The organism is Pseudomonas sp. LBUM1669 (assembly GCF_059695705.1).
Genome location: NZ_CP166784.1, coordinates 865,074 through 980,416, shown reverse-complemented (window position 1 = coordinate 980,416; position 115,343 = coordinate 865,074). Strand labels below are relative to the sequence as shown.

Genomic DNA, 115,343 nt, shown 5'->3' with positions numbered 1-115,343 from the left:
ACCGGCTTTGCGGTTACGGATGTCCAGGTACGGCAGGAAGAAGTCGTCGATGATCTTGCCAACGGTGGCGTGATCTTCGCGGGCAATGGCGTGATAGAAATCCATCGCGGTTTTCGGGATGAAGTTGAACACCGCCGAGGAGTAAACCGGCACGCCCAGTGCCTTGTAGGCTGCGGCGTACACTTCAGCGGTCGGCAAACCGCCAAGGTAGCTGAAGCGATCACCGAGGCGGCGACGGATCGACACCATCAACTCGATATCGCCCAGGCCATCCTTGTAGCCGATCAGGTTCGGGCAGCGCTCGGCCAGGCGTTCCAGCAACGGCGCGGTCAGGCGGCAGACGTTGCGGTTGTAAACCACCACGCCGATTTTCACCGATTTGCATACGGCTTCAACGTGGGCAGCAACCCCGTCCTGGCTGGCTTCGGTCAGGTAGTGCGGCAGCAACAACAAACCTTTCGCGCCCAGACGCTCGGCTTCCTGTGCGTATTCGATGGCTTGACGAGTGGAACCGCCCACACCGGCCAGAATCGGCACGCTGGTTTCGCAGGTGTCGACGGCTGTCTTGATGATTTCCGAATATTCGCTGGCCGCCAAAGAGAAGAACTCACCGGTGCCGCCTGCGGCAAACAACGCCGTGGCGCCGTATGGGGCCAGCCATTCGAGACGCTTGATGTAGCCCGCGCGATGGAAGTCGCCCTGAGCATTGAAATCGGTGACCGGGAAAGACAGCAGGCCGGAAGAAAGGATGGACTTCAGTTCTTGTGGATTCATTATTCGAACACCCTGGGTAGCGACATATGTGTGAGAACAGCGTTCAGCCTTCGGCCGAGTTGTATGTCATCGTACAACTTATATAATAACCGTCAACTGCATTTCATCGGTGTGGCTGGAATTTGTGTCGGAAAGGTATTTTCTTGACGTAGGAAGTTTCTCACCTAAGCTCTGATTGGCTGTATATACATACAGCCATCTTGAATCATACCGACGACATATCAAGGAGCCAGAAATGTCAGGTCTACAGACTCAACCGCAGGAAAAACCCAAGCAGGTCATCGCTAATCTTGATGAGCTTTTTACCGTGAAAGGCATTGTCATCAACGACAGCGATTCTCTGATGTTGCATCTCGCTGAACACCACGACGCCCCTCAACCCTCCGGCAAAGCCTTGAAAGGCAAGCCACAACTAAGGTTCGAGGGCGGCGAGCACACCGCCATCGGAGATGGCACGTTGCTGCGTTTCATCAAGGACGCGCCCGCTGTACCCGCCTCGCAGGTAGCGCTGCATCTACCAAACGGACTGGCGCTGACTTACGGTCAGGTCGTCGCCCTGGGCGGTGACTTTTATGGCATTCCCGATCAACCGGTCAGCGAAGGTGCCAACGCTGCCGATCGCATCCAGCGGTTTACCAATGCCTTCAACTCGCTGGCGGTGCTGCCGGCATCCAATGCCGAAGCCAAGCTGATCCTCGGCGTCATGCAGAAGGAAATCGCCGCCGTTAAACAGGCGATCAAGGACGGTAAACAGCCGCATGAAGCGTATGACGCCCTGGGAGATACGTTGTCCGAAGAGTGGAACAAAATCACCGGCGGCGGCAGTTTCGTCTCGGCGCTGTTTCCGTTGGGACGCTATTTGAAACTGGCCGCCAATAATGCCGATCACTTCGCCGAGTGGGCGCTGCTCGCCTATATCGCCGGGCACACGGCAGCCCTGCAACAAGCGGTGAAGGCACACAGCAGCAACGATGAAAAGCAGCTGGAACTGGCCTACGCCATGAACGCGTTTGCCGATCACTACCTGACCGACCTGTTTTCTGCCGGCCATTTGCGAGTACCGCGTAAACAGTTGGCCGCGGTGGTGACACCGAGTGATCTGGGCTCGCTGATTACCCGCTTCATGCACGACGAAGACAGCAAGTTCGGCCTCAATGTGCGCAACGGCAACGGCGATCACTGGCTTGGGTATGGCGACAAACGCTACTTCGACGCCATCGACAGCGCCAATCGCGTCCAGGTGAATCAGGCGGTGCAGGTGTCGGCGGACGAAGTGTTTGCGGCGTATCTCAGCGGTACCGCCACGGCACCCGGCAACTTCGGCGCCTTGAAAAAGACCCCGGACCTGCAAGCCGTGCTGAACCTGGCGAACAACTTTTCACCGCTGTTCCGGGTTGAAGGCAGCAAGGTGCTGCGGCGCAAGGACGTCAACAACCTGAACGACACCGCCACCGTCGATGACTGGTGGGGCTGGAGCACTTATTTGCTGCTCAAGGACTACAAACCCACTGGCAATCTGGCCTGATAAGGAGATCAATGATGACTATCAAATTGAAACTGGAACTGGCTTCGGGGCAATCGCTGGAGGGAGCGCCGCTTGAGTTGTTGTCCAAGGGCATGCCGATTGCTCGAGGGGTTGTGGATAAACAGGGCCGTGTGACGTTCGAGGTTAAATCTGCGAAGGCTGGATTGGCGGTGCGGGTGGATCGTTCGATTCTGACGACCGGCTGAGGGCTCTGCGCCAGGGCTTCCGGCCTCTTCGCGAGCAAGCCCGCTCCCACATTGGATCTTCGGTGAACACATTTTTTGTGACCCGCCGAGGTCAAGTGTGGGAGCGGGCTTGCTCGCGAAAGCGATTTGTCTGGCAACAAATCCTTCAGCCTGAAACCTACCCCCGCTGCGCCTCAGCCTCTTCATGCGCATGGCGCAGCCGCTCGCGACTGTTCGTCAAATGCAAGCGCATCGCGGCCCTTGCCGCATCTGAATCCTGGCGCGCAATCGCGTCGTAAATCTCTTCGTGTTCGCGGCTCAGGCGACTCATGTAGTGCTGCTGATCATCATGGGCGAGACGCGCGGAGTTGAGGCGGGTGCGTGGAATGATGCTGGTGCCCAGGTGGGTCATGATGTCGGTGAAGTAGCGGTTACCGGTCGCGAGGGCGATTTGCAGGTGGAACTGGAAGTCGGAGGCCACGGCATCACGGGCGTGTGCGGCACTTTCATTCAGGGCGTCCAGCGCGGCACGCATCAAGGCCAGCTGTTCCGTGCTGCGGCGTTGCGCGGCGAGGCCGGCGGATTCCACTTCGAGGCTGATACGCAGTTCCAGGATCGCCAGCACATCCCGCAGGGTGACCACGGTCGCCGGGTCGATACGGAAACCGCTCGGGCTCGGGGTGTCGAGCACAAAGGTGCCGATGCCGTGGCGGGTTTCCACCTGGCCAGCCGCCTGCAAACGGGAAATCGCCTCGCGCACCACGGTGCGGCTGACGCCATGGGCATCCATGATTGCCGACTCGGTGGGCAATTTGTCGCCGCGCTTGAGGCGACCGTCGCGGATCTGCTCGGACAGCACCGTCACCAATTCCTGTGCGAGGCTGCGGCGCTTGCGAGGGAGGCGTGGTGCGTCGATCGGGTTTTCCATGGTGAACGTCTGTCTCGAAAATTGCGGCTGAAACCGCATCATAGCTCAAGCGGGTTGTACGATCACCATCACCACTTTTGTAGGAGCGACCTGTGGCGAGGGGATTTATCCCCTCGCCACAAAAGCTCGCTCCCACACGGATTGCGGTGTTCAGGCGATCACGGTCTGGTCCACCAGATGACCATTTTCAATGCGCACATGCCGTGGGTGGAAACGCTTCAGGCTGCTGCGATGCCCGACGCTGACAATGCTCAGCCCCGGAATTTCATCGATCAACGCCTGATACAGCGACGCTTCATCCTCTTCATCCATTGCCGACGTCGCTTCATCCATGTACAGCCATTGCGGTGCGTAAAGCAGCGCACGGGCGAAGGCCAGTCGTTGCTGTTCACCCGGCGACAGCATGCGCTGCCAGTGGTTGGCTTCGTCCAGGCGCGCAACGAGGTGCGGCAAGCGGCAAGTCTCCAGCACATGCACATACCGCTCGTGCGGATAGGTCTCGCCGGCCTGTGGATAACTCAACGCCTCGCGCAACGTGCCAATCGGCAGATACGGTTTCTGCGGCAGGAACAGGTAGCGCGCCGCTGGCAGACGAATGCTGCCGTGGCCAGCCGGCCACAGGTGCCCCATCGCCCGCAGCAAGGTCGACTTGCCGCTGCCGGAGCGACCGCTCAGCATGACGCGTTCGCCCTCCTCCACGGTCATGTCGGCGTTCGTCAACAAGTGACGACCGTCGGCCAGATCGAGGCCCAGGTTGTGCACCTTCAATGCCGTACCCGAGTTCTGCACATCGATCGCCGGCGCACGCTCTTCGTTATCGGTCATGGCCTGGCGGAAACTCAGCAGACGATCGCAAGTGGCTCGCCACGACGCGAGGTTCTGGTACGCACTGATAAACCAGCTGAAACTCTCCTGCACATTGCCGAACGCCGAACTGATTTGCATCAGCTCGCCGAGTTCGATCTTGCCGGACAAGTAACGCGGCGAAGCCACGATGAACGGAAAGATGATGGCTGCCTGTTGGTAACCTGCGGTAAAGAACGTCAGACGCTTGGACACCTTCATGATGTCCCAGAAATTGTGCCAGACCATCCCGAAGCGGTTGCTCAAGCGACGGTTTTCATTGGGCTCGCCGTTGTACAGCGCAATGCTCTCGGCATTTTCGCGAATCCGCACCATGGAGAAACGCAGGTCGGCTTCGAAGCGTTGTTGTTGGTTGTTGAGGCCGATCAAGCGGCGACCGATCAAATGGGTCAGCCAGCTGCCGACCACGGCATACACCAGCACACACCAGAACATGTAGCCGGGAATGGTAAAACCAAACACTTCGATACTGCCCGACACGCCCCACAGAATGATCGAGAACGACACCAGGCTGACAATATTGCGAAGCAAACCGATGCCCAACTCCAGGGTATTGGAGGTGAAATTGTTGAGGTCTTCGGAAATCCGCTGGTCCGGGTTATCGGTGTAACCGCCCTGCTCCAGCTGGTAGTAATTCTTGTTGCCGAGCCAGCGGGCGAAATGCTTTTCCGTGAGCCAGGCACGCCAGCGAATGGTCAGCATCTGGGTCAGGTAGAGCCGGTACACGGCACCGACAATCGCCACAGCCGCAATCCCGCAGAAATACAGAATCAGCCGCCAGAACGCCGCTTCGTCTTTTTGCTGCAGCGCGTTGTAAAAATCCTTGTACCAGGTGTTGAACCACACCGAGATCCCCACGCTTATCAACGATAACGCAATCACCGCGATCAGCAGCGTCCAGGCCTTGACCTTCTCCTCGCTGCGCCAGTAAGGCGTGATCATCGCCCAGACTTTTCGAAAAAACTGCCCGCGCACAGCATCGTTGACCGCGGAGTACTCAGCGTTCTGATTCATGGAAAAGGCTCGATAAAGAAAAGAACACACACGAACCGATCATAGATGATCGGTTCGGGTTATCGCGAGGGCTGGCGATAATCGTTGAGCGTCCGTTCAACGGCGGACAGGACGCTTCTGCAGTTTGCGCTGCAGCGTGCGGCGATGCATGCCCAAGGCGCGGGCAGTGGCGGAGATGTTGCCTTCGTGCTCGGTCAGTACGCGCTGGATGTGTTCCCACTGCAGGCGGTCCACCGACATCGGGTTTTCCGGCACCAGGGTGTCGAGGTCGGCGTGCTCGGAGAGCAGCGCGGCCAGCACGTCGTCGGCGTCCGCCGGTTTGCACAGGTAGTTGCAGGCGCCGCGCTTGATTGCCTCGACGGCGGTGGCGATGCTCGAGTAACCGGTGAGGATCACCACGCGCATTTCCGGGTCGAGTTCGAGCAGTTTGGGCAGCAACACCAGGCCCGAGTCGCCGTCCATTTTCAGGTCCAGCGCGGCGTAATCCGGGATGTCGGCCTGGGCGATGACCAGGCCCTCTTCGGCGGAACCGGCGGTGCTGACGCGAAAACCACGGCGGGCCATGGCGCGGGCCATCACCCGGGTAAAAGTTGCGTCGTCGTCTACCAACAGCAAATGCGGCAGTTCTTCGCCTTCGCCTTCGACTTGGATCTCGTCACTCATGTTCGTCTCCTCGGGCGACACGGGGCAGGCGCAGCTCGGTGAGCGTGCCGCCTTCCTCATGACTGTAGAGTTTCACTGAGCCGCCGGCGCGTGTCACGCTGGCCTTGCTCAAAAACAGGCCCAGGCCGAAACCTTTGCCCTTGGTGGTAAAAAACGGCTTGCCGATCTGTTCGGCAATGGCCAACGGCACGCCGGCACCGTGGTCGCGAATGCTGATGGTCAGGTCTTCGGCATTCCAGTCCAGCGTCACCTGCAGCCCTTCGGGGCACGCGTCGGCGGCGTTGTTCAGCAAATTCAGCAGGGCTTGCGTCAGGTCCGGTGGCGGTGCCATGCGCGGCACCGTGCCTTGGCCCAGGCGCTGGAAGCGGTAACTGGCTTCCGGACGCATCAAGTGCCAGCGGTTCAGCGCTTCGTCAAGCCAGTCGGTGACGTCCTGCATCTCCACCGCGAGGCGGCGATTGGCCTCGGCGGCGCGCACCAGCTGCTGCAAGGTTTCTTTGCAGAGTTTGACTTGATCCTGCAGCACACTCAGGTCGTCCTGCAACAGCGGGTCGGGATGGTCCTGACGCATTTCCTTGAGCAGCACGCTCATGGTCGCCAGCGGCGTGCCCAGTTCATGGGCGGCGCCGGCAGCCTGGGTCGCAACGGCCAGCAACTGCTGGTCGCGCAGGCCTTCTTCTCGACGGATGGCGCGCAGTTCTTCCTGACGTCGCAACTCTTCGGCCATGCGGGCGGCGAAGAAGGTGATGACGGCTGCGGCGAGGGCGAAACTCAGCCACATGCCGTAGACCTGCAGGTTTTCCCGGGCAATCGGGAAAGTTTGCAGCGGATAAAAGCGCGCGAGCAGCAAGGTGTACATCGTCAACGCGATACCGGACAGAATCACCGAATAGCGCCACGGCAATGTCACGGCAGCGATGGTCAGCGGCACCAGATAATAAGAGACGAACGGGTTAGTCGAGCCGCCGGAGAAATACAGCAAGGCACTGTGGATAAACAGATCGCAGGCCAGTTGCAGGGCATATTCCAGTTCGGTGACCGGCCACGAGGTGCGCAGGCGAACCGCGGTGAACGCGCACAGCAGCGTCGAGCAGCCGAGGGTCATCGCCAGTTGCACCCACGGCAACGGCAGCAGATCGAACCAGTAGGCCAGGCCCACGGAACCGGCTTGAGCGGCGAGCACCAAAGTGCGGATGAACGTCAGCCGCCAGAGGTTCTGGCGAGTGGCAGAAGTGATTTGAACGGGGGCGAGCATGAGCTCTCCTGATGAGCGCTCCAGGCGGATCGCACGGAGTATAACCAAGCACGGGGGCTGACAGGCAAAAGTGCGGCAAACAGCCACAGTCTACCGACCTGATCCTTCCTCTGTGGCGAGGGAGCTTGCTCCCGCTCGGCTGCGCAGCAGACGCAACTCGGCTGACGCGTTTTGCCTGATGAATCGCGGTGGCAGGTTTTGGGACTGCTTCGCAGTCCAGCGGGAGCAAGCTCCCTCGCCACAGGATTCACCGACATCTGAATATCTGTATAGAAGTTGTAACTGTGCGAACCGGATCATTAAAGCTAGAGTCTGATGGTTTCACGCAGGCTCGGACCTAACCCCTGCGCACCGTCCAAGGAGTTTTCATGCACAGTTTCCGCCGCAGCGCCGCCCTTCTTGCCCTCAGCGTTGGCACCGTCGCCAGCCTCCCGGCCCTGGCCGCCGACGAGCTTCATTACAACCAGATCGCCCTGCGCGCCGAAGTCAGCCAGGAAGTGGCCCGCGACCTGATGATCGTGACCCTCTATACCGAAGAACAAAACACCGACCCGGCGAAACTCGCCGCCGACGTCAGCACCACCATGAACAAAGCGCTGGCCCAGGCCAAACAGGTCAAGGAAGTCACCCTGCGCCAAGGCAGCCGCAACAGCTACCCGATCTACGACACCAAGGGCCAGAAAATCACCGGCTGGCGTGAACGCGCCGAACTGCGCCTGGAAAGCTCCGACTTCGCCGCGCTCTCGAAGCTGACCGGCGAACTGCTGACCGACCTGAAAATGGGTGGCATGGACTTCGCCATCGCCACGCCAACCCGCAAGGCCAGCGAGGATGCGCTGCTGAAAGAAGCCGTCACCGCGTTCAAGGCTCGCGCCCAACTGGCAACCGACGCATTGGGTGGCAGGGGTTACAAAATCGTCAGCCTGAACCTGAACAGCAACGGCTATCCACAACCGTACATGCGCGGGCCGATGATGATGAAAGCGGCCGGCATGGATGGTGCGCCGGTGACGCCGGAGGTTGAGGCCGGCACGAGTCAGGTGAGCATGACGGCGGATGGCGCGATTGAAGTATTGATGCCTTGATTCGGTAACCCGTACACAGAAACGGCGGTCACCTGAAGTGATCGCCGTTTTTTGTTGCCTGGCGGAAAGCCGGCAGGTTTGTCTGATGATTTTGTGGTGATTGATCCACCGTAATCGCGAGCAGGCTCACTCCTACATGGGATCAGAGTCGTACACAAAATCCATGTACACACTCGCCCCCTGTGGGAGCGAGCCTGCTCGCGATAAACGATAACGCGGTCTACGCCGGATCGACGTTATCCAGTGCCCGATTCACCGCCAACTCCGCCAGCATGATGATCTGCTGGATCGCCAACACCGTATTGCGCTGCGGGCCGATCAGGTTAGCCGCGAAATCACTGGTCATGACACTCGCCGAAGCCAACGACTCGCAGGCTTGGGCCAGGAGACTTTCAGTGTCCATGTCCGGGGCAATCATGAACATAGTGCTGGGGCGGCGGGGTTTTGGGGCGTACTGGTCGGGGGGATCGAGGTAGTAGTCGAGAGCGCGTTTTATGGCTTCGCTGTCTTTGAGTAGTTCTTCATCGCGCAAGGCGTCGGCGTTTGGGTTAGTTTTATTGAAATTCGAATCGGAATTATCGTTGTCCATTTGCAGCTCCTAATCTTAATTGGAGCCATCACTTGCCGTTATGGTCGTGAGGGCCTTCGCCCTACTGATTCAGGTTTCCACTCCTGGCCGCTGATTTAGCAGCGACAGGAACGAGATTAGAGACACTGCTTCCTACCCGGCAACCTGAAAAATGCGTGGGAAAACGCTGTGTTTTTTACACATCTTTCAACACACAAAAATGGAACGCGGAGCGTCCCTGGCAGCATTCCCACGCGGAGCATGGGAACGATCAATCGGGAGCAACAGAAAGAGATTGGTCGGCTGTCAGGACGCCATCGCTGGCAAGCCAGCTCCCACAGAAATCGGCGTGTACCGCTCGCTTCTCACCACTCAACAGGCCGAGCGTTAGCTCGCCTGCAGCTTTTGATCTTGATCCACCCGCCCCTTCGGGAGGCTGAGTGGAGGCGTTCATCTGGGGGGTGGGCGCGTAGCGCCGTGCGGCGAAGCCGCACACATCGAGAGGAGGTCGAAGCGAAGCCGACCGGAGGCGATGCCCCCAGATGAATGCCGGAGCGAGGGTACGCCGAGCCTAAGCGAGGGGCTGGACGCTTGGGGCGAAGACCTTTGCTTCCTTTGGGGCGTTTGCCAAAGGGAGTCGCTGTAAGAGCGAAACCATAAGTGGCCGTTACCGCAGGAATGGATATGTACACCAGCGAGAGACTGGTCGGCTATCAGGCCGCCATCGCGGGCAAGCCTCGCCCCTACAGGAAACTGGGGTCATCTGGAAGTAAGGATCGGCAAACAGGCTCGTTGCCAACATTTGACCTATGCCTATCTATTAACAAAGGCTCAGGGATCAGACCTTCAACACGCGGGAAAAGCCAATAGTGCTACCGCAAGCAGCAAAAAGGTTGCACCCAAGGTACTACCCACCACGCCGATGTAGCCTCCATCACCTCCCGGATCCAAATCATCCCCACAGATGTCCAGTGCCAAACAGTAACGCAACAATCTGCCTCTACAGACACAACAACCCTTTAAACAACAAACACCTACCCTTCCAACCACAACTCAATCCCATTCACGCCCGCCCGCCCCATTCACACCCCTCAATGATGGGTATAAATAAGTAACACCGCGCTCCAATCGGGTGCGCAAGCCGTCCAGATTGCCCCGCGCAGGTGCGCCAGATGCACCGAAAAAACCCTACGCAAACGGTCAAATGCGCATGAATTTATACATATGCGACATTAAGGTACGTTCGTGCCACCGTTTAACGCCTGTGGTCGCTCTGGATCTTGCAATGGGTATGGCCCCTGCATAAGTATCCGCAGGAACGACTCACGAGGTCGTCCTCTAATTCCAAAAATGACAACAAATCATGAGGCCAACATGCTTAAACACGCGGTCATTCCGTTTTTAGTCGGCGCAGGCTTGTTAGCCTCCGCACCTTTCGCCCAAGCGGCGACTAACCTGGTGTTTTGCTCCGAAGGGAGCCCGGCCGGTTTTGATCCTGGTCAGTACACCACCGGAACCGACTTCGACGCCTCTGCAGAAACCATGTTCAACCGCCTGACCCAGTTCGAGCGCGGCGGCACCGCCGTGATTCCTGGTCTGGCGACCAAGTGGGACATCTCCGATGATGGCCTGACTTACACCTTCCACCTGCGTGAAGGCGTCAAGTTCCACACCACCCCGTACTTCAAGCCGACTCGTGAGTTCAACGCCGACGACGTGCTGTTCACCTTCAATCGCATGATTGACAAGAACGACCCGTTCCGCAAAGCGTACCCGACTGAGTTCCCGTACTTCACCGACATGGGGATGGACACCAACATCACCAAGATCGATAAAGTCGACGACAAAACTGTCAAGTTCACCCTGAAAGAAGTCGACGCCGCGTTCATCCAGAACATGGCCATGAGCTTCGCGTCGCTCCAGTCCGCCGAGTACGCTGCCCAGCTGCTCAAGGAAGGCAAAGCCGCCGACATCAACCAGAAGCCGGTCGGCACTGGCCCGTTCGTGTTCAAGAGCTACCAGAAAGATTCCAACATCCGCTACACCGGGAACAAGGACTACTGGAAGCCTGAAGACGTCAAGATCGACAATCTGATCTTCGCCATCACCACCGACCCGTCGGTGCGTATCCAGAAGCTGAAGAAGAACGAGTGCCAGATCACTCTGTTCCCTCGTCCGGCCGACCTGAAGGCACTGCAAGAAGACAAGACCTTGAAGGTGCCTAACCAGGCTGGTTTCAACCTGGGTTACATCGCCTACAACGTGATGGACAAGATCAAGGGCAGCGATCAGCCGAACCCGATGGCTCAATTGAAAGTGCGTCAGGCACTGGACATGGCCGTCAACAAGCAGCAGATCATCGACTCCGTCTACCAAGGTGCTGGTCAACTGGCCGTCAACGCCATGCCGCCAACCCAGTGGTCTTACGACACCACCATCAAGGATGCGCCGTACAACCCTGAGAAAGCCAAAGAGCTGCTCAAGGAAGCCGGCGTCAAGGAAGGCACCGAGATCAACCTCTGGGCGATGCCGGTACAGCGTCCTTACAACCCGAACGCCAAGCTGATGGCTGAAATGCTGCAGTCCGACTGGGCCAAGGTCGGTATCAAGGCCAAGATCGTGACCTACGAGTGGGGCGAGTACATCAAGCGCTCCAAAGGCGGCGAAAACGGCGCGATGCTGATTGGCTGGAGCGGCGACAACGGTGACCCGGACAACTGGCTGAACGTGCTGTTCGGCTGCGACTCGCTGCAGGGCAACAACTTCTCCAAGTGGTGCGACAAGAAGTTCGACGGCATCGTCAAAGAAGCCAAGCGCACGACCGATCAGGGCAAGCGCACCGAACTGTACAAACAGGCGCAACACGTCCTCAAAGACGCAGTTCCAATGACACCTATCGCTCACTCGACGGTGTTCCAACCCATGCGCAACAACGTTGAAGACTTCAAGATCAGCCCGTTTGGCTTGAACTCCTTCTACGGCGTCAGCGTCAGCAAATAAGGTTTTGCAACGGCGACGTTTTTAACGTCGCCGTTGCTTTATCTGCCGAGAAAGTAGGAAACAGCCTACATCCAATTCCGTCACGGATGACCACTGTGACGTCGGATGCGTTGCCTTTTCCCACAAGTCTTTCGGACTCTACGCATTTACTGCCGGACCCACGGCTCATACCGTCGGGATCTGACCAGTGCATGCGTGGGTTCTCGGTTTTGCTGCACGTCATGGTTTGAACTCAGTGATGCCTCCATGTCCGCGGACGGGACGGAGGCTCATTGAAAACACTTAGCGAACGAGAAAAGGGAGCGTCATGCGCCATACCTTGGTTTTATCCGCATTGCTGGGCACCGGCCTGTTGGCCGCCACTTCCATCAGCCAGGCCGCCAATAACAGCCTGGTGTTCTGCTCCGAAGGCAGCCCGGCTGGCTTCGATACTGCGCAGTACACGACATCGACCGACAACGATGCCGCCGAGCCGTTGTACAACCGATTGGCAGAGTTTGAAAAAGGCGCCACCAACGTCGTACCGGGGCTGGCTACTCGCTGGGATATTTCCGAGGACGGCCTCAAGTACACCTTTCACCTACGCGAAGGGGTGAAATTTCACACGACCAAGTACTTCACGCCGACCCGTGACTTCAACGCCGATGACGTGCTATTCACGTTCAATCGCATGCTCGATCCGCAGCAACCTTTCCGTAAGGCTTATCCAACCGAGTTCCCGTACTTCAACGGGATGAGCCTGAACAAGAACATCGCCAAGGTCGAAAAGACCGGGCCGCTGACCGTGGTCATGACGCTCAACAGCGTCGACGCCGCGTTCATCCAGAACATCGCCATGAGCTTCGCCGCCATTCTGTCCGCCGAATACGCCGACAAACTGCTGGCCGAAGGCAAGCCGAGCGACATCAACCAGAAGCCGATCGGCACTGGCCCGTTCGCGTTCAAGAGTTACCAGAAAGATTCCAACATCCGCTACACCGGCAACAAGCAGTACTGGGACCCGAGCCGGGTCAAGCTCGACAACCTGATCTTCTCGATCAACACCGACGCGTCGGTGCGCGTGCAGAAGCTCAAGGCCAATGAGTGCCAGATCACCCTGAGCCCGCGCCCCGCCGACGTACCCGCGCTGAAGAACGATCCGGCACTCAAGCTCATCGAAAAGCCCGGTTTCAACCTGGGCTACATCGCCTACAACGTTCGGCACAAACCGTTCGACCAGCTCGAAGTGCGTCAGGCGCTGGACATGGCGGTGAACAAGCAAGGCATTCTCAACGCCGTCTACCAAGGTGCGGGTCAATTGGCGGTCAACGCCATGCCGCCGACCCAATGGTCCTACGACGACACGATCAAGGACGTCGCCTACAACCCGGAAAAAGCCAAGGAGCTGCTCAAGGCTGCCGGCGTGAAAGAAGGCACCGAAATCACCTTGTGGGCAATGCCCGTTCAGCGCCCTTACAACCCGAACGCCAAGTTGATGGCCGAAATGCTCCAGGCTGACTGGGCAAAAATCGGCCTCAAAGTGAAGATCGTCAGTTACGAATGGGGCGAGTACATCAAGCGCACCAAGAATGGCGAGCACGACGTCAGCCTGATTGGCTGGACCGGTGACAATGGGGACCCGGACAACTGGCTCGGCACGCTTTACAGCTGCGACGCCATTGGTGGCAACAACTACTCCATGTGGTGCGATCCGGCTTATGACAAGTTCATCAAGCAGGCCAAGGTCGTTACCGACCGCGACCAGCGCACCGTGCTCTACAAACAGGCGCAGCACTATCTCAAGCAACAAGTGCCGATCACGCCTATCGCCCATTCGACGGTCAACCAGCCGTTGAGCGCCAAAATCGAAGGATTCAAGGTGAGTCCATTCGGTCGTAACGTGTTCTCGGGCGTCAGTATCGACCAATAACCGATTAGCCAGAACGCTGGGGGCGCATTGCGCCCTCACGCATACGTATTGCCTTAATTTGCCAATCCGGCTGACAGCAAACGTTTGCGAAGCCTTGTATGAGTTCCAAACCAAATAGCCGGATCACCAAAAAAGACCGGAATTAAAAAAAGAAAGTAAGGAGCTTCACCCATGAAACTGAGCAGCACCGCGTTATTGGCCCTGGCCATCAGCAGCGTAACCGCCTCGGCTTACGCAGAAACCCAAAGCCAGGCGTTCACGCCGGTTACCGTCAAAGAGAAAAGCGCCCAAAGCGAAGCCACCGGTTTTGTTGAAGGCCAATCGGTCACCGGTTCCACGCGTAACTGGTATGCGAATGAGTCGTTCAAGCGGGGCGCGACGCTCAACTATCTTAAAAACGGTGAGACTCGCACGACTGACCGTCGCATCAACTGGGTGCAAGGCACAATCATCAAGTACAACTCGGGCTTCACCGAGGGTACTGTCGGTTTCAGCACCGAAGTGGCGGCCTACAACGCAATTGCTCTGGACCGGGATCGCAAAGACCTCGCGTCCGGTAACGGTGGTGCTCCTGAGCCAGGTCGCAGTGGCCGTGGCAACAACCGTACTTTGACTGAAAATGGCGGTGACGCCGTTGATCAGTGGAGCAAACTGGGCCTGGCCAACGTCAAGGCACGTTTCTCCAACACCACGCTGACGGCCGGTCGCCAGAACTTCAGCAGCCCGCAAGTGGATGTCATCGGTAACCGACCGCTGCCTTCAAGCTTCGAAGGTGTGACCCTGCACAGTGAAGAGCTGGAAAACCTGTCCTTCGACCTCGGCACCTTCGACCGTAACTCGCCGCGTACCGAACAGAGCCAGCGCAAATTCCGTTCCGAATACGGCGACGGTACCGCTGAAGCTGATCACGTCAACACTGCCGGTATCACTTACACCCCGTTCGCCAGCCTGACCACCAGCCTGTGGGGTACCCAGGCCGAAGACCTGTGGAACCAGTACTACTTCGGCGCCACCCACGTTCTGGGAGACAGCTCGGTACTGAGCCTGACCACTGGCCTGAACTACTACAAAACCGTCGACGAAGGCAAAAAACTGCTGGGCGAAATCGACAACGATACCTACTCCCTGTCGCTGGGCCTGACTCACCAGGCCCACAGCCTGACCTTCTCGTACCAGGAAGTGAACGGTAACGAGTACTTCGACTACCTGCACGAAACCAACGGCATCTACCTGGCCAACTCCCTGCTGTCGGACTTCAACGGCCCGAACGAGAAATCCTTCCAGATCGCCTACGGCCTGAACATGGCTGAATACGGCGTTCCAGGCCTGAAGTTCAACATCTACCAGGCTCGCGGCTGGGGCATCGACGGTACTCACTATGCCGGCGGCGGTTACGACGGCGTGCAGTCGATGGACGGCGAGCACCATTATGAATACGGCATCGGTACTTCGTATGCCGTGCAGAGCGGCCCGCTCAAGGCCACCACTGTTCGCGCGACCTACACCGCTCACCGCGCCAGCGAAAACCAGGCCGATGGCAGCCTCAACGAGTTCCGTCTCGTGACCACCATCCCGTTCAACGTCCTGTAATGCACCTGCCGAACGGCTGATTCAGTGATGGATCGGCCGTTCGGCTTTTGTCCTTTAACCGATTGCAGAGGGTTCTTGATGAAAATGCTTCCCCTACGTGCGGCCATTGCAGCCGCGTTGCTGAGTGTCGCTGTTGGCGTCTCGGCCAAACCCCTGGTGGTCTGCACCGAAGCCAGCCCGGAAGGCTTCGATATGGTCCAGTACACGACTGCAGTCACAGCCGATGCGGTGGCCGAAACCATCTTCAATCGTCTGGCGGACTTCAAGCCCGGCACCACTGAAGTGATTCCGGCACTGGCCGACTCCTGGGAGATCAGCGAGGACGGTCTGACCTACACGTTCCACCTGCGCAAAGGCGTCAAGTTTCACACCACCGAATATTTCAAGCCGACCCGCGACATGAACGCCGACGATGTGGTCTGGAGTTTCCAGCGTCAGCTGGACCCGAACCACCCATGGCACAAACTGTCTAGCGTGGGCTTCCCGTACTTTGAAAGCATGGGCTTCAAGGAACTGCTGAAAAGCGTCGAGAAAGTCGACGACAACACCGTCACCTTCACCTTGACCCGTCGCGAAGCGCCATTCCTGGCCGACATCGCCATGGCCTTCTCCTCGATCTACTCCGCCGAGTACGCCGACCAGTTGCTCAAGGCCAACAAGACCGGCGACCTGAACAACAAGCCTGTCGGCACCGGCCCGTTCATCTTCCAGCGTTACGCCAAGGATGCTCAGGTGCGTTTCAAGGCCAACCCGGAATACTTCCGTGGCAAGCCACCGGCTGAAGCGCTGATCCTGGCCATCGCCACCGACAACAACGTGCGCCTGCAAAAGCTCAAGGCCAACGAGTGCCAGATCGCGCTGTATCCGAAACCGGATGACATCCCGAGCATCAAGAAAGATGACAAGCTGAAGGTCGATGAGCTGAACGCGATGACCGTCGCGTATATCGCCATCAACACCACGCACAAATACCTGAGTGATGTGCGCGTGCGCAAAGCCATCGACATCGCCTTCGACAAGGAAGCGGCCGTCAACGCGCTGTTTGGCAAAGGCAATGCGACCGCTGCGGTCAATCCGTTCCCGGACACGCTGCTGGGTTACAACCACACTCTGAAAAACCCTGCCCGCGACCTCGACAAGGCCCGCGCCCTGCTCAAGGAAGCCGGCGTACCGGAAGGCACGGTATTCACCCTGTTCACCCGCAATGGCGGGGGTGCGACCAACCCGAACCCGATGCTCGGCGCGCAGATGATACAGGCTGACCTGGCCAAGGTCGGGATCAAGATAGACATTCGCGTCATGGAATGGGGCGAGATGCTCAAACGTGCCAAAAACGGCGAGCACGACATGGTTTCCGCCGGATGGGCGGGTGATAACGGCGACCCGGATAACTTCCTGACGCCTATGCTCAGTTGCGAGGCGGCCAAAAACGGCGAAAACTACGCGCGCTGGTGCAACGAGAAGTTCCAGGCACTGATCGACCAGGCCCGCGAGAAAGTGGACCCGGCCGAGCGTGCAGCGCTGTACGAACAGGCTCAGGTTATTTTTAACCAGGACCAGCCATGGATCAGCATGGCGCACACTAGAATGTTCACCGCAATGCGCAACAACGTAGAGGGCTATCACATTAGCCCCCTCACCACTAATAACTTCGCCACCACCCAGGTGAAGTAGATAAGAAACTACCGGCATTCCTGACCCAGGAATGCCGGGCACGCCTAACCGGCTGATGAGGTACACCACAAGATGTTTAGTTTTATTGCCCGCCGATTGGGGTTATTGATCCCCACATTCTTCGGCATCACCTTGCTGACTTTCGCGTTGATTCGCATGATTCCTGGCGACCCCGTGGAAGTGATGATGGGCGAACGTCGGGTCGACCCCGAAATGCACGCTCAGGCAATGGAACGCCTTGGCCTGAACAAACCGCTGTATGCCCAGTACCTGGACTACATCGGCAAGTTGGCCCACGGCGACCTTGGCGAATCCTTGCGTACCCGTGAAAGCGTCTGGAGCGAGTTCAGCTCTCTATTCCCCGCGACCCTGGAACTGTCCATGGCCGCGCTGTTGTTCGCCGGCATCCTGGGCCTTCTGGCCGGGGTGATTGCGGCACTCAAGCGAGGATCCCTGTTCGACCATGGGGTGATGGGTATCTCCCTGGCGGGATATTCGATGCCGATCTTCTGGTGGGGCCTGATCCTGATCATGTTCTTCTCGGTATCCCTGGGCTGGACCCCGGTGTCCGGGCGGATCGACCTGCTCTATGACATCGAGCCGCGGACCGGCTTCATGCTCATCGACACGCTGCTGGCCGATGACGTCGGGGCGTTCTTCGATGCCCTGCATCACCTGATCCTGCCGGCCATCGTGCTCGGCACCATCCCGCTGGCGGTTATTGCGCGGATGACCCGTTCGTCGATGCTCGAAGTGCTGCGTGAAGACTACATCCGTACCGCCCGTGCCAAAGGCCTGTCGCCGTCGCGCGTGGTCTTTGTTCACGGCCTGCGCAACGCGCTGATTCCGGTACTGACCGTGGTCGGCCTGCAAGTCGGCACATTGCTGGCCGGTGCGGTCCTGACCGAAACCATCTTCTCCTGGCCCGGCATCGGCAAATGGCTGATCGAAGCCATTGGCGCACGGGACTATCCCGTGGTGCAGAACGGCATCCTGTTAATCGCCTGCCTGGTGATTCTGGTCAACTTCGTAGTGGACATCCTCTACGGCTTTGCCAACCCACGCATTCGTCACCAGCGCTGAGATCATCATGACCATGACCACTCCAGCTTCAACTCAAAATCAAGCGGTAACAGTCGATCAAAGCCTGCTGTACCCGTCCCCGTACAAAGAATTCTGGCAAGCGTTCTCCAAGAACAAAGGCGCCGTCGCCGGCTTGATGTTCATGCTGCTGGTGATTTTCTGCGCGATCTTCGCGCCTTGGGTTGCCCCGCATGACCCGAGCGAGCAATACCGCGACTTCCTGCTGACCCCGCCGTCCTGGCTGGAAGGTGGGCAGCTCCAGTTCCTGCTCGGCACCGATGAACTGGGTCGCGACCTGCTGTCGCGGCTGATCAACGGTTCGCGCCTGTCCCTGCTGATCGGCTTGTCGTCGGTGGTGATGTCGCTGATTCCCGGGATCCTGCTGGGTCTGTTCGCCGGCTTCTTCCCGAAACTGCTCGGCCCGACCATCATGCGTCTGATGGACATCATGCTGGCCCTGCCGTCCCTGCTGCTGGCGGTGGCGATTGTCGCCATCCTCGGCCCTGGCCTGATCAACACCATTATTGCCATCGCCGTGGTTTCGTTGCCGTCCTATGTTCGTCTGACCCGCGCCGCGGTGATGGGCGAATTGAACCGCGACTATGTGACCGCCGCGCGTCTGGCCGGTGCCGGTCTGCCACGCCTGATGTTCGTCACCGTGCTGCCCAACTGCATGGCGCCGCTGATCGTTCAGGCCACCCTGAGTTTCTCTTCGGCGATTCTCGATGCTGCGGCACTGGGCTTCCTCGGCCTTGGCGTACAACCGCCAACCCCTGAGTGGGGCACCATGCTGGCTTCGGCTCGCGACTACATCGAACGCGCCTGGTGGGTGGTAAGTCTGCCTGGTTTGACCATTTTGCTCAGCGTGCTGGCAATCAACTTGATGGGCGACGGTCTGCGCGATGCGCTGGACCCGAAACTCAAGAACGCCGCCTGAGGAGATTCAAATGTCACTGTTAGAAATCAAGAATCTCAACGTTCGCTTTGGCGACAAGAACGCCGTTCCGGTGGTCGACGGGCTCGACATTACCGTGGACAAAGGCGAAGTCCTGGCCATCGTTGGCGAGTCGGGTTCCGGTAAATCCGTGACCATGATGGCGCTGATGGGCCTGATCGAGCATCCGGGGATCGTCACCGCCGATGCCCTGAATTTCGACGGCAAGAACATGCTCAAGCTCAGCAACCGTCAGCGTCGACAAATCGTCGGCAAAGACCTGGCCATGGTCTTCCAAGACCCGATGACCGCGCTGAACCCGAGCTACACCGTCGGTTTCCAGATCGAAGAAGTGCTGCGCCTGCACCTGAAAATGTCTGGCAAGCAAGCCCGCGCTCGCGCCATCGAACTGCTGGAAAAAGTGGAAATCCCGGGTGCCGCCAGTCGTATGGACGCTTACCCGCATCAACTCTCCGGCGGTATGAGCCAGCGTGTTGCGATTGCCATGGCGATTGCCGGCGAACCGAAACTGCTGATCGCCGACGAACCGACCACTGCCCTCGACGTGACCATTCAGGCCCAGATCATGGACCTGCTGTTGGCGCTGCAAAAAGAGCAGAACATGGGTCTGGTGCTGATCACTCACGACCTCGCGGTCGTGGCCGAAACCGCTCAGCGCGTGTGCGTGATGTACGCCGGCCAGGCGGTCGAAGTGGGTCAAGTGCCGCAACTGTTTGACATTCCGGCGCACCCGTACAGCGAAGCGCTGCTCAAGGCGATTCCGGAACACAGCCTGGGCGCCACGCGCCTGGCCACGCTGCCAGGCATCGTTCCCGGTCGCTACGACCGTCCGCAGGGTTGCCTGCTGTCGCCGCGCTGCCCGTATGTGCAAGACAGCTGCCGCGCGCAGCGTCCTGGCCTTGACCCGAAAAGCAACAGCCTCGCCCGCTGCTTCTACCCGCTGAATCAGGAGGTGGCGTAATGGCCGTCGTACTTACCGCCCGCGACCTGACCCGTCACTACGAAGTGTCCCGCGGCCTGTTCAAGGGTCATGCGACCGTGCGCGCCCTCAACGGTGTGTCGTTCGAACTGGAAGCCGGCAAAACCCTCGCCGTTGTAGGTGAATCGGGTTGCGGCAAATCGACCCTGGCCCGCGCCCTGACGCTGATCGAAGAGCCGTCCTCCGGCTCCTTGAAAATCGCCGGGCAGGAAGTCGCCGGTGCCGACAAGGCTCAGCGCAAGCAACTGCGCAAAGACGTGCAGATGGTGTTCCAGAGCCCTTACGCGTCGTTGAACCCTCGGCAGAAAGTTGGTGATCAACTGGCCGAGCCGCTGCTGATCAACACCAACCTGAGCGCCTCGGAACGTCGCGAGAAAGTTCAGGCGATGATGAAGCAGGTGGGCCTGCGTCCCGAGCATTACCAGCGCTATCCGCACATGTTCTCCGGCGGTCAGCGCCAGCGGATCGCCCTGGCCCGCGCGATGATGCTGCAACCGAAAGTGCTGGTCGCGGACGAACCGACCTCGGCGCTGGACGTGTCGATTCAGGCGCAGGTGCTGAACCTGTTCATGGATTTGCAGCAAGAGTTCAACACCGCCTACGTGTTCATCTCCCACAACCTGGCAGTCGTCCAGCACGTGGCCGATGACGTGATGGTGATGTACCTCGGTCGCCCGGTGGAAATGGGCCCGAAGAACGACATCTACGAGCGTCCGTTGCACCCGTACACCCAGGCGTTGCTGTCGGCGACCCCGACCATTCACCCGGACCCGAACAAGCCAAAAATCAAGATTGTCGGTGAGTTGCCCAACCCGCTGAACCCGCCGTCCGGCTGCGCTTTCCACAAGCGCTGCCCGTACGCGACCGAGCGCTGCAGCACTGAAGAGCCAGCCCTGCGCCTGCTCGACAGCCGCCAGGTGGCTTGCCACTACGCCGAGCAGTTCCTCGACGGCGCCGCGTAACAAACTGTGGGAGCGAGCCTGCTCGCGATAGCGTTTTCTCAGTCGACTAAGATGTTGACTGGAATATCGCCTTTGCGAGCAGGCTCGCTCCCACTGGGATTTGCGAGCTGTTCAATGACCTCTGCTTCTTCGGCTGCGCATCAGTCGGGGGAGAAGGGGTTTTCTTTTGCCTGCGGTTTACGTCTGGCTGTCGGCGTCATCAGTGTCTGGCTCTGCAGTGGTCGAGTCATCGTCGTCCGCACTGCCGCCCTGTCCCTTATCACCAGGCTCTGATTCGGATTTGGCAATCATCAACTCGCCCTGACCACCCTGCCCACTCGACGCTTGCGTATCGTGATCCTCGCACTCGGCCCAAACCGCCGAACTGCCGAGAGACAACATCACCACCACCTTCAACAGCAGTAAAACCCGTAGAAATCTGTTCATAGCCGATTCCATCCTTTTGCAGGTGAAACATAAGTGCCTGGCTGGCGCTGAGTAAAATCTAGTTCCGATCAGCCGGGTTCTCCAGATAGGACACTAACGAATGGGCAGAAATACCGTCCGAAGCCAGATTGGTTTCGAATAACCCTCATAATCGAATCAGCTAAGCGAAGTGACGCGCGACGTTTGTGAATCCAGGCCTTTCAAGGCGCCCAAACGTGTGGCCTGATAAATCAGCGGCGTGGACAACAAGGCCAGTGCGGCGCTGACCCACCAGACAATGTGCCCGCCGAAGTGGCCATAGATCTGACCGCCAAGTACCGGTGAAAGCAGCGCGCTCGCACTCCAGCACATGAAGAACAGGCCGAAGTATTGGCCGCTTTTTCCCGCTTGCGCGTGCTGCATGACGAGTACATTCAGCGGCGGCATGAACAGTGCCTCCCCCAGCGTCCAGATCACCGTCGACAGGCAGGCATAAAACAGCCCGGAACCCAGCGGCAACATGCCAAGTCCGACCGCCAGCAACACACATCCTGCGACCAGTTGCCGGCGCGCATCCCAGCGTTCGCCCCAGTGCGACAGCGGTATTTGCAATACCACAATCAACATCGCATTGATCCCAAACTGCCAGCCGATGGCTTCAGTGCTCAACCGGTAGTAATCCCGCAGGTAATTGCCGAGCATGCTGTAGATCGAATCGAACGCCATGCCGAGGAGGATCACCGCTGCCAGCAACCAGAGGAACGGTCGATCTCGATAGGGAACGCCTGTGCCAGCGCCGGCATCGGGCGTTTCGTCGGGAATCAGCACCGGCCGGTGCCATGTCGTGCGGACAAACCAAAGCAATGCCAGCAGCGTCATGGCCGCGCTGACAAAAAACACCCAGCGAAAATCGGTCTGCGCCAGCACCCCGCCCGCCAAGCCGGCGGCAGCCATGCCGAGGTTTCTGGCGACACGACTCAAGGCCTGCGCGCGAGGACGCTGCGCCACCTCGCAGTACTCCATGATCAGCCGCTGATGCAGCGTACGAATAGCCCCGTCGAGTGTCCCGCTGAGCAACAGCAAACCTGCCAGCAGCGGCGCTTGAGTGACCAGCCCCAGCAAAACCAGAACCCACATCGAGGCAAAGAACAGGGCGGCCGTCAGCTGTGCCGTCCGGACATGATCGCTGAGCCATCCACCCAGCATGGAACCGATGAGCAGACCGGCGCCGTAAGCGGACAGCAGCCAGCCAACGGTCTCGATCGCGAAGCCCAGTTCCTGACGCAGGTACAACGCCATGAACAGCTTGACCATGCTGCTCAGGCGATTGATGAACAGTAGCGCCGCGAGCACCCACGCCATGGTGCAGAAATAGCCATCCAGCCGCAGCAGGTGGGTCAGCCGACTCATCATTCCATTGATCCCTTGTACTCTTGCTCGTAGAGAGACGCTGCTTACGAAGTGAACCCCGAACACTAGACGTCAACAATTGCGTTGTCGCTGGTAAAAACCAGCGGTGCTGGAAAAGTAGAGCAAAACTACGCCCGTGGAAAATCAGTGGGTCACGGAAGAATGAACGGTTGGATGTTCCATTAAACGGGTCGCCTGATAAATCAGCGGCATCGCGGCAAACGCCAAAGCTGCACTCGCAAGCCAGACGCTGTGCCCACCGAAATAGGCATAGAGCTGGCCTCCAAGCGTCGGTGAAAGCAGCACACTCGCACTCCAGCACATAGAAAAAAGGCCGAAGTAATGCCCACTTTTACCCGCTTGCGCACGCTGCATTACCATTACGTTGAGGGTCGGCATAAAAAGAATTTCGCCAAGCGTCCAAACCACTGTCGACAGGCAGACATAAAGTACCCCGCCTCCCAAAGGCAACATTCCTAATCCGCAAGCCAGCAACGCGCTGCCTGCCAACAACTGGCGCCGCGCTCCCCACTTATCCCCCCAGTGAGATAAAGGTATTTGCAGCAGGACCACCAGTAAGGCATTGAGTGCAAATTGCCATCCGATGACTTCAGTACCCAACCGATAGTAATCGAGCAGATAGTTGCCCAGCATGCTGTAGACCGGCTCGAAGGCAAGGCCGAGCAAGACAGAAGCCGCCAACAACCAGAGGAAGGGTCTATCTCGATAAGGTACGCATGTACCCGAAACCGAATCAGGGGCCAGATCTGGTATCAGAACTTCTCGATGAAATGTCGCCCGAACAAACCAGATCAAAGCCAACAGCGTCATGGCCGCACTGACAAAAAACACCCAACGGAAATCCGCTTGCGCAAGAAACCCACCCACGACCCCGGCCACAGCCATGCCCAAGTTACTGGTAACACGGCTCAGTGACTGCGCACGAGCACGTTGTGCATCTTCGCAATACTCCATGATCAACCGCTGATGAAGTGTACGAATTGCACCGTCGAGTATCCCGCTGAAAAGCAACAACCCCGCCAGCAAAGGCACCTCGGCGACCAGCGCCAGCAAAACCAGCACCCATGCCGAAGTAAAAAACAACACAGCGGTGAGCCGCGCCGCCGAAAAATGATCACTCAGGAGTCCGCCCGCCATTGCCCCGACCAACAAGCCGCCGCCGTAAGCGGACAACAACCAGCCAACGGTTTCAATCGCAAGTCCCAGGTCCTGGCGCAGGTACAACGCCATGAATAGTTTGACCATGGCGCTTATGCGACTGATAAAGATCAACGCAGCAAGTACCCAGGCCATTGGACAGAAGTAGCCATTACGGCGGACCACGTGAGCAAACCGACTAATCATGCCACTGGTCCAGGTTGTGGCTAACGGCGCTGTGAATGCCTTTTGATACGAAAGGAATGTCCGAGCGGATCTCATGATCGGCATCGTAAAAATACTGCGCTTGCAGCCGGCCGCCAGCATCCAGACCCATCAAAGGGTTGTTGATCAGAAACTGCCTGGAGGAAGCACAAAACGTCGGCGCTCGAATCAATATCCGCCACTGCCCGAATGCGTTATCCGGAATGAAGGCCTGAGCCCCGAAGCGTTTTTTATACTGAAACGTTCCCTTACTCAAAAATGGTTCGCAACCTTGGAAATCGACAAAATCGATGAGGAACTGATTCGATGCCCATTCCAGGATCGCGTGATATACAAAGTTCTGCGCTCCATTTGCGCGGTAAATTGCTGCACCACCTTTCACCCCGATTAACCGCGCATTCAAAGTGCGCATCGACGCATCAAGCTGGGAAACGCTTCCCGCCACCCACTCATCATGCAAGTGGACTCGAAACAACATTCCTCGCTTGAACAAATCTTGATAAGCCAGTTGTTCCTGCACACTCCGAGCAAATGCCCCATAACGAGCACTCATTGTCGGCAGATGCATGGAGCGGTAGAAGGCAAAAAAATCCTCATCTTCAAGCGAAACATCGAAATCGAAACCTTGCCTGATCGATTGAACACGACGCTTGTTTTCTCGATGAGAGAGCTGCCCCTGGACATGTTCCCAACCGGCAGAAACGTCTACTTTCTGGTGAATCCTGCTAACACCCACAATATCGCCATGCCGTTGAAACGCCTGGACGAACTCCATGGGCGCCATCAACAAGCTCATGTTGGCTTGATTTTGTTTTATGAACGCCTCAAGTTCACTCCACTCCAGAGTTCCTTCCTGCTCCACAGAGGAATGCTTGAAAAAACATTGATCCACAAAGGGAACGATGTAGAGCAGCCCCTCTGCCACCCCGACATAAACCAGCCGTGCAGGTATTCCAGCTTTGGAATACCCCCTGTAAACACGGAAATGGCAAAGCGTTTTCCAGCTTTTGAGAAGGTCTCCGCTCATGAGTTACAACGACTGCGAAGTATCCCCGTCATCTCTTCAGCACTGCTAATAAATGACAACCCGTCGGCAGGAATGGCCTCAAAATCACCCCTGCAATAAGTGCCCGATGCATGAATGGTGCAACCGTCCATGCCCTCAAGTAACTGTCGATCAATTGCATTAAGGCAACCCGTCAGCGCCATCACCAATGACCACTCTTTCAGGTCCCGGGGATCGGTGGGCAATCTGACTGGCGTATTTGCGAGCAATCGAGTGCATTCGCTGTAGCGTTGCATGCACTCATGAAGCGAAACGACTATTCCCGAGCCGCCATTGGCCCTGACCTGCGCAGTCATTTCCACTGCGGTAGGCGGCAGGTGTGTATAAAAAGTGGATTCGAGCACTTCGTCTGGACTCCATGTTGCGGCAGGAAAGTGCGCAGACTCCGACTGCACCCATAAACCGTCGGCACTCTGCTTATAGCGTGGAGCAGAAGCGCCCTCGAAATTTCCGTCGAGCAAGTGCAGAACCATGTCGCTGGTTGCGAGATGTTGAACCAATAAAAATGAAGGAGTGGAAACTTTTGTCCCGTGACGTCTCATCACGTCTACACCTGAACAATATCCCAGAAGACCATAGGCACTCGACACCGCATGCACATGCACGGTCTTGCGGTCAGTGTCCCAGGCGTCACCATATTCAAAATCAAAAAAAGCCCGGGCCTGATCAGAAAACCGGTAGTTCTCGAGCCGCAGGGAATGCCACAACTTCGAATCACCCAATGGACGACGATTGAAGAGATCCTTGAACTGTTGTCCAACAACCTTCACTGCTTCCGGCGACTCGGTATCAAGCACGAACACAGGATTCAGAGCACGCAACCGAGGGTCGTCGTAAAGTTCGGTTCTACGCAGCTTTCCAGTCGTCTGGGCAGGCGTCAGCGTGACAATGCGTAATTGCTCTGGGTGGACCAACTTGTTTTTCAGTGCACGTAGAACCGCATCACGTAGAGCAATGGCTTTGTTTCCCGATGAGGGGGAAAACAACAGAATGCTGTCGCCGGTATCCTGAATATGGCGAATGGCGCGTGCAACGATCAGCGTCGAGGCAAAGGTCTTTGTGGTTTGAGTATTTGCGTTTTGCCTCAGGTCGAACAAACGCAACGGCATACCTCGGTAACGGCCCATCTCAAAAAACTGCGCAGTGGCGACAGAAAGGAAGGCCTGCATACGCGGCTCCATTGCGGGCAGCTTCATGGAAGGCTCAAAAGCGTCGTCACTGGTGCTGACTTCGAAGCCGGGAGCACTGCTGACGATCAGATCGTAGTAACGTTCGATGACAGAAATGGGAGTCAGAGGTCGTTGGGTTGTCAGTGCAGCCGCATCGATTTTCATTACATCCATTTGTCTTGTGCTCCTGCTCGTGGAAAGTCGCTACTTGCGAAATGTCCACCGAAAGCTAGACGTCAACGACTTCCATGTCTCGGGTAAAAGACCGGAGAAGTTAAAAGCAGAGCCAAGCTACAAAACTCCGTAAAAACACCTACAGAAATTCCTGACGCACGCGTACTGACTCATCGCTTGATGATGTTCGCGCGCCTTGCGGAATTTCACGTCCGGCCAGCACTCGCGAAAAACGTCAACGATAATGCGATCTGCCTGACAACCCGTGGCTTACTGACGACCATCGCGAGCAGGCTCGCTCCCACAGGAAATGGTGGCGGGTATGAAAAAGCCCCGGTGCTTTCGCGACCGGGGCTTTTGGTTTTGCGGCTCAGCGCTTAATGATGCTCACGCGTCGCCCTGAATTTCACGTCCGGCCAGCGCTCTTCCATCAGCGCCAGGTTAACCCGCGTCGGGGCCAGGTAGGTCAGGTGACCACCGCCGTCGACTGCAAGGTTTTCCACAGCCTTGACGCTGAACTCTTCAAGCTTCTTCTTATCGCTGCAATCAATCCAGCGAGCGGAATACACGGTGATCGGCTCGTAAGAGCACTCAACCTTGTATTCCTCTTTCAAGCGGCTGGCGACCACATCGAACTGCAGCACACCCACGGCGCCGAGGATGATGTCGTTGCTGCGCTCGGGGAAGAACACCTGGGTGGCGCCCTCTTCCGCCAATTGCTGCAAACCTTGACGCAGTTGCTTGGATTTCAGCGGATCACGCAGGCGCACGCGACGGAACAGTTCCGGGGCGAAGTGCGGGATACCGGTGAAGCCCAGGACTTCGCCTTCGGTGAAGGTGTCGCCGATCTGGATGGTGCCGTGGTTGTGCAGGCCGATGATGTCGCCGGCAAACGCTTCTTCCAGTTGCTCGCGCTCGGAGGAGAAGAAGGTCAGCGCGTCGCCGATCCGCACGTCCTTGCCGGTGCGCACGTGGCGCATCTTCATGCCTTTTTCGTATTTGCCGGAGCAGATCCGCATGAAAGCGATACGGTCGCGGTGTTTGGGGTCCATGTTCGCCTGGATCTTGAACACGAAGCCGGCGAATTTCTCTTCAACCGGCTCAACGGTGCGCTCGTTGGCAACACGGGCCAGCGGTTTCGGCGCCCAGTTGACCACGGCGTCGAGCACGTGATCGACACCGAAGTTGCCCAGTGCAGTACCGAAGAACACCGGCGTCAGTTGGCCGTCGAGGAATTCCTGTTGATTGAATTCGTGGCAGGCGCCCTGCACCAGTTCCAGCTGATCGACGAAGCGATCGTACTCGTCGCCCAAGTGCGCGCGAGCTTCATCGGAATCGAGCTTCTCGATGATTTTGACATCGGTGCGCTCGTGGCCGTGGCCCGCGGTGTACACGATGATGTAGTCGTCGGCGAGGTGATAAACGCCTTTGAAGTCGCGGTAGCAACCGATCGGCCAGGTGATCGGCGCTGCCTTGATCTTCAGGACCGCTTCGATTTCGTCGAGCAGTTCGATCGGGTCGCGGATGTCACGGTCGAGTTTGTTGATGAAGCTGACGATCGGCGTGTCACGCAGACGGCAGACGTCCATCAGCGCGATGGTCCGTGGTTCTACACCCTTACCGCCGTCGAGGACCATCAAGGCCGAGTCCACCGCTGTCAGGGTACGGTAGGTATCTTCGGAGAAGTCTTCGTGGCCCGGGGTGTCGAGCAGGTTGATCATGTGGTCGCGATACGGGAACTGCATGACCGACGTGGTAATCGAGATACCACGCTGCTTTTCCATTTCCATCCAGTCGGAGGTGGCATGGCGGTCGGACTTGCGAGACTTCACCGTGCCCGCAATCGCAATCGCCTTGCCCATCAGCAAGAGCTTCTCGGTGATGGTGGTTTTACCGGCATCGGGGTGGGAAATAATGGCGAAAGTGCGGCGTTTCGCGACTTCGGCGGCCTGTTTGGTCATGGGAAATCGCCTGGCAGGTGATTCAAAAAAGGGCGGCGAGTATAGCGCAAACCGACCGTCACGGACCACCGTTCGCCCTGTAGCAGCTGCCGGTGTGGTGAGGGGATTTATCCCCGTTGGGCTGCGAAGCGGCCCCTGTTTTTCCAGCCACACCGCGTCCATTACGACGGCTTCGCCGCCGAACGGGGATAAATCCCCTCACCACACCGGCAGCTGTTACATCGGGTAATCGAGATCAACGGTGGCTAATTGCTGTTAATTATGGAACCTTTTAAAAGGTGCAGACGTCCACTCCCCTGTTACGGCACTCGTCTCAGGGGCTGAAAAATCAGCAAGTTGGCCTGACGAGGCTGCGCTTATGGCTCGATCTCATGCGGTTTCATCAGCATGAAGAGCTGCTTCTCGCGAACGTTGATTTCCCGGCAGCCAGGAATGGCATGCCACACGGGACTGCGTTCGCCGACAAAGAAAAAAGGAGTCCGCCTGTGGCTATTCGCTATGGCAAGGGGCTGATAGGAGGTGCGGTTGTCGTCGCTCTCCTGGCCCTGCTGGTCCACTGGATTGGCATCAACACGATCGAACATTACCGCGACGATTTGTTGTTTTACCTGCAAGCTCACCTGATTCTCGTCCTTGTTTCCATGCTGGCGGCCCTCGTTGTGGGCATCCCCGCCGGTATCTTCCTCAGCCGCCCGACCATGGTAGGCCGCGCTGAACGCTTCATGCAGATCTTCAACATCGGCAACACCGTGCCGCCTCTCGCCGTACTGGCCATCGCCCTGGGGATCCTCGGCATAGGCAGCGGCCCCGCGATCTTCGCGCTGTTCCTCGCCTCGCTGTTGCCGATCGTGCGCAACACCTATGAAGGCCTGAAAAACGTCCAGGGTTCACTCAAGGAAGCGGCCGTCGGCATCGGCATGACCCCGACTCAGGTGCTGTGGCGGGTCGAACTGCCGAACGCTGTGCCGATCATCATCGGTGGCGTGCGCGTGGCGCTGGCGATCAACGTCGGGACCGCACCGCTGGCGTTCCTGATCGGTGCCAACAGCCTGGGCAGCCTGATTTTCCCTGGCATCGCCCTGAACAATCAGCCGCAACTGCTGCTCGGCGCGGCCTGCACCGCCCTGCTGGCCTTGCTGCTCGACGGCCTGGTGACACTCGCCAGCCGCCTCTGGCTCGAACGCGGCCTACGCCCGTCTTAAGCCTCGGCAAAGGAATATTTATGAAAGCTTTCCACCTAAAAGGCATGACCTTAATCATGGGCTGCGTTCTGCTGTTCGCAGGATTTGCCCAAGCCGCTGAAAAACCGGTGATCCGCATCGGCGCCCGGGTGTTCACCGAACAAACCCTGCTGGCGGAAATCACTTCCCAATACCTGCGCACCAAGGGTTACGACACCCAGGTGACCGGCGGTCTGGGCAGCAATCTGGCCCGCAGCGCCCACGAAAGTGGCCAACTGGATTTGATGTGGGAATACACCGGCGTGTCGCTGGTGGCTTACAACCATGTCACCGAAAAACTCGACAGCGCCCAGTCCTACGCCAAGGTAAAAGAACTCGACGCGAAAAAAGGCCTGATCTGGCTGACCCCGTCGAAATTCAGCAACACCTATGCCCTGGCCTTGCCGGAAAGCACCGCGAAGGCTTACCCGCAGATCAACACCATCAGCGAGCTGAACACGGTGCTGCAGGCTGAGGCGAAGACCAATCACCTGGTGGCGCTGGACACCGAGTTCGCCAACCGTTCCGACGGTCTGGACGGCATGGTCGACCTCTACGGCATGAACCTGACCCGCAAAAACATACGGCAGATGGATGCAGGTTTGGTCTACACCGCCTTGCGCAATGGCCAGGTATTTGCCGGTCTGGTCTACACAACCGACGGTCGTTTGAATGCCTTCAAGCTCAAACTGCTTGAAGACGACAAGCACTACTTCCCGGATTACACCGCCGCGCCAGTGGTGCGTCAGGACTACCTCGACGCCCATCCAAAACTGGCGGAAGAAATAAAGCCGCTGGCGGAACTGTTCGACGACGCCACCATGCGCCAACTCAATGCGCGGGTCGATGTCGATCACGAAAGCCCTTCATCCGTTGCCGCCGATTTCCTGCGCCAGCATCCATTGAACTAAGGAGGAAAAGCCATGGAATTTCTCAACGCCTTTTCCCATCTCGACTGGCCGCTGGTGCTGCACCTGACCTGGCAGCACATCACCTTGGTCGGCATCGCCGTGACCTTGGCGATTCTGGTCGGCGTGCCGCTCGGCATTTTGATGACACGTTTCCCGACACTCGCCGGTCCCTTGCAAGCCAGCGCCACCGTGCTGCTGACCGTACCGTCGATTGCGCTGTTCGGCCTGCTGTTGCCGTTCTACTCCAAATTCGGCCAGGGCCTGGGCCCGATGCCGGCGATCACGGCGGTGTTTCTGTATTCGCTGCTGCCGATCATGCGTAACACCTACCTCGCCCTGACCGGCGTCGACCCCGGCATTCGCGAAGCCGCGCGCGGCATCGGCATGACCTTCGGCCAGCGTCTGCGCATGGTCGAACTGCCGATCGCAGTGCCGGTGATCCTCGCCGGTGTGCGCACCGCCGTGGTCATGAACATCGGTGTCATGACCATCGCCGCCACCATCGGTGCCGGTGGCCTCGGTGTACTCATTCTCGCTTCCATCAGCCGCAGCGACATGTCGATGCTGATCGTCGGCGCCGTGCTGGTCAGTCTCCTGGCCATCTTCGCCGACCTGCTTCTGCAATGGCTGCAACGCACGCTGACTCCAAAAGGACTGCTCAAATGATCGAACTTCAAAACCTCAGCAAGACCTTCCAAAGCAACGGCAAAGATGTGAAAGCCGTGGACTCGGTAAGCCTGACCGTCAATGAAGGCGAGATCTGTGTGTTCCTCGGGCCATCGGGCTGCGGCAAAAGCACCACGCTGAAAATGATCAACCGCCTGATCAAGCCGACCTCGGGCAAGATCCTGATCAACGGCGAAGACACCACCGACCTCGACGCCGTGACCCTGCGTCGCAACATCGGTTATGTGATCCAGCAAATCGGCTTGTTCCCGAACATGACCATCGAGGAAAACATCACCATCGTTCCGCGCCTGCTGGGCTGGGACAAACAGAAATGCCACGACCGCGCTCGCGAGTTGATGAGCATGATCAAGCTCGAGCCCAAACAGTATCTGAATCGCTACCCCCGTGAGTTGTCCGGTGGCCAACAGCAACGGATCGGCGTGATTCGTGCGCTGGCGGCGGATGCACCGCTGTTGCTGATGGACGAACCGTTCGGCGCGGTCGATCCGATCAACCGCGAGATGATCCAGAACGAGTTCTTCGAAATGCAGCGCGCGCTGAACAAGACCGTAATCATGGTCAGCCACGACATCGACGAAGCCATCAAGCTGGGCGACAAGATTGCGATCTTCCGTGCCGGCAAGCTGCTGCAGATCGATCATCCGGACACGCTGCTGGCGCATCCGGCGGACGACTTTGTCAGCAACTTCGTCGGTCAGGACAGCACCCTCAAGCGTCTGTTGCTGGTGAAAGCCGAAGATGCGGCGGACAACGCACCGTCGGTGAGCCCGGAAACGCCAGTGGCTGAAGCCCTGGAGTTGATGGACGAACTGGACCGTCGTTATGTTGTGGTCACCGATGGTGAGAACAAGGCGCTGGGTTATGTACGACGTCGCGACTTGCACCGTCAGACCGGTACTTGTACGCAATACCTGCGCGAATTCAACGCCACCGCAGCGTACGACGAGCATTTGCGCATCCTGTTGTCACGGATGTACGAGTTCAACCGCTCGTGGTTGCCGGTGATGGATGCCGAGCGAGTGTTCCTGGGGGAAGTGACTCAGGAATCGATTGCCGAGTACCTGAGTTCCGGTAAGTCCCGTGGCGGCAAGACCAGCATTGTTTCGCCGGCCGAGACTGCTGTCGCCTGATCTGACGCCTTCGCGGGCAAACCTCGCTCCTACAGGTGCGGTGTCGTACGCAACATCACGGCATGCCGCAACCCTGTAGGAGCGAGGCTTGCCCGCGAATGGGCCAACTCGATTTATCTGAATCCCGCCAAAATCCCCTTATCCGGGGAACATCACACTGTCATGCAGGTCGGTTACATCAGTAACTGTCGGGGACCGCACGACGGAAGCGTGCAAAAACGCGACATTTTTTGTTGATCTCAAGCCCCTCACGCCCTAAAGTTCGCGCCGAACGTCCATGCTGGAAACGATCCATCCGGCTCAAGTACTGACGACGAGACAGCAAGGCCAAGGGAAGCACCGCCTCCCATGGCCTTTTTGCTTTCGGCGACATGCCTTGGGAAGTAGGCGAACCAAAGTGGGGATACGGAGGACGTTCAGGAGGGTGTGTCATCAATGAAATCACGAGTGCGATTTCATTGATGACACACCCTCGCACCCATTGATAATTTCAGTTTGCCAGTAGGAGTTCCCAGCATGTCGATCAACGTCGAAGACTATTTCGCGCGCGATACCTTCAACAAAATGAAGGCTTTCGCCGACAAACAAGAAACCCCGTTCGTGGTGATCGACACCGCGATGATCAGCCAGGCCTATGACGACCTGCGCGCCGGTTTCGAATTCGCCAAGGTCTACTACGCGGTCAAGGCCAACCCGGCCGTCGAAATCATCGACTTGCTCAAAGAGAAAGGCTCGAACTTCGACATCGCGTCGATCTACGAGCTCGACAAAGTGATGAACCAGGGTGTCGGCCCGGATCGCATCAGCTACGGCAACACCATCAAGAAATCCAAGGACATCCGCTACTTCTACGAGAAGGGCGTGCGTCTGTATGCCACCGACTCCGAAGCCGACCTGCGCAACATCGCCAAGGCTGCACCGGGCTCGAAAGTCTACGTGCGCATCCTCACCGAAGGCTCGACCACCGCTGACTGGCCTCTGTCGCGCAAATTCGGCTGCCAGACCGACATGGCCATGGACCTGCTGATCCTCGCTCGTGACCTGGGCCTGGTGCCATACGGCATCTCGTTCCACGTCGGCTCGCAACAGCGCGACATCAGCGTCTGGGACGCGGCGATCGCCAAGGTCAAAGTGATCTTCGAACGCCTGAAAGAAGAAGACGGCATTCACCTGAAGCTGATCAACATGGGCGGTGGCTTCCCGGCCAACTACATCACCCGCACCAACAGCCTGGAAACCTACGCTGAAGAAATCATCCGTTTCCTCAAGGAAGACTTCGGTGACGAACTGCCGGAAATCATCCTGGAACCGGGCCGCTCGCTAATCGCCAACGCCGGAATCCTGGTCAGCGAAGTGGTGCTGGTCGCCCGTAAATCCCGTACCGCGGTAGAGCGATGGGTGTACACGGATGTGGGCAAGTTCTCCGGCCTGATCGAAACCATGGACGAAGCCATCAAGTTCCCGATCTGGACCGAGAAGAAAGGCGAGATGGAAGAAGTGGTCATCGCCGGCCCGACCTGCGACAGCGCCGACATCATGTACGAGAACTACAAGTACGGTCTGCCGCTGAACCTGGCGATTGGTGATCGTTTGTACTGGTTGTCGACCGGTGCGTATACCACCAGTTACAGCGCGGTTGAATTCAATGGATTCCCGCCGCTGAAGTCGTTTTACGTGTAAGCGCTAGACGCTCAAAACAAAAAGCCCATGACGTGTCATGGGCTTTTTTGTGTCTGACATTCCAGGCTGTCGGAGCAACTTTTATCGGTTTTCTCTCACATGCCAAAGACGAAGGATGTAGAGCGTGGAGCCTTGAATCTCATACCGCATTTCGTAATGGCCGACCAAAAGTCGTCGCACATCTCGCGGTTCAAACTCGTCGACTCGCTCTCCGATCCGAGGATTGCTGATTAACGCTTCGGGAGCCTGAGTGAGAGATTGCACGGTACGGGCTGCCGCAGGACGATTGACTACCGCAAAAAAATCAAAAAGTCGGGCGAGATCCGATAACGCCTTGCTCGTCCACTTCAACTCCATCAGTACGGTACCGGCAACGGTTTATCAGTGCCCAAACTTTCTGCCCAGGCTTGGACAGACTGATGATCAATCACACGTCCGGCGTCAACGTCAGTCATTGCCTCACGAGTAAGCCGGCTGCGGTCCTCTTCCAGATCGACCCAGTCAGCAAGCGCTTGCTTCACGATCCAGCCCCGTGAACGCTCCAGCTTCGCAGCCATCTGATCGACTTTATCAGCTAGCTCCAACGGGACATGGGCCGTCAGCACTTTGGTTGCCGCCATGATTTCGTCTCCAGGAAGCAATTGATGAGATGTGATTAGTTTCCAATCATAGTGATTTAAACCAGCTCAACAACCCCTGACACGGACCGCTCATCGCTCATCTGAGCGACGCGCTGATGATAGAGAGCCGCTAACTCACGAATTTGTGGATTCAAGGCGCTCAACAGCGCCTTGCTCGCCACCCGCAGAAAATTCAGATTCCCCGCCTCCATCGCCTTGCGTAACCAACCCAGCGCTTCTTCGATATGTCCCTCGTCAGCCAGCACCGCGGCATAACTGAACTGCCCGCGAAAGTCACCGCCGAGCGCCGAGCGTCGATACCACTCACGCGCAGCTTGCGGATCCGCCGGACACTCCCGTCCTTGTTCCAGATAACGCCCCAGCAGGTTCATCGACTTCGCATGACCCAGCTCAGCCGCACGGCGATAAAGGTTCAACGCTTGCAACTGATCCTCAGTCACCCCGCGTCCGGTGGCCAGCAGATTGGCGTAGTTGTACATCGCCCAATCCAGCCCGGCGTCGACGGCGATTCGATAATGCCGCGCAGCAATCGAGGCATCCGCCGCACACCCCCAGCCATGTTCATGACAACGACCGAGCATGTTGCGCGCCATCAAGTGCCCGCCCTGAGCCGCAATCGCGAACCAGCGCAGCGCCAGCGCCTGATCCATCGCGATGCCCTGGCCGTCGAGCAGGATCTGCCCGAGCAAGGCCTGAGCGTCGAGCACGCCTTCGCGGGCAGCGATCAGAATCGCCTGCGCCGCACGAGCGGGGCTTTCCTCCAGCATGGCTTTGAGCGAATCACCATCGAGGACTTCCTCGCGGCGCAATTGAAAACTCATACGTCGACCCAGCGACGCAAGAGGTTGTGATACGTGCCCGTTAGGCGGATCAGCGACGGGTGATCGGGCATGTCCTGAGTCAGTTGCTGGATCGCCCCGTCCATCTCGTACAGCAACGCGCGCTGACTGTCTTCGCGCACCAGGCTTTGGGTCCAGAAGAACGACGCATAACGCGTGCCGCGGGTGACGGCGTTGACCTTGTGCAGGCTGGTGCCGGGATACAGGACCATGTCCCCGGCGGGCAACTTCACGCGCTGGGTGCCGAAGGTGTCCTGGATTTCCAGTTCTCCGCCGTCATAGTCGTCCGGTTCGCTGAAAAACAGCGTCGCTGACAGATCGGTGCGAACCCGCTCGATACCGCCCTTGGGCTGGCGCACGGCGTTGTCGATATGAAAGTCGAAACTGCCGCCCGCCGTGTAACAGTTCAGCAACGGAGGAAAAACCTTGTGCGGTAACGCTGCGGACATGAACAGCGGATTTTTCCACAGCCGCTCCAGCATCGCCGCGCCCACTTCCTTGGCCAGCGGATGACCTTCAGGCATTTGCAGGTTGTGCTTGGCTTGGGCCGACTGGTAGCCGGCGGTGATTTTTCCATCGGCCCAATCTGCCTGCTCCAGAGCCTCGCGGATGCGCTGCACTTCTTCTTTCGCGAACACGCCGGGAATGTGCAGCAGCATGGGATGACACCTGGAGGTAAAGAGGCGGCAATGGTATTGATTCTTATTGACCGTGTAAAACCCCCACGACGAACGAATCATCAAAAACCGTAAGGTTAAATTGTAAAGAATGTAAATTCCTCGCGAATAGTAACGTTTCGCAATTGATACAAATACGCGTCTACCCTATATTCCGCGGCCTCAAATCCTTGGGGAGGGGAATTCACATGTCACGCCAACAATCACAATTACCGGTCAGTTCACCGCGTTTGCTCGCGTCTGCAATTGGCGTGGCGATCACGGCCGGCTCAGCCGGACACATGGTTTTCGCGGCGCAAGAGACCGAGGGAAAAGCGCCGGGCAATGCGATTTCCCTGGGCGCAACCGCCATCACTGGCGAAGCTCAGGACGCGACGTCCTACAACGTCGAAAAAGCCTCCTCGCCCAAGTACACCGCACCGCTGGTGGACACACCGCGCTCGGTCACCGTCATCCCGCAGCAGGTGCTCAAGGACACCGGCGCCCTCAACATGCAGGACGCACTGCGCACCGTTCCGGGCATCACCTTCGGTGCCGGTGAAGGTGGCAACCCACAAGGCGATCGTCCGTTCATTCGTGGTTTCGACGCTCAGGGCGACACCTATCTGGACGGCGTGCGCGACACCGGTTCGCAGAGCCGCGAGATCTTCGCCGTCGAATCGATCGAAGTCAGCAAAGGCCCGAACTCGGCCATTGGCGGCCGTGGCGCGGCGGGCGGCAGCATTAACCTGGTGAGCAAAAAGGCGCACTTGGGCGACTCGTTTGACGGTGGTTTTACCTGGGGTTCGGACCAGACCCAGCGTTACACCCTGGACGGCAATTACCAGTTCACCGACACCGCCGCTGGCCGTCTGAACCTGATGAGCCACGAAAGCAATGTCGCCGGCCGTGACAGCGTCGATTACGACCGCTGGGGCATCGCGCCGTCGCTGGCGTTCGGCCTGGGCACCGACACCCGGGTCAACCTCGATTACTACCATCTGGAAAGCAACGACACGCCAGACTCGGGCATTCCGTACACCATCCCGGTCGCCGGTTCCGCCGCCCGCACCAAGTCCAACCCGGACAAGCCGTTCGCCGGTGGCGATGACAGCAACTTCTACGGTCTGGATCGCGATTTCCGCAAGGGCCGCACCGACACAGCAACCTTCGCCATCGAGCACGACCTGACCGATGCGCTGACCGTCAAGAACACCCTGCGCCACGGCAACAGCATGCAGGATTACATCCTGACCCAGCCGGATGACAGCAAGGGCAACGTCAATAACGGCAGCGTCTGGCGCCGGGCCAACACCCGCGTCAGCAACACCGAGACCACCACGAACCAGACCGATCTGTTTGGCGACGTCTACATCGCCGGGTTCAAGAACAGCTTCTCCACCGGTATCGAGTTGAGCCACGAGGAAAGCGAAAAATCCTCGTACAGCGTCAACACCGACACCACCCCGGCGACGGCTGCAGCGACAAACAACTGCCGCCCGGCGATCATCGGCGCACCAAGCGGCTACAACTGCACCTCGCTGTCCAACCCGAACCCGAACGATCCATGGAACGGTGCAATCTCGCGTAACTACGCCGGCACCGATACCAAAGCCAACACCTATGCGCTGTACGTGTTCGACACGCTGGAATTGTCAGAACAATGGCTGGTGAACATGGGCCTGCGTTACGACCATTTCGACACGAAGTACAAAACCTACAACGCGTCCAGCGTGACCACCTCCAAAGGAGATGATGTCAGCGAGTTCGTGACCGGCCAGTTCGGCGTGGTCTACAAACCGGCCGAAAACGGCAGCATCTACGCGTCCTATGCCACCTCCGCCACGCCGCCGGGCAACACCCTGGGCGAAGGCCAGGAAGGCAATCCGTTGGGCGGCACTCCGGATCGCAACGGCAATCTGCTGAGCAGCGACATGGAGCCGGAAACCACCAAGAACTACGAAATCGGCACCAAGTGGGACTTGCTGAACGATCGCCTGTCGCTGACCGCCGATATCTTCCGCACCGAGAAAGAAAACGCCCGCGTACAAGTCGATACCACTTCGTATGAGAACGCTGGCAAAACCCGCGTTCAAGGTATCGAACTGTCGGCCACCGGCAAGATCACTGAAAAATGGCAAGTCTTCGCCGGTTACGCCTACATGGACAGCGAGCAAGTCGACGGCGGCCCACTGGGCAAAGCCAACGATGGTAACGAGCTGCCTAACACCCCGAAAAACAGCGCAAGCCTGTGGACGACCTATCAAGTCACGCCGAAGCTGACCATCGGTGGCGGTGCGTTCTATGTTGACGATGTATTCGGCAGTGTGGCCAACACCACCATGGTCGATTCCTACGTTCGTTACGACGCAATGGCCGCGTACAAGTTGACTAAAAACGTCGACTTGCAACTGAACGTGCAGAACCTGACCGACGAAACCTACTACGACAAAGCCTTCTCGACCCACTTCGCCAACCAGGCGGCAGGCCGCACGGCATTGCTGAGCACCAACTTCCACTTCTGATTGCCAGCCACACCGCAATCCCCTGTGGGAGCGGGCTTGCTCGCGAAGGGGCCATCACACCCGATAAAGGTGTCGACTGATACTCCGCATTCGCGAGCAAGCCCGCTCCCACATGGGATGTGGGTGAGGCTGAAATCAGGCCAAGCCCCGTTCATCTACATGAACGGGGCTTTTGTACGTAAAAAAGAATGTTTCTCAGCAACCCACGGCATAATGCGCGCCGTGATGATTATTTCGAACGAACAAGGCGAGCGACGTGTTGAAGAAAACCCTGTTCCAGTTGCACTGGTTTTTCGGCATCAGTGCCGGACTGGTCCTGGCCCTGATGGGCATCACCGGGGCGATGGTGTCGTTTGAGGATGAAATCCTCAGCGTGCTCAATCCTTCCGTGCTGCAGGTCGAAAAGCAGGTTGCCGGTGTGCTGCCGCCCGCCGAACTGGTGGAAAAAATCGAGGGCGCCTCCGGCAAAAAAGTCGCGATGCTCTGGGTCGATACCGACAGCGGCAATGCCGCGCGGGTGAGTTTCACACCGCCACCGGGCGAACGCCGTGGCGAGATGCGCTACTTCGATCCGTACACCGCCGAGTTCATGGGTGAAGCCACCGGCCAGGACTTCTTCGGCCTGATGCTGCAACTGCACCGTTTCCTCGCCATGGGCGATACCGGGCGGCAGATCACCGGGGCCTGCACGCTGATCCTGGTGTTTTTCTGCCTGTCCGGTCTGTACCTGCGCTGGCCGCGCCAATGGAAAAACTGGCGCGCCTGGCTGACCCTCGACTGGAAGAAAAAGGGCCGCAGTTTCAACTGGGACCTGCACTCGGTGGCCGGCACCTGGTGCCTGGTGTTTTACCTCCTGTCAGCGCTGACCGGGTTGTCCTGGTCCTATGAGTGGTACAACAAGGGCCTGACCCAATTGCTTTCCGACGCTCCGCAAAACGAGCGCGTGCGCGGCGGTCGAGGTCCTGCGCCAAGCGGCCCGGCGCCCACCGCCGATTACGCCGCCATGTGGAGCAGCATCTACAGCGCCGCAGGTCCGGCACTCAGTGCCTACAACATCCGCATGCCGCCCGTGGCCGGCCAACCCGCCACCGTTTTCTACCTGTTGAACACTTCGCCCCATGACCGTGCGCTGAACCAGATCACCCTCGATCCGGCCACCGGCCTCGTCAAACGGCATGACCGTTACAGCGACAAGAGCCTCAAGGCGCAGTTGCTGACCAGTATCTACGCGCTGCACGTGGGCAGTTACTTCGGCATCGTCGGGCGGATCATCCTGACCCTCTCCGCGCTGACCATGCCGCTGTTCTTCGTCACTGGCTGGTTGTTGTACCTGGACCGTCGCCGCAAGAAAAAACAGATCAGGGACGCCCGCAAAGACTTCGCGCAAACGGGCAGCAATGCACCCGCTTGGTTGATCGGCTTCGCCAGCCAAAGCGGCTTTGCCGAGCAACTGGCGTGGCAGACCGCCGGGCAATTGCAGGCGGCCGGCCTGCCGGTGAAGGTTCAGCCGCTGGCGAATGTCAGCGAACAGGATTTGCGTGAATCCAGCAATGCGCTGTTCGTGGTCAGCACCTTCGGCGACGGCGAAGCACCGGACAGCGCCCGGGGTTTCGAGCGCAAGGTGCTGGGCCAGGCGTCGAACCTGGAAAGCCTGAATTATGCGGTACTGGGTCTCGGTGATCGCCAGTATCAACACTTCTGCGGCTTCGCCCGACGCTTGCACACCTGGCTGGGCGAACATGGCGGCAAGACCTTGTTCGCCCCGGTGGAAGTCGACAGCGGCGACCCTTACGCCTTGCGTCACTGGCAGCAGCAACTCGGTCTGTTGACCGGGCAAGCGCCGGTCGACACCTGGCAAGCCCCGAGCTACGACCACTGGACCCTGACCCGCCGCGAGTTGATGAACCCGGACAGCAGCGGCTCACCGGTGTACTTTCTGGGCCTGACCGCCCCGACGACCAGCAGTTGGCTGGCGGGGGATCTGGTGGAAATCCTGCCACGCAATTGCCCGTGGGCGATCGAGCATTTCCTTGATGGCCTGGGCATTGAAGGCCGGGCTATGGTGACCTTCGACGGACTGTCGCAACCGCTGGAGCAAGCCCTCGCCAGCCGACAACTGCCGGAAAACAGAACCCACCTGGTCGGCCTGCACGCGCAAGCGCTGGCCGACGCCCTGGTGCCCTTGGCCCTGCGCGAATACTCCATCGCCTCGATCGCCGCCGACGGCGTGCTCGAACTGATCGTGCGTCAGGAGTTGCATGCCGATGGCAGCCTGGGCATCGGCTCCGGTTGGCTGACCGAACACGCGCCGGTGGGTGGCACCATCAGCCTGCGAGTGCGGCGCAACAGTGGCTTCCACCTGCCGACCGAGCCGGTGCCGATGATCCTGCTGGGCAACGGCACCGGGCTGGCCGGGCTGCGCAGTTTGCTCAAGGCGCGCATTACCGATGGGCAGCAACGGCATTGGTTGCTGTTCGGTGAGCGAAATCGGGAATACGACTATCTGTGCCGCGATGAGCTTGAGGAGTGGTTGACGTCAGGTGATCTGGAGCGACTGGACCTGGCGTTCTCGCGGGATCAGGCCGAGAAGATTTATGTACAGGATCGGCTGCGTGAGTCTGCGGATGAGCTGAAAAAATGGTTGGCCGACGGCGCCGTGATTTACATCTGCGGCAGCTTGCAGGGAATGGCTTCAGGCGTGGATCACGTACTCAACGAAGTGCTCGGGATTGAAGAAGTGGACCGACTGATCGAACAGGGCCGTTACCGCCGCGACGTCTACTGACAACCCGCACTCCCTGCAGGAGTGAGCCTGCTCGCTATGAGGTCATCACATTCAACAGCTTCGTTGACTGTGAGATCGCCATCGCGAGCAGGCTCGCTCCTACAGGGGGCTGGCGTACGACCATCAGACCGGCTGCACTTTCTGCTCAAACACCGCCACCCCATCCAGATCCCGTAACACCACACTCATCTCCCCCGTCTGCCCATCGATATTCACCTCGCCAAAAAACTGAAAACCGGCAAACGGCGAGGTGTTTTGTGCCAGCGGAGCTTTCTCGAAAACCACTTCGGGCCCGAAGGTCTTGTCCAGCGGATTGGGTCCGAAGCTCCCGGCATTCAACGGCCCGGCCACAAACTCCCAGAACGGCTCGAAATCCTGGAACACGGCGCGATCCGGGTGGTAATGATGCGCGGCGCAGTAATGCACATCCGCCGTCAGGAACACGTAATTGCGCACCTGCTGCGCCCGTAAAAAGCCCAAGAGTTCAGCGATTTCCAGTTCACGTCCCTGGGCCGGTCCGGGATCACCGTTGGCCACCGCTTCCCAGCGCGCCACACCCGGGCGGACCTCTCCGTCGGGAACGCCGAGGCCGATCGGCATGTCGGCGGCGATGACTTTCCATTGGGCAGTGGAGGCTTTTAACGAAGCCTTGAGCCAGTCGAGTTGCTCACGACCAAGAAACGGTTTGCCGGCGCCGAGGTTGTCGTCATTGGCTTCGCGATAGCTGCGCATGTCCAGCACGAACACATCCAGCATCGGCCCATAGCCAAGCTGGCGATAAATCCGCCCGCCGCCATCGGCGCTCTGTAGACGCATGGGCGCATATTCGAGCCAGGCCTGGCGGGCGCGGCCCACCAGGCTGTGGATATCTTTGCTCTTGTATCGGTCATCCAACTGCTTGCCCGGTGACCAGTTGTTCACCACTTCATGGTCGTCCCACTGCCAGATCTGCGGGACTTCGGCGTTGAAGCGACGGATGTTTTCGTCCATCAAGTTGTAGCGATAGTTGCCACGGTAGTCGTCGAGGGTCTCGGCGACCTTGCTCTTGGCTTCGCTGGTGATATTGCGCCACACCCGGCCGCTTTCGGTGGTCAGTTGCGCCGGCACCGGGCCGTCGGCGTAGATGGTGTCGCCGCTGTGGATAAAGAAGTCGGGCAGGCGCAAACGCATGGCTTCGTAGATGCGCATACCGCCGATGTCCGGGTTGATGCCGAAGCCCTGGCCGACGGTGTCGCCGCTCCAGACGAAACGAAGGTCGCGCCGGGTTTGCGGCACGCTGCGCAAGTGGCCGAACCAGGGTTCGCTGGCGACGCCGCTGTGGGCGTCTTCGAAATACACGCGATAGAAAATCGACTGATCGGCCGGCAGGCCCGTGAGTTCGACCCGTGCGGTGAAATCGCTGCGCGCATCGGCCAATGGCGAGACGAATCGACGGGGGTTGCTGAACAAGCTGCGGGTGTCCCATTCCACCACCATCCGCGCCGGCCGGTCGCTGCGGCTCCAGATCATCGCCCGGTCGCCCATCAGATCGCCGGACTGCACGCCATCGGTGAGTTGCGGACGGTCCTTGACCGAGGCGATGACGGCCGGCGCCAGCCCTGGAAGCAAAAGCCCGGCGCCGACGGCTTGCATGACACGCCGGCGGCCGAGGTCGAATTCGCTCATGGTGTTCTCCCTCAAAAGGAAAACTAAAGCACGTGCGCATGAAACCGGTGTGACACCGCGCGCCCATGTAGGAGCGAGGCTTGCCCGCGAAGACGGTTTAACATTCAACAAAATATGTGTCTGTCAGTTCGCCTTCGCGGGCAAGCCTCGCTCCTACAAGGTTGGTGTCAGGCCTTGGCGGGTTCCAGTGCCATCTCAACAACTTCCGGCCGCTTGAGCAGCGCATACGCCACCGCCGTCAACAAACTCCCCGCCACAATCGCCAGCAGGTACAACAGCGCATGGTTGATCGCATTCGGGATCGCCAACACAAACAACCCACCGTGCGGCGCCATCAGTTTGCAGCCGAAATACATCGACAACGCACCGGTCAATGCGCCCCCGGCAATGCTCGCTGGAATCACCCGCAACGGGTCTTTGGCAGCAAACGGAATCGCCCCTTCGGAGATGAAACACAGCCCCAACACCAGCGCCGCTTTACCCGCCTCGCGTTCGGCCTGAGCAAACTTGCGCCGTGCGATAAACGTGGCGATGCCCAAGCCAATCGGCGGCACCATGCCGGCGGCCATGGTCGCGGCCATCGGTGCATAACTTTGCGAGGCCAGCAGCCCGACCGAGAACGCATACGCGGCCTTGTTGATCGGTCCGCCAAGGTCGACGCACATCATTCCGCCGAGCAGCACACCGAGCAGAATTGCGTTGGTGGTGCCCATGCTGTCGAGGAAGTGTGTGAGCCCCTCGAGCATCCCAGCCACCGGTTTGCCGACGATGTAAATCATCACCAGGCCAGTGAACAGGCTCGCCAGCAACGGGATGATCAGGATCGGTTTCAGCGCCTCAAGACTTTGCGGCAAGCGTGCGTATCGATTGATCGCCTGCGCCGCGTAACCGGCGATGAAACCGGCAATGATCCCGCCGATAAAACCGGCGCCCAAGGTGCTCGCCAGCAGGCCACCGATCATCCCCGGCGCCAGCCCCGGACGGTCGGCGATCGAGTAGGCGATGTAACCCGCCAGCAACGGCACCATCAACTTGAATGCAGTCTCGCCACCGATCTGCATCAGTGCGGCGGCGAGTGTGCCTTCCTCCTTGAATGCGGTGATACCAAACACGAACGACAACGCAATCATCAAGCCGCCCGCCACCACCATCGGCAACATGAACGACACGCCCGTCAGCAGGTGTTTATAGACGCCGGTCTTCTCCTGTTTGGCCGGGCCTTTGGCGCCGGTCGATGCGGTTTCCTGCTTGCCTTCGGCCAGCGCTTTATTCAGCGTCGCCTCGGCTTGTTTCAACGCAATGCCAGTACCGCAGCGGTAGATTTTCTTGCCGGCAAAACGCTCGGTGGCGACTTCGATATCGCACGCCAGCAGCACCACATCGGCATCGGCAATTGCCGCAGCGCTGAGTGGATTGCGCGCGCCGACCGAGCCCTGGGTTTCCACTTGCAGGTCGTAGCCCAGACGCTTGGCTGCTTGCTGCAAGGCTTCGGCGGCCATGAAGGTGTGAGCGACACCCGTCGGACACGCCGTGATCGCCACCAGGCGTGGCGCGTTTTGAACGGTGGCAGCAGGTTGCGCGACCGCTTCGGGCGCGACATACACCTGAGCGTCTTCAGCGCCCCGGCGCAGCACCGCTTCGACATCCTGCAACGCCTGGGCCGGCGTACTCTGGAACACGCGTTTGCCAACAAACCGCGACATGTCCACCGGCGTGCTGGTGACCAGCAACACCCACTCGGCGGCTTCAATCGTGGCCGCCGACAGCTGACGTTCCGGATGCGCAGCATCCACCACTTCGACGCTGGTGCTCCAGCCCTGACGCTGGGCCGCTGCATCGAGCAAACGGGCGCACAGCACACTGGTAACCATGCCGTTCGGGCAGGCCGTAACAATGGCTAACTTCATGACAAACCCTCTTATTGTTCTGTCAGGGTGCGGATGCGCACGCCCTGTTCGAGCCGCGCCAACTGCGCGACATCGCCAATTCCAAAGCCGATCTGCGTGACCGCCATCGCGGCAATCGCCGTAGCGGTGCGCAAGGTCTGTTCAGGCGTGTCGGCGCTGAGCAAACCGTGGAGCATGCCGGCCAGCAACGAATCGCCCGCGCCCACGGTGCTGGCGACGCTGACCTTGGGCGGCGTGGCATGCATCGCCGTGCCGACACTGAACCAATTCACGCCATCGGCACCGTGGGAGATCACCACATGCTCGATGCCTTGAGCGCGCAAACGGCTCGCCGCTTCGGCTTGCGCCGCCACCGATATCACCTCGCAGCCCAGCGCGTCGGCCAGTTCTTCAGTGTTCGGTTTGATCAGCCAGGGGCCGGCCTTGAGCGCAGCACGCAAGGCTTCGCCGCTGGTGTCGAGGGCGACGTTCAGACCGAGGTTTTTCAAACGCTCAATCAACGCCTGCAACCACTGAGGACTGATCCCTTGTGGCAGGCTGCCGGCCACAACGACGGCGTCATGACCGGGCGCAATCTGATCAAGTCGATCCAGCAACGCTTGCTGCGCGGCCTCATTGACCATCGGTCCTGGCCCGTTGATGTCGGTGATGCGCCCATCGTTTTCCGCCAGTTTGATGTTGCTGCGTGTCTCACCGGGCACCCGGATGAACGCATCGACAAACCCGCGTTTGGCGAACAGGGTTTCGAACGCTTGAAGGTTGTCTTCACCGAGGAAACCGCTGACCGTCAGCTGATGCCCGAGGTCGGCCAGCACCTGCGCCACGTTCACGCCTTTACCGGCGGCGTGGGTGTGCATCTCGTCGCTGCGATTGACGTGGCCGGGCTCAAGACGCGGCAACTGCACCGTCAAGTCCAACGCCGGGTTGAGCGTAAGGGTCAGTATCTTGGCCATTACAGGGCCTCCACTAATGCGCGCACTTCATTGGCGCTGCCCACGGCCAGGGCCTGTTGGGCGAGAATTCTGGTTTGGCTCAGGCTGAGTTCGCGGATGCGCGCCTTGACCTCGGCAATGCTACGACCGGACACGCTGAGCTCGTCCACGCCGAGACCGACCAGCACCGGCACCGCCAGCGGGTCGGCCGCCAGCTCACCGCACACGCCGACCCACTTGCCGTTGGCATGGGCCGCGCGCACGGTGATGTCGATCAATTGCAGCACCGCCGGGTGCAAGCCGTCAGCCTGGGCCGACAAGGTTGGATGACCGCGGTCGATGGCCAGGGTGTATTGGGTCAGGTCATTGGTGCCAACGCTGAAGAAGTCCACTTCCTTGGCCAGCACTGGAGCAAGCAAGGCCGCCGATGGCACCTCGATCATGATCCCCAGTTGCAAGTCGGCGACGGGGATTTCCAGACGCAGGCGTTCGGTCATGTCCCGTGCCTGGCGCCACTCATCAACGCTGCCGACCATCGGGAACATAATCCGCAACGGGCGGTTGTCCGCCGCACGGAGCAAGGCGCGCAATTGCGCTTCCATGATCTGTGGACGCTGCAAGGTCAGGCGAATGCCACGCACGCCGAGGAACGGGTTTTCTTCTTTCGCAATCGGCCAGTACGGCAGTGGTTTATCGCCCCCGACATCGAGGGTGCGAACGACCAAGGGACGACCAGCCAGGCCATCGAGGACGCGGCGGTATTCGACTTCCTGGGTCGCCTCGTCCGGCGCCTGGGAATGGGCCATGAAAATCAGTTCGGTGCGCAGCAAACCAATGCCTTCGGCACCCTGCTCCACCGCGCTGGTCACGCCTGCGCTTTCGCCGATGTTAGCGAACACTTCGACCGCGTGGCCGTCGGTGGTCAGCGCCGGTTGATGACGTTGTTCGGCGGCGGCTTTCAGGCGTTGTTCGCGGGTGTCGCGTTCTTCGGTGGCGCGCTGCAAGGTCGCCGCGTCGGCGTCCACGTGCAGACGACCGCGCTGACCGTCAATCAGCAACGGCGTGCCCGGCGCCAGCAGCAACACCGCTGCACCGGCACCGACCAAGGCCGGGATGCCCAGCGCCCGGGCGACAATCGCGCTGTGAGCGGTCGCGCCGCCACGGGCCGTGAGAATGCCGGCCACGCGGGTTGGATCGAGACGGGCGACGTCGGACGGGCCGACTTCGTCCATCACCAGAATGTACGGCTGATCGGGTTCACTCGGGGTTTCGACGCCGCTGAGTTGCGCCAGCACCCGACGGCCAATGTCGCGCAAGTCAGCGGCCCGTTCGGCGAGCAAGGCGTCCTGCAGCGATTCCTGTTGTTTGGCCGCGGCTTCGATCACCGCCATCCACGCCGCTTCGGCGCTTTCGCCTTGCTTGAGGCGGGTGTCGACTTCATCGGTCAGTTCCGGGTCGTCGAGCATTTCCTGGTGGGTGATGAAAATCTCGCGAATGGCCTTGGATTTGCTGCGCTCGATCAAACCTTCGATGTCGCGACGCACGTGCGCCAACGCCTGTTTGAGACGCTCGCGCTCGATGGCGGCGGACTCGCCACGCAACGGGTAATCGATGGTTTGCAGCACTTGAATGTGCGCCGGGCCAATGGCGATGCCCGGTGCAGCGGCAATGGCCTGGACCAGGCTGCCGGACGCTGGCGCGAGGAGCACTTCGGCGACATCGGCAAACACCTCGCGCTGCTGGCTCACGGCGGGCAACGGCTCGACTTCTTCGCCCAAGCCCTCTTCGATGGCGGCGAGCAAGGCTGGCAAGGCGTCGGCGGCGATGCTCGGTTCAGCGACGAATTCCAGCACCTGACCGCGCCGGGCGCCGAGGCTGAGCAATTTGCTCAAGCTCTTCACCGACACGGCGCTGTCCTGACCATCGACGATGCGCACGCGGATTTCGCCTTCAAAACTCTTCGCCAATTGCGCAAGAATTTTCGCCGGGCGTGCGTGCAAACCGTGGGCGTTGGCCAACGCAATGCGCGCACTCGGCCAATCCGCCGGCAGTTCACCGCCCAGCACTTCGAGGACTTTACGGCTGCTGGTGGCGCGGCCCAATTCGTGGCCACGGCCTTCGATCAGCAACGCACAAAGACGCTCAAGCAAGGCCTGATGGGCTTCGCCGAGGCTGGCCAGGCAGAACAGACCGCTGAGCGGCTGGCCGAGGTAGCGCATGGGTTTGTCGGGGGTGACGAAGGCCAGGCCCGGGCGCTTGACCGTTTGTTCGCTGTGCAACCACCACAAGCCATCACCCAGCGGCAGCGCCTCGACTTGCTGCAAAACAGCGGAGAAACCGTTGCTCACGCAATCCGCCTGACGCAGCAAGCGCGCACCGCGCCACACCAGTTCTTCGAAGTCATCGGCGGAGACACCAAGGCCGATCATCTGTGCATCCAGCGCCAGTTCTTGCGGCGCGCCTTGCAGCAGTTTCAACAAGGCTTCGGCGGAACTGGCGCGACGCAGGGCCTGGCCGAGGTCGGTTTCACCGAGGGCGCGGGTCAGCAGTTGCAGCAATCGCAAGTGCTCATCGGATTTGGCGGCGATACCGATCGCCAGGTACACGATCTGGCCATCGCCCCAATCCACGCCTTCGGGGAACTGCATCAGCCTCACGCCGGTGGAAAACACCAGATCGCGGGTTTGCGGCGTACCGTGGGGGATGGCAATACCTTGACCGAGAAAGGTCGAGCCCTGGGCTTCTCGCGCCTGCAAACCGGTGAGATAACCCTCGGCCACCAGGCCATCGGTGACCAGATGCCGGGCCAGCAATTGCAAGGCTTCGGACTTATCCACGGCCGACTGGCCCATGGATATCTGCTCTATGGTGAGCTCGAGCATGCTTTCTCCTTTTTGGCGTCTGTTGGCGCCAGGTATTGTTTTGAATGATTCAGCTTAGGCGCTTAGTCATCATTTTTGGCGGTTTCGCGGCAGAACCGGCCAAATGCGCTTATAACGTAGAAAATACGCCTGCTGAAACGTTTAATCTAGAATGATTGGCACGTTACTCGATAATGTCCCATCCTTGAAGTCCAACTTGTCGGATGTGTTCAGACCATGGTCGTCTGCCCGAATCGGGTAGGATTGGCGAAAATGTCGGCCGAAAAACAAGGAAAGCCCGCGTTGAAACTCAGTGATATCGCACAGTTGGCCGGTGTGTCCGTTACCACCGCCAGTTATGTCATTAATGGCAAGGCCGAACAGCAACGGATCAGCAGTGCCACCGTCGAGCGCGTTCGTGCGGTCGTCGAACAACATGGCTTTACGCCCAACCCTCAAGCGGCCGGGCTGCGCAGTCGGCACACCCGCACCTTGGGCTTCATTCTGCCGGACCTGGAAAACCCCAGTTACGCACGAATCGCCAAACTGCTGGAGCAAGGCGCCCGGGCGCGCGGTTATCAATTACTGATCGCCAGTTCCGACGATGCGCCGGACAGCGAACGGCAATTGCTGCAGCTGTTTCGTGCCCGACGCTGTGATGCGCTGATCGTCGCCAGTTGCCTGCCCGCCGGTGATGACAGTTATCGTCAGTTGCAGGCCAAAGGTATTCCGATCATCGCCATCGACCGGGTGATGGAGCCTGAGCATTTCTGTTCGGTGATCAGCGATGATCGCGAGGCCAGCCTGCAACTGACCCGCAGCCTGCTCGACCCTCTGCCCAAGCAAATCGCGCTGATCGGTGCCCGTCCTGAACTGAGCATTAGCCAGGAACGTGCCGCCGGGTTCAAGGAAGCGTTGAGCGGGTTCAAAGGCGACGTGCTGATCGAGCATGGCGAGTCGTTCAGTCGCGAGTGCGGCAAGCAGTTGATGGAAGAACTGCTGCAGCGCCTGGGGCATTTGCCGGATGCGCTGGTGACCACGTCCTACGTGCTGCTTCAAGGCGTGTTCGATGCCTTGCACGACTTCCCGCTGAAAACCCGTCCGCTGCGCCTCGGCACATTCGGCGACACGCAGTTGCTGGACTTCCTGCCGCTACCGGTCAACGCCATGGCCCAGCAGCATCAGTTGATTGCCGACAAGGCGCTGGCGCTGGCCCTGGCCGCCATCGAGCAGTCCGATTACCAACCCGGCGTGCAAGCCATCGCGCGGACCTTCAAGCAGCGTATTCGCCAGGACTGAACCGTGGAGCTGATCGACAGCCACACTCATCTGGATTTTCCGGACTTCGACGAGGACCGCACGGCGCTGCTCGCCGAAAGCCGCGCCCTCGGGGTGCGGCGGATGGTGGTGCTGGGGGTTTATCAGGGAAATTGGCAGCGGGTCTGGGACCTGGTGCAAAGCGATCCCGACCTGCATGCGGCACTCGGTTTGCACCCGGTGTACCTGGACCAGCATCGCCCTGACGATTTACTCGAACTTGGTGACTGGCTGACTCGCCTGGCGGGTCATCGGCAATTGTGTGCCGTGGGTGAAATCGGTCTGGATTACTTCATCGAAACCCTCGACCGAGACCGCCAGCAGGCTTTGTTCGACGCACAACTGCAACTGGCGGTGGACTTCAATCTTCCGGCGCTGATTCATGTGCGGCGCAGCCATGCCGCGGTGATTGCCACGCTTAAACGGTTTCGACTGAAACGCGCGGGCATCATCCATGCCTTCGCCGGCAGCAAGGAAGAGGCTCGCGAGTACATCAAACTCGGTTTCAAACTGGGCCTGGGCGGTGCCGCGACCTGGCCGCAGGCGTTGCGCATGCACCGCGTCCTCGCCGATCTGCCCCTGGAGTCGGTGGTGCTGGAAACTGATTCACCAGACATGGCGCCTGCCATGTTTCCCGGTCAACGCAACAGCCCGGCGCACTTGCCGGCGATCTGCTCGGCACTGGCCGGGATCATGGCGATCAGCCCTGAGCAATTGGCGGCAGCGAGCACGGCCAATGCCTGTGAGTTGTTCAACTGGTAAATCAGCCCTGCACAAAAACCTGTGGGAGCGAGCCTGCTCGCGAATGTGGTGTGTCAGTCACTCATGAATTCGACTGATACACCGCTTTCGCGAGCAAGCCCGCTCCCACATTTTGATCCCTGTGTGCCGTCAGACCCGAAACGCGCTGATCAGTTGTTTGAGTTCCACCACCTGGGCTGACAACGCACGACTGGCGTCCTCGGTCTGGTGCGCACCTTCGGCGGTGCGTTCGCCCGCACGGTTGATCTCTATGATGTTCTGATCGATGTCGTGAGCCACGGCGGTCTGCTGCTCCACCGCGGCGGCGATCTGTTGGTTCTGGTCGACGATCATACCGACGGCCCCGAGGATGTTTTCCAGCGCCTGCTGGACTTTTTCCGATTGCCCGACGGTGCCATCGGCCACCTGATGGCTGATGCCCATGGCTTTCACCGCCGCGCCGACACCGTTGTGGAGCTTGGTAATCATCTGCTCGATTTCTTCGGTCGATTGCTGGGTGCGCTTGGCCAGGGTCCGCACCTCATCGGCCACCACCGCAAAACCACGCCCCTGCTCACCGGCACGAGCGGCCTCAATGGCGGCGTTGAGCGCCAGCAGGTTGGTCTGCTCGGCGATGCTTTTGATCACTTCCAGCACGCGGCTGATGGACTGGCTGTCGCTGGCCAATTGGTTGATGACCCGCACCGACTGATCGATCTCACTGGCCAGTTGCGCGATGCTGCCCTGCTGGGACGCTACCAGGCCGCGACCGCTGATGGTCTCGTCGTTGACGCTGTGAGCGCTGCTGACCGCCGCGGCGGCACTGCGCGCCACCTCAAGGGAAGTGGCCGACATCTGATTCATGGCCGTGGCGACCTGCTCGATCTGCGAGCGCTGCCCCGCCACCGCCTGATTGCTTTGGGCAGAAACACTTTCGACCTGCCCGGCCTGGCGCTCGACCTCATTCACGGTCTGGCCTACGCGCTCGATCAGGTCATGGATTTTTTTCACGGTGCCATTGAACACCTCGCCCAGCTCGCCCAGCTCATCGCGACTTTCGGCGCGGAAGGTCACCGTCATGTCGCCCGCCGCCACTTTGTCCAGCGTCGCGCCCAAGCGTTTGAGGGTGGTACGAGTCGAAGCGTAGAAGCCGCCATAGAGGTAGAAAATCAACACAAACACCACCGACAGCGCCACGGCCTGCAAGACCATGTGGGTGCGGTTCTGCTCCAGTCGCTGCTGTAACTGGGTACCGAGGAATGTCAGGGTCGCTTCATTGAGTTGGTAGGTCTGGTCCATCAGGCCGGTGACCTGATCGTAAAAAGTCTGCCACGGCGCATCGAGGGTGTCGGCCATCACCACCTGTTCTTCGAACAGCTCACTGGCCTTTTTCAGCGAGGCCTTGCTGCTCTCGGCCTGGGCGGTCAGGGTGTCACGCGCCGCTTTGCTGGAGCCCAATGCATCATTGAGCTTCAGACCGTATTCGCCCTGAAGCTTTTCGATCTGCGCCAGCAACTCATCGAATCGGGTGCTCGACGACGAATTCAGAAAACCTTGCCCAAGCGAATAGGAACCCATCGCCCGGCCGTCGCCCAGGATCTGGGTCACCGGCGGAGTCACGTTGGTAATGAGTTCGCTGAGCTGACGCATGTCGCTCTGGGTATCGCGGCTCAGGCCGGCCTGACTGGCGATGATCTGGCTGAAAATCTGTGCGCTGCCGAGCAACTTCCCAATCATTCCACTTTTGCTTTGCAGGGAGGTTTCCGCTTGCTGGGCCTTGAACGCCGCGATCATTTCATCGCGTTTGCCATCGAAAACCGTGATCTGTTCCGGATCAGTGGTCATCGCCGTCAGCCCTTGCAGGCGGGCCAGAACGCTTTGCTCCAGGGCGCTGATCTTCGTCTCGACATTACCGGCCTTGCCAGACTGGCCAAGGGTGACGTTGATTTGCACCAGGTTGTTCAGGGTTTCCAGATCACGCCGCAGGGTCAGGCTGCTGCCGAGCAGGTCGAGGCTTTGCAGTTCGACCTGTGTGCCCTGGAATTCACGATAGGAGTCGCGGACCAGGTAGAAGTTGGTCACCAGCATCGGCACGAGGAACAGCACACTGATCAGGCTGAACTTCATGCCGAAGCTCAGGCGATTCATCAGCGCGACGGCGGGATAGAGCAAGCTCTTCACTGGAAGTCTCCCTTTTGATTCTTATTTTTATTGGCAGGCGCGGGTCGACGGCAGATAGCCACTATTCAGCGCTATCTCTGTATAGCTTAAATCGGCAGGGGGTTTTGTAACTTAAGGTTAACGGCAGATCGCCGGTCTTGAGATCGATGATCCTTCTTGTGGCGAGGGAGCTTGCTCCCGCTCGTCTGCGAAGCAGACGCAATGCAGACGAGCGGATTTTCCTGACATATTCGCGTGGCCGTTTGAGGGCGCTGCGCGCCCAGCGGGAGCAAGCTCCCTCGCCACAATGACGTTCACGTCAGACAGCTGTTGGGTTACGGGAGGACCGTCCACAACGCAAAACCTGCATACCAGAGCACCGCCGCACGCAGCAGCAATTCCCAGATCCGGTCCAGGCTGTTGATACCATCCGGTCCGACGACCGGTGCAGGAATTTCGCCAGCCACCAGGCCGACTTTCTCGATCAACTGGGCGGCGCTGATGTTCCAGTTCAGCAGTTCATGCAACATGACACGGCTGACCGCGACAAAGTTTCCGACCAGCGCGAAACTGGCCGCCAACAGACGCACCGGCACCCAATCAAACGCATGACGCAACTGTACAGCGCGCTCGACCACGGCCGGGTTCTGTCCGTGCTCTTCGACCAGCGCCAGCAGCCGGTAGCTGAGGGCGGCGACCGGGCCCAGCACGAAGTACCAGAAAATCACCGCGAAAAAGCTCTGGTAGGCCTCCCACAGCAAATGGCCTTCGACCCGCTCAAGCAGTTGTTCGCCGCTATCGGCGCAGATGTCCACGTCGCGCTTCGCCACATGGGCAGCGGCTTGCAGGTCTTCCCGGCGCCAGGCATCGCGAAACGGTCCCAGGCCAGCCAGCAAATCGCCGCGACCCAGACTGTAAATCACCACCAGCAGGTGCACCGGCAACGCCAGCAACCCGTAGGCCACCGGCTCAAGCACCACCAACAACAAACCCAGCAGCGCCACCGGCAACAACACCAGCACCACCAATATCAGCCATGGCCGATCGATCAGGCGCGGACTGACTTCAAGCTTGTTCAGTTCACGCACCCAACCGCCGTCACGTTGGACCCGATGGCGCAGGGCCGAAAACTTCTCGATCCAGACGGCCAACAGCAACACCAGAAAACTCATTGTTGTTCCTCTTTTTCCAGGGCGGCGCGATAGCGCGCCCAGTCGAACGCAGGTCCCGGATCCGTCTTGCGCCCCGGTGCGATGTCGCTATGCCCACAGATGCGCTGCGCGGTGATCGCCGTAAATGTGCTTTGCAGTTGTCGGGTCAGTGTCGTCAACGCCTGATATTGGGCGTCGGTGAACGGCAGATCATCCGTGCCTTCGAGCTCGATACCCACGGAAAAATCGTTACAGGTGTCCCGCCCCTCGAAACTCGAGACACCGGCGTGCCAAGCGCGCTCAAGGCAAGAGACAAACTGAGTGACGGTGCCGTCACGCTCGATCAGAAAGTGCGCAGACACCCGCAGGTCAGCAATCCCTGCAAAGTAGGGATGCTCCGTGACATCCAGACGATTCTGGAAAAATTCCTGCACCTTGCCGGTGGCGAACTGCGCTGGCGGCAGGCTGATGTTGTGGATCACCAGCAGGGAAATTTCGCCCGAGGGGCGCGCATTGAAGTTGGGCGAGGGGCATACACGCACGCCCTGACACCAACCACTCGCGGGGTCCAACTGCATACAGGTTCCTTCAACGACGACTGTGTTGGCGCCCAGTATGCCGCGATAGGCCCTCGGGGCGCGATCACTTGCCGCGATTGAGACGCCGCAGATTGCCCAGCACCGACTCCAGGGCCCGGTCGAACAGCAAGGTATCGTCCAGCGCCCGCACCGCGCCACGGCGAAATTCTAGGGCCAGGCCGGTGCGGCTGCGCTCCAGCACTTTCATGCCTGTGCGGTCGACAAAGATGTATTTGCCGGTGGAATCGATGATCGCTGCCAGCTTGCAACGCAGGGAGTTCTCGTCGTCTTCCTGAAACTCGACCCAGCAGCCCGGACGCATCTGATCGACCTGATGCAAACCGGCATCGTCCGCCGGCAACCGTACTGACACCGCATCGGTCGGGCCCTCGTCGGCGTTGTGCAGCACGATTTGCTGCAGCACTTCGACCATCACCGGCGGCTCGACGGGCTGTTCAGCCGCCTGGCCCGGGCGCTCGAACAATTGCACGTGCAAGGTTTCCAGCTCACTGAAAAACTCACTGGTGGCGAACGGATCGAATGCCGAGCTGCTCAGTCCGTCGCGCAAGGCCTTTAGCAACCCTGGGACCAGCGTCAACAAGCGCAGGCCGGCATCGGGCTCCTCATGGCGCTGCACGCTCCAGATCAATTGCTCCATGGTCTGCACATCGGCATGCCATTGCGCCGACGCATCAACGTGTTTGAGGCAGGTCAACAACAGCACTTTGCTCCAGGCCTCCTGCAAGAAGACCACTACACCTTCGGGTAGCACTTTGCCCAATAACGCCTGATTCAGCGCCTGCTCGACACGCTGGCGAGCCAGTTCGGCCCTCGCGCGGCCTTCTTCGGCGTCACGGGTGCGTTGTTCCAGCAATTCACTGCGACGGCGCTCGTCACTGGTGAAAGCGAGAAAATCCGCGAGCAACTCGGAAAAGATCGCCGGATCGTCAACAAAGTCGTTCAACAGGCGCTGCACCACTTGCTCGATGCGCAGGTACAGGCTGTCACGCTCGTGGTCATCGCACTCGCCCCAGCCCATCGCGGCGGCAGCGATTTCGTTGAGCAGACGCCGGGCCGGGTGGCTGGCGCGGCTGAAGAAGCTCTTGTCGAGCACCGCAACCTTGAGCATCGGGATCTGCAACCGACCAATCAGCGCCTTGAGGGAGTCAGGCAGGTTGCGGTCATCAAGGATGCATTCGAAGAGCATGGCGATCAGGTTGATCACGTCTTCGTCAGCCACGCCGACCACGCGCGACTTGCCGCTTTTGACGCTGACCCGGGTCAGCAGTTGTTCGAGCTGGTTACGCAGATCGAAGTCGTCCTGGGTCGCCAGCGCCGGCACGTATTGCTGCAAGTGCGAGAGCAGGCGCAACAGGTCTCGGGTGGAAATGGGTTGGGTCTGGGCACTGGCCTCGAGGGTGGGTGCGACGCTGCCGCGCACGTGCAACAACAGCTCCTGCAACGCGGCAAAGACTTCCTGCACGCCATCGTCGACCGGCGTCTCGCCTGAGTGGATGCCGGCTTCGATCGGTTCGGCACGGGCGCTGGCGGCTGCATGATCGCTGGCACGTCGCATCGGTGCAGGCTTGAGGTCGGGCAACACGCCGGTTGCGATGAGCAGTTGATTGGCTTCGGCGTATAGCTGTTCAGCGCTGCTGAGCACGTAGCGGTCGAACAGTTTGAGAATGATCAGCTTGACCTTGATCTCCACCCCCAGGTTGCGCCAGGCCTGCAAGAAATACTCGCAGAGCCGCGCCGGTCCCAGCGGGTTGTGCTCATCGTCCAGCGCCTTGCCCAGCAAAGCACTGAGCCGGGCTGTCAGTTGGTCGAGGGCGAATCCGTCGCGGTTCAGCACTTTGCTGACCATGGACTCCACCGCGACGCTGCGCTCCAGATCGTCATTGGTCAATGCATCGGTTTCAAACGCCAATGCCTGAGGCATGGCCGCCTGGGTGCTGTCGTACTGCGAGAGGCTGACGAACGCCTCGAAGAATTGTTCGAGAAAACCGCGCTCGATGCTTTTTCGCTTGAGACGCAAGTCGCGCATGGCTTCGAAAAAGAGGTTCTGCTCGACATCGTTGCGGGCCCGATCAGCCATTTCGAACAGCGTGTCGTCGGCGTTATCAAACAGCTCCTGCAAGCCGTGCCTGAGCTGTTGAGTGGCCTTGTCGCGAACCTGAAGCAGAATCACAGGCAGGCGGGCGAGCGGCGATAGCGTCGCCTGATCGGTAGCCGCCTTGTGCAAAGGCACTACATTCCCGTCGTTGTGCATCCAAGCCTCCTGAAACGGTGATTCTGCAAATAGTCGTGAACCCAAGAATACGTCAAAGCCATGACGTCAAAAGCAAGGCGGATTATCTTGCAAAAGCGCCCCCAAGTACCAGCAGACTCTGCGCTTCGTATTGAAATAGACGCATTGGGAAGACGCTGACTTAGTGCCGATGACTCAAGGGAATCGACCAAATGCAGGTTTGCAGGTGAGGGGAACGCCTCTGATGCCTTGGGTTGCCTCGCGCCATGGCCCTATAATCGGGCCACTTTGTTTGTGGAGCCCCTTATGCCGAATCTACGTCTCGCCGATTTGACCGCCGAAATCGAAGCCAACGTGCGCCGTGCGTTGCTCGAAGACATCGGCAGCGGCGACATCACCGCACAGCTGATCCCGGCCGAACGCCTGGCAAAAGCCACCATCATCACCCGCGATGCGGCCGTCATTGCCGGTACTGCTTGGGTCGATGCCGTTTTCCGGCAACTCGACCCACGGGTCGCGGTGCACTGGCAGGTGCGCGACGGCGAACGGGTGAAACCCAATCAGGCGCTGTTCCACCTCGAGGGCCCGGCACGCTCGCTGCTGACCGGCGAACGCTGCGCACTGAATTTCCTGCAATTGCTTTCGGGCGTGGCCACCCGCGCGCAATACCTGACGGATTTTGTCGCCGAGACGCAGGTGAAGCTGCTCGACACCCGTAAAACCCTGCCGGGCCTGCGTCTGGCGCAGAAGTACGCCGTGACCTGCGGCGGTTGCCACAACCACCGCATCGGCCTTTACGACGCCTTCCTGATCAAGGAAAACCACATCGCCGCCTGCGGTGGCATTCCTGAGGCCATTAACGCTGCGCACAAGATCGCCCCGGGCAAGCCGGTCGAGATTGAAGTGGAGAACCTGGCGGAATTGAAAGAAGCCCTGGCGGCGGGTGCAGACATCATCATGCTCGATGAGCTGAGCCTGGATGACATGCGTGAAGCCGTGCGCCTGAACGCGGGCAAAGCAAAACTGGAGGCCAGCGGCGGTATCAACGAAAACACGCTGCTGCCGATCGCCGAAACCGGGGTGGATTACATTTCGATTGGTGCGATGACCAAGGATGTGAAGGCTGTCGACCTGTCGATGCGCTTAAGTCTCTGATCACGCATCGCTGAATGAAAAACGCCAGCCTCATTGAGGCTGGCGTTTTTGTCAGACCACCAGATTGTTCATCTCGCAGTACTCTTCCCACTCGACGCCCAACACCTCGGCCGCCTCCTTGTGCAGCACCAGGCGCGCAGCCTCGAACTCTTCAGGGGTCGAGGTGTACTTGAGCGTCAGCTCCCACGGCTGCAAGCCCTGGGATTCCGCCTCATCCTCGAACGCCCACTGGATCTGGTCTTTCTGATCGTCGGCTGGCAGGTCCTTGATCTCGTCCGCTAGCTGGGGCGTATCAAGCAGGTACTTTTTAAGCGCTTCTTCGTGTCTGGCTTCTTGAGTCAATTCTTTAACGGTCATGGCGTTCTCGCTGATCTGGGGAATGGAAGATGGATCTGGATCATCAAGGATCTCTCTGACGCAAAAAACCGTGTGAAGCCCGGTTTGTCTGGCCTTCAGAACCATTCGGGGATCATCTGAAAACTGCAAAGTGGTACGTGTGCAACGTCCGAATATAGGACGTTTGGTCGACGATTTATATGGACTTTTACATCAAATCTACAAAAAAACCGTTGATCGGGCTTTCTGAAAATTTTCCTTCGCTACCCAGGAACAACGTTCAAAAGGTAAAGTCATAGCGATGTGCCATCTAGGCACGTCACAAGGAACCCGTGATGCGCAATTTTTCCAAGCTTCCGTCCCTCCTGTCTGCAACTGGCATGGCCGCCCTTCTTCTCGGCAGCCTGACACTGCCAAATACGGCTCAAGCCAGTCTGGAATACAAGTCCGTCAGCGCTACGTCTTCGGATAAATTCCTCGTTTTCCACAACTATTACGGCAAAGACGTGATGGTCAGGTCCGACGTCAGTATCGAGGAGGTCGAACAATTACAAAGAATTGTTAAAACCAATACGGCTGATCTGGAAGTGCTGAAGAAAACCGCCAGTGAACAGGCGCGCCTCATCGAAGAGTTCAAAAAGAACACGGGGTCCAGTTCAAGCTCCAATGCCAACGAGGTGGCCAATCTCAAGCGCACCGTCAGTGAGCAGGAAACGGTTCTGAAAAACCTCGCAAAGGCCATGGACGAGTTCAAACGCAACAGCGGCTCGAGTTCCAGCTCCAACGCCAGCGAAGTTAACGACCTGAAACGCACGGTCAGCGAACAGAACACCGGTTTGGTAAACCTTGCCAAGGCAGTGGACGAAATCAAACGCAATAGCAGCTCGAATTCCAGCTCCAGTACCAGTGAAGTCAACGACCTCAAGCGCACGGTCACCGAACAGGACAATGGGCTGAAAAAGCTCGCCAGCCAAATGGACGACCTCAAGCGCAGCAGCAGCTCGAATTCCAGCTCCAGCTCCAGCGAAGTGAGTGATCTGAAACGCACGGTGAGCGAACAGGAAAACGGCCTGAAAAAGCTCGCCAGTCAGATGGACGATCTGAAGCGCAGCAGCGGCTCGAACTCCAGTTCAAGTTCAAGCTCCAGCGAAGTGAACGACCTCAAACGTACCGTCAACGAACAGGAAAACGACCTGAAAAGGCTTGCCAGCCAGGTGGAAGACCTCAAGCGCAGCGCCGGATCGAGTTCCAGTTCGAGCTCCAGCGACCTGTCCAGCCTAAAGCGGGAAGTCAGCGATCAGGACAATCAACTCGATCAGCTCAAACGCTCCGTGGAAGACCTGAGCAGAAAGGTGAAATAAAAGGGGAAATGGTGCCCGAGACAGGAATCGAACCTGCGACCTTCGCGTTACGAGTGCGCTGCTCTACCGGCTGAGCTACACGGGCGGTGGGCTAAACCTAGCACCGGGTTCGAGAGCCAGCAACTTCACACCCTGTTTCACAGACAAAAAAGGCCCCGCAGTTTTCACTGCGGGGCCTTTTTTATAACGTTGAAGCAATCAAGCGGGAGTAATTAAACGCCCGAAGCCTTGGCCGCTGCTACGTCTTTGATGGACAGCTTGATACGGCCGCGGTTGTCCACGTCCAGTACCAGTACTTCCACTTCCTGGCCTTCTTTCAGGATGTCGGTCACTTTCTCAACGCGAGCGTCGCTCAGCATCGAGATGTGAACCAGACCGTCCTTGCCAGGCAGGATGTTGACGAATGCGCCGAAGTCGACGATGCGCTCAACCTTACCGACGTAGATCTTACCGATCTCGGCCTCAGCGGTGATACCCAGAACGCGCTGACGTGCTGCTTCAGCCGCTTCCTTGGTTTCGCCGAAGATCTTGATCGAGCCGTCGTCTTCGATGTCGATCGAAGCCTTGGTCTCTTCACAGATCGCACGAATGGTCGCGCCGCCTTTACCGATGACATCACGGATTTTGTCGGTGTCGATTTTCATCGCGATCATGGTCGGAGCATTTTCCGACAGTTCAGTGCGGGACTGACCAATGATCTGGTTCATCTGACCGAGGATGTTCAGGCGCGCTTCCAGGGCTTGGCCCAGAGCGATCTCCATGATTTCTTCGGTGATGCCTTTGATCTTGATGTCCATCTGCAGCGCGGTAACACCTTTGGCGGTACCGGCTACTTTGAAGTCCATGTCGCCGAGGTGGTCTTCGTCACCCAGGATGTCAGTCAGGATGGCGAACTTCTCGCCTTCTTTAACCAGACCCATGGCGATACCGGCAACCGGTGCCTTCATCGGAACGCCAGCATCCATCAGAGCCAGGGAAGCGCCGCAAACGGAAGCCATCGAGCTCGAACCGTTGGACTCGGTGATTTCCGATACAACACGGATGGTGTACGGGAACACGTCGGCAGCAGGCAGCATGGCTGCAATCGAACGACGGGCCAGACGGCCGTGACCGATTTCGCGACGACCAGCGCCACCCATGCGGCCACACTCACCTACCGAGAACGGAGGGAAGTTGTAGTGCAGCATGAACGGGTCTTTTTTCTCGCCTTCCAGGGTGTCCAGCAGCTGTGCGTCACGGGCGGTGCCCAGTGTTGCAACAACCAGCGCCTGGGTTTCGCCACGGGTGAACAGAGCCGAACCATGGGTCTTGGGCAGAACACCGACTTCGATGTTCAAAGGACGTACAGTCTTGGTGTCGCGACCGTCGATACGTGGCTTGCCGTTTACGATGTTTTCGCGAACGGTGCGGTATTCGATTTCGCCGAAAGCGGCTTTGACTTCGCTGGACGAAGGCTGGCCTTCTTCACCGGACAACTTGGCAACGACCTGGTCTTTCAGCTCACCCAGGCGAGCGTAACGGTCGGCCTTGATGGTGATGGTGTAAGCCTGGGAGATCGCGTCGCCGAACTCGGCACGGATGGCGCCCAGCAGAGCGGTGGCTTCTGGCTGTGGAGTCCAGGTCCAGGTCGGCTTGGCAGCTTCGGCGGCCAGTTCTTTGACGGCGTTGATCACCACCTGGAACTCGTCGTGAGCAAACAGTACCGCGCCCAGCATTTGGTCTTCGGTCAGCTCTTTGGCTTCCGATTCAACCATCAACACGGCTTCCGAAGTACCGGCAACGACCATGTCCAGGCTCGAAGCTTTCTGTTGTTCGTAAGTCGGGTTCAGCAAGTAGCCGGTGCTTTCGTGGAACGCAACGCGCGCGCAGCCGATAGGGCCATCGAAAGGAATGCCGGAGATGGCCAGGGCAGCCGAGGTACCGATCATCGCAGCGATGTCCGGATCGGTTTTCTTGCTGGTGGAAACGACGGTGCAGACAACCTGCACTTCGTTCATGAAACCTTCTGGGAACAGCGGACGGATCGGGCGGTCGATCAGTCGGGAAGTCAGGGTTTCTTTCTCGGAAGGACGGCCTTCGCGCTTGAAGAAACCGCCAGGGATCTTACCGGCAGCGTAAGTCTTTTCCTGGTAGTGAACGGACAGAGGGAAGAAGCCCTTGCCTGGATCGGCTTGTTTGGCACCGACTACGGTCACCAATACGCTGACGTCGTCGTCAACGGTGACCAATACTGCGCCGGAGGCCTGACGGGCGATACGGCCAGTCTCGAGGGTAACGGTCGACTGACCGAACTGGAATTTTTTGATTACCGGGTTCACGGTGTCCTACCTTCTTTTGTGGCTCTTGGGGAACTTGTCTTCTTGCGAAATTCTTGGGCAATGTCGGGAATCGGCCCAACGCCTGTCCAGGGTAAAACGACTATCCAGATAAAACTTGAGGCTGGGAGCCTGCCATGTGCCAGCGGGAAACCCACTGGCGCACGACAAACAACCAACCTCTAGCGCAATCGCTTATTAGCGACGCAGACCCAGGCGACCGATCAGAGCCTGGTAACGGCCCAGATCCTTGCCTTTCAGGTAGTCCAGCAGCTTACGACGCTGGTTTACCATGCGGATCAGACCACGACGGGAGTGGTGATCTTTACCGTTGGCCTTGAAGTGACCTTGCAGCTTGTTGATGTTGTGGGTCAGCAGTGCAACTTGCACTTCTGGCGAACCAGTGTCACCAACAGCTTGCTGGTAGTCAGCTACGATTTGAGCTTTTTCTTGAACGTCGAGAGCCATGAGGCAATCCTTTTATCAGGAAACTGTTTCAAAGAAACAGCTTCAACAGGCCAGGGACAAATCCCTGTATCTAAAAATGAGTAGTGACCGTGCCTGTTAACAGCCACCCTCGTCCGGTCATTCTGACCGAATAAGCCGACGCGGCGCGATGCGCCCGTCTTCGCTCACTTCACCGATACCGATGAAGCGACCGTTGTGATCCTGTACCCGTACCATGCCGAACTTCGGTGCATCCGGGGCTCGTACCGGTTGGCCGTTAAGCCAGTAGAACGAACTGTGCTCCGAGAACTGCAACAGTGGCCAATCCAGCAGGCCGCTGTCCGATGGCATCAGGAAGCGGTCGACCGCTTCGTTGCCGCCTTCGGCATGTACAGCTTCCAACTCTTCAAGCGTGACCGTCTGCGCCAGCGTGAAAGGCCCGGCCTGGGTACGTCGCAATTCAGCCACGTAAGCGCCACAACCGAGTTGCTCACCGATATCCTCCACCAGGGTGCGAATATAGGTGCCTTTGCTGCAATCCACCACAAGCCGCGCAGTATCACCTTCAAAGGCCAGCAATTCCAAGCGCGCAATAGTAACAGAACGCGGTTCACGCTCCACTACTTCGCCCGCACGGGCCAGCTTGTACAGCGGCTGGCCATCACGCTTGAGCGCCGAGTACATCGGCGGTATCTGACTGATTTGCCCGCGAAAACCGGGCAAAACCGCTTCGACATCGGAGCGACCAACGGTCACCGGACGCTCCAGCAAAACATCACCTTCGGCATCCGCCGTGGTGGTGGTCTTACCCAGTTGCGCCAGGGTTTCATAAGCCTTGTCGGAGTCGAGCAAATACTGCGAGAACTTGGTGGCCTCACCGAAGCACAACGGCAACACGCCGGTGGCCAGCGGATCAAGACTGCCGGTGTGACCGGCCTTCTCGGCGTTCAGCAGCCAGCGAACCTTCTGCAACGCGGCGTTGGAAGTAAACCCCAACGGCTTGTCGAGCAAAATGATACCGCTGACGTTACGACGGATACGTTTGACCTGAGCCACCGATTACTCCTTGGCGTCTTCGGGTTCAGCCGCTACCGGGTGCTGATTGTCTTCAGCCACCGCACGCTCGATCAGGGCCGACAGGTGCGCGCCACGCACGACGCTTTCGTCGTAGTGGAAGTGCAACTGAGGAACGCTGCGCAACTTCATTTCGCGAGCCAACTGCATGCGCAGGAAACCGGCGGCGGAGTTGAGCACCTTGATGCTTTGCGCGATGTCTTCGGCGTTGTCCTGGCCCATCACAGTGATGAAGATCTTGGCGTGACCGACGTCACGGCTGACTTCAACTGCGGTAATGGTGACCAGGCCGACGCGCGGGTCTTTGACTTCACGACGGATCAGCTGTGCCAGCTCACGCTGCATCTGATCGCCGATACGTTGGGTACGGCTGTATTCTTTTGCCATGTCTTGTTACCTGTTACTGCCCCACGGTGAAACCCGAGGGGTCTGAAAGCGGCAAACGCCCGGCCTGACAAAAGCCAGACCGGGCGTTGCGTTTAGAGTCCTGACGCCGTGCCGCGCACTTGCATGCGACGGCTCGTCGTGGCCCTTGAAGTACGGAAGTTAGAGGCTACGAGCAACCTGAACCTTCTCGTAGACTTCGATCTTGTCGCCAGCTTTGACGTCGTTGTAGCTCTTCACGCCGATACCGCATTCCATGCCGGCACGTACTTCGGAAGCGTCATCCTTGAAGCGGCGCAGGGATTCCAGCTCGCCTTCGAAGATAACGATGTCTTCACGCAGTACACGGATTGGACGGTTACGGTGAACAACACCTTCGATAACCATGCAACCGGCGATCGCGCCAAACTTCGGCGAACGGAACACGTCACGCACTTCAGCAGTACCCAGGATGTTCTCGCGAACATCGCTGCCCAACATACCGGTGAGGGCTTTCTTGACGTCTTCGATGATGTCGTAGATCACGTTGTAGTAACGCATATCCAGACCTTCCTGCTCGACGATCTTGCGAGCGCCAGCATCGGCACGCACGTTGAAGCCAAACAGTACAGCGTTGGAGGCCAGTGCCAGGTTAGCGTCGGACTCGGTGATACCACCGACGCCGCCACCGACAACACGCACTTGCACTTCGTCGTTACCCAGGCCGTTCAAGGCACCGTTCAACGCTTCCAGCGAACCACGGACGTCGGATTTGAGGACGATGTTGAGCGTCTTCTTCTCTGCCTGACCCATGTTTTCGAAGATGTTTTCCAGCTTGCCGGCGTGAGCGCGAGCCAGTTTGACTTCGCGGAACTTGCCTTGACGGAACAAAGCCACTTCACGGGCTTTCTTCTCGTCCGACAGCACGCTCATCTCGTCGCCAGCGTCCGGGGTACCGTCCAGGCCGAGGATCTCGACAGGGATGGAAGGACCGGCTTCCTTGATTGGCTTGCCGTTCTCATCGAGCATGGCACGTACACGGCCATAGTTCGAACCGACCAGCACCATGTCGCCTTGGCGCAGGGTACCGTCTTGAACCAGAACGGTTGCAACCGGGCCACGACCTTTGTCGAGACGCGATTCAACCACAACACCGCGACCTGGGGCCGATGGGGTTGCTTTCAGTTCGAGTACTTCAGCTTGCAGCAGGACCGCTTCGAGCAGTTCGTCTACACCAGTACCGACTTTCGCCGATACCGAGACGAAAGGCGTATCACCGCCCCACTCTTCGGAAGTCACGCCGTGAACCGACAGTTCGCTACGGATGCGATCGAGATCAGCGCCCGGCTTGTCGATTTTGTTCACTGCAACAACCAGTGGAACACCGGCAGCCTTGGCGTGCTGGACCGCTTCAATGGTCTGCGGCATTACGCCGTCGTCCGCTGCAACGACCAGGATCACGATGTCAGTCGCCTTGGCACCACGAGCACGCATTGCGGTAAACGCGGCGTGACCCGGGGTATCGAGGAAAGTGACCATGCCGCGATCAGTTTCAACGTGGTACGCACCGATGTGCTGGGTGATACCGCCGGCTTCGCCTGCAGCTACCTTGGCACGACGGATATAGTCGAGCAGCGACGTCTTACCGTGGTCAACGTGGCCCATTACGGTCACGACTGGCGCACGGGAGAACGTCTCACCTTCAAACTTCAGGGACTCGGCCAGGGAATCTTCCAGGGCGGTGTCGCTGACCAGGGTCACTTTGTGGCCCAGTTCTTCGGCTACCAGTTGAGCAGTTTCCTGATCAAGCACCTGGTTGATGGTCGCTGGAGTACCCAGTTTGAACATGAACTTGATGATTTCAGCAGCCTTGACCGACATCTGATTGGCGAGATCGCCAACAGTGATGGTCTCGCCGATCTGCACATCACGCACGACAGGGCCGGTTGGGCTCTGGAAACCGTGGGCGTTGCGTTTTTTCAGCTTGGCCTTGCCGCGACCACCACGACGGAAGCCATCGCTTTCTTCGTCGGTAGTACGTGGCGCAACACGTGGAGCAGGCGCTTTCTCTTTGACCGAAGCACGATGCGGAGCGTTTTTGCGCTCGCCATCGCCACTGCCGCTGCGACGATTGTTATCGTCGGCACGTGGTTTGTCCGGACGGCGCTGTTCGTTCTGCTTGTTGCGAACATCAGCAGACGGTGCTGGTGCAGCAGCCACAACCGGAGCGCTTTCACGCACTGGCTCGGCAACCGCAGCAGGAGCTGCGACAGCGTCGTTAGTAGCGTTTTGCGCAGCAGTAGGCTGGCGACGCGCTTCTTCTTCGGCGCGACGCTTGGCTTCTTCTTCAGCCTTCTGACGAGCAGCATTTTCTACTGTGCGACGCTCTTCCAGTTCGCGTTTGCGCTCGGCTTCGATTTCTTCCGGGCTGCGCTGTACGAAGACTTTCTTCTTGCGTACTTCAACGCTGATGCTTTTGCTGCCAGCAACACGCAGGGTGCTGGTGGTTTTGCGCTGCAATGTAATCTTGCGCGGTTCTTCCACTTTCGCCTTGTGGCTGCTCTTCAAGTGAGTCAGCAAAGACTGCTTCTCACTATCGCTCACACCTTCATCGGCGGCGGTGTGCGGCAGACCTGCCTCACGCATCTGCTGCAACAGGCGCTCTACCGGTGTTTTGACCTCATCGGCCAGTTGTTTCACCGTGACTTGCGTCATGCACTTCTCTCCTCAGGCCGCGCCTAATTACTCGAACCAGTGGGCTCGGGCGGCCATGATCAACTTGCCGGCACGATCATCGTCAATGCCGTCGATGTCGAGCAGATCGTCAATAGACTGCTCGGCCAGGTCTTCGCGGGTAATTACGCCGCGCACCGCCAGTTCCATCGCCAAATCCTTGTCCATACCCTCAAGCGAGAGTAGGTCTTCGGCCGGATGGGCGTCTGCCAGCTTTTCCTCAGTAGCGATGGCTTTGGTCAACAAACGATCCTTGGCGCGAGCGCGAAGCTCGTTGACGGTTTCTTCGTCAAAGCCGTCGATGTTGAGCATTTCTTCCAACGGTACGTAGGCAATCTCTTCCAGGCTGGTGAAGCCTTCATCTACCAGCACCTGTGCCAGGTCTTCGTCGACTTCCAGCTCGTCGATGAAGTTGCGCAGGATGTCGCCGGTTTCTGCTTGCTGCTTAGCCTGGATGTCCGATTCGGTCATCACGTTCAGGGTCCAGCCAGTCAATTGGCTAGCCAGACGCACGTTCTGACCACCGCGACCGATGGCCTGAGCCAGATTGTCTGCGCCAACGGCGATATCCATTGCATGGGCATCTTCGTCAACGATAATTGCCGCAACCTCAGCCGGGGACATGGCGTTGATTACGAACTGAGCCGGGTTGTCGTCCCACAGGACGATGTCCACACGCTCACCACCCAACTCACCCGACACTGCCTGGACGCGCGAACCGCGCATACCGATGCAAGCGCCTTGCGGGTCGATGCGTTTGTCTTTCGAGCGGACCGCGATCTTGGCACGCGAGCCCGGGTCACGGGAGGCCGCCATTACTTCGATCAGGCCTTCAGCGATTTCCGGCACTTCGATGCGGAACAACTCGATCAGCATTTCCGGCGCGGTACGCGACAGGATCAGCTGCGGGCCGCGGTTTTCGGTGCGGATTTCCTTGAGCAGCGCACGCAAGCGCACGCCAACCCGGAAGGTTTCGCGAGAGATAATGTCTTCACGAGCCAGCAACGCTTCAGCGTTGTTGCCCAGGTCAACGATCACGTTGTCGCGGGTCACTTTCTTCACGGTGCCGGAGATGATTTCCCCCAGGCGCTCGCGATAGGCGTCAACGACCTGAGCGCGCTCGGCTTCGCGAACTTTCTGCACGATGACTTGCTTGGCAGTCTGTGCAGCAATGCGGCCGAACTCGATGGACTCGATTTTCTCTTCGACTACATCACCCACCTGGGCGCCCGGGTGCGTTTCAGCAACCTTGCTCGGCCAGGTTTCGATGGCCGGATCATCCAGGTCTGCTTCTTCGACGACCGTCCAACGACGGAATGTCTCATAAGCACCGGTGTGGCGATTGATTTCCACACGCAGATCGACTTCGTCCTCGAAACGCTTTTTGGTAGCAGTGGCCAGAGCCAGCTCCAGCGCTTCAAAAATTACGTTCGCCGGTACGCCCTTTTCATTGGATACCGACTCAACAACCAGCAGTACTTCTTTGCTCATCGTACGCCTCGCCTTTCGCAAGCCATTGGATCCGCGGGATCCGCGTCTCAGTCAAAACTGGGAATAATGTTGGCCTTGTCGATCATATCGATCGGCAACAGGAACTCATGGTCTTCTACCTGCACCACGACGTCCTGCTCTTCTACACCGCGCAGAAGGCCCTGAAAGTTGCGTCGTCCTTCAAAGGGCGAGCGCAGCTTGATCTTCACTTGTTCACCGGCAAATTTTGCAAACTGCTCAATAGTGAACAGTGGGCGTTCCATGCCAGGCGAGGAAACTTCAAGGGTGTATTCAACGGCGATTGGATCTTCAACATCCAGGACACCGCTGATCTGACGGCTGACGATGGCACAATCGTCCACCAGCACACCGCCCTCTTTATCAATATAAACGCGCAACATTGAGTGGCGACCTTGAGCCGAAAACTCAATACCCCAGCATTCATAGCCCAGGGCCACGACCACCGGGGCCAACAAGGCCTGCAACTCTTCTAGCTTGCTCGACACCTGAACCCCCTCGTGCATGTATGTGCATGCTATGCAAAATAAAAAAATGGGCGAAACGCCCATCCTTGAAACGCCGTCGAACAGCGGCGCAGAAAGTGTCCAGCTAACAAAAAGCCCCTCAAAAGGGGCTCCTTAAACTGGTTGCGGGGGCCGGATTTGAACCGACGACCTTCGGGTTATGAGCCCGACGAGCTACCAGACTGCTCCACCCCGCGACAAAGCTGGGGCGGAAGTATACGACCGATCCCTGACAGGGTCAATGTAACCTTCCACCTACAAGAAAGCCCGCAACAGCGGGCTCTCCTGATAATTGGTACCGAGAAGGGGACTCGAACCCCTACACCCTATGGGCACAACCACCTCAAGGTTGCGTGTCTACCAATTCCACCACCTCGGCAATACTACGTTTGAAACCCTTCTTACTTTTGCTCTTGAGCTGGAGGCACGTCAGTCGCTGGAGTAGCCGACTTTTGCTCTTGAAGCACCGGTACATCATCAGAAGCCGGCTGCTGCTTTGGAACTTCCAACACTGCCGGGTTTGGCAAACCTACTTGAGTCAGCTGGTGAGCTTTCTCTTTAGCAAAGTAACCTAACCCTAAGCTGGTTATGAAGAAACCGGCGGCAAGTATAGCAGTAAACTTACTAAGAAAGGTAGAGGAACCTTGGCTTCCGAACACAGTATTTGAAGCACCTGCTCCGAAAGACGCGCCAGCATCCGCACCTTTACCCTGCTGCAGCAATACCAGAGCAACTACGCCCAATGCACCCAGCAGATGAAAAACGACTACGACTGTTTCCAGCATTTTTTCAGTTTCCCGCGGCGCGACAAATCGCACCGAACTCATCTGCATTCAGGGAAGCTCCACCAATGAGCCCCCCATCGATATCCGGCATGCCGAACAGTTCGACCGCATTGGCCGCCTTCACGCTGCCGCCGTATAGAAGCCGCACACCTTGTGCGACCTCAGAATTCTCTGCCGCCAACTGAGCGCGAATGGCTGCATGCACATCCTGCGCTTGTTGCGGCGAAGCAGTCAGCCCGGTGCCAATGGCCCAGACCGGCTCGTAAGCAATTACTGCATTTGCAAAGGCACCTACACCCAGCTCCTCTATGATACTGCCTAGCTGACGCCCGACAACCTCAAGAGTTTTACCGGCTTCGCGCTGCTCAAGGGTTTCCCCTATGCACAACACCGGGATCAAGCCACATGCCTGCGCCGCTGCGAACTTGCGAATCAGCATACCGTCCTGCTCGCCCATAATCTGGCGGCGTTCGGAATGCCCGACAAGAACCAGGGAACAACCTGCATCCACCAATTGACTCGGCGCGATTTCACCGGTCAGTGCACCTTGCATGGCTTCCACCGCAGAGTTCTGCGCGCCGATCGAAATCGACTTGCCGTTCAAGCCATCAATCACTTGATTGATATGCAAGTAAGGCGGGAATACCGCTACATCAACACCGCTCGGCAAGGCCAGATGACGAAGGCCATTGATCAGCTCAGCGACGCTGGCGCGGGTACCGTGCATCTTCCAGTTACCAGCTACCATAGGGCGACGCATGCTGTACCTCGTCGGTCAAAGTGGGCGCAGATGTTACCCAACACAATCATGGCTGGCAAGCCGAATTCAGGCAGAAACTTCAGTAACCAGTTTTGCCAGCTCTTCGGCGTAGCCACGGACCTGTGTTTCGTCCTCGCCTTCGACCATCACCCGCACCAACGGCTCCGTCCCGGACTTGCGCAACAGCACGCGCCCGCGACCGGCCATAGCCTCGGTGACCCGGGCACTGGCTTCCTTGACCGCCGGATGGTCGAGCGGACTCGCACCCCCGCCGAACCGGACATTGATCAGCACCTGAGGGCACTTGCGCAGCGCCTGACGGGCCTGAGCCAGACCTTCCGAGCGCGTTTTCAGCGCCATCAGCACCTGCAGCGCAGCGATGATCGCATCACCTGTGGTGGTGTGATTGAAGCAGACGATATGACCCGAGTTCTCACCGCCTACCAACCAGTTGCGCTCTAGCAAGTCAGCGATTACATAACGGTCACCAACATTGGCACGCACGAAAGGAATCGACAAATCCGCCAGGGCCAACTCCAGCCCCAGGTTACTCATCAATGTTCCGACCACGCCGCCTTGCAGCTTGTCGCGCTCGTGCAGATCGCGGGCGATGATGTACAGCAGTTCATCACCATCAACAATGGCGCCAGTGTGATCAACCATCAGGACGCGATCACCGTCACCGTCGAAGGCAATGCCGAGATCGGCGTGCTCGGCCAGGACAGCAGCCTGCAATTGGCCCATATGGGTCGAACCGCAATTGTCATTGATGTTCAGGCCGTTAGGCGAAGCGGAAAGCACAACGACTTCAGCACCCAGCTCGCGGAACACGCTGGGCGCAACTTTGTAGGTCGCGCCGTGAGCGCAGTCGATCACAATCTTCAGGCCAGCGAAGCTGGTACCGGTCGGCACGCTGCTCTTGCAGAATTCGATATAGCGGCCAGAGGCGTCGTTGATTCGCGAAACTTTGCCGATCTTGCTCGACTCAACCACGGTCATCGGGGTGTCGAGCAGCTCTTCGATCATCAGTTCGACTTCATCCGGCAGCTTGGTGCCCTTTCCGGAGAAGAACTTGATGCCATTGTCATCGTGAGGATTGTGCGAGGCACTGATCACAATACCGGCTTCAGCATGAAAGGTACGCGTCAGGTAAGCGATCGCCGGCGTTGGCATCGGGCCCAACAGCATCACGTCAGCACCCGCCGAGGTCAGACCGGCCTCGAGCGCGGACTCGAACATGTAGCCAGAGATCCGGGTGTCCTTGCCGACCAGCACTTTGCAGGCACCCATTTTGCGGAACGCCATGCCCGCCGCCCAGCCAAGCTTAAGCATGAAATCAGGAGTAATCGGGTACTCACCGACCCGACCACGGATACCGTCGGTGCCAAAGTATTTTTTGCTCATAATTGCTCCATCATTCTTATTCGGCTGATTCCACTGCGGCGATCATCCGCACCACATCCACTGTTTCGGCTACATCATGGACGCGCAATATACGCGCCCCCTTGGCCGAAGCCAGCGCCGCGAGCGCCAGACCGCCAAACAGGCGTTCTCCAACCGAGCGATTCAAGGCCTGACCTATCATGCTCTTTCGCGAAACCCCGACCAACAAGGGCCGCCCCAAGGCATGCAGATCTTCCATATGTTTGAACAAGCTTAGATTGTGCTGCAAGGTTTTCGCGAACCCAAAGCCTGGATCGAGAATAATCCGCTCAGCCGGGATTCCCACCAACGCACACTGAGCCATGCGCTCGGCGAGAAATTCGCCAACCTCTTTGGTCACGTCACCGTAATGTGGATTGTCCTGCATGTCGCCCGGCTCACCGAGCATATGCATCAGACACACCGGCAATCCGGTGGCGGCTGCCGCATCCAGAGCGCCGTCTCGACGTAGCGAGCGCACATCATTGATCAGGCCTGCTCCGAGCCGTGCGGTTTCGCGCATGACCGCCGGAGTGGACGTATCGACCGAAATAATCACATCCAGTTCGCGATTGATGCGCTCAACGATAGGCGCCACGCGCTCCAGCTCTTCAAGTGGCGAAACCGCCCTTGCACCAGGCCGGGTCGACTCACCACCAACATCGATCAGCGTGGCGCCCGCCGCTACCATCGACTCGGCGTGGCGCAGGGCCGCGTCGAGCTGGCTGTATCGGCCGCCATCAGAAAAGGAATCGGGAGTGACATTGAGAATGCCCATGACATGCGTCTGGGCCAAATCAAGAACCCGGTTGCCGCAAGGCAACCGGGTCGAGGACTGAACAGAAGTCATTTCAAACCTTATACGTCAGCAGCCGGACCGCCGATCGGTGTTTCCGGACGCTCATCCTGCACCACCGGAGGTGTCCCGGAAGTACCGGTGCCGCCGCCCGACCAATCGCGTGGTTCGCGAGGGGTACGACCCGCCATGATGTCATCGATCTGATCGGCATCGATCGTCTCGTACTTCATCAAGGCATCGGCCATGGCGTCGAGCTTGTCGCGGTTATCCGTGAGGATCTGTTTGGCCGTGCCGTAGCACTGGTCAATGATGCTGCGCACTTCGGAGTCAATCAGCTTGGCTGTCTCACCGGAGAAGCTTGCACCCTGGCCACCGCCGCCGCGACCGAGGAACACCTCACCCTCTTCTTCGGCATACATCAACGGACCGAGTTTTTCCGAAAGGCCCCACTTGGTCACCATGTTCCGCGCAATCTGGCTAGCACGCATGATGTCGTTGGACGCGCCGGTGGTAACACCGTCGAAACCCAGGGTCATTTCTTCAGCGATACGACCACCGTACAGCGAGCAGATCTGGCTGATCAGTGCACGCTTGGACAGGCTATAGCGATCTTCTTCCGGCAGGAACATCGTCACACCCAGCGCACGACCTCGCGGGATGATCGACACCTTGTAGACCGGATCATGCTCTGGCACGACACGACCGACGATGGCGTGACCCGCTTCGTGATAAGCGGTGTTTTGCTTCTCTTTTTCGGACATGACCATGGATTTGCGCTCGGCGCCCATCATGATCTTGTCTTTCGCCAGTTCGAACTCTTTCATTTCGACGATGCGCTTGCCGGTACGGGCAGCGAACAACGAGGCCTCGTTCACCAGGTTGGCCAGGTCGGCACCCGAGAAACCAGGCGTACCACGTGCGATCACCGCAGGAGCGACGTCGTCACCCATCGGCACTTTGCGCATGTGGACCTTGAGTATCTGTTCACGACCACGAATATCCGGCAGACCGACCACAACCTGACGGTCGAAACGGCCCGGACGCAGCAACGCAGGGTCCAGTACGTCAGGACGGTTGGTTGCGGCAATGACGATGATGCCGTCATTCATTTCAAAGCCATCCATCTCAACCAGCAATTGGTTGAGCGTCTGCTCGCGTTCGTCGTGACCGCCACCCATACCGGCGCCACGGTGGCGACCGACGGCGTCGATTTCATCGATGAAAATGATGCATGGCGCGTGTTTCTTGGCCTGCTCGAACATATCGCGAACACGGCTGGCACCGACACCGACGAACATCTCGACGAAATCGGAACCGGAAATGGTGAAGAACGGCACTTTGGCTTCACCGGCAATCGCCTTGGCCAGCAAGGTTTTACCGGTACCCGGAGGACCCACCATCAGCACGCCGCGTGGAATGCGGCCGCCCAGTCGCTGGAACTTGCCCGGATCACGCAGGAACTCGACCAGTTCACCAACCTCTTCCTTGGCTTCGTCGCAACCGGCAACGTCACCCAAGGTGGTTTTCACCTGATCTTCGGAGAGCAGTCGTGCCTTGCTCTTGCCGAAGCTCATCGGCCCGCCTTTGCCACCTGCACCGCCCTGCATCTGCCGCATGAAAAACATGAACACGGCGATGATCACCAGGATCGGGAAGCTGGCGACCAGGAGTTGAGTCCAGATGCTTTGCTGCTCAGGCTGCTTGCCTTCGACCACGACGTGGTTATCCACGAGGTCGCCGATCAGACCGTTGTCCTGGATGGCAGGACGAATGGTCTTGAAGCTGTCGCCGTCGTTGCGCTTACCGGTAATCACATAGCCGTCAACTGCTACGCGCTCGACCTTGCCATCCTTGACCTGCTGGATGAAGTCGGAATAGTTGAGGGTCTGCGGCTCGTTAGGGCTGGAGAAGTTGTTCATCACTGTCACCAGGACAGCCGCGATGATCAACCACAGGATCAGATTCTTTGCCATATCGTTCAATTAACTACCCTCTGAAGCAAGCTCCGCTAATGGCGCGCGCTTCGCATGATATTCACCGGCCTAACTTACTACATTACCTACGACTCTGGCAGGCGCCGTCTGTAACCCTTTGTGAAACACTTTCTACACAATATTCGCTAATGCTCACGGGGCGAAATACGAAAAACCTATCGACCCGCAAAAAAACCTCGATTTACTCACTACGGCCGCGGTAGCCCCAAGCCAGCATGTATTGCTCGCGGGAACTGCCACGGGAAGAGTCCGGCTTGATCATCTGGACCTTGTCGAATTTCTGACGAGCGTCCTTCACGTAAGCATCAAACCCTTCGCCCTGAAACACCTTGATCACGAAATTACCACCCGGCTTGAGTATCCGAGCCGCCAGATCAAGAGCCAGCTCACATAGAAACATGGCTTTTGGCATGTCCACCTCAGGCGTACCACTCATATTGGGGGCCATATCGGAAATCACAAGGTCCACCTGCGAATTACCCACGGCTTCGAGGATCTGAGCGAGCACTTCGTCCTGGGTGAAGTCACCCTGGATGAAAGTCACGTCCGGAATGCTGTCCATTTCCAGGATGTCCGAGGCGATCAGACGCCCCTGACCACCGATCAGCCGACTAGTGACCTGCGACCAGCCGCCGGGCGCCGCACCCAGGTCGACAACGCTCATACCCGGACGGATCAGCTTGTATTTCTCCTGGACCTCCAGAAGCTTGTAACTCGCACGCGAGCGGTAACCATCCTTCTGCGCCTGCTTCACATAGGGATCATTGACATGTCTTTGCAGCCATTTAAGGCTTGTCTTGGAACGGGCCACGGGCCACCTCGAAAATAAAACGGGTCGTGATTAACTGGGCGGTCCCGGACTCGCTCGGGTAAACTGGCCGCCGCTTTTTACAAGATCAGACGCAGGGGTCAGATTATGCCGCTCACTCAAGAGCAGAAGAAACAGTACAAATCCATTGGCCACCATCTGAAACCAGTTTTGATAGTGGCTGACAACGGTTTGACTGAAGGTGTGTTAGCCGAACTTGAACGCGCTTTGGCGGATCACGAGCTGATTAAAATCAAGCTCAACATCCTCGATCGCGAGTCGCGCCTGGCGAACATTGCAGAACTGTGCAAGGTCGGCAAAGCGGACCTGGTTCAGGTCATCGGCAAGATGGCACTGATTTATCGCAAGAACTTCAGCGTCAACAAGCAGCTGTCGAACGTTCATCGCTTCAAGTGATGGCAAGGGTCAAGGGTGTGCTTCGCGCACCCTGCCACTCCATCCGGGCACCGGCTGCAACACCAGCACCAACCCGGAAAAGCCCAGAACAAGATAACTGAACACCTGCCAGCGCACGGCATCCGGCCAACCGACGCGCACCGCGAAGAACATCCCACACGCATACAGCGCCATCAGCAGCAGTTGCCCACGAATATCGCGCCATAGACTGGCAAGGCCCTCAGCCTGAATCAGCACCAAAGCCTGAAAAATCACACACGCTGTGGCAAAACCCACCATCAGCGCATTCAGCATGCCTGCAATTTCGTCAATCAGCAGCGGCGCCAGGCCTATCTGGCCTAGCACCGGCAGCAGACCGATGTGTAGCAACCACAGGCCGCCGACCCACAACATCTGAGTCAGTTGCCAAAGCAGGGCGCCCGCACGGACTGGGCGCCTGCGTTTAGATGTGGCGAACTTCGACAATCTCGTACTCGATAACGCCACTCGGCGTTTTCACGGCCACCACATCACCTTCTTCCTTGGCAATCAAGGCGCGGGCCAGTGGTGAGCCCACCGAAATCTTGCCAAGTTTGAAGTCAGCTTCATCCTCACCCACGATGTGGTAAGTGACGCGGTCGTCCGTCTCGACGTTGGCGATTTCAACAGTCGTACCGAAAATCACTTTGCCGGTGTGAGGAATGGTCGTGACATCGATGATCACCGCGTTTTGCATGCGGCCTTCGATGTCGCGGATCCGCGCCTCGACCATACCTTGCTGCTCGCGAGCAGCGTGGTATTCGGCGTTTTCTTTCAAATCACCCAACTCGCGGGCCGTACCGATATCCTGGCTGAGCTTCGGACGGACGACCTTGGTCAGGTGAGCGTGTTCTTCTTCCAGGGCCTTCGCGCCCTTGACGGTCATTGGGTACTTGATCATGCCTTCAATCCTGCGTGTAGATCCTGCAAGCGGCGCACGGTCTTCTCGGGACCGAACTTCAGCGCTTCGCAGATGGCTTCGCCAGCAGCAATGGTGGTGGTGCAGTAGATTTTGTGCTGCAAGGCATTACGACGAATGGAGTACGAATCAGCAATCGATTGACGACCTTCGGTGGTGTTGATGATCAGGGTGACTTCGTCATTCTTGATCATGTCGACCACGTGCGGACGACCTTCGGTCACCTTGTTCACACGACGCACTTTCAGGCCTGCGGCTTCGATCAGCTTGGCAGTACCGGCAGTGGCAACCACTTCGAAGCCCAAGTTGATCAGATCACGGGCCACGCCTGCAACCAGTGGCTTGTCGTCATCACGCACACTGATGAACGCGGTACCGCCGGTCGGCAGCACTTCGCTGGCACCCATCTGGGCTTTGGCAAACGCTTCACCGAAGGTGTCGCCCACGCCCATCACTTCACCGGTGGACTTCATCTCTGGGCCCAGAATCGGGTCCACGCCAGGGAATTTGGCGAATGGGAACACCGCCTCTTTCACGCTGTAGAAGTTCGGAATGATTTCCTTGGTGAAGCCGATTTCTTTCAGGGTTTTACCGGCCATCACGCGGGCAGCGATCATTGCCAGGGAGACACCGATGCACTTGGACACGAACGGTACAGTACGGGATGCGCGCGGGTTGACTTCGATGACGTAGATGTCTTCGCCTTGCAGCGCCAACTGAACGTTCATCAGGCCGACCACGCCCAGTTCCAGGGCCATTTTCTTGACCTGTTCGCGCATCTCGTCCTGGATGTGCGCCGGCAGCGAGTACGGCGGCAGGGAGCACGCGGAGTCACCGGAGTGAACACCGGCCTGCTCGATGTGCTGCATGATCGCGCCGATCACCACGTCGGTGCCGTCGCAGACCGCATCCACGTCCATTTCGATGGCGCAGTTGAGGAAGTGGTCGAGCAGCACCGGGCTGTCGTTGGACACTTTCACCGCATCACGCAGGTAGCGCTTGAGTTCTTCTTCTTCGTAGACAATTTCCATCGCACGGCCGCCCAATACGTAGGACGGACGCACCACCAGCGGGTAACCGATCTTGGCAGCGGCACGAATTGCTTCGTCTTCGCTGCGCACGGTGGCGTTTGGCGGCTGACGCAGGTTCAGGCGCTCGACCATTTGCTGGAAGCGCTCACGGTCTTCGGCGCGGTCGATGGCGTCTGGGCTGGTGCCGATGATCGGCACGCCGGCTTCTTCCAGAGCGCGCGCCAGTTTCAGCGGGGTCTGGCCGCCGTACTGGACGATCACGCCTTTTGGCTTCTCGACGCGGCAGATTTCCAGCACGTCTTCCAGGGTCACTGGTTCGAAGTACAGGCGATCGGAGGTGTCGTAGTCGGTGGAAACGGTTTCCGGGTTGCAGTTGACCATGATGGTCTCGTAACCGTCTTCGCGCAGGGCCAATGCCGCGTGTACGCAGCAGTAGTCGAACTCGATGCCCTGGCCGATACGGTTTGGACCGCCGCCGAGGATCATGATCTTGTCGCGGCCCGACGGCGCGGCTTCGCACTCTTCCTCGTACGTCGAGTAGAGGTAGGCGGTGTCGGTGGCGAACTCGGCCGCGCAAGTGTCAACGCGCTTGTAGACCGGGAACACTTCGAGCTTGTGACGGTGGCGACGCAAAGCTTTCTCGGTCACGCCCAGCAGCTTGGCCAGACGCATGTCGGAGAAGCCTTTGCGCTTGAGCTTGAACATCAAGTCGCGGTCGATGCTGGCCAGACCCAGGGTCTTGACCTTCTCTTCGTCCTTGATCAGGTCTTCGATCTGCACCAGGAACCACGGGTCGATCATGTTCATGCCGAAGATGTCTTCGACCGACAGGCCGGCACGGAAGGCGTCAGCCACGTACCAGATACGCTCGGCACCCGGCACGGTCAGTTCGCGCTTGAGGATACTCATGCTTTCCGGATTGCTCAGGTCGAGCTTCTCATCCAGGCCGCAAACGCCCACTTCCAGACCGCGCAGGGCTTTCTGCAGGGATTCCTGGAAGGTCCGGCCGATGGCCATGACTTCACCGACCGACTTCATTTGAGTGGTCAGGCGTGCATCGGCTTTCGGGAATTTTTCGAAGGCGAAGCGTGGCAGCTTGGTCACGACGTAGTCGATCGACGGCTCGAAGGACGCCGGAGTAGCGCCGCCGGTGATCTCGTTCTGCAACTCGTCCAGGGTGTAGCCGATCGCCAGCTTGGCAGCAATACGCGCAATCGGGAAACCAGTGGCTTTCGAGGCCAGTGCCGAAGACCGGGATACCCGCGGGTTCATCTCGATGACCACCATGCGACCAGTGTCCGGGCAGATGCCGAACTGGACGTTGGAGCCGCCGGTTTCCACGCCGATCTCGCGCAGTACCGCCAGGGAGGCGTTACGCATGATCTGGTATTCCTTGTCCGTCAGGGTCTGTGCTGGCGCAACGGTGATCGAGTCACCGGTGTGCACGCCCATCGGGTCAAAGTTTTCGATGGAGCAGACGATGATGCAGTTGTCCTTCTTATCGCGGACAACCTCCATCTCGTACTCTTTCCAGCCGATCAGGGATTCGTCGATCAGCAGCTCTTTGGTCGGCGACAGGTCGAGGCCGCGAGCGCAGATTTCTTCGAACTCTTCACGGTTGTAAGCGATACCACCACCGGTGCCGCCCATGGTGAAGGACGGACGAATGATGCACGGGAAGCCAAGCTTCTCGAGAACCACGTTGGCCTCTTCCATGCTGTGGGCGATACCCGAACGCGGGCAGTCCAGGCCGATGGATTTCATCGCCTTGTCGAAACGCGAACGGTCTTCAGCCTTGTCGATGGTGTCAGCGTTGGCGCCGATCATCTCTACACCGAACTTCTCCAAGACGCCTTCGCGCTCCAGGTCCAGTGCGCAGTTCAGAGCGGTCTGGCCACCCATGGTTGGCAGCAGCGCGTCCGGACGCTCTTTCTCGATGATCTTGGCAACGGTCTGCCACTTGATCGGCTCGATGTACGTGGCGTCGGCCATGTCCGGGTCGGTCATGATGGTCGCTGGGTTGGAGTTCACCAGGATGACGCGGTAACCCTCCTCGCGCAGGGCTTTGCAGGCCTGGGCGCCGGAGTAGTCGAATTCACAGGCCTGGCCGATCACGATCGGGCCAGCGCCGAGAATCAGGATGCTTTTTATGTCTGTACGTTTTGGCATGGGTTTGTCACTCAAATCCGCAGGTCAGTCGGCAAGCCGTCTTGTTCAATCTGTGAAGCCTTGAGGGGGCCGCCGGTCTCGGGACCACCCTCAAGCTTTGCTGCATCAGTGCCAGCGATTAGCGTCGCTTGGCCATTTCGTTGATGAAGCGATCGAACAGAGGCGCTACGTCGTTCGGGCCAGGGCTGGCTTCAGGGTGACCCTGGAAGCTGAAGGCGCTTTTGTCGGTACGCTCGATGCCTTGCAGGGTGCCGTCGAACAGCGATTTGTGGATCGCGCGAACGTTGGCTGGCAGGGTCGCTTCGTCTACCGCAAAACCGTGGTTCTGGCTGGTTATCATCACCACACCGCTGTCCAGATCCTGGACCGGGTGGTTGGCACCGTGGTGGCCGTGGCCCATTTTCAGGGTCTTGGCACCGGAGGCCAGGGCCAGCAGCTGGTGACCGAGGCAGATGCCGAATACCGGAATCTCGGTTTCCAGCACGTCCTTGATCGCCTGGATCGCATAGTCGCAAGGCTCAGGGTCACCAGGGCCGTTGGACAGGAACACGCCATCCGGCTTCATGGCCAGAACGTCAGCGGCCGGGGTTTGTGCCGGCACGACGGTCACGCGGCAACCGCGCTCGACCAGCATGCGCAGGATGTTCAGTTTGACGCCGTAGTCGTAGGCAACCACGTGATAGGGCAGCTCGGAGGCTTCGATGGTTGCGTGACTGTCGGTTTTCAGGTCCCAGACCGTCGAGCGCCACTCGTACTGCTCTTTGGTGCTGACGACTTTCGCCAGGTCCATGCCTTTGAGGCCAGGGAAGCCCTGGGCTGCGGCAATAGCGGCCGCTTCGGAGATGTTGTCGCCGGCCATGATGCAGCCGTTCTGTGCGCCCTTTTCACGCAGGATGCGCGTCAGGCGACGGGTGTCGATACCGGCGATTGCCACAACGTTGTTGGCTTTCAGGTAGTCGGACAGGGACATGGTGTTACGCCAGTTGCTCGCAACCAGCGGCAGGTCACGGATAACCAAGCCTGCGGACCAGACGCGGTCGGACTCGGCATCTCCAGGGTTGGTGCCGGTGTTGCCGATGTGCGGGTAAGTCAGGGTAACGATCTGTTGGGCGTAGGAAGGATCGGTAAGGATTTCCTGATAGCCGGTCATTGCGGTGTTGAACACCACCTCACCAACGGTTTGACCGTCGGTTCCAATGGCTTCGCCGCGAAAAATGCTGCCATCAGCAAGGGCGAGTATGGCTGGCTTAGTCAAGAAGACCTCCCGTAAATAAAGCCTGAAAGGGCGATCGCAGGTGTAAAAAAGCGGAGTGACGTATGGACACGTCACCCCGCTCATTCACTGAATTATTCTGCGCGCTTTTAGTGAACACACTAAAGCTGTAGCTTACAGAAAAAGGCATTTTTGGTCTACCGCCAATGAGCCTTAAAGGCCGGAGAATGCGACAGGACGTCGCTTGGCGGAATAAAACCGGGCTCAAACGCTGGGTTTGAACCCGATTTCGGGCGCATCTTAACGCAAGTCGAGCACGTCTTGCATGTCATAAAGACCCGGCTCGCGACCAGCCAGCCACAAAGCAGCACGTACTGCGCCCTTGGCGAAGGTCATGCGACTGGACGCTTTATGCGTGATCTCGACACGCTCACCATCAGCGGCGAACAGCACGGTGTGATCACCGACGATGTCACCGGCACGCACAGTGGCGAAGCCGATGGTTTCGCGAGCACGAGCACCGGTCTGGCCTTCACGACCGTAGACCGCCACCTTCTTCAGATCACGCCCCAGCGCATCGGCAATCACTTCTCCCATGCGAACGGCAGTACCGGACGGCGCATCGACTTTATGCCGATGGTGGGCCTCAGTGATCTCGATATCGACATCATCACCCAGCACGCGAGCAGCGGTGTCGAGCAGCTTCAGGCACAGGTTGACACCGACGCTGAAGTTGGCCGCGAAGACGATCGGAATGTCCCTGCCCGCTTCCGCCAGCAATTGCTTCTCTTCAACGCTGAAACCGGTGGTACCGATGATCATCGCCTTGTGATGCTTGCGGCAGAATGCAAGGTTCTTCAGCGTCACCGTCGGGTGCGTGAAGTCGATCAGCACGTCAAACTCGTCAACCACGCGATCCAGATCACCCGACAGAGGCACACCGATACGACCCAGCGCAGCCAGTTCGCCGGCATCTGCGCCGACCAGCGAGCTGTCCGGACGATCAATGGCCGCCGTCAGACCCGCGCCCGGCTGCTGCTGCACAGCTTCGATCAGGGTTTTGCCCATGCGCCCGGCGGCGCCCATCACTGCAATACGTCGCATGCCCGTCTCCTTACAAATCGCCGAAGAAGCGCTTCACGCCTTCGAACCAACCGGTGGTTTTCGGCGAATGGCTGTTGTCATCCGCCAGCGAACTGCGGAACTCTTCCAGCAATTCGCGCTGTCGACGACCCAGGTTGACCGGGGTTTCGACCGCCACACGGCACATCAAGTCACCGGCACCGCCGCCACGCACTGGCGCAACGCCTTTGCCGCGAACGCGGAACTGCTTACCAGTCTGAGTCCCCTCAGGAATCTTCAGTTTGACTCGACCATCAAGGGTCGGAATCTCCAGCTCGCCGCCCAGCGCTGCATCAACAAAACTGATCGGCACTTCGCAGAACAGGTGCTTGCCGTCGCGCTGGAAGATCGCGTGCTCGCGCACATTGATCACCACATACAGATCGCCCGTCGGACCACCCTGCGCACCCGCCTCGCCTTCGCCGGACAGACGAATGCGATCACCGGTATCCACACCGGCCGGCACTTTCACCGAGAGGGTTTTGTACTCTTCGACACGGCCTTCGCCGTTGCAGGAGTTGCACGGGTCGGAAATGATCTTGCCTTGGCCATGGCAACGCGGGCAGGTCTGCTGCACCGAGAAAAAGCCCTGCTGCATGCGCACCTGGCCAATACCGCCACATGTCGGGCAAGTGACCGGCGAGGAGCCCTTCTTGGCACCCGAGCCGTCGCACGGTTTGCAGTTGACCAGTGTCGGAACGCGGATATTCACGGTCGTGCCGCGCACCGCTTCTTCCAAGTTCAGCTCCAGGGTGTAACGCAAGTCGCTGCCGCGCTGAGCGCCGCCACGGGCACCGCCGCGACCGCCACCGAAGAAATCGCTGAAAACATCACCAAAGATGTCGGAGAAGTTCTGACCGCCAAATCCGGCACCGCCACCACCCATGCTTGGGTCGACGCCGGCATGACCGTACTGGTCGTAGGCCGCACGCTTGCTGGAATCGGACAGAACTTCGTAGGCCTCGTTGGCCTCCTTGAACATCTCTTCCGACGCTTTGTCATCGGGATTACGGTCCGGGTGGTGCTTCATCGCCAGGCGACGGTAGGCCTTTTTCAGGTCTGCTTCGCTTGAGCCGCGCTCAACACCCAATATTTCGTAATAGTCACGCTTTGCCATAAGTCTTTGCACTCTTAAGGACGTCCGGCAAACCCCTCCTGAGCCTCGCCAAACTCGTTGAGCCCCAATACAGGCCCGGACCCAACTCACGTCAATTCAACGATCCTGGTCTTTGATTCAATGCGGTACTTTCGGCTCGAAAAGCAGGAGCATTCCCGGCCATACCGCCAGCATTCGAGCGTTGTCGCATGCTGTAAAAATTCTCTAACTCCAGACACGCCAACGCGGGAGCAAGCTCCCGCGCGGCGACATCCTACCAGTCACCGCCTGAAGGCAGTCAACCGGGCGACCAACAACTTACTTGTGGTCTTTGACTTCTTCGAACTCGGCATCAACAACGTCGTCGGCTTTTTCAGCTTTTTCGTCATTAGGTGCCGCGCCTTCGGCAGGCTGGGCCTGTTCGGCGTACATCTTCTGCGCCACTGGAGCAGAGACTTTCGACAGCTCTTCAACCTTGGCTTCGATTGCAGTCTTGTCGTCGCCTTTGACAGCGGCTTCCAAAGCGACAACAGCGGCTTCGATTGCAGTCTTCTCTTCAGCGCTCACTTTGTCGCCAGCATCAGCGACCATTTTGCGCGTCGAGTGAACCAGCGCATCGCCCTGGTTACGGGCAGCGGCCAGCTCTTCGAACTGGCGATCTGCGTCGACGTTGGCTTCAGCATCGCGAATCATCTGCTGAATCTCTTCCTCGGACAGACCGGAGTTGGCCTTGATCACGATCGACTGGGTCTTGCCGGTAGCCTTGTCTTTCGCGCCTACGTGCAGGATGCCGTTGGCGTCGATGTCGAAGGTCACTTCAATTTGTGGCACGCCACGTGGCGCTGGTGGAATCTCGGCCAGGTCGAACTTGCCCAAGGACTTGTTCTGAGCCGCTTGCTTACGCTCACCTTGCAGCACGTGAATGGTCACAGCACCCTGGTTGTCATCGGCAGTCGAGAACACTTGCGATTTCTTGGTAGGAATCGTGGTGTTTTTCTCGATCAGGGCGGTCATCACGCCGCCCATGGTTTCGATACCCAGGGTCAACGGACTAACGTCCAGCAGCAGAACGTCTTTCACGTCGCCAGCCAATACCGCGCCCTGGATAGCAGCACCCATGGCTACAGCTTCGTCCGGGTTCACGTCTTTACGAGCTTCTTTACCGAAGAACTCGGTCACCAGCTTCTGAACCAGTGGCATACGGGTCTGACCGCCGACCAGGATCACGTCGTTGATCGCGCCAACGTCTATACCGGAGTCTTTCAGAGCGATGCGGCAAGGTTCGATGGTGCGTTGAACCAGGTCTTCAACCAGAGCTTCCAACTTGGCGCGAGAGATTTTCACGTTCAAGTGCTTCGGACCGGTGGCGTCTGCAGTGATGTACGGCAGGTTCACGTCGGTCGACAGCGCAGAGGACAGCTCGATCTTGGCTTTTTCAGCGGCTTCTTTCAGGCGCTGCATTGCCAGCGGGTCACCTTTGAGGTTCATGCCGCTTTCTTTCTTGAATTCGTCGACGAGGTAGTCGATCAGACGAATGTCAAAGTCTTCACCGCCCAGGAACGTGTCACCGTTGGTGGCCAACACTTCGAACTGGTGCTCGCCATCGACTTCAGCGATTTCGATCACGGAAACGTCGAAAGTACCGCCGCCCAGGTCGTAAACGATCACGGTGTGATCGCCCTTCGCCTTGTCCATACCGTAGGCCAGAGCGGCTGCGGTTGGTTCGTTGATGATGCGTTTTACGTCCAGACCAGCAATACGGCCGGCGTCTTTGGTTGCTTGACGCTGGCTGTCGTTGAAATAGGCCGGAACGGTGATCACCGCTTCAGTCACTGGCTCGCCGAGGTAGTCTTCGGCGGTTTTCTTCATTTTCTTCAGAATTTCAGCCGAGATTTGTGGCGGCGACATTTTCTGGCCGTTCACTTCAACCCAAGCATCACCGTTGTCAGCCTTGGCGATCTTGTAAGGCACCATCTTGATGTCTTTCTGTACGACTTCTTCGTCGAACTTACGACCGATCAGACGCTTCACCGCGTACAGGGTGTTATGCGGATTGGTCACAGCCTGACGTTTGGCGGACTGGCCAACCAGGATTTCGCCGTCGTTGGCGTAAGCGATGATCGACGGCGTGGTACGCGCGCCTTCAGCGTTTTCGATAACTTTGGCTACGCCGTTTTCAAGCACGGAGACGCAGGAGTTGGTAGTCCCCAGGTCGATACCGATAATTTTGCCCATGTTCACTCTCCCGAAACTTTGGATTTGGTTGCCGCAGCAGTGGTGGCTAACTGCGGTAGCACTTAAACGCTTGACTTCTAAATGGGGGCCTTGCGGCTAATTTCAAGCCTGTTCGTCAATAGAAGGCGAAACTGGCGCAGGGGCCTTGCTGACCACGACCATGGCCGGGCGCAGCAGACGACCGTTAAGCTGATAACCCTTCTGGAACACCTTGAGCACGCTGTTCGGCTCAACATCAGCGCTTTCCTGCATGGCCATTGCCTGATGCTGAACAGCGTTGAACGGTTCGCCATGCGGATCGATCGTTTCCAGCTGATAGCGCTTCAGGGTGTCCTGGAACATTTTCAGGGTCAGCTCGATGCCTTCACGCATTGGGCGGATGCTTTCGTCATCCGGGTTGGACAACTCCAAGCCACGCTCCAGGCTGTCAATGATCGGCAACAAATCGCCAGCAAACTTTTCCAGGGCGAATTTGTGCGCTTTTTCTACATCCTGCTCGGCGCGACGGCGGACGTTCTGCAGATCGGCGGCAACACGCAAAGCCTGATCCTGCGCGCCTGCCAGTTGCTCTTCGAGCACTTGTACACGAGCCGCCAGGTCTTCACCCGAAGCCGCGGAGCCCTGGTTGGCGTCTTGATTTTGCGTATCCACTGTCTGTTCGTCAGCCATAGATTTCTCCTTTTAATATCGTCCGTGAGCTCAACTCACGCTTCTGTCCCGGTATATGGGGCCGCAAAAATCAGCTTCAAGGGGTTTGTTGCGATTAACCCTACAAAAAGCGCTGCATTGCGATGACCCGATGCTCTAGGCATTTCGTCAGACCGAGCAAATCGAGCTAAGCGAGGGCATTGTCAGGCGCAAATAAAACACTGTATAAATAACCAGACCTAAAGCCTGGGAGCGGCCTTTATGCTGGTGCACCTGTCCGTACATAACTACGCCATCGTTGAACATCTCGATCTCGAACTCGATCGCGGGATGAGCGTGATCACCGGGGAAACCGGCGCCGGCAAGTCGATCATGCTCGACGCCTTGGGCCTGACCTTGGGTGATCGCGCCGACAGCGGCGTGGTCCGTCCCGGCGCGGACAAGGCCGACATTCTGGCGACCTTCGACCTGGTCGATATCCCGGAAGCCAGCGCCTGGCTCGCCGAGCGCGACCTTGAAAGCGATGGCCCGTGCATCCTTCGCCGGGTAATCACCGCAGAAGGACGCTCACGCGGCTATATCAACGGCACGCCTTGCCCGCTCGGCGATCTCAAAGCCCTCGGCGAACTGCTGATCGATATCCACAGCCAGCACGAACACCAATCCCTGCTGAAGACCGACACTCACCGCCGCCTGCTCGACGAATACGCCGGCGCCACCGACCTTGCCCGTCAGGTGCAACTGGCCGCCCAACGCTGGCGCCAGACTCGCCAGGAGCTGGAGCGTCTCTCCAATTCCGGCGACGAGCAGCGCGCCCGCCATCAATTGCTCAGCTATCAACTCGAAGAGCTGGAAAACCTCGGCCTCGGCGAAAACGAGCTGGAGCAACTGGAACAGGAACACAAGAACCTGACCAATGCCGAAACCCTGCTGGGCATCTGCCGGCAAGTGGTCGAGCAGTGCAGCGAAAGTGATTCCGGCAATGTCCTGAACGCGCTGACCGCAAGCCTCAATCGTCTATCGAGCGTCAATAACTCGATCGGCGCACTGGGTGAAGCCAGCAGCCTGCTGACCAGCGCACAGATACAGGTCGAAGAAGCCGTGGGTGAGCTCAACCGCTTTCTCGACAACTTCGACGCCGACCCGGCGCGGCTTCAGTACCTGGAAGAACGCCTGGATGCGATCTACACGATGGTGCGCAAACATCGCATCCAGCCGACCGAAGTCGCCGAGATGCAGCAGCGCTTGCTGGATGAAATCGAAACCCTGAACGCCAACGACGAATCCATTGAGCGACTGAGCGATGAGCTGGCCTCTTATGCCCGTCATTATCAGGAGAAGGCTCGGGAGCTGAGCGACCTGCGCCATCAAGCCTCGAACAGCCTTGCCAACGCAGTGGAACAGGAAATCCAGCGACTGGGCATGCCCGGCGGGCGCTTCACTATCGAATTACGCCCTAACAGCAGCGACGAGCTGCTGCCCAATGGGCTTGAGCAGGTAGAGCTGCTGGTCAGCGCCAACCCCGGCCAGCCATTGAAAGCCTTGGCCAAAGTGGCCTCGGGTGGCGAGCTGTCACGGATCAGCCTGGCTATTCAGGTGATCACAGCGCAGACCTCACGCGTACCGACGCTGGTGTTCGACGAAGTGGACGTCGGCATCGGCGGCCCCACCGCCGAGATCGTTGGCCAGTTGCTGCGCCGCCTCGGTGAACGCGGGCAGGTGCTGACGGTGACCCACCTGCCGCAAGTGGCCGCTCAGGGCCATCAACATCTATTCGTGCACAAGGTGCGCGGCGAAGAGGCAACCCACACGGCTGTTTCCAAACTGAGCAAGAATGAGCGCGTTGAAGAAGTGGCGCGGATGCTGGGCGGCATCGATCTGACCAAAGAATCCTTGGCTCACGCGAAAAAAATGGTCGTTAGCGCAAAAATTTAAGGACGGCAGAAAGCACGAAGACGACCTTGGGGTCGCCTTCGCTCGTTTCGCGAATGTGAAATTCGCGCGACATGCTTACTTTTTCTTGCGTACGTACAACACCAGATTGTGATCAACCATCTCGAAGCCGTACTTATCGACGATGGCTTTCTGCAGGCGCTCGATTTCTTCGTCGAAGAATTCGATCACTTCGCTGGTTTCGACGTTGACCATATGGTCGTGATGCTTGCCGTCATCCAGCTCGAAGACCGCATGGCCTCCGTCGAAGTTGTGCCGCACCACAAGGCCAGCTGCCTCGAACTGAGTCAGTACACGGTAAACCGTGGCCAGACCGACGTCCTCACCAGCCTCCATCAGCGCCTTGTAAACATCCTCGGCACTCATGTGGCGTTGCTCGGCGGAATCGAGCATTTGCAGAATTTTGACCCGTGGAAGGGTCACTTTGAGGCCGGCTTTGCGTAGTTCGCTATTTTCAACCATGGTCAGCTTTCTCGCGATGCTGCTTCGCAGCTTCTCTTAATGCGGGTATGATCGGCGTTTACGTTGTCCCAGCCAAGATAGTGGAAGTCGCCCACCGATGCAAAACACCAAGCTCTTGCTAACCAGTTTCACCTTTGTGGGACTGCTCGCACTCGCCGGTTGTTCATTCCCCGGGGTTTACAAAATCGACATCCAGCAGGGCAATGTCGTCACGCAGGACATGATAAACCAGTTACGCCCGGGAATGACCCGTAAGCAAGTACGGTTTATCATGGGCAACCCCCTGCTGACCGACACGTTCCATGCCGATCGCTGGGATTATCTGTACAGCCTGCAACCGGGTGGCGGTGAACGCCAACAGGAACGCATTAGCGTTATCTTCAACCCAAATGACCAACTTGTCAGCCTCTCTGGTGATTTCATGCCAGGCGTGAGCCGCGACGAAGCCATTCTCGGCAAGGACAGTGGTACAACAGTCACTGCACCAGCAGAAAACGCCGAGAAGCCGAAACCGGAAAAACCGGTCAAGCCAGGTTCGTTGCTGGACCAGATCCAGAAGGACGTAGACGGTGTAGAAACCGTTCCGGTCCCGACGCCAGAACCGCTGGAAACTTCGCCGCAATAATTTGCGACGCAATAAAAAACCCGGACTTTCCGGGTTTTTTATTGCCCTGCGTTTGAACGGATCACTGATTTCGGGCTTTGGCCTCGGCAGCCTTGGCGGCACGCAGCCGACGAACCTCTTTCGGATCTGCCAGCAATGACCGGTAAATCTCGATGCGATCACCTGCCTGGACAGGACGACTGTCCGGGTCAGCGATCACCTTACCGAAGATCCCCACCGGGCAATTGGCCAGATCCAGCTCCGCAAAGGCCTCGCCAACGCCTGACGCCAGCAAAGCCGCGCGTACTGTCGTTCCTGCTGGCACCGACACAGCGAGAAGCACCTGACGATCAACTGCGGCGTAGACCACCTCGACGTCAACCATCGACTCAACCATGCATCTGTTTGACGCGCTGGCAAAACGCGTCCACCAGCGTGTTTGCGGCCTGGTTGAACAGCGGCCCCAAGGTTGCGCGAACAATCGGCCCGGCATAATCGAAGGACAGGTCCAGACTGATCTTGCAGGCCTTTTCGCCCAACGGCTTGAACACCCAAATGCCGTGCAACTGGGTGAAAGGTCCTTCCTCGAGGTTCATTTCGATCGAATGGCCAGGCACTAAAGTGTTTCTGGTGACGAAATGCTGACTCAACCCACCCTTGGCCACGCCCACACTGGCACGCATGTGTTCGGGAGTGCTTTCCAGCACTTCGGCGGTGGAACACCACGGCAGAAATTCCGGGTAACGCGCCACGTCGTTGACCAGGTCATACAGCGCTTGCGCCGGGTAGGGCAGCAGAGCCGAACGTTGAATGTGTGTCGTCATGTCAGCGTCACTTCCACAGCTGTGCGGCAAACACTACGAGAATGCCGATGGGCGCCACATAGCGCATCAAGAACAAGGACAGGGCGAACAACGCAGGGTTGCGGATCGACAACTCGTCGCGCACCGCTTCACGCCCCATCACCCAGCCTGCAAACACCACGAAACACAAACCACCGAGTGGCAACATGATCCGCGAAGTGAAGAAATCGATCACGCCAAAGAAATCCAGACCGCCTGCGGCACCCCATTGATAGAGATGGAACATCCCGCCTTCGTTCACGAAAAATTTGGCTTCCTTCCAGATATTGAAGGAAAACACCGTGCCCAGCCCCACAAACCAGCAGATAAACGCCAGCCAGAAAGTCACCCAGGCGCGACTGACTTTCGTGCGCTCGACCAGGTAAGCCACCATCGGCTCGAGCAGGGAAATCGCGGAGCTCCAGGCAGCCACCGCGACCAGTACGAAGAACACTACGCCCATCAACTGGCCGAACGCTACGTTACCGAAGGCAAACGGCAAGCTGACAAACATCAGGCCCGGGCCTTCGCTCGGGTTCAAGCCCGCAGCGAACACAATCGGAAACAATGCCAGACCGGCCACCAGAGAAACGAAGGTGTCGAGCAGCGCCACGCCGACCACGGTGCCGGAGATCGACGAATGCTTCGGCATGTAAGCGCCGTAAATCATGATCGAACCGACGCCCACGCTCAGGGAGAAGAACGCGTGCCCCATGGCCGGGAGTAAGCCGTCGAGGACTTTTTCCGGGTGGAAGTCGAACATGAAATGCACGCCTTCCATGAAATGCCCGGTGGTCATGCTGTAGCCCAGCAGCACCAGAATCATCACAAAGAGCAGCGGCATCATGATTCTTAGGCTGCGTTCAAGCCCGGCGACCACGCCTTTGGCGATCACGACGGCAGACAGCAGCATGAAAATCGTGTGCCAAAGTGTCAGGCGCCACGGATCGGCGATCACATTGCCAAAGTAAGCGCCGACCTGATCGGGCGTTGCCCCCTGGAAGTCGCCACGGCCCATGTCGATGATGTAATCCAGCGACCAGCCGCCGACCACACTATAGAAAGACAGGATCAACAACGCCGTCATCATCCCGGCGAACGCGCCCCAGGACCACTTGCCCGAATGCCCCGCCTCCACCGCCAGCACCTTCAAGGCGTTGGCCGGGCTCTGCCGCGCGCGGCGGCCTATCAGGGTTTCGGCCAGCATGACCGGCACACCGATCAGCGCGATACAGGCCAGGAACATCAGCACAAAGGCGCCGCCACCATAGACGCCGACCATGTACGGGAATTTCCAGATACTACCCAGGCCCACGGCCGAACCGGTCGCGGCGAGTATGAAGACCCAGCGGCTAGCCCAACTGCCGTGGACAGAAACCTTGTCTGTCGACATCGTTATCACGCCCAAGCGTTCAAAAAAGAGGCCGCATTGTCCGGGATTCAATCAACCTGCTCAAGCACGTAGCGATACCGTAGCCGACTTGCGTGCAACTCCCTATAATGCCGCCCCTATGGCTAAACAGAAGAAACACCCAACAGGGACCATCGCGCAAAACAAAAAGGCGCGACACGATTACTTCATCGAACATAAGTTCGAGGCTGGTCTGGTCCTGGCCGGCTGGGAAGTAAAAAGTCTGCGGGCAAGCAAGCTGCAACTGGTTGACAGTTACGTGCTGCTCAAGGATGGCGAAGCCTGGCTGCTCGGCAGCCACATTACGCCACTGATGACCGCCAGCACCCACGTCATCGCTGATCCAACCCGCACCCGGAAATTGCTGCTCAACCGCCGCGAGCTTGAAAAGCTGGCCACCGCCGTGCAGCAAAAAGGTTACGCCTGCGTGTGCCTGTCCTGGTACTGGAGCAAGCACATGGTCAAGTGCGAGATCGCTCTGGGCAAGGGCAAGAAGGAATACGACAAGCGTGATACCGAACGCGAACGCGACGCCGGTCGCGAGTTGCAGCGTGCAGTGCGTAACAAGGGCAAGGAAGACTAATCTTTCGGCCTGATTGTGGCGAGGGAGCTTGCTCCCGCTGGGGTGCGAAGCAGCCCTCGCTTGAAGACTGCCGGCGACTGCTGCGCAGTCGAGCGGGAGCAAGCTCCCTCGCCACAGTCATCCCTACATCCCCTTGCGCCGCTCCGCCCGGGCCATGCGCTGCACTTCCTGACGCACTTCTTCCAGCACTTCCTGCACATACAGGATATGTCGGCTGGAGACTTCTCGCGCCTGTTCCGCTCGCCCTTCGATAATCGCCAGGTACAACTCCCGGTGCTGCGTGATCAGCATGTCGCGGGTTTCCGTGCGCTGCTTGTACATCCCGCCAATGTTGGTCACCACGTTGCGCTTGAGCAGATCGAACAGCCCACGGATGGTGTGCAGCAACACCGCGTTGTGACTGGCTTCAGCAATCGCCAGGTGAAATTTCGCATCCGCCGCGCCCTCTTCCGCCCGGCTCACTTCATCGTGACGCGTGTAGCAGTCCTGTAATTCATCGAAAGCCGCGGTCAGTCGCTCGCGATCGACATCCGTTGCGCGCAGTGCCGCGTAATAGGCGCAGGACGCCTCCAGCGTGTGGCGAAATTCCAGCAGATCGCGCTGGGCTTCGGGATTGCTTTCCAACAGATGCAACAGCGGATCGCTGAAGGTCGAACCCAGCGATTCCACCACATAATTGCCGCCCCCCTGGCGACTGACCAGCAAGCCTTTGGCCGCCAGTTTCTGGATCGCCTCGCGCAACGAAGGGCGCGACACACCGAACTGCTCGGCCAACGCGCGCTCGGCCGGCAAGCGCTCGCCAGACTTCAACGTGCCTTCGAGAATCATCCCCTCGAGCTGCTCGACAATATCGTCAGACAAACGGCGCTGACGAATCTGATCAAACCCCATAACTCAATTCTCCACGGTCCCGACGGCTCGCCGGGCTCTCTATTCTGGCCTATCGGCGCTGTGCCAGCACCTACCAGACGGCATTTGTTAAAGCGGATCAAGCCCACGACTCAGCACATATTCGACAAAAGTTTTAGGGCGACAAATTGACACACCGCATACAAGGCTTTTACCCTAGGCAACAGCGATTGTAAATTGGTATTACCAATTATCCAAGAACGCTGACCAGTGCCTGACCAACAACAATTAGGGGCCACCCCATATGCAAACCTGGCAACAGCTCTATACCCCGCTCGGCAGCCTTGGCGTCTCCGCGCTCGCGGCCGTTATCCCCATCGTGTTTTTCTTCCTGGCGTTGGCGGTGTTCCGCCTCAAAGGCCATGTGGCCGGCAGCATTACCTTGGCGTTGTCCATCGCCGTTGCAATCTTTGCTTTCCAGATGCCGGTTGATATGGCCTTCGCCGCTGCAGGTTATGGCTTTGCCTACGGTCTGTGGCCGATTGCCTGGATCATTGTCGCGGCCGTGTTCCTCTACAAACTGACGGTCAAGAGTGGTCAGTTCGAAGTGATCCGCAGCTCGGTGCTGTCGATCACCGACGACCAGCGTTTGCAGGTTCTGCTGATCGGCTTCTGCTTCGGTGCGTTCCTTGAAGGTGCCGCCGGATTCGGTGCGCCGGTAGCGATCACCGCCGCGCTGCTTGTAGGACTGGGCTTCAACCCGCTGTACGCCGCCGGCCTGTGCCTGATCGCCAACACCGCGCCGGTGGCCTTCGGTGCCTTGGGGATTCCGATCATCGTGGCCGGGCAAGTGACTGGCATCGACGCGTTCAAGATCGGCGCCATGACCGGTCGCCAACTGCCGTTGCTGTCGCTGTTCGTGCCGTTCTGGCTGGTGTTCATGATGGACGGCCTGCGCGGCGTTCGGGAGACCTGGCCTGCTGCGCTGGTGGCCGGCTTGAGCTTTGCCATCACCCAATACTTCACGTCGAACTTCATCGGCCCGGAGTTGCCGGACATCACCTCGGCCCTGGCCAGCCTGATTTCCCTGACGCTGTTCCTGAAAGTCTGGCAGCCAAAACGCGCCGCCGGCCAACACATCGCCGGTGCCGTTTCGGCATCCGTGGTGACCGCCAGCGCCGGCGGTTTCGGCCAGCCGCGCACCAGCGTGGCGTCGCCTTACAGCCTGTTCGAAATCGTCAAAGCCTGGTCGCCGTTCCTGATCCTCACCGTGCTGGTCACCATCTGGACCCTGAAACCGTTCAAAGCCATGTTCGCCGCCGGCGGTTCGATGTACAGCTGGGTGTTCAACTTCGCCATCCCGCACCTGGATCAGATGGTGATCAAGGTCGCGCCGATCGTGACTGCGCCGAATGCCATTCCAGCGGTGTTCAAACTCGATCCGATTTCCGCGACCGGCACGGCGATTTTCTTCTCCGCGCTGATCTCGATGCTGGTGCTGAAGATCAACATCAAAACTGGTCTGACCACTTTGAGAGAGACCTTCTACGAGCTGCGCTGGCCGATTCTGTCCATCGGCATGGTCTTGGCATTCGCCTTCGTCACCAACTACTCGGGCATGTCTTCGACCATGGCACTGGTATTGGCAGGCACTGGCGCGGCATTCCCATTCTTCTCGCCATTCCTCGGCTGGCTGGGCGTGTTCCTGACCGGTTCCGATACCTCGTCCAACGCCCTGTTCAGTTCGCTGCAAGCGACCACCGCGCACCAGATCGGCGTGAGCGATGTGCTGCTGGTGGCGGCAAATACCAGCGGCGGCGTGACCGGCAAGATGATCTCGCCGCAATCGATCGCCGTGGCCTGCGCCGCGACCGGGCTGGTGGGCAAGGAATCGGACCTGTTCCGCTTCACCCTCAAGCACAGCCTGTTCTTCGCAACCATCGTCGGCCTGATCACCTACGTCCAGGCCTACTGGCTCACTGGCATGTTGGTGCACTAGGGACTACAAGCCACATCGAAAAAACCGACGCCGGACCACGATTCCGGCGTCAGCTATTCACAACCCGGTCTGTAAGGCTGCTGAAAGCTTCCCTCTCTATATTCAGCAGCCTCAACAGACGGATAACCGGGCCCACCCGGAGACACGCCTGATGAGCGAGCTTTTTTACAACGCCGTGCCGAATGCGACCCGCGTCGCCCCGCCACTGCCCGAACCTCGGCAATACCCTAGCGAGAAACCGGCACGGGTCTACCTGTTCGGGACCTGCGTGGTGGATTTGTTCTATCCGGAAGCCGGGATGGATGCGATCCACTTGCTGGAGCGTGAAGGCATTCGGGTCGAATACCCGCAAGGACAGAGCTGCTGCGGACAACCGGCCTACACCTCGGGCTACACCGAGCAGGCTAGGACCGTGGCGCGCTCGCAACTGGCGCTGTTCGCCGGAGACTTTCCGGTGGTGGTGCCGTCGGGATCCTGTGCCGGGATGTTGCGCGAACACTACGCCGACTTGTTCAAGGACGAGCCGCAGACGTTGAAGCAGGTTCAGGCGCTGGCGGCCCGGACTTATGAACTGGCCGAGTTCCTGTTGTTCGTCTGCAAGGTGCAGCTCAAGGACAGCGGTGCGCCGGTAAAAGTGGCGTTGCACACCTCGTGTTCGGCACGTCGTGAAATGAACACCCACTTGCATGGCCGCGAGTTGCTGGCGCAGCTGGGCAACGTGGAACGCGTCGATCACAGCCACGAAAGCGAATGCTGTGGCTTCGGTGGGACTTTCAGCGTCCGTATGCCAGATATTTCCGGCGCGATGGTGGCTGACAAAACAAGGTCGTTGAAGGAATCCGGCGCACACAAGGTACTCAGTGCCGATTGCGGTTGCCTGATGAACATCAACGGCTCGCTGGAGAAACAGAAGGAAGCGTTGCGCGGCCAACATTTGGCCAGTTTCCTTTGGCAGCGAACCGGAGGTGCTCTATGAACGCTTCCGCGATTATTCCTACGGTTGCCGTGGAAGAAGATTTTCGCACCCGGGCTCACAAGGCATTGGGTGACAAGCAGCTGCGAAATAACTTTCGCACTGCGATGGATTCTCTGATGACAAAACGGGCAGCGTCCTTCAGCGATGCCCATGAAAGAGAACATTTGCGATCGTTGGGCAATGCTGTCCGCGCCCGTGCTTTATCAAAGTTGCCCGACCTGCTCGAGCAGCTTGAACAGAACCTGACCCGCAACGGTGTGACAGTGCACTGGGCGGAAACGGTGGACGAGGCCAATGGCATCGTTCTCTCGATCATCCGCGCTCACGAGGGGCGGCAAGTGATCAAGGGCAAATCGATGGTCAGCGAAGAGATGGAGATGAACCATGTCCTCGAAGCTCAAGGCATTGAATGCCTGGAGTCGGACATGGGGGAGTACATCGTCCAGCTCGATCACGAGAAGCCTTCACACATTATTATGCCGGCGATCCACAAGAATGCCGGTCAGGTCGCGTCCTTGTTTCACGACAAACTTGGCGTGGAGTACACCAAGGACGTTGACCAACTCATTCAGATCGGTCGCAAAGTCTTGCGACAGAAATTCTTCGAAGCGGACATCGGCGTCTCCGGCGTCAACTTCGCCGTGGCCGAAACCGGCACCTTGCTGCTGGTGGAAAACGAAGGCAACGGACGCATGACCACCACGGTGCCACCGGTGCACATCGCCGTCACCGGCATCGAAAAAGTCGTGGAAAACCTGCGCGACGTGGTACCGCTGCTGTCGCTGTTGACGCGCTCGGCCCTCGGCCAGCCAATCACCACCTACGTCAACATGATCTCCGGCCCGCGCAAGGCGCATGAACTCGACGGCCCGCAAGAAGTGCATCTGGTCCTGCTCGACAACGGCCGCAGCCAGGCCTTCGCCGACAGCGAATTGCGCCAGACCCTGAACTGCATCCGCTGCGGCGCCTGTATGAATCATTGCCCGGTCTACACTCGAATCGGCGGTCACGCCTATGGGGAGGTTTACCCTGGGCCTATCGGAAAAATCATCACCCCGCACATGGTCGGCCTGGCGAACGTCCCGGACCATCCGAGCGCGTCGTCGTTGTGTGGCGCCTGCGGTGAAGTTTGCCCGGTAAAAATTCCGATCCCGGCACTGCTGCGTCGCCTGCGGGAAGAGAATGTCAAAGCCCCGGACAGTCCGCATCAAGTCATGCGCGGCCAGGGCAGCAAGTATTCGCGCAAGGAACGTTTTATCTGGAACGCCTGGGCCAGACTCAACAGCTCGCCGACGCTGTATCGTCTGTTCGGCTTTTTCGCCACACGGCTGCGCGCCCTGGCACCGAACAATGTTGGTCCGTGGACGCAAAACCACAGCGCACCGAAACCCGCTGCCCGCTCACTGCATGACATGGCCCGTGAACATCTGGCCAAACAGGGAGATCGTTGATGAGCGCCAAGCAAAACATCCTCGCCAAACTACGGAAAAGTCTGACAGGCACCACGCCGGTGCCTGACGCGTTCGACGTCGAGCTGGTGACAGCGCCTTATACCTACACCGCCGAACAACGCATCCCACAACTGCGCAAACTGATGGAAGCGGTGCACACCGAAATCCACCTGACGTCCGGCGAAGGTTGGCCGGCGCTGCTCGCACAGTTGCTGCGAGACCGCCAGTTGCCGAGCTTGTTGATCGCACCGACTACGCCTCACGGCCAACGCGTCACTCAACACTGGGCGAACAATCCAGGCCTGCCGACACTCAAGTCCTACGACCGCCCGGTTGAAGAGTGGAAAGCCGAGCTGTTCAACGACACCCCGGCCAGCCTGACCACCACCCTCGGTGCAATCGCCGCCACCGGCAGTCTGATTCTCTGGCCGACACCGGAAGAACCGCGCTTGATGAGCCTGGTGCCGCCGGTGCATTTTGCCCTGCTGAGGGCCAGTGAAATCCGCGACAACTTCTATCAGGTCCAGCAGGAATTCAATTGGGCGCAAGGCATGCCGACCAACGCCCTGCTGGTGTCCGGCCCGTCGAAAACCGCTGACATCGAGCAAGTCCTGGCCTACGGCGCGCACGGTCCGAAAGACCTGGTGGTTTTGATCCTGGAGGACCAATGACTCTACCGGCGGCTTTCCTGCGAGATGCGCAGCAACTGATTCCCCAAGAGCGACGCTTCGACGACCCGTTGTCGACATTGGCCTTCGGCACCGACGCCAGTTTTTATCGGCTGATTCCGAAACTGGTGATCCGTGTCGAGTCCGAAGACGAAGTGGTCGCGCTGCTCAAACTGGCGCAACGTGACCAGGTCCCGGTGACCTTCCGCGCGGCCGGCACCAGCCTGTCCGGCCAGGCCATCAGCGATTCGGTGCTGATCGTGCTTGGGGATAACTGGAACGGGCGCGAGATCCGCGGCCAAGGCACGCAAATCCGCCTGCAACCGGGCGTGATCGGCGCGCAGGCCAACGCCTGGCTGGCGCCGTTCGGGCGCAAGATCGGTCCCGACCCGGCCTCGATCAACGCCTGCAAAATCGGCGGCATCGTCGCCAACAACGCCAGCGGCATGTGCTGCGGCACGGCGCAGAACACCTACCACACGCTGGCCGGTATTCGTCTGGTACTGGCCGACGGCAGCCGTCTCGATACCGAAGATGCGGCAAGTGTGGCGGCGTTTCGCCAGAGCCATGCTTCGCTGCTCGAGCGTCTGGCAACATTGGGCCGCGAGACCCGCGCCAATGCCGAACTGGCCGCAAGAATCCGCCACAAATACCGTCTGAAAAACACCACCGGCCTGTCACTCAATGCGCTAGTGGATTTCGACGAGCCTGTGGATATCTTGAGCCACTTGCTGGTGGGCTCCGAAGGCACGCTCGGCTTCATCAGCGCGGTGACCTACGACACGGTCATCGACCACCCGAACAAGGCCTCGGCGCTGATCGTGTTCCCGGATGTAGAAACCTGCTGCAACGCCGTCACCGTGCTGAAAAGCCAACCGGTGTCAGCGGTAGAACTGCTGGACCGGCGCAGCCTGCGCTCGGTGCAGGACAAACCCGGCATGCCGGCTTTCGTACAACAGCTGTCGAACAATGCCTGCGCGTTACTGATCGAATCCCGCGCCGCATCGTCCACATTGCTGCGCGAGCAACTGGCGCACATCATGGCGTCATTGACCTCGTTTCCCGTGGAGAAACAAGTCGATTTCACCGAAGACCCGGTTGAGAACGCCCGGCTCTGGGCAATCCGCAAAGACACCTTCCCTGCCGTCGGCGCGGTGCGTAAAACCGGCACCACGGTGATCATCGAAGACGTGACCTTCCCGGTTGAACAGCTGGCCATCGGCGTAAACCGGCTGATCGAACTGTTCGACAAACATCACTACGACGAAGCAATCCTTTTCGGACACGCACTGGAAGGCAATCTGCACTTCGTCTTCACCCAAGGCTTCAACAACCCGGAAGAAGTCGCACGCTACCAAGCGTTCATGGACGACGTGGCGCAGTTGGTGGCAGTGGAATTCGGCGGCTCGCTGAAAGCCGAGCACGGCACGGGTCGCAACATGGCGCCCTTTGTCGAGCTGGAATGGGGCAGCGATGCCTATCAACTGATGTGGCAACTCAAACGGCTGCTCGACCCTAACGGCATTCTCAACCCGGACGTGGTGCTCAGCGAGGATCCGCAGATCCACCTCAAGCACCTGAAACCGCTGCCGGCCGCAGACGAGATTGTGGATAAGTGCATCGAGTGTGGTTTCTGCGAACCGGTCTGCCCGTCAAAAGGCCTGACCCTGAGCCCGCGCCAGCGCATCGTGATCTGGCGGGACATTCAGGCGAAGAAACGCGCAGGCGTCGACACCTCCGAACTTGAAGCCGCCTACGAATACCAAGGCATCGACACCTGCGCCGCCACCGGTTTGTGTGCGCAGCGTTGCCCTGTAGGCATCAACACCGGCGAGCTGGTGAAAAAGCTTCGCAGCCGCAAGGCGACGCATACGAAAACCGCCAACTGGCTTGAAGGAAATTTCGCCACCGCGCTGCAAGGTGCACGCTTCACCCTGCATGTCGCCAACGGCGCGCGGATGCTGCTGGGCGCACCGCGCCTGGCGAAGATTTCGGCGACGCTGACTAAGTTGTCCAAAGGCCAGGTCCCGCAATGGACCAACGCCATGCCGCAGCCGGAAAAAGCCATTCGCTTCAGCCCGGTTGTAATGGATGAGCGCCCTCGCGTGGTCTATCTCGCGGCCTGCGTCTCACGGGTCATGGGCCCGGCGGCGGGCGATAAAGAGCAGATGTCGCTGTACGACAAAACCCGTGGGCTGCTGGAAAAAGCCGGTTATCAGGTGGTGTTTCCGGACAATCTGGACAACCTCTGCTGCGGCCAGCCGTTCGCGTCCAAGGGCTATGCCGAACAAGCCGAACACAAACGCCAGGAGTTGATCGGCGCATTGCTCCACGCCAGTCGTGGCGGACTCGATCCAATCTATTGCGACACCAGCCCCTGCACCTTGCGCCTGGTTCAGGACCTTGGCGAAGTTCGACTGGACCTGTACGACCCGGTGCGATTCATCCGCACCCACTTGATGGATCGCCTGGATTTCACTCCGCAGGAAGCGCCGATCGCGGTGCACGTCACTTGCAGCACCCAGCACCTTGGCGAGAGTCAGGCGCTGATCGACCTGGCGCGCAGATGCAGCAACAACGTGGTCATTCCCGAGGGCATTCACTGTTGCGGGTTTGCCGGGGACAAGGGATTCACCACGCCGGAGTTGAATGCTCATTCGCTACGCACGCTCAAGGATGCGGTGCAGCAGTGCAGCGAAGGGATTTCCACCAGTCGCACTTGTGAGATCGGATTGACGCAATACGGCGGAATCGATTATCACGGACTAGTCTATTTGGTGGACCGGGTAACGCAGGCAAGGGGCACGCAAGAAAAATAGAACCCTGACGCGCTGCCATAGTCCACTCATTAAGCCCGGACATTGCCGGGCTTTACCAAAACTCGGCAGCCCGTCCTGACGGCCAGCGATGCCTGGACCCTCAGTTCAAGGAGATACACATGAAACGTTCTGTACTGTTAGGTCTGTTCGTTACTGCCTCACTGATGGCGTCCACCTCGTTTGCCGCCGAAAAAGATCTGTGTACGACCAACTTGCAAACCATCGAAAATGCCAAGGCACAGATTCCACCGGATATGACTGAACAGGTCATGGAAAGCGTCAAAAAAGCCCAAGCCGATCATGCAAAAGGCACCAAGGAAGGGACTGACGATTGCATCGCCGAGACCAACCAAACCATCCAGGATCTCAAGAACGCGAGCAAAGGCGGGAAATAATCCCGCTCAGGGCCAACCCTCGGGTTGGCCTTGTTGGCGCAATGGCTCCACCCAATATGAAGCAAACCAAAACCCGCCTATTGCGGGTTTTGTTTCCTCTGGGGGTTTGGCAATCCCCTTTAGTGCCATTGCTCCTATCAAACAGTTTTTTCATAGCCTTTTTTGCAAAAACCGAATTCCTGCGCAGCGCCGTAGTCTTTTAAGTAGGCCCCATCAATCGTGGCTTGTTTTCGGACCTCGGCCGAGCCCCGCTCATATGGCAGCACCGAGACCATCAGTTCTAGGAGATATCCATGAAACGTACCGCACTCGCTGGTCTGTTCATTTCTGCTGCAATGTTGGCCTCTCCGGTATTTGCTGCGGACAACGACCTTTGTACGAGCAAACTGCAGGAGCTCGAAGCCAAAGTGAATACGCTACCAGCGACCTCCACCAACGCACCGGAGATCAAAAGACTGCTGGCCAGCGCCAAAACTTCAAAAGCCGCCGGGGACGACAAAAAATGCGCCACCGAGGCCATCCAGGCATTGGCGCTGACAAACTGAGCAACGAACCCAACCCATAATCACTCGCGGCCAACCTTCGGGTTGGCCTTCTCACGCGTTTGGCGTACACTGCGCAGGCTTGTTGCTCACCATGATTCACAGAGCAACAGGCTCGGGGCCGTTTAGGATTCGACGCCGGTTGCGAAACTTTAGGTGCATGCCGAGTTGGTAACAGAACTCGTAAATCCACTGTTGCAACTACTTATAGTTGCCAATGACGAAACCTACGGCCAGGAATTCTCTCTCGCTGCGTAAGCAGCTTTAGATCCTGAGCTTCTGGTACCTTCGGGTCCAGCAATCACCAGGGGATGTCTGTAAACCCAAAGTGATTGTCATATAGAACAGAATCGCCGTGCAGTACGTTGTGGACGAAGCGGCTAAAACTTACACAACTCGCCCAAAGCACCCTGCCCTTCGGGTCGCTGAGGGTTAACTTAATAGAAACGGCTACGCATGTAGTACCGACAGCGGAGTACTGGCGGACGGGGGTTCAAATCCCCCCGGCTCCACCAAATACGAAGCAAACCAAAACCCGCCAAGTGCGGGTTTTGTTGCATCTGGGGGTTAGCGATTTTTGGTTAAACACAAGCGGACCTATGCTGGCGTCCTACCCGCAAGGATGCCGCCATGAAACTCAACGTACTGATCGTCGCGTTAACCCGTTCCCTGACGTCCGGCTGTGCGCACTACAACGACCGCACCACTGACACCAATAAGAACGGGCGAACTGCCTGTGATACCGAGCCCAAGAATCAGGCGGGCTGCTATACGAAGCAGTCGAAGGGCTGGAATTGGGGCGGGTTGAAGTTTGGGGTTGGGGCTTCGGACAAGGCCTGGAGTCCTACAGACGCCATGAATCTTGGGAATGTTTCCGACAGGTCCTGGCGGTTGTCGGGTAGGAAGATGAGCGGATAGGCTTTGTCGGTCGCTGCACATCAACGACCGGGCCTGGAAACCCGAGGTAGGAGCTATTCAGTAGTCCAGACGAGATACGGAGCTTCCCAATGTCGAAAGAAAAATTACCCACTCCCGAAGCCGATGACGTTTCCCCCTACGAATCCCTCGATTCAAAAAAACTCAACGAAGCCGCTGACCGCGCACTCAATCACTACCTCAATCCCTCCGCCCTGAAATCCCCCGTTTCCCGCAAACCGAGCACGATGTTTCTCATTGCGCCGGATATCAAGGACGAAGACCTGCTCGCCCATACCTGTGAATCGTTGGCCCAGGCCAGTGTGATGGCGGGTGATTTTGCGGGGTATCTGGAAGGGCCGCATCGGCACACGGCGATGGCGATTCAGCAGATTGTGATGCTGGCGGAACTGGCGGTGAATCGGATGCTGGATAACGTTGTCGTGCCGAAATCTGCGCCACACAGTTGATTCATTGTGGGAGCGGGCTTGCTCGCGAAAGCGGTGTGTCAGTCACATCCATGTTGAATGACAAACCGTATTCGCGAGCAAGCCCGCTCCCACATTGAATTTTTGCCGTACACAGATTTTGTGTTCGCTGGAGATCACCTGTAGGAGCGAGCCTGCTCGCGATGGCGGTGTGTCAGTCGACATCCATGTTGAACAAACAATCGCTATCGCGAGCAGGCTCACTCCCACAAAAGCAGTCCGGTGCGTGGTTGGGAGTTAAAGGACTTTCAAATCCACCGACACATGCCCCCGCGTCATCCGCGAATACGGGCAGAGCTGATGCGCAGCCTCAGCCAGTTCCCGTTTCACCCCCTCCTCCAACCCGGGAAAATTGACGTTCAACCTGACCGCCAATTGAAAGTCCCCAGCACCGGTTTTACCCAGATCCACCTCGGCATCCACCGACGTGTCTTCCGGCAATTTGATTTTCATCTTGCCCGCCGCCACCTGTATCGCACCGATGAAACAGGCGGAATACCCCAGCGCAAACAGTTGCTCCGGATTCGTGCCCGGCTTGCCCGAGCCGGGCGAGCTGAATTTGACGTCCAACTCGCCATCGCTGGATTTTCCGGTGCCGGTGCGGCCGCCGACGGTGTGGGTTTTTGCGGTGTATAGGACGGTTTCCAGTGCAGTGCTCATGATCGTGACTCCTGATTGGAAGCAACAGATGATGGGGCCGGGAGTTCAAGCCTAGCAGCGCAACCCAGACTCACAAGTGACGTCAGTCGGACGAAAAAAAGGCACTGAGCGGGTAACCGCCAGTGCCTTTTTCACGCCCGAAACAACCGTCAGCGAGACAACATAAACGTGTCGTACTCCAGATCTTCCAGCGCCGTTGAAAGCCTGTGTAAACCCAGCAATACACAGATCAGCAACGACAGCGTAAACCCGTACCCGAAGAAGCTTGGCCCCAGGTACATGCTGAACAGCGTCAGCATCGCGTTCAACACCGCAAACAGCACACACAACTCAAGCACTACGGTGCGCTTGTCGAGGTAAAAGAACACGTTGAGCAACGCCATGAACACCACTTGAATGCTCACACCGATCAGGTCGATGTAGAACAGCGGCAGGTAATAACTGGAGATGCCCAGCCAGTCCAGCAGGCGCGGCGCGAACAGGAACAACAGCACCGCCGTCAGCCCCTGGACCTTGCAGATTTCCAGCAGACCCTGGCGGATCGACAAGGTCATTTCGGTTTTGAGCTGCCCGATGTGCTGCAGGGTTTCCCCCTCGCGGATCGCCCGGAACAAGCGGTCGTACCACTCCGCAAAATCAGTCTCGATGCGCACCAGGAACACCGCCATGCCAGGGATGATCGCCAGGTACGCGAGGAAGATCGGCAAGTCGTAAAGGATCGAGGCGCGCAGCGGGCCGACGATTTCGTTGGAGGTACCGGGATTGAACCAGAACAGGAATTTGTCTATCCAGATCCCCAGGTTGTAGAAGAAACCGGTGGCGAGCAGGCTGAGGAACACGTTGCGCCGGTCGAGGAAATCGAAGGCGATCAGTTTCTCGGCGCGGTACTCGCGCAGGATGTCGTAGAGGAACAGAAACAGCAGCGTGCTGTGCCCGATCAACAGCGCCAGCAGCAAGCCCGGCATCTGCAAAAAGCTCAGCAGGTAGGCGCTCGCGACCATCAGCGTGTAACCCACCAGCATCACCAGCAGAATGCGGTTATAGGCCTTCATCCCCGAGAGGAAGATGATCACCAGCCACAAGTTGCACAGCACCACGAAGTTCGCCAACACCAGCACGCGGTAAATCAGCGGCTCGTCGAATAACAGGCCCAGCACCACAATGCCCAGCAGTCCGGCGCCGAGGGTGACCAGCAACAACACGCCCAACAGGTTGGGCAGGATCTGATCGTACTTGTGCTCGAACAAGCGGTCGGAGACGAAGCGCGTGAAGAACAGCTGCAAGCCGCCCGTCAGGATCAACGAGGTGGCCATCAGGTACGTCACCGTCACCAGGAACTGCCCGACCAGCATGTTCGGCAGCAGCAGGCCGATGCTGATGATGCCCACCAGCATCACGCTGATGATCGACAACACCCACGGCCCGGAACTAATCAGCCCGGCGTAGACGTAGGCGTGCAAGGTCGCGGTGTAGGAATCGCGGGAAAGGATTTTTCGCAGTTCAAAGCCAATACCGGCCATTTAGCTGTTCTCCATGGCGGCTTGATACAGGTCGCGGTAACGCTGCAGCATCAAGGCTTCGGTGTAATAACGAGTAACCCGCGACAAGCCGCTGGCCTGGGCGGCCTGCCAGCGGCGCGGGCTGCGCAACAGTTCAAGGATCGCCGTGCATGTGGCTTGTGGGTCGGCAATCGCCACCACTTTGCCGGCGTGGCCGAGGTCGCGGTCTTCAGCGCTGCCGCCTTCGATCAGCTCGCGGCACGATCCCACGTCGCTGCTGACCACCGGCGTACCGGCGGCCCAGGCTTCGAGGATCACCAGCGGCTGCGCTTCACTGATCGAGGTCAGCACCATCAGGCCGAGTTTCGGCAGGATGTCCTGAATGCGCTGGAAGCCAAGAAAATGCACCTTGCCCTCCAGGCCCAGACTGGCCATCAGGCTGCGGCATTCGCTGACGTATTCCGGGTCTTCTTCTTCCGGGCCGACGATCCAGCCTTCGGCTTGCGGCATGGCGCTGATCACGCCGCGCATCGCCCGCAGAAAGGTTTTCACGTCCTTGATCGGCACCACACGGCCGATCAAACCGACCACCGGCGCGATGCCGTGAGCGCGGGATTCCAGGGCCGCGGTCCAAACCGGCAGGTCGATGCCGTTCGGAATGACTTGGGTGCGGGCCGCGAGGGCGCCGTCCTTGATCTGCCGCTGACGGTTGCCGTCGTAGAGCGCGATGATGTTGTCGGCGCTGTTGTACGTCAGCTGGCCGATGCGCTCGAAGAAACGCACCCACAACGTGCGGATGTAACCCGAGCCGGCATCCAGGCTGCGGTTCAGCGCCTGACCGGAACTCTCGGCAATCCAGCTGGCCTGGGCCAGGTCGATCTTGCGTTCCTTGGTGTAGATCCCGTGCTCGCTGAGCAAGTAAGTGCAGTTCCAGCGCTGCTTGAGGATGCAACCCAGAAAGCCCGCATACCCGGTGGAAATCGAATGCAGCACCCGCGCTTTCGGCATCCGTTGCGCGGCTTCGGCGAGCATCAGCAACGGCGACTGCATCGCGCGCAGGGTCCAGAAATAATTGACGAAAGACGGGTCGGCGCAATGCTGGCGATAACCTTCGCTCAACGACTCCCAACTGGCCCGGCTGCGCAGCACGTCGTCGAGGGTCATGCGGCCCTGGGCGATGCAGTCGAGCAAGCGTTCGCCCAGGGCCGGGTCTGGCGCGTCCGGGTGATGCAGGAAGCGATATAAATCCTGCAACTGCTGTTCGTCGGCCTCGCGAGGCACCACCAGTCTGCCGGTCGGATGGGTCGCATCTTCGAGAAACACTTCTTCGATGTGCAGCACGTTCACCGGAACTTCGTAGCGACGGGTCGGATAGGCCTGACGCTGGCCGCCGATGAACATCACCGAAAAGGTCAGTTCCGGCAGGCCGAGGATCATCTGGTGAATCCAGCTGGAAACGCCGCCACGCACGTAAGGCCAGGTGCCTTCGAGCAGCAGACAGATGTCGGCAACCGGTGCCTGTTCCTTGTGACTCATGTCCAGCTCCTGACCAATGCGGCGAACGGCGGCCGCTGACGGGTTTCCTCGGGAAGACGGGCGAGCAAACCGGGAATTTCGTGGTAACGACCGGCCTCGAACGCCAGCTCCGCACGAAACGGCAGCACCTGCGCCGCGCCCATGCCGTTCTCTTGCGCCTGACTCAGCAGCACTTCGGCACGCTCGACGTCACCTCGCTCCAGCGCAATGCGCCCGGCCAGCAGAAACAGCTCACCGCCCTCGCCCGCTTTCAAGCCTTGCTCGGCATGTTTGCTGGCCTGGGTCAGCACATGGTCGAGCACACTGCCTTGCGCCAGGCCCAGGTACGCCAGCTCCCAATACCAGCGCGCCAGCCTGCCGTGCAGCGCTCCCGCCGCCTTGGTGTTGGCGTCGGTCAGTTCGCCGAGTGCGATCTGGATGTGCAGGTTGATATCGCTTTCCTGCTTGTCGAGCATCGAATACGCCAGCAGGCGCACATCGTCACTTGGGTCACCGAGGGCCAGTTTGAGGATCGGCACCGCTTCTTTGCCGGGCATGCGCCGAGTAGCCAATAGCGCCGCCAGACGCTGATCCGGATCGGGCGCATGCCGTAAAACATCCTGCAAACCGCCATCGGCAAAGATCGGCGAGTGCAGTTGCAACTGCGCGCGGAACGGCAGTTTCGGGATGCCCACCGCTTGCCACGCTTGCTTGTCGCGTTTGCGCGGCAGGTACAGCGCCGGGAAGATCGCCGCCACCACGCCGACCGCGCCGAGTACTGGCACGAAGAACGCCAGGCTGAAAATAAACAGCGGGCTCCACGGCAGCGGCGAACGGTAACGCGCCGGCAGCAACAGCCACACGGCCGCGCACAACATCACGCACGCCAGGCCGTGGCTGAGGGTAAACACCAGCAATTGTTGTAACTCGGGCGCCGCGAGCCACAAGCTGGCCCAACTGCCCGCCTCTAACAACAAGGCTCCGCTAAACAGCCACTTGCTGATCATTCAGGCCACACTCGTTGAACAGGAAATTACGCAGCCCGTTGCGTTCACAGCCAGGCTCCAGGTTGAACGGCAACACGCGCACGCCGAGGCTGTCGAGGCTGCTTTCAATGCCAAAGTGCTCGTGCAACATCAGGTTCATCCGCGCCAGATAGCCTTCGGTGCCTTGCGGACTGGTCAACGGCAACAGCACCAGCAACAGCTGATGATCGCGGTTGTTACGCAGCGGCAATTGCAGGTCGAGGCCACGCTGGCTGCGTTCGAACAGACGCGACAGCTCTTCGTTGGGACGGGTCATTTCGAAGGCAAAAAGACCGGCCGCCAGTTTGTGCTGCTCGACATCCACCAGCGAACGCTTGAGTTGCAGGGTGAACTGCTGCGCATCGGCGTCGGCCAGTTGCAGCACTTGCGGGTCGCGGCGCAGCAGGTCGGCGATGTGCCCGGCGAGTAACGCCAACAGGCTCAGGGTGCGATCCTGGAACGCGAAGAACGGCATCTGCCGCACCGCCAGAATGGCCAGCAAACGACCTTCGGCATCGATCAGCGGAATACACGCCTGCAACGACGAGAACTGCGCCGAGCTGCCGGCATCAATCAGTTCCTGCCGCACGCTGACCAGCTCACCGCGCTCCAGGCACAACTTGACCAGACCGTCTTCGGTGCCCAACGGCCCCATGATGCCGATGGTCGCCAGAGCTTCGGGCAATACGTTCTCTTCACGCTCATCGACGCGATACAACCCGGCCACGCGCAGCGCACCGTACTGTCCGAGCATGGCCACGATCGGGTCGGCCAGCGCGGCCAGTGCATCGCCTTCGTCCGGCATCACCCGCAGCTTGTCGCGCAAGCCCAGCAAGGAGCTGCGCAAACTTTGATCGCTGCCCGCTACACGCTGCTCCAGCAGGTCATGGGAGACCCGCAGAATCTGGTGCGCGCGGGTGAATTCGTCGAGTCGATACTGACGGTAATCGTTGGCCATCTGCAGACGCTGCAAGCGCCGTTCCCACAGATCGCGAACCTCGCCCACCAGCATGCCGCTGACCAGCACGCCGACAATAAACGACGGATCCAGCTGCGCGTAGGCTTCATGCCCGATATAGCGAAGCGCAAACAGTGCCGCCACCAACAGGCTGGCGCTGAGCAAGCCGCGCACGAACCCGTAGCGCACGCCCAACAGCAGCGGCGCCAGCACCGGCCAGGGAAAACCGGCGTGCATTTGCAACGGGTCTTGCGGGGTCAGCCACAAGCCCAGGCCAATCGCCGCGCCGGTGACCAACAGCGTTTCCAGCCAAGACACCGGGCCGCTGGCACGCGGCGCGAGGCTGTAATCCATGTGAGGAGAATTCATTGCATTCACTCGAACCGAAGGGCGCCAACAAGTGTGTCGAGCACCGTTTGCGCGGTGCCGGCGAGGCTTTCACGGGACCAGCCCGCACGCGCGCCGCTTTTGCTCCAGAGCACACGACCGCTGCTGGCTTCGAGCACGCGCAGGCTGATGCCGACTGCCGGTTCGCCATCCAGACCGTTCTTGTACTGCCACTCTTCAACGCTGCCGGCGACCACATAATCGAGCTTCTGATCACGGGCCCAATCGAGGGCTCCGGCCAGGCGTTCGTTGTCGTCCATCAGTGCTTGTTCGCCCTGAGTACTGCCCGGGTAAACCCGTGGTTGCAGACCGTGGCTGCTGAGCACGCTGAGCAGGATCTGCTCGGCGCGTTCGCCGGCTTGCGGGGTTTGCGAGTAGTTGATCATCGGCACAGTGCCCCACTTCGCAGTACGCGAAAAATCAGGGCTGGTGTCGCCGGTGAAGCTGGCGCAACCGGCGACGAACAGGACGGCCAGAGCCAGGCTCAGATTACGAATTGCTTGCATCAGTTTTTCTCCCGTAAACATTTCATGATCAGCGTCCGAATCGCACGCCGTAGCTCACACCCAGTGTTCCGCCTGCCTGACCGTCCCCGCCTTGTGGCGCGGATTGGTAGCCGACGGTGAGGGCCAATTCGTCACCGCCCAGCACTTCGACGCCGATCCCGGTGTTGATGCCGTAGTTGAAGGTTTGATCCAGCCATTGCCAGCCCGCCGTCACGTCCACCAGCCAGGTGTATTGCGGGCGAGTGCGCACCAGCGCGCCCGGCAAACCGCGACGCCATGAACTGCCGACATACAGTTGGCCGTAACGGCTTTGCAGCAGATCGTTGGCCGTCACGACCGCGGGGTCGTCCGAGTCATCAACACTTTTCACCGGGCCGTCGTTGGCGCTGGACAGATAGTCCAGGGTGCGGTCCTTGACGTTGTTGTGCTGATAATCGACACCACTGCGCACGGTCCAGTTAGGTCCGGCAAATTCCAGCGTGTGGTTGTATTCCATCTTCAGCGCCTGGCCGTTGCCCAGAGAATCGCCCGCACGAGTCGAGAACGATTTCTGTGCCACTTCCCAGCTGATCTGATCCCGCGCCGAGAGCCCGTGACGACCGCCGACCCACAGGCTGTCGTGCTGGCCGAAAGCGCGCATCAAGCCGCTGTCTTCGCTTTTGCGATTCCAGTCCAGGCCGGTCTCGATCTGGTCACTGGCGCCCAATTGCCAGGTCCGGGACACACCCAGGCCATTTCGGTCGTCGTCATCGCGCTGACTGGTGTCGGCGAACAGTTTGTAGCTGCCGTCCTCCACGAATCGTTGCAGGGTCAGGGCGGCGTTACGCTCGTCACCCATGCGCGATTCGATCAGCTGATCGCTGTTGTAAGTGCCGTTCTCCAGCTCAAGATTGGCGTACCACTGATCGCCAAGGTTGTGCGCCACTTGCAGACGCGGGGCGTTGAATTCCAGGCCACCGAAATCCTGTTGATGCCAGGACAGCTGCGCGCCTTGCGGCGTCAATTCCTGCAGCTCAACAGCCTGACGGCGCAACTGCTCGCGCACGGCGGCCGGTTGATCGTCATCCAGGGCGGACTGACTGAGATCGAGGGCTTCGTCGAAGCGGCCGAGACGACTCAAGGCCTGGGCGCGTTGCGCCGGATTGAGGTCGCTACTGGCCAACAGCGTTTCGACTTGCGCCTTGTTACGGCTGCGCAACGCCTGCTGGATTTCTTCGTAACGCTGGACCTTCAAGCCTTGGCTGCGCGCCCACTCCAGCCACTGGTCTTTCTGCGATTCCTGGTTCGTCGCGTCGAGACGCGCCAGCAACCGCTCGAACCACAATTGCAGCATCGCCGGCGAGCCGTCCTTCCACTTCGCCACTTCCTGCTGCGCCTTGGCCGGCGAACAACTGCTGGCCATCAAGCGCAACCAGATCGCATAACGCTGGGACGATGGCTGAATGTTTTCGCCTTCGGGACTGCGCAGCAGCTTCAAGCGCAAGCGTTGCGCCGCGTCCTGATAACCGGCGCTTTCGAGGGCATCGGCGTAGGCTGCGCGCACCAGCCAATCCTGTGGACTGGTCTTGAGGTACATGCGATACCAGGCCAACGCTTCGGCATCACGCCCGAGCATCTGGCTGGCACTGGCGAACGGCAGCCAGAGGATTCGGTCCTGACGCGCCTGGGGTTTCCATTCGGTCAGCAAGGGCTTGAGCGCGGCGGTGTTGCCTTGATCGACGTACAGCCACATCAGGCGCTCGCGGAACAGGTTGTCATCCGGGAAACGCGACAGGCCCAACAGGTACAAGCGCTGCGCCTCGTCGATATTTCCCTGCTGCACCGCCAACGCACCGCGAATCGCCAGCACTTGTGCTTGCTCGTTGGCATCCGGGTGTTGCTCGGCGTCTTTGAGCAGCGCGACCACTTGCGGCCAGTCCTGCAATTCCTGGGCTTGCTGCAATGATTCAACCAGACGCTGCGGATCCCGGGTGCGGTGCCAACTGCCGACCATCATGGTCAGCGCCCGCTTCGGATCGCTGGTGCGATACATCGTAATCAGCTGACTTTCGTCGCCGCTGTTGAGCGAGCCTTTGAGGGCGAGGAGTTTTTCCAGGGAAACCTGCAACTCGCCGTCGAGTTCCAGATCCCAAGCCAGTGCCGCGCGCAAGCGCCAGTAGCCCGCATCGGTGATCTTGCGGTTATCGACCTGCAACACGTCCCACGCCGCCTGATTATCAAACAGCTTCAGGTCGGTATTGGCCCAGTCGATGCGCTCGGTCATGGTCAGCGCGAAGCGTTTCGAGTAACGCTGGTAAACCTCGGCTTTCTGCGCGAACTGCCCGGTGTTTTCCAGGTTTTGCAGCAGGCGTGACCAGGCCAGACGATGCGCCGGGTACTTGCGCAAGTAGGCGCGCAACCAGGCTTCGGCTTGCGTCGGCGTGCCGCGGGATTCGTGAGCGTAGATCAGCGCATCGAGTTCAACGTCGGTCAGTGCACGTTGCTCCATGATCTCGGCGAGCAAGGGAATCGCTTGGTCAAAGTCGTACTGCTGGCTCGCCAGACGCCAGGCGTGTTCACGGGTTTGCGGGTCTTCGTGCAGTTTAAGCAGGCGAATCCAGTAGCCCAAGGCAGCCTGACTGTCGCCACGCCATTCGCCCAGATGCGCCATTTGCTCAAGCAACGCCAAGTCATCCGGGTGCTCAGCCACCAGCTGCTGACCACTGTCCCACGCACCGGCCAGGTCGCCGAGGGCCAGGCGCATGCTGAATTCCTTGCGCAGAATCTGCGGGTTGTCCGGCTGCAACACCCGCCACTGATCCAGAAAGCGCTGCGCCAGATCAAAGCGCTTGCTGCCAACGGCAACGTCGACGCCCTGCTCCAGCCATGCCGAATCGGTTTGCGGATCCTTGAGCTGATCCAGTTCATCGGCCAGTACGCGCGCGGCCTGTTCACCACGGCCGGCGGCCAACAGACTGTTGAACGCCAGTTGCGCGTATTCACGACGCTCGGACGCTTGCTGGCTGTCTTGCTTGAGCAGCAGATAAATGTCGGCGGCGCGGCCAGGTTGCTCACCGGCCAGGTACCACTGCGCGGCGGACTTGAGCGAAGCGATGCGCTGGCCTGGATCACGATCGGCGATTTCTTCGTAGACGCTGGCCGCAAACGCCGGCGCCTGTAGCGTGAGCGCCAGCTTGGCCAGGTTGTGCAATTGCGGCAGCGGCAACAGGCGGTGATCGAAGCTTTGCAGGCGCTCGATCAAGGCTTTCTGCGCGATCGGATCATTGGCTTTCGCCGCTTCCAATGCATCGAGTTCCAGCCGGTAATAGGCCTGCAACTCGACGACCGGTTTCGGCCAGTTCTCGAGGTGCTGACGCGCTTTCGGGTAGTCGCCGAGACGAATCAACAGATCGACCAGTTGCAAGCGCAGGTGATCGTCATCCGGGTGCGCGGCCAGTAGCAGTTCGGCGTAATTGGCCGAGACCGCATCCGGCTCGCGGCCATCGGGCTGGAACACTTCTTCGCGCTGGAACGTCAGCCACAACAGGCCGCCCACTGCGACCGCTACCACCGCCAATGCCCAGGGATTGAGCAGGCGGCGGCTTTTAGTTGCAGAGGAGTTAGATGCAGTAGAGCTGACCATGACTCACCTGCTTCATTGGTAATTGAAAAGTCCACAGGCCGGCGGATGCCTTGCCTGCAAAAGTTTGCCCATCCACTTCCACCCGGCAGCTGCTCGCCGAGCGCACGGAGAAGGTCAGGTCGACTTGCCCGGTAAACGAAAAGCTCACGCGTTTTTCATCCACATATTTCCAGTCCAGCAACGGCAGGTTGGCCTCCTCCAGCGCCGGCCGTTCATCCCGATCGGGACGCAACACCAGCAACGCCTGGTCGCTGCTCAACGCCACATACCGGCCTTGCGGCAAGTCACGAACACCGGCGACGCCTTGCGAACGCAGCAGATCCGGCCAGCCCATTTGCGGGTCGAGTCGAAGGGTACGCAGTGCGTCCATGCCGCGAACCTGCCAGTCGCCCTCGGCGGTGCGCGCCAGACTGGCCTGATACAAACCGTGCACACGATCGAGGTAGTCGCTCATCCACAGCGACATCGGCTGCTGGTCCTTCATGTAGCCGTAAATCTCGTTCATCGCCTTGATCGAGGCTTGCTTGGTGCTCGAATAGAAGTGGTAATACAGGTGCAGACCGCGCAAGCGCCGTGGGCTGTCGGTGAGTTCGAAGGTATCGATCACATCGCGGAAACCGTAATACGGCCCCTTCCACAGGTTGGTGTAGAGGTTCTCGTTGATGATCGGCGCGTAGTACTGCAAGCCGCCTTCGGTGGGGCGCAGTAATGGATTGAGGCCGGTCAGCGACGGATTGGCCTTGGTCAGCAGGGTCTCGGCGCCGTTGACGTTTTTCAGACCCGCGTCGTAGGCCAGCTTCAGGGTCGCTGCCGAGGGCAAGGCATCGCCCGGCCAGAAGACCAGCTTCACCGGTTTTTCCGGGGTGGTGAGCTGCTGGTTGATGTAATCGCGCGAGCCAAAAATCTCGCGACGGAAATCGATTTTGTCGTAGCCCGGGATGGCCATTTTCAAGCCGTATTCCGGGTTGAAATTCTCACGTTTCTGCGCCACTTCCGGCTGCATGAAAAACGGATGGCTGAAGGTGTGGGTGGCGACTTCGACTTTCGGGTTGGCAAACAACTCACGGGCAATGGGCTCCAATTCGCGAGCCAGGAACGGGAACATGCCGCGCGGTGAAATCTCGCCTTCAACGATCGACACCGAGGTCAGGAACGGGTTGGGTCGAATGAAATCGTCGAGCACCTGCTTGCCGGCATACGGCGTGCCGCGCACTTCGGCGCGCGACGGAAAACCATCGCCGTCGATGTGCACGGTGGCGATGCGGCGGCCGTTTTCGGTGGTCGTGTCGGGGCGTGGCTGAACCGGCAGACGCAAGCTGGCCTGGAGGAAAGCGAACGGATCGAGAATCCAGCGGCTGCGCTCGTTGTTCGTTTCAAGAAGGTAGGGCGCAAGGGCGACGCCGCCCCAATCGGCTACCGCCACCGGGGCAAATGTCTGGCCGTCGGCAGCGGTCAGCAGTAACGCGGCTTTCGGACCTTTGGGCAGCAGGGAAATCGCGGTCAGGTCACGGGATCGGGGCTGTACCGGCGCTTCGAAGGCGCCGATCAGCGCCTTGTCCTGATAACTGATGGTCAAGGCCTGAGTGCCGATCGGCGCCGAGCGGTTCAAGCCCAGGCGCTTGAGCAGCAGCGGGTCTTGAATCGGCAGGCCGGAAAAGAACACCACCGGAACCTGTTCGTCCAGACGTTTGCCGATCCAGCTATTGAAAGCCGACGCGTCCTGCGGCGGGCCGCTGGTCATCCAGGTAACGATCCCGG

General features: G+C 58.9%; 94 protein-coding genes, 3 tRNA genes and 1 other RNA gene (2 of these 98 cut by a window edge). 36 read left to right on the top strand and 62 right to left on the bottom strand.

Translation table 11 applies throughout. From position 1 onward, the window contains the following. Window positions 1-774: the 5' portion of a 5-dehydro-4-deoxyglucarate dehydratase gene (gene kdgD, locus ACA051_RS04310; protein ID WP_046052865.1), read on the bottom strand. Its footprint begins 138 nt before the window's first position; only the first 774 of its 912 coding nucleotides appear in the window; the start codon lies at window positions 772-774; the stop codon falls past the left edge of the window. Between the two features lie 235 nt (window positions 775-1,009). On the opposite strand from kdgD, the gene ACA051_RS04305 reads away from it, so the two are divergent. Next, entirely contained in the window at window positions 1,010-2,299 is a 1,290-nt protein-coding gene (locus ACA051_RS04305) for a phospholipase (protein WP_497373635.1), read from the top strand. A gap of 14 nt (window positions 2,300-2,313) precedes the next feature. Further along, window positions 2,314-2,505: a hypothetical protein gene (locus ACA051_RS04300; RefSeq protein ID WP_497308018.1), complete on the top strand. Its 192-nt coding sequence runs from the start codon at window positions 2,314-2,316 to the stop codon at window positions 2,503-2,505. Between the two features lie 157 nt (window positions 2,506-2,662). Here the strand turns inward: ACA051_RS04300 and ACA051_RS04295 are convergent, their stop codons facing one another. The 4 genes from ACA051_RS04295 to ACA051_RS04280 form a co-directional block, all read right to left on the bottom strand. Further along, complete coding sequence (locus ACA051_RS04295; RefSeq protein ID WP_497373633.1) at window positions 2,663-3,412, bottom strand: FadR/GntR family transcriptional regulator; 750 nt, start codon at window positions 3,410-3,412, stop codon at window positions 2,663-2,665. 150 nt (window positions 3,413-3,562) lie between these two features. Continuing rightward, on the bottom strand, window positions 3,563-5,290 hold the full coding sequence (locus tag ACA051_RS04290; protein ID WP_403101126.1) for an ABC transporter ATP-binding protein/permease: 1,728 nt from the start codon (window positions 5,288-5,290) through the stop codon (window positions 3,563-3,565). A gap of 96 nt (window positions 5,291-5,386) precedes the next feature. Then, window positions 5,387-5,953 carry a response regulator transcription factor gene (locus tag ACA051_RS04285; RefSeq protein WP_497308013.1) on the bottom strand — a complete coding sequence of 189 codons (567 nt, stop codon included), beginning with the start codon at window positions 5,951-5,953 and terminating at the stop codon, window positions 5,387-5,389. Continuing rightward, a complete protein-coding gene (locus ACA051_RS04280; protein ID WP_497308011.1) occupies window positions 5,946-7,208 on the bottom strand; it encodes an ATP-binding protein in 1,263 nt (420 codons plus the stop codon). The genes ACA051_RS04285 and ACA051_RS04280 overlap by 8 nt, the downstream gene beginning before the upstream one ends. A 368-nt stretch (window positions 7,209-7,576) precedes the next feature. On the opposite strand from ACA051_RS04280, the gene ACA051_RS04275 reads away from it, so the two are divergent. Next, complete coding sequence (locus ACA051_RS04275; RefSeq protein ID WP_497308009.1) at window positions 7,577-8,293, top strand: SIMPL domain-containing protein; 717 nt, start codon at window positions 7,577-7,579, stop codon at window positions 8,291-8,293. 220 nt (window positions 8,294-8,513) lie between these two features. Here the strand turns inward: ACA051_RS04275 and ACA051_RS04270 are convergent, their stop codons facing one another. Next, the gene (locus tag ACA051_RS04270; protein ID WP_497308007.1) at window positions 8,514-8,882 is read right to left on the bottom strand and encodes a DUF6124 family protein; all 369 of its coding nucleotides are present in this window, start codon (window positions 8,880-8,882) and stop codon (window positions 8,514-8,516) included. Between the two features lie 1,353 nt (window positions 8,883-10,235). Between ACA051_RS04270 and ACA051_RS04265 the strand changes: the two genes are divergently transcribed. The 8 genes from ACA051_RS04265 (at window position 10,236) to ACA051_RS04230 (ending at window position 21,013) form a co-directional block, all read left to right on the top strand. After that, window positions 10,236-11,861 carry an ABC transporter substrate-binding protein gene (locus ACA051_RS04265; protein WP_497308005.1) on the top strand — a complete coding sequence of 542 codons (1,626 nt, stop codon included), beginning with the start codon at window positions 10,236-10,238 and terminating at the stop codon, window positions 11,859-11,861. Between the two features lie 307 nt (window positions 11,862-12,168). Further along, window positions 12,169-13,770, top strand: coding sequence for an ABC transporter substrate-binding protein (locus ACA051_RS04260; protein WP_010463409.1), 1,602 nt, complete (start codon window positions 12,169-12,171; stop codon window positions 13,768-13,770). Window positions 13,771-13,941: 171 nt separating this feature from the next. Continuing rightward, window positions 13,942-15,360 (top strand): OprD family porin, encoded by a 1,419-nt coding sequence (locus tag ACA051_RS04255; RefSeq protein WP_497308002.1) that lies wholly within the window; start codon window positions 13,942-13,944, stop codon window positions 15,358-15,360. A gap of 78 nt (window positions 15,361-15,438) precedes the next feature. Beyond that, window positions 15,439-17,034 carry an ABC transporter substrate-binding protein gene (locus tag ACA051_RS04250; RefSeq protein ID WP_497308000.1) on the top strand — a complete coding sequence of 532 codons (1,596 nt, stop codon included), beginning with the start codon at window positions 15,439-15,441 and terminating at the stop codon, window positions 17,032-17,034. A gap of 72 nt (window positions 17,035-17,106) precedes the next feature. Continuing rightward, the gene (locus ACA051_RS04245) at window positions 17,107-18,117 is read left to right on the top strand and encodes an ABC transporter permease subunit (RefSeq protein WP_131063110.1); all 1,011 of its coding nucleotides are present in this window, start codon (window positions 17,107-17,109) and stop codon (window positions 18,115-18,117) included. Window positions 18,118-18,124: 7 nt separating this feature from the next. Beyond that, window positions 18,125-19,054 (top strand): ABC transporter permease subunit, encoded by a 930-nt coding sequence (locus tag ACA051_RS04240; RefSeq protein WP_497307998.1) that lies wholly within the window; start codon window positions 18,125-18,127, stop codon window positions 19,052-19,054. 10 nt (window positions 19,055-19,064) lie between these two features. Beyond that, window positions 19,065-20,033: an ABC transporter ATP-binding protein gene (locus ACA051_RS04235; protein ID WP_497307996.1), complete on the top strand. Its 969-nt coding sequence runs from the start codon at window positions 19,065-19,067 to the stop codon at window positions 20,031-20,033. Then, on the top strand, window positions 20,033-21,013 hold the full coding sequence (locus tag ACA051_RS04230; RefSeq protein ID WP_461957212.1) for a peptide ABC transporter ATP-binding protein: 981 nt from the start codon (window positions 20,033-20,035) through the stop codon (window positions 21,011-21,013). The genes ACA051_RS04235 and ACA051_RS04230 overlap by 1 nt, the downstream gene beginning before the upstream one ends. A gap of 177 nt (window positions 21,014-21,190) precedes the next feature. On the opposite strand, the gene ACA051_RS04225 is transcribed toward ACA051_RS04230, so the two are convergent. From ACA051_RS04225 to ACA051_RS04200, 6 genes are all read right to left on the bottom strand, one after another. Next, window positions 21,191-21,439, bottom strand: a complete 249-nt coding sequence (locus ACA051_RS04225; RefSeq protein WP_497307994.1) for a hypothetical protein — start codon at window positions 21,437-21,439, stop codon at window positions 21,191-21,193. Window positions 21,440-21,595: 156 nt separating this feature from the next. Beyond that, window positions 21,596-22,831, bottom strand: a complete 1,236-nt coding sequence (locus ACA051_RS04220) for an MFS transporter (protein WP_497373631.1) — start codon at window positions 22,829-22,831, stop codon at window positions 21,596-21,598. 141 nt (window positions 22,832-22,972) lie between these two features. Then, entirely contained in the window at window positions 22,973-24,193 is a 1,221-nt protein-coding gene (locus tag ACA051_RS04215) for an MFS transporter (RefSeq protein WP_497373629.1), read from the bottom strand. Beyond that, on the bottom strand, window positions 24,186-25,238 hold the full coding sequence (locus ACA051_RS04210; RefSeq protein WP_497373627.1) for a hypothetical protein: 1,053 nt from the start codon (window positions 25,236-25,238) through the stop codon (window positions 24,186-24,188). Before ACA051_RS04210 ends, ACA051_RS04215 begins: the two co-directional genes overlap by 8 nt. Next, entirely contained in the window at window positions 25,235-26,620 is a 1,386-nt protein-coding gene (locus ACA051_RS04205; RefSeq protein WP_497373625.1) for a DUF6002 family protein, read from the bottom strand. Before ACA051_RS04205 ends, ACA051_RS04210 begins: the two co-directional genes overlap by 4 nt. 377 nt (window positions 26,621-26,997) lie before the next feature. Continuing rightward, a complete protein-coding gene (locus tag ACA051_RS04200) occupies window positions 26,998-28,581 on the bottom strand; it encodes a peptide chain release factor 3 (RefSeq protein ID WP_407015110.1) in 1,584 nt (527 codons plus the stop codon). Between the two features lie 485 nt (window positions 28,582-29,066). Here ACA051_RS04200 and ACA051_RS04195 point away from each other — a divergent pair, with 485 nt between their 5' ends. The 5 genes from ACA051_RS04195 (at window position 29,067) to ACA051_RS04175 (ending at window position 34,212) form a co-directional block, all read left to right on the top strand. Next, window positions 29,067-29,783 carry an ABC transporter permease gene (locus tag ACA051_RS04195; RefSeq protein ID WP_054049992.1) on the top strand — a complete coding sequence of 239 codons (717 nt, stop codon included), beginning with the start codon at window positions 29,067-29,069 and terminating at the stop codon, window positions 29,781-29,783. A gap of 20 nt (window positions 29,784-29,803) precedes the next feature. Further along, complete coding sequence (locus ACA051_RS04190; RefSeq protein ID WP_497307986.1) at window positions 29,804-30,712, top strand: glycine betaine ABC transporter substrate-binding protein; 909 nt, start codon at window positions 29,804-29,806, stop codon at window positions 30,710-30,712. A 12-nt stretch (window positions 30,713-30,724) separates the two neighbouring features. Then, window positions 30,725-31,378, top strand: coding sequence for an ABC transporter permease (locus ACA051_RS04185; RefSeq protein WP_046054361.1), 654 nt, complete (start codon window positions 30,725-30,727; stop codon window positions 31,376-31,378). Continuing rightward, window positions 31,375-32,532: an osmoprotectant ABC transporter ATP-binding protein OsmV gene (locus ACA051_RS04180; RefSeq protein ID WP_497373623.1), complete on the top strand. Its 1,158-nt coding sequence runs from the start codon at window positions 31,375-31,377 to the stop codon at window positions 32,530-32,532. The genes ACA051_RS04185 and ACA051_RS04180 overlap by 4 nt, the downstream gene beginning before the upstream one ends. 516 nt (window positions 32,533-33,048) lie before the next feature. Beyond that, window positions 33,049-34,212, top strand: coding sequence for a type III PLP-dependent enzyme (locus tag ACA051_RS04175; protein WP_033058084.1), 1,164 nt, complete (start codon window positions 33,049-33,051; stop codon window positions 34,210-34,212). Window positions 34,213-34,293: 81 nt separating this feature from the next. Here the strand turns inward: ACA051_RS04175 and ACA051_RS04170 are convergent, their stop codons facing one another. From ACA051_RS04170 to ACA051_RS04155, 4 genes are read right to left on the bottom strand one after another with little or no spacing between them, the layout of a single operon-like run. Then, window positions 34,294-34,569: a type II toxin-antitoxin system RelE/ParE family toxin gene (locus ACA051_RS04170; RefSeq protein WP_497373620.1), complete on the bottom strand. Its 276-nt coding sequence runs from the start codon at window positions 34,567-34,569 to the stop codon at window positions 34,294-34,296. Further along, window positions 34,569-34,832, bottom strand: a complete 264-nt coding sequence (locus ACA051_RS04165) for a CopG family ribbon-helix-helix protein (protein WP_497307979.1) — start codon at window positions 34,830-34,832, stop codon at window positions 34,569-34,571. Before ACA051_RS04165 ends, ACA051_RS04170 begins: the two co-directional genes overlap by 1 nt. A 56-nt stretch (window positions 34,833-34,888) precedes the next feature. Then, window positions 34,889-35,674 carry a tetratricopeptide repeat protein gene (locus ACA051_RS04160; protein WP_497307977.1) on the bottom strand — a complete coding sequence of 262 codons (786 nt, stop codon included), beginning with the start codon at window positions 35,672-35,674 and terminating at the stop codon, window positions 34,889-34,891. Further along, window positions 35,671-36,351: a Fe2+-dependent dioxygenase gene (locus tag ACA051_RS04155; protein WP_497373618.1), complete on the bottom strand. Its 681-nt coding sequence runs from the start codon at window positions 36,349-36,351 to the stop codon at window positions 35,671-35,673. The genes ACA051_RS04160 and ACA051_RS04155 overlap by 4 nt, the downstream gene beginning before the upstream one ends. 206 nt (window positions 36,352-36,557) lie before the next feature. On the opposite strand from ACA051_RS04155, the gene ACA051_RS04150 reads away from it, so the two are divergent. Beyond that, on the top strand, window positions 36,558-38,873 hold the full coding sequence (locus ACA051_RS04150) for a TonB-dependent receptor (RefSeq protein WP_497307973.1): 2,316 nt from the start codon (window positions 36,558-36,560) through the stop codon (window positions 38,871-38,873). Between the two features lie 256 nt (window positions 38,874-39,129). Then, on the top strand, window positions 39,130-41,658 hold the full coding sequence (locus ACA051_RS04145; protein WP_497373616.1) for a PepSY domain-containing protein: 2,529 nt from the start codon (window positions 39,130-39,132) through the stop codon (window positions 41,656-41,658). Between the two features lie 123 nt (window positions 41,659-41,781). Here ACA051_RS04145 and ACA051_RS04140 read toward each other — a convergent pair whose 3' ends face one another. From ACA051_RS04140 to ptsP, 4 genes are all read right to left on the bottom strand, one after another. After that, complete coding sequence (locus tag ACA051_RS04140; RefSeq protein ID WP_497373614.1) at window positions 41,782-43,323, bottom strand: alkaline phosphatase D family protein; 1,542 nt, start codon at window positions 43,321-43,323, stop codon at window positions 41,782-41,784. A gap of 167 nt (window positions 43,324-43,490) precedes the next feature. Continuing rightward, the gene (locus ACA051_RS04135; protein ID WP_497373612.1) at window positions 43,491-45,230 is read right to left on the bottom strand and encodes a PTS fructose-like transporter subunit IIB; all 1,740 of its coding nucleotides are present in this window, start codon (window positions 45,228-45,230) and stop codon (window positions 43,491-43,493) included. Window positions 45,231-45,241: 11 nt separating this feature from the next. After that, window positions 45,242-46,183: a 1-phosphofructokinase gene (gene pfkB, locus ACA051_RS04130; RefSeq protein WP_497373610.1), complete on the bottom strand. Its 942-nt coding sequence runs from the start codon at window positions 46,181-46,183 to the stop codon at window positions 45,242-45,244. Beyond that, entirely contained in the window at window positions 46,183-49,044 is a 2,862-nt protein-coding gene (ptsP, locus tag ACA051_RS04125; RefSeq protein ID WP_497373608.1) for a phosphoenolpyruvate--protein phosphotransferase, read from the bottom strand. Before ptsP ends, pfkB begins: the two co-directional genes overlap by 1 nt. 282 nt (window positions 49,045-49,326) lie before the next feature. On the opposite strand from ptsP, the gene cra reads away from it, so the two are divergent. Next, complete coding sequence (gene cra / locus ACA051_RS04120; protein WP_463852090.1) at window positions 49,327-50,322, top strand: catabolite repressor/activator; 996 nt, start codon at window positions 49,327-49,329, stop codon at window positions 50,320-50,322. Between the two features lie 3 nt (window positions 50,323-50,325). Further along, a complete protein-coding gene (locus ACA051_RS04115) occupies window positions 50,326-51,102 on the top strand; it encodes a TatD family hydrolase (protein WP_497373606.1) in 777 nt (258 codons plus the stop codon). A gap of 129 nt (window positions 51,103-51,231) precedes the next feature. On the opposite strand, the gene ACA051_RS04110 is transcribed toward ACA051_RS04115, so the two are convergent. From ACA051_RS04110 to ACA051_RS04095, 4 genes are all read right to left on the bottom strand, one after another. Further along, window positions 51,232-51,936 carry a methyl-accepting chemotaxis protein gene (locus tag ACA051_RS04110; RefSeq protein ID WP_497375501.1) on the bottom strand — a complete coding sequence of 235 codons (705 nt, stop codon included), beginning with the start codon at window positions 51,934-51,936 and terminating at the stop codon, window positions 51,232-51,234. A gap of 1,640 nt (window positions 51,937-53,576) precedes the next feature. After that, window positions 53,577-54,413 (bottom strand): regulatory signaling modulator protein AmpE, encoded by an 837-nt coding sequence (gene ampE, locus ACA051_RS04105; protein ID WP_497307961.1) that lies wholly within the window; start codon window positions 54,411-54,413, stop codon window positions 53,577-53,579. Next, window positions 54,410-54,970: a 1,6-anhydro-N-acetylmuramyl-L-alanine amidase AmpD gene (ampD, locus tag ACA051_RS04100; protein ID WP_497307959.1), complete on the bottom strand. Its 561-nt coding sequence runs from the start codon at window positions 54,968-54,970 to the stop codon at window positions 54,410-54,412. The genes ampE and ampD overlap by 4 nt, the downstream gene beginning before the upstream one ends. Window positions 54,971-55,034: 64 nt before the next feature. Continuing rightward, on the bottom strand, window positions 55,035-57,242 hold the full coding sequence (locus ACA051_RS04095) for a DUF1631 domain-containing protein (protein ID WP_497307957.1): 2,208 nt from the start codon (window positions 57,240-57,242) through the stop codon (window positions 55,035-55,037). A 285-nt stretch (window positions 57,243-57,527) separates the two neighbouring features. On the opposite strand from ACA051_RS04095, the gene nadC reads away from it, so the two are divergent. After that, complete coding sequence (gene nadC, locus ACA051_RS04090) at window positions 57,528-58,376, top strand: carboxylating nicotinate-nucleotide diphosphorylase (RefSeq protein ID WP_497373604.1); 849 nt, start codon at window positions 57,528-57,530, stop codon at window positions 58,374-58,376. Between the two features lie 51 nt (window positions 58,377-58,427). Here nadC and ACA051_RS04085 read toward each other — a convergent pair whose 3' ends face one another. Continuing rightward, window positions 58,428-58,733, bottom strand: a complete 306-nt coding sequence (locus ACA051_RS04085) for a DUF6388 family protein (protein WP_094469169.1) — start codon at window positions 58,731-58,733, stop codon at window positions 58,428-58,430. A gap of 314 nt (window positions 58,734-59,047) precedes the next feature. Here ACA051_RS04085 and ACA051_RS04080 point away from each other — a divergent pair, with 314 nt between their 5' ends. Next, window positions 59,048-60,073: a hypothetical protein gene (locus ACA051_RS04080; RefSeq protein ID WP_497373602.1), complete on the top strand. Its 1,026-nt coding sequence runs from the start codon at window positions 59,048-59,050 to the stop codon at window positions 60,071-60,073. 9 nt (window positions 60,074-60,082) lie between these two features. On the opposite strand, the gene ACA051_RS04075 is transcribed toward ACA051_RS04080, so the two are convergent. The 16 genes from ACA051_RS04075 to rlmE all read right to left on the bottom strand — a co-directional run bounded on the left by ACA051_RS04075 (window position 60,083) and on the right by rlmE (window position 75,591). Continuing rightward, a tRNA-Thr gene (locus ACA051_RS04075) sits at window positions 60,083-60,158 on the bottom strand. Between the two features lie 127 nt (window positions 60,159-60,285). Beyond that, the gene (pnp, locus tag ACA051_RS04070; protein ID WP_046045794.1) at window positions 60,286-62,391 is read right to left on the bottom strand and encodes a polyribonucleotide nucleotidyltransferase; all 2,106 of its coding nucleotides are present in this window, start codon (window positions 62,389-62,391) and stop codon (window positions 60,286-60,288) included. Window positions 62,392-62,586: 195 nt separating this feature from the next. After that, the gene (gene rpsO / locus ACA051_RS04065; RefSeq protein WP_003176135.1) at window positions 62,587-62,856 is read right to left on the bottom strand and encodes a 30S ribosomal protein S15; all 270 of its coding nucleotides are present in this window, start codon (window positions 62,854-62,856) and stop codon (window positions 62,587-62,589) included. Window positions 62,857-62,973: 117 nt separating this feature from the next. Beyond that, entirely contained in the window at window positions 62,974-63,891 is a 918-nt protein-coding gene (truB, locus tag ACA051_RS04060) for a tRNA pseudouridine(55) synthase TruB (RefSeq protein ID WP_497307951.1), read from the bottom strand. A 3-nt stretch (window positions 63,892-63,894) separates the two neighbouring features. Continuing rightward, window positions 63,895-64,296 (bottom strand): 30S ribosome-binding factor RbfA, encoded by a 402-nt coding sequence (gene rbfA, locus ACA051_RS04055; RefSeq protein WP_007942872.1) that lies wholly within the window; start codon window positions 64,294-64,296, stop codon window positions 63,895-63,897. A gap of 159 nt (window positions 64,297-64,455) precedes the next feature. Then, window positions 64,456-66,987 (bottom strand): translation initiation factor IF-2, encoded by a 2,532-nt coding sequence (infB, locus tag ACA051_RS04050; RefSeq protein WP_497307949.1) that lies wholly within the window; start codon window positions 66,985-66,987, stop codon window positions 64,456-64,458. Between the two features lie 27 nt (window positions 66,988-67,014). Further along, complete coding sequence (gene nusA / locus ACA051_RS04045) at window positions 67,015-68,496, bottom strand: transcription termination factor NusA (protein ID WP_008024459.1); 1,482 nt, start codon at window positions 68,494-68,496, stop codon at window positions 67,015-67,017. A 47-nt stretch (window positions 68,497-68,543) separates the two neighbouring features. Continuing rightward, entirely contained in the window at window positions 68,544-69,002 is a 459-nt protein-coding gene (rimP, locus tag ACA051_RS04040; protein ID WP_010463487.1) for a ribosome maturation factor RimP, read from the bottom strand. Between the two features lie 138 nt (window positions 69,003-69,140). Then, a tRNA-Met gene (locus tag ACA051_RS04035) sits at window positions 69,141-69,217 on the bottom strand. A gap of 96 nt (window positions 69,218-69,313) precedes the next feature. Beyond that, a tRNA-Leu gene (locus tag ACA051_RS04030) sits at window positions 69,314-69,399 on the bottom strand. A gap of 22 nt (window positions 69,400-69,421) precedes the next feature. Then, window positions 69,422-69,805, bottom strand: a complete 384-nt coding sequence (secG, locus tag ACA051_RS04025; protein WP_017336473.1) for a preprotein translocase subunit SecG — start codon at window positions 69,803-69,805, stop codon at window positions 69,422-69,424. 4 nt (window positions 69,806-69,809) lie between these two features. Beyond that, on the bottom strand, window positions 69,810-70,565 hold the full coding sequence (gene tpiA, locus ACA051_RS04020; protein WP_497307947.1) for a triose-phosphate isomerase: 756 nt from the start codon (window positions 70,563-70,565) through the stop codon (window positions 69,810-69,812). A 66-nt stretch (window positions 70,566-70,631) separates the two neighbouring features. Then, complete coding sequence (glmM, locus tag ACA051_RS04015; protein WP_497373600.1) at window positions 70,632-71,969, bottom strand: phosphoglucosamine mutase; 1,338 nt, start codon at window positions 71,967-71,969, stop codon at window positions 70,632-70,634. Window positions 71,970-71,985: 16 nt separating this feature from the next. Beyond that, window positions 71,986-72,837 carry a dihydropteroate synthase gene (folP, locus tag ACA051_RS04010; RefSeq protein ID WP_497373598.1) on the bottom strand — a complete coding sequence of 284 codons (852 nt, stop codon included), beginning with the start codon at window positions 72,835-72,837 and terminating at the stop codon, window positions 71,986-71,988. A gap of 8 nt (window positions 72,838-72,845) precedes the next feature. Next, window positions 72,846-74,759, bottom strand: a complete 1,914-nt coding sequence (ftsH, locus tag ACA051_RS04005) for an ATP-dependent zinc metalloprotease FtsH (RefSeq protein ID WP_109627910.1) — start codon at window positions 74,757-74,759, stop codon at window positions 72,846-72,848. Between the two features lie 202 nt (window positions 74,760-74,961). Next, on the bottom strand, window positions 74,962-75,591 hold the full coding sequence (rlmE, locus tag ACA051_RS04000) for a 23S rRNA (uridine(2552)-2'-O)-methyltransferase RlmE (RefSeq protein ID WP_008005470.1): 630 nt from the start codon (window positions 75,589-75,591) through the stop codon (window positions 74,962-74,964). A 105-nt stretch (window positions 75,592-75,696) separates the two neighbouring features. Between rlmE and ACA051_RS03995 the strand changes: the two genes are divergently transcribed. Next, window positions 75,697-76,005 (top strand): YhbY family RNA-binding protein, encoded by a 309-nt coding sequence (locus tag ACA051_RS03995; RefSeq protein WP_008057408.1) that lies wholly within the window; start codon window positions 75,697-75,699, stop codon window positions 76,003-76,005. Window positions 76,006-76,014: 9 nt separating this feature from the next. Here ACA051_RS03995 and ACA051_RS03990 read toward each other — a convergent pair whose 3' ends face one another. From ACA051_RS03990 to grpE, 8 genes are all read right to left on the bottom strand, one after another. Then, window positions 76,015-76,419, bottom strand: coding sequence for an MFS transporter (locus tag ACA051_RS03990; RefSeq protein ID WP_497310534.1), 405 nt, complete (start codon window positions 76,417-76,419; stop codon window positions 76,015-76,017). A gap of 28 nt (window positions 76,420-76,447) precedes the next feature. Beyond that, window positions 76,448-76,924, bottom strand: a complete 477-nt coding sequence (gene greA, locus ACA051_RS03985) for a transcription elongation factor GreA (protein WP_497307941.1) — start codon at window positions 76,922-76,924, stop codon at window positions 76,448-76,450. Continuing rightward, window positions 76,921-80,142, bottom strand: a complete 3,222-nt coding sequence (gene carB / locus ACA051_RS03980; protein WP_497307939.1) for a carbamoyl-phosphate synthase large subunit — start codon at window positions 80,140-80,142, stop codon at window positions 76,921-76,923. The genes greA and carB overlap by 4 nt, the downstream gene beginning before the upstream one ends. Before the next feature lie 118 nt (window positions 80,143-80,260). After that, window positions 80,261-81,397: a glutamine-hydrolyzing carbamoyl-phosphate synthase small subunit gene (gene carA, locus ACA051_RS03975; RefSeq protein ID WP_497373596.1), complete on the bottom strand. Its 1,137-nt coding sequence runs from the start codon at window positions 81,395-81,397 to the stop codon at window positions 80,261-80,263. Between the two features lie 258 nt (window positions 81,398-81,655). After that, window positions 81,656-82,459 carry a 4-hydroxy-tetrahydrodipicolinate reductase gene (dapB, locus tag ACA051_RS03970; protein WP_497307935.1) on the bottom strand — a complete coding sequence of 268 codons (804 nt, stop codon included), beginning with the start codon at window positions 82,457-82,459 and terminating at the stop codon, window positions 81,656-81,658. A gap of 10 nt (window positions 82,460-82,469) precedes the next feature. Then, window positions 82,470-83,594, bottom strand: a complete 1,125-nt coding sequence (gene dnaJ, locus ACA051_RS03965; protein ID WP_010463516.1) for a molecular chaperone DnaJ — start codon at window positions 83,592-83,594, stop codon at window positions 82,470-82,472. Window positions 83,595-83,891: 297 nt separating this feature from the next. After that, window positions 83,892-85,808 (bottom strand): molecular chaperone DnaK, encoded by a 1,917-nt coding sequence (gene dnaK, locus ACA051_RS03960; protein ID WP_497307933.1) that lies wholly within the window; start codon window positions 85,806-85,808, stop codon window positions 83,892-83,894. A gap of 102 nt (window positions 85,809-85,910) precedes the next feature. Further along, entirely contained in the window at window positions 85,911-86,477 is a 567-nt protein-coding gene (grpE, locus tag ACA051_RS03955; protein ID WP_497307932.1) for a nucleotide exchange factor GrpE, read from the bottom strand. Window positions 86,478-86,717: 240 nt separating this feature from the next. Between grpE and recN the strand changes: the two genes are divergently transcribed. Next, window positions 86,718-88,391: a DNA repair protein RecN gene (recN, locus tag ACA051_RS03950; protein ID WP_497373594.1), complete on the top strand. Its 1,674-nt coding sequence runs from the start codon at window positions 86,718-86,720 to the stop codon at window positions 88,389-88,391. A 75-nt stretch (window positions 88,392-88,466) separates the two neighbouring features. Here recN and fur read toward each other — a convergent pair whose 3' ends face one another. Next, complete coding sequence (gene fur / locus ACA051_RS03945; protein ID WP_003197684.1) at window positions 88,467-88,871, bottom strand: ferric iron uptake transcriptional regulator; 405 nt, start codon at window positions 88,869-88,871, stop codon at window positions 88,467-88,469. 97 nt (window positions 88,872-88,968) lie between these two features. On the opposite strand from fur, the gene ACA051_RS03940 reads away from it, so the two are divergent. After that, on the top strand, window positions 88,969-89,496 hold the full coding sequence (locus tag ACA051_RS03940; protein ID WP_010463534.1) for an outer membrane protein assembly factor BamE: 528 nt from the start codon (window positions 88,969-88,971) through the stop codon (window positions 89,494-89,496). Window positions 89,497-89,557: 61 nt separating this feature from the next. Here the strand turns inward: ACA051_RS03940 and ACA051_RS03935 are convergent, their stop codons facing one another. Genes ACA051_RS03935 through ACA051_RS03925 form a run of 3 tightly spaced genes read right to left on the bottom strand, consistent with a single transcriptional unit; the run spans window position 89,558 to window position 91,710 of the window. After that, window positions 89,558-89,872: an RnfH family protein gene (locus tag ACA051_RS03935; protein WP_497307928.1), complete on the bottom strand. Its 315-nt coding sequence runs from the start codon at window positions 89,870-89,872 to the stop codon at window positions 89,558-89,560. Next, window positions 89,865-90,299, bottom strand: a complete 435-nt coding sequence (locus tag ACA051_RS03930; protein ID WP_497307926.1) for a type II toxin-antitoxin system RatA family toxin — start codon at window positions 90,297-90,299, stop codon at window positions 89,865-89,867. Before ACA051_RS03930 ends, ACA051_RS03935 begins: the two co-directional genes overlap by 8 nt. 7 nt (window positions 90,300-90,306) lie before the next feature. Continuing rightward, window positions 90,307-91,710 carry a sodium-dependent transporter gene (locus tag ACA051_RS03925; protein WP_497307924.1) on the bottom strand — a complete coding sequence of 468 codons (1,404 nt, stop codon included), beginning with the start codon at window positions 91,708-91,710 and terminating at the stop codon, window positions 90,307-90,309. 118 nt (window positions 91,711-91,828) lie between these two features. Between ACA051_RS03925 and smpB the strand changes: the two genes are divergently transcribed. Beyond that, complete coding sequence (gene smpB / locus ACA051_RS03920; protein ID WP_008149046.1) at window positions 91,829-92,311, top strand: SsrA-binding protein SmpB; 483 nt, start codon at window positions 91,829-91,831, stop codon at window positions 92,309-92,311. A 123-nt stretch (window positions 92,312-92,434) separates the two neighbouring features. Here the strand turns inward: smpB and ACA051_RS03915 are convergent, their stop codons facing one another. Further along, the gene (locus ACA051_RS03915) at window positions 92,435-93,202 is read right to left on the bottom strand and encodes an FCD domain-containing protein (protein ID WP_497307922.1); all 768 of its coding nucleotides are present in this window, start codon (window positions 93,200-93,202) and stop codon (window positions 92,435-92,437) included. 262 nt (window positions 93,203-93,464) lie between these two features. Between ACA051_RS03915 and ACA051_RS03910 the strand changes: the two genes are divergently transcribed. From ACA051_RS03910 to ACA051_RS03865, 10 genes are all read left to right on the top strand, one after another. Then, on the top strand, window positions 93,465-95,159 hold the full coding sequence (locus tag ACA051_RS03910) for a lactate permease LctP family transporter (RefSeq protein ID WP_497373592.1): 1,695 nt from the start codon (window positions 93,465-93,467) through the stop codon (window positions 95,157-95,159). 151 nt (window positions 95,160-95,310) lie between these two features. Continuing rightward, complete coding sequence (locus ACA051_RS03905; protein WP_497373590.1) at window positions 95,311-96,135, top strand: (Fe-S)-binding protein; 825 nt, start codon at window positions 95,311-95,313, stop codon at window positions 96,133-96,135. Further along, window positions 96,132-97,586, top strand: coding sequence for a LutB/LldF family L-lactate oxidation iron-sulfur protein (locus tag ACA051_RS03900; RefSeq protein WP_497373588.1), 1,455 nt, complete (start codon window positions 96,132-96,134; stop codon window positions 97,584-97,586). The genes ACA051_RS03905 and ACA051_RS03900 overlap by 4 nt, the downstream gene beginning before the upstream one ends. Then, the gene (locus tag ACA051_RS03895; protein ID WP_497373586.1) at window positions 97,586-98,257 is read left to right on the top strand and encodes a LutC/YkgG family protein; all 672 of its coding nucleotides are present in this window, start codon (window positions 97,586-97,588) and stop codon (window positions 98,255-98,257) included. The genes ACA051_RS03900 and ACA051_RS03895 overlap by 1 nt, the downstream gene beginning before the upstream one ends. Beyond that, window positions 98,254-101,073, top strand: a complete 2,820-nt coding sequence (locus ACA051_RS03890; RefSeq protein ID WP_497373584.1) for an FAD-binding and (Fe-S)-binding domain-containing protein — start codon at window positions 98,254-98,256, stop codon at window positions 101,071-101,073. Before ACA051_RS03895 ends, ACA051_RS03890 begins: the two co-directional genes overlap by 4 nt. Window positions 101,074-101,192: 119 nt before the next feature. Continuing rightward, window positions 101,193-101,468, top strand: a complete 276-nt coding sequence (locus ACA051_RS03885) for a PA2433 domain-containing protein (RefSeq protein WP_497307910.1) — start codon at window positions 101,193-101,195, stop codon at window positions 101,466-101,468. A gap of 293 nt (window positions 101,469-101,761) precedes the next feature. Beyond that, on the top strand, window positions 101,762-102,013 hold the full coding sequence (locus tag ACA051_RS03880) for a PA2433 domain-containing protein (protein ID WP_094469201.1): 252 nt from the start codon (window positions 101,762-101,764) through the stop codon (window positions 102,011-102,013). A gap of 114 nt (window positions 102,014-102,127) precedes the next feature. Beyond that, window positions 102,128-102,525: a transfer-messenger RNA gene (gene ssrA / locus ACA051_RS03875) on the top strand. Window positions 102,526-102,640: 115 nt separating this feature from the next. Beyond that, window positions 102,641-102,928, top strand: a complete 288-nt coding sequence (locus ACA051_RS03870; protein ID WP_497373582.1) for a hypothetical protein — start codon at window positions 102,641-102,643, stop codon at window positions 102,926-102,928. A gap of 89 nt (window positions 102,929-103,017) precedes the next feature. Beyond that, window positions 103,018-103,395: a DUF6124 family protein gene (locus ACA051_RS03865; RefSeq protein ID WP_497373580.1), complete on the top strand. Its 378-nt coding sequence runs from the start codon at window positions 103,018-103,020 to the stop codon at window positions 103,393-103,395. 255 nt (window positions 103,396-103,650) lie between these two features. Here the strand turns inward: ACA051_RS03865 and ACA051_RS03860 are convergent, their stop codons facing one another. The 8 genes from ACA051_RS03860 to ACA051_RS03825 all read right to left on the bottom strand — a co-directional run. Beyond that, complete coding sequence (locus tag ACA051_RS03860) at window positions 103,651-104,073, bottom strand: organic hydroperoxide resistance protein (protein ID WP_497307805.1); 423 nt, start codon at window positions 104,071-104,073, stop codon at window positions 103,651-103,653. Between the two features lie 149 nt (window positions 104,074-104,222). Beyond that, entirely contained in the window at window positions 104,223-105,593 is a 1,371-nt protein-coding gene (gene pelG, locus ACA051_RS03855; RefSeq protein WP_403104609.1) for an exopolysaccharide Pel transporter PelG, read from the bottom strand. Further along, the gene (pelF, locus tag ACA051_RS03850; protein WP_497373578.1) at window positions 105,594-107,108 is read right to left on the bottom strand and encodes a GT4 family glycosyltransferase PelF; all 1,515 of its coding nucleotides are present in this window, start codon (window positions 107,106-107,108) and stop codon (window positions 105,594-105,596) included. Further along, complete coding sequence (locus tag ACA051_RS03845) at window positions 107,105-108,094, bottom strand: tetratricopeptide repeat protein (protein WP_497373576.1); 990 nt, start codon at window positions 108,092-108,094, stop codon at window positions 107,105-107,107. The genes pelF and ACA051_RS03845 overlap by 4 nt, the downstream gene beginning before the upstream one ends. Next, window positions 108,072-109,439, bottom strand: a complete 1,368-nt coding sequence (locus ACA051_RS03840) for a PelD GGDEF domain-containing protein (protein ID WP_497307797.1) — start codon at window positions 109,437-109,439, stop codon at window positions 108,072-108,074. The genes ACA051_RS03845 and ACA051_RS03840 overlap by 23 nt, the downstream gene beginning before the upstream one ends. 5 nt (window positions 109,440-109,444) lie before the next feature. After that, on the bottom strand, window positions 109,445-109,963 hold the full coding sequence (locus ACA051_RS03835; RefSeq protein WP_497307795.1) for a penicillin-binding protein activator LpoB: 519 nt from the start codon (window positions 109,961-109,963) through the stop codon (window positions 109,445-109,447). Window positions 109,964-109,991: 28 nt separating this feature from the next. Beyond that, complete coding sequence (locus ACA051_RS03830) at window positions 109,992-113,585, bottom strand: tetratricopeptide repeat protein (RefSeq protein ID WP_497373574.1); 3,594 nt, start codon at window positions 113,583-113,585, stop codon at window positions 109,992-109,994. Then, window positions 113,563-115,343 carry the 3' portion of a bifunctional glycoside hydrolase/polysaccharide deacetylase family protein gene (locus tag ACA051_RS03825; RefSeq protein ID WP_497373572.1) on the bottom strand. 1,033 nt of this gene lie beyond the right edge of the window, so 1,781 of the gene's 2,814 nt are visible here — the last part of the coding sequence; the start codon falls outside the window, past its right edge; its stop codon occupies window positions 113,563-113,565. Before ACA051_RS03825 ends, ACA051_RS03830 begins: the two co-directional genes overlap by 23 nt.

Bases quoted from the DNA above. Each gene is read 5' to 3' on its own strand.
- fur (WP_003197684.1), bottom strand. From the start codon at position 88,871: ATGGTTGAAAATAGCGAACTACGCAAAGCCGGCCTCAAAGTGACCCTT.
- ACA051_RS04245 (WP_131063110.1), top strand. From the start codon at position 17,107: ATGTTTAGTTTTATTGCCCGCCGATTGGGGTTATTGATCCCCACATTC.
- ACA051_RS04180 (WP_497373623.1), top strand. From the start codon at position 31,375: ATGATCGAACTTCAAAACCTCAGCAAGACCTTCCAAAGCAACGGCAAA.
- ACA051_RS04165 (WP_497307979.1), bottom strand. From the start codon at position 34,832: ATGGCGGCAACCAAAGTGCTGACGGCCCATGTCCCGTTGGAGCTAGCT.
- recN (WP_497373594.1), top strand. From the start codon at position 86,718: ATGCTGGTGCACCTGTCCGTACATAACTACGCCATCGTTGAACATCTC.
- rbfA (WP_007942872.1), bottom strand. From the start codon at position 64,296: ATGGCAAAAGAATACAGCCGTACCCAACGTATCGGCGATCAGATGCAG.
- ftsH (WP_109627910.1), bottom strand. From the start codon at position 74,759: ATGGCAAAGAATCTGATCCTGTGGTTGATCATCGCGGCTGTCCTGGTG.
- pelF (WP_497373578.1), bottom strand. From the start codon at position 107,108: ATGAGTCACAAGGAACAGGCACCGGTTGCCGACATCTGTCTGCTGCTC.
- ACA051_RS03890 (WP_497373584.1), top strand. From the start codon at position 98,254: ATGACTCTACCGGCGGCTTTCCTGCGAGATGCGCAGCAACTGATTCCC.
- ACA051_RS04260 (WP_010463409.1), top strand. From the start codon at position 12,169: ATGCGCCATACCTTGGTTTTATCCGCATTGCTGGGCACCGGCCTGTTG.
- dnaK (WP_497307933.1), bottom strand. From the start codon at position 85,808: ATGGGCAAAATTATCGGTATCGACCTGGGGACTACCAACTCCTGCGTC.
- ACA051_RS04220 (WP_497373631.1), bottom strand. From the start codon at position 22,831: ATGATGAGTCGGCTGACCCACCTGCTGCGGCTGGATGGCTATTTCTGC.
- ACA051_RS04150 (WP_497307973.1), top strand. From the start codon at position 36,558: ATGTCACGCCAACAATCACAATTACCGGTCAGTTCACCGCGTTTGCTC.
- ACA051_RS04160 (WP_497307977.1), bottom strand. From the start codon at position 35,674: ATGAGTTTTCAATTGCGCCGCGAGGAAGTCCTCGATGGTGATTCGCTC.
- grpE (WP_497307932.1), bottom strand. From the start codon at position 86,477: ATGGCTGACGAACAGACAGTGGATACGCAAAATCAAGACGCCAACCAG.
- ACA051_RS04240 (WP_497307998.1), top strand. From the start codon at position 18,125: ATGACCATGACCACTCCAGCTTCAACTCAAAATCAAGCGGTAACAGTC.
- ACA051_RS04230 (WP_461957212.1), top strand. From the start codon at position 20,033: ATGGCCGTCGTACTTACCGCCCGCGACCTGACCCGTCACTACGAAGTG.
- ACA051_RS04280 (WP_497308011.1), bottom strand. From the start codon at position 7,208: ATGCTCGCCCCCGTTCAAATCACTTCTGCCACTCGCCAGAACCTCTGG.
- infB (WP_497307949.1), bottom strand. From the start codon at position 66,987: ATGACGCAAGTCACGGTGAAACAACTGGCCGATGAGGTCAAAACACCG.
- ACA051_RS04285 (WP_497308013.1), bottom strand. From the start codon at position 5,953: ATGAGTGACGAGATCCAAGTCGAAGGCGAAGGCGAAGAACTGCCGCAT.
- ACA051_RS04275 (WP_497308009.1), top strand. From the start codon at position 7,577: ATGCACAGTTTCCGCCGCAGCGCCGCCCTTCTTGCCCTCAGCGTTGGC.
- pfkB (WP_497373610.1), bottom strand. From the start codon at position 46,183: ATGGCCAAGATACTGACCCTTACGCTCAACCCGGCGTTGGACTTGACG.
- ACA051_RS03935 (WP_497307928.1), bottom strand. From the start codon at position 89,872: ATGGTTGAGTCGATGGTTGACGTCGAGGTGGTCTACGCCGCAGTTGAT.
- smpB (WP_008149046.1), top strand. From the start codon at position 91,829: ATGGCTAAACAGAAGAAACACCCAACAGGGACCATCGCGCAAAACAAA.
- ACA051_RS04265 (WP_497308005.1), top strand. From the start codon at position 10,236: ATGCTTAAACACGCGGTCATTCCGTTTTTAGTCGGCGCAGGCTTGTTA.
- ACA051_RS04140 (WP_497373614.1), bottom strand. From the start codon at position 43,323: ATGAGCGAATTCGACCTCGGCCGCCGGCGTGTCATGCAAGCCGTCGGC.
- ACA051_RS04155 (WP_497373618.1), bottom strand. From the start codon at position 36,351: ATGCTGCTGCACATTCCCGGCGTGTTCGCGAAAGAAGAAGTGCAGCGC.
- ACA051_RS03835 (WP_497307795.1), bottom strand. From the start codon at position 109,963: ATGCAAGCAATTCGTAATCTGAGCCTGGCTCTGGCCGTCCTGTTCGTC.
- ACA051_RS04210 (WP_497373627.1), bottom strand. From the start codon at position 25,238: ATGAGCGGAGACCTTCTCAAAAGCTGGAAAACGCTTTGCCATTTCCGT.
- ACA051_RS03830 (WP_497373574.1), bottom strand. From the start codon at position 113,585: ATGGTCAGCTCTACTGCATCTAACTCCTCTGCAACTAAAAGCCGCCGC.
- ACA051_RS04185 (WP_046054361.1), top strand. From the start codon at position 30,725: ATGGAATTTCTCAACGCCTTTTCCCATCTCGACTGGCCGCTGGTGCTG.
- ACA051_RS03925 (WP_497307924.1), bottom strand. From the start codon at position 91,710: ATGTCGACAGACAAGGTTTCTGTCCACGGCAGTTGGGCTAGCCGCTGG.
- carB (WP_497307939.1), bottom strand. From the start codon at position 80,142: ATGCCAAAACGTACAGACATAAAAAGCATCCTGATTCTCGGCGCTGGC.
- ACA051_RS03885 (WP_497307910.1), top strand. From the start codon at position 101,193: ATGAAACGTTCTGTACTGTTAGGTCTGTTCGTTACTGCCTCACTGATG.
- pelG (WP_403104609.1), bottom strand. From the start codon at position 105,593: ATGGCCGGTATTGGCTTTGAACTGCGAAAAATCCTTTCCCGCGATTCC.
- ACA051_RS03845 (WP_497373576.1), bottom strand. From the start codon at position 108,094: ATGATCAGCAAGTGGCTGTTTAGCGGAGCCTTGTTGTTAGAGGCGGGC.
- ampD (WP_497307959.1), bottom strand. From the start codon at position 54,970: ATGCAGTTGGACCCCGCGAGTGGTTGGTGTCAGGGCGTGCGTGTATGC.
- nusA (WP_008024459.1), bottom strand. From the start codon at position 68,496: ATGAGCAAAGAAGTACTGCTGGTTGTTGAGTCGGTATCCAATGAAAAG.
- ACA051_RS04255 (WP_497308002.1), top strand. From the start codon at position 13,942: ATGAAACTGAGCAGCACCGCGTTATTGGCCCTGGCCATCAGCAGCGTA.
- ACA051_RS04135 (WP_497373612.1), bottom strand. From the start codon at position 45,230: ATGAAGTTAGCCATTGTTACGGCCTGCCCGAACGGCATGGTTACCAGT.
- ACA051_RS04235 (WP_497307996.1), top strand. From the start codon at position 19,065: ATGTCACTGTTAGAAATCAAGAATCTCAACGTTCGCTTTGGCGACAAG.
- ACA051_RS03860 (WP_497307805.1), bottom strand. From the start codon at position 104,073: ATGAGCACTGCACTGGAAACCGTCCTATACACCGCAAAAACCCACACC.
- ACA051_RS03940 (WP_010463534.1), top strand. From the start codon at position 88,969: ATGCAAAACACCAAGCTCTTGCTAACCAGTTTCACCTTTGTGGGACTG.
- ACA051_RS04215 (WP_497373629.1), bottom strand. From the start codon at position 24,193: ATGATTAGTCGGTTTGCTCACGTGGTCCGCCGTAATGGCTACTTCTGT.
- ACA051_RS04085 (WP_094469169.1), bottom strand. From the start codon at position 58,733: ATGACCGTTAAAGAATTGACTCAAGAAGCCAGACACGAAGAAGCGCTT.
- ACA051_RS04080 (WP_497373602.1), top strand. From the start codon at position 59,048: ATGCGCAATTTTTCCAAGCTTCCGTCCCTCCTGTCTGCAACTGGCATG.
- secG (WP_017336473.1), bottom strand. From the start codon at position 69,805: ATGCTGGAAACAGTCGTAGTCGTTTTTCATCTGCTGGGTGCATTGGGC.
- ACA051_RS04190 (WP_497307986.1), top strand. From the start codon at position 29,804: ATGAAAGCTTTCCACCTAAAAGGCATGACCTTAATCATGGGCTGCGTT.
- greA (WP_497307941.1), bottom strand. From the start codon at position 76,924: ATGATCAAGTACCCAATGACCGTCAAGGGCGCGAAGGCCCTGGAAGAA.
- ACA051_RS03870 (WP_497373582.1), top strand. From the start codon at position 102,641: ATGAAACTCAACGTACTGATCGTCGCGTTAACCCGTTCCCTGACGTCC.
- nadC (WP_497373604.1), top strand. From the start codon at position 57,528: ATGCCGAATCTACGTCTCGCCGATTTGACCGCCGAAATCGAAGCCAAC.
- dapB (WP_497307935.1), bottom strand. From the start codon at position 82,459: ATGCGACGTATTGCAGTGATGGGCGCCGCCGGGCGCATGGGCAAAACC.
- ACA051_RS04250 (WP_497308000.1), top strand. From the start codon at position 15,439: ATGAAAATGCTTCCCCTACGTGCGGCCATTGCAGCCGCGTTGCTGAGT.
- tpiA (WP_497307947.1), bottom strand. From the start codon at position 70,565: ATGCGTCGCCCTATGGTAGCTGGTAACTGGAAGATGCACGGTACCCGC.
- ptsP (WP_497373608.1), bottom strand. From the start codon at position 49,044: ATGCTCGAGCTCACCATAGAGCAGATATCCATGGGCCAGTCGGCCGTG.
- ACA051_RS03880 (WP_094469201.1), top strand. From the start codon at position 101,762: ATGAAACGTACCGCACTCGCTGGTCTGTTCATTTCTGCTGCAATGTTG.
- ACA051_RS04200 (WP_407015110.1), bottom strand. From the start codon at position 28,581: ATGACCAAACAGGCCGCCGAAGTCGCGAAACGCCGCACTTTCGCCATT.
- ACA051_RS04305 (WP_497373635.1), top strand. From the start codon at position 1,010: ATGTCAGGTCTACAGACTCAACCGCAGGAAAAACCCAAGCAGGTCATC.
- ACA051_RS04175 (WP_033058084.1), top strand. From the start codon at position 33,049: ATGTCGATCAACGTCGAAGACTATTTCGCGCGCGATACCTTCAACAAA.
- ACA051_RS03915 (WP_497307922.1), bottom strand. From the start codon at position 93,202: ATGGGGTTTGATCAGATTCGTCAGCGCCGTTTGTCTGACGATATTGTC.
- ACA051_RS04225 (WP_497307994.1), bottom strand. From the start codon at position 21,439: ATGAACAGATTTCTACGGGTTTTACTGCTGTTGAAGGTGGTGGTGATG.
- ACA051_RS03900 (WP_497373588.1), top strand. From the start codon at position 96,132: ATGAACGCTTCCGCGATTATTCCTACGGTTGCCGTGGAAGAAGATTTT.
- ampE (WP_497307961.1), bottom strand. From the start codon at position 54,413: ATGAGTTTTCTGGTGTTGCTGTTGGCCGTCTGGATCGAGAAGTTTTCG.
- dnaJ (WP_010463516.1), bottom strand. From the start codon at position 83,594: ATGGCAAAGCGTGACTATTACGAAATATTGGGTGTTGAGCGCGGCTCA.
- glmM (WP_497373600.1), bottom strand. From the start codon at position 71,969: ATGAGCAAAAAATACTTTGGCACCGACGGTATCCGTGGTCGGGTCGGT.
- ACA051_RS04290 (WP_403101126.1), bottom strand. From the start codon at position 5,290: ATGAATCAGAACGCTGAGTACTCCGCGGTCAACGATGCTGTGCGCGGG.
- ACA051_RS04270 (WP_497308007.1), bottom strand. From the start codon at position 8,882: ATGGACAACGATAATTCCGATTCGAATTTCAATAAAACTAACCCAAAC.
- ACA051_RS03995 (WP_008057408.1), top strand. From the start codon at position 75,697: ATGCCGCTCACTCAAGAGCAGAAGAAACAGTACAAATCCATTGGCCAC.
- ACA051_RS03905 (WP_497373590.1), top strand. From the start codon at position 95,311: ATGAGCGAGCTTTTTTACAACGCCGTGCCGAATGCGACCCGCGTCGCC.
- rpsO (WP_003176135.1), bottom strand. From the start codon at position 62,856: ATGGCTCTCGACGTTCAAGAAAAAGCTCAAATCGTAGCTGACTACCAG.
- ACA051_RS03840 (WP_497307797.1), bottom strand. From the start codon at position 109,439: ATGAATTCTCCTCACATGGATTACAGCCTCGCGCCGCGTGCCAGCGGC.
- ACA051_RS03865 (WP_497373580.1), top strand. From the start codon at position 103,018: ATGTCGAAAGAAAAATTACCCACTCCCGAAGCCGATGACGTTTCCCCC.
- ACA051_RS04205 (WP_497373625.1), bottom strand. From the start codon at position 26,620: ATGGATGTAATGAAAATCGATGCGGCTGCACTGACAACCCAACGACCT.
- ACA051_RS04300 (WP_497308018.1), top strand. From the start codon at position 2,314: ATGACTATCAAATTGAAACTGGAACTGGCTTCGGGGCAATCGCTGGAG.
- ACA051_RS03910 (WP_497373592.1), top strand. From the start codon at position 93,465: ATGCAAACCTGGCAACAGCTCTATACCCCGCTCGGCAGCCTTGGCGTC.
- ACA051_RS04095 (WP_497307957.1), bottom strand. From the start codon at position 57,242: ATGCACAACGACGGGAATGTAGTGCCTTTGCACAAGGCGGCTACCGAT.
- ACA051_RS04170 (WP_497373620.1), bottom strand. From the start codon at position 34,569: ATGGAGTTGAAGTGGACGAGCAAGGCGTTATCGGATCTCGCCCGACTT.
- ACA051_RS04110 (WP_497375501.1), bottom strand. From the start codon at position 51,936: ATGTCGGCCACTTCCCTTGAGGTGGCGCGCAGTGCCGCCGCGGCGGTC.
- folP (WP_497373598.1), bottom strand. From the start codon at position 72,837: ATGACTTCTGTTCAGTCCTCGACCCGGTTGCCTTGCGGCAACCGGGTT.
- ACA051_RS04295 (WP_497373633.1), bottom strand. From the start codon at position 3,412: ATGGAAAACCCGATCGACGCACCACGCCTCCCTCGCAAGCGCCGCAGC.
- ACA051_RS03895 (WP_497373586.1), top strand. From the start codon at position 97,586: ATGAGCGCCAAGCAAAACATCCTCGCCAAACTACGGAAAAGTCTGACA.
- ACA051_RS03930 (WP_497307926.1), bottom strand. From the start codon at position 90,299: ATGACGACACACATTCAACGTTCGGCTCTGCTGCCCTACCCGGCGCAA.